At 36.0% G+C, this 115,343-nt stretch carries 103 protein-coding genes, 2 tRNA genes, 1 rRNA gene and 3 pseudogenes (1 of these 109 running past the window's edge); 80 read left to right on the forward strand and 29 right to left on the reverse strand.

What is annotated here, in order from left to right:
* Nucleotides 1–3: 3 nt before the first annotated feature.
* From rrf to AC5YC8_RS10620, 5 genes are all read left to right on the forward strand, one after another.
* Nucleotides 4–118 (forward strand): 5S ribosomal RNA (gene rrf / locus AC5YC8_RS10600).
* A 434-nt stretch (nt 119–552) separates the two neighbouring features.
* A complete protein-coding gene (locus tag AC5YC8_RS10605; RefSeq protein WP_496164499.1) occupies nt 553–1,902 on the forward strand; it encodes an aromatic acid/H+ symport family MFS transporter in 1,350 nt (449 codons plus the stop codon).
* Nucleotides 1,903–2,273: 371 nt separating this feature from the next.
* Nucleotides 2,274–3,719 (forward strand): aldehyde dehydrogenase family protein, encoded by a 1,446-nt coding sequence (locus AC5YC8_RS10610; RefSeq protein ID WP_496164500.1) that lies wholly within the window; start codon nt 2,274–2,276, stop codon nt 3,717–3,719.
* 549 nt (nt 3,720–4,268) lie between these two features.
* Nucleotides 4,269–5,753, forward strand: coding sequence for a sodium-dependent transporter (locus tag AC5YC8_RS10615; protein ID WP_496120516.1), 1,485 nt, complete (start codon nt 4,269–4,271; stop codon nt 5,751–5,753).
* A 1-nt stretch (nt 5,754) separates the two neighbouring features.
* Entirely contained in the window at nt 5,755–5,862 is a 108-nt protein-coding gene (locus tag AC5YC8_RS10620) for a methionine/alanine import family NSS transporter small subunit (protein ID WP_496120515.1), read from the forward strand.
* A gap of 64 nt (nt 5,863–5,926) precedes the next feature.
* Here AC5YC8_RS10620 and rsmB read toward each other — a convergent pair whose 3' ends face one another.
* Entirely contained in the window at nt 5,927–7,231 is a 1,305-nt protein-coding gene (gene rsmB / locus AC5YC8_RS10625; protein ID WP_496164501.1) for a 16S rRNA (cytosine(967)-C(5))-methyltransferase RsmB, read from the reverse strand.
* On the reverse strand, nt 7,231–8,190 hold the full coding sequence (gene fmt, locus AC5YC8_RS10630) for a methionyl-tRNA formyltransferase (RefSeq protein ID WP_496164502.1): 960 nt from the start codon (nt 8,188–8,190) through the stop codon (nt 7,231–7,233). The genes rsmB and fmt overlap by 1 nt, the downstream gene beginning before the upstream one ends.
* Nucleotides 8,191–8,759: 569 nt before the next feature.
* On the opposite strand from fmt, the gene AC5YC8_RS10635 reads away from it, so the two are divergent.
* The 9 genes and pseudogenes from AC5YC8_RS10635 (at nt 8,760) to AC5YC8_RS10675 (ending at nt 19,526) form a co-directional block, all read left to right on the forward strand.
* On the forward strand, nt 8,760–10,910 hold the full coding sequence (locus AC5YC8_RS10635; RefSeq protein WP_496164503.1) for an ESPR-type extended signal peptide-containing protein: 2,151 nt from the start codon (nt 8,760–8,762) through the stop codon (nt 10,908–10,910).
* Nucleotides 10,911–10,913: 3 nt separating this feature from the next.
* Nucleotides 10,914–11,081, forward strand: a pseudogene (locus AC5YC8_RS10640) (YadA-like family protein); the annotation flags it as partial.
* A gap of 6 nt (nt 11,082–11,087) precedes the next feature.
* Nucleotides 11,088–11,319 (forward strand): annotated as a pseudogene (locus AC5YC8_RS10645) (hypothetical protein); the annotation flags it as partial.
* Nucleotides 11,320–11,910: 591 nt separating this feature from the next.
* A pseudogene (locus AC5YC8_RS10650) lies at nt 11,911–14,235 on the forward strand (YadA-like family protein); the annotation flags it as partial.
* An 82-nt stretch (nt 14,236–14,317) separates the two neighbouring features.
* Nucleotides 14,318–15,100, forward strand: a complete 783-nt coding sequence (locus AC5YC8_RS10655) for an OmpA family protein (protein ID WP_496164504.1) — start codon at nt 14,318–14,320, stop codon at nt 15,098–15,100.
* Between the two features lie 46 nt (nt 15,101–15,146).
* The gene (locus AC5YC8_RS10660) at nt 15,147–15,569 is read left to right on the forward strand and encodes a hypothetical protein (RefSeq protein WP_496164505.1); all 423 of its coding nucleotides are present in this window, start codon (nt 15,147–15,149) and stop codon (nt 15,567–15,569) included.
* Between the two features lie 297 nt (nt 15,570–15,866).
* Nucleotides 15,867–17,696, forward strand: coding sequence for a dihydroxy-acid dehydratase (ilvD, locus tag AC5YC8_RS10665; RefSeq protein WP_496164506.1), 1,830 nt, complete (start codon nt 15,867–15,869; stop codon nt 17,694–17,696).
* A gap of 244 nt (nt 17,697–17,940) precedes the next feature.
* Nucleotides 17,941–19,245 carry a hypothetical protein gene (locus tag AC5YC8_RS10670; protein ID WP_496164507.1) on the forward strand — a complete coding sequence of 435 codons (1,305 nt, stop codon included), beginning with the start codon at nt 17,941–17,943 and terminating at the stop codon, nt 19,243–19,245.
* A complete protein-coding gene (locus tag AC5YC8_RS10675; protein WP_496164508.1) occupies nt 19,242–19,526 on the forward strand; it encodes a chorismate mutase in 285 nt (94 codons plus the stop codon). The genes AC5YC8_RS10670 and AC5YC8_RS10675 overlap by 4 nt, the downstream gene beginning before the upstream one ends.
* Nucleotides 19,527–19,564: 38 nt before the next feature.
* Here AC5YC8_RS10675 and AC5YC8_RS10680 read toward each other — a convergent pair whose 3' ends face one another.
* Complete coding sequence (locus AC5YC8_RS10680; protein WP_496164509.1) at nt 19,565–20,464, reverse strand: DUF4198 domain-containing protein; 900 nt, start codon at nt 20,462–20,464, stop codon at nt 19,565–19,567.
* 102 nt (nt 20,465–20,566) lie between these two features.
* Here AC5YC8_RS10680 and AC5YC8_RS10685 point away from each other — a divergent pair, with 102 nt between their 5' ends.
* The 5 genes from AC5YC8_RS10685 (at nt 20,567) to AC5YC8_RS10705 (ending at nt 25,612) form a co-directional block, all read left to right on the forward strand.
* On the forward strand, nt 20,567–22,126 hold the full coding sequence (locus tag AC5YC8_RS10685; protein ID WP_496164510.1) for a DUF2271 domain-containing protein: 1,560 nt from the start codon (nt 20,567–20,569) through the stop codon (nt 22,124–22,126).
* Between the two features lie 29 nt (nt 22,127–22,155).
* The gene (locus AC5YC8_RS10690) at nt 22,156–22,746 is read left to right on the forward strand and encodes a PepSY-associated TM helix domain-containing protein (RefSeq protein WP_496164511.1); all 591 of its coding nucleotides are present in this window, start codon (nt 22,156–22,158) and stop codon (nt 22,744–22,746) included.
* Nucleotides 22,747–22,755: 9 nt separating this feature from the next.
* A complete protein-coding gene (locus AC5YC8_RS10695; protein ID WP_496164512.1) occupies nt 22,756–24,231 on the forward strand; it encodes a sulfite reductase subunit alpha in 1,476 nt (491 codons plus the stop codon).
* Nucleotides 24,232–24,386: 155 nt separating this feature from the next.
* Nucleotides 24,387–25,109, forward strand: a complete 723-nt coding sequence (locus tag AC5YC8_RS10700) for a sulfite exporter TauE/SafE family protein (RefSeq protein ID WP_496164513.1) — start codon at nt 24,387–24,389, stop codon at nt 25,107–25,109.
* 167 nt (nt 25,110–25,276) lie between these two features.
* Nucleotides 25,277–25,612, forward strand: coding sequence for a DUF1622 domain-containing protein (locus AC5YC8_RS10705; protein WP_496119228.1), 336 nt, complete (start codon nt 25,277–25,279; stop codon nt 25,610–25,612).
* Nucleotides 25,613–25,683: 71 nt separating this feature from the next.
* Here the strand turns inward: AC5YC8_RS10705 and AC5YC8_RS10710 are convergent, their stop codons facing one another.
* From AC5YC8_RS10710 to ppc, 4 genes are all read right to left on the reverse strand, one after another.
* Nucleotides 25,684–26,193 (reverse strand): fimbrial protein, encoded by a 510-nt coding sequence (locus tag AC5YC8_RS10710; RefSeq protein WP_496119227.1) that lies wholly within the window; start codon nt 26,191–26,193, stop codon nt 25,684–25,686.
* Between the two features lie 267 nt (nt 26,194–26,460).
* The gene (locus AC5YC8_RS10715) at nt 26,461–27,366 is read right to left on the reverse strand and encodes a LysR family transcriptional regulator (RefSeq protein WP_496164514.1); all 906 of its coding nucleotides are present in this window, start codon (nt 27,364–27,366) and stop codon (nt 26,461–26,463) included.
* 93 nt (nt 27,367–27,459) lie between these two features.
* On the reverse strand, nt 27,460–28,761 hold the full coding sequence (locus tag AC5YC8_RS10720; RefSeq protein WP_496164515.1) for a solute carrier family 23 protein: 1,302 nt from the start codon (nt 28,759–28,761) through the stop codon (nt 27,460–27,462).
* 295 nt (nt 28,762–29,056) lie between these two features.
* A complete protein-coding gene (ppc, locus tag AC5YC8_RS10725) occupies nt 29,057–31,741 on the reverse strand; it encodes a phosphoenolpyruvate carboxylase (RefSeq protein WP_496164516.1) in 2,685 nt (894 codons plus the stop codon).
* A 623-nt stretch (nt 31,742–32,364) separates the two neighbouring features.
* Between ppc and AC5YC8_RS10730 the strand changes: the two genes are divergently transcribed.
* Together AC5YC8_RS10730 and dnaJ are read left to right on the forward strand one after the other, a co-directional pair.
* Nucleotides 32,365–32,742 (forward strand): hypothetical protein, encoded by a 378-nt coding sequence (locus AC5YC8_RS10730; RefSeq protein WP_496119220.1) that lies wholly within the window; start codon nt 32,365–32,367, stop codon nt 32,740–32,742.
* A 104-nt stretch (nt 32,743–32,846) separates the two neighbouring features.
* Nucleotides 32,847–33,959 (forward strand): molecular chaperone DnaJ, encoded by a 1,113-nt coding sequence (dnaJ, locus tag AC5YC8_RS10735; protein WP_496119218.1) that lies wholly within the window; start codon nt 32,847–32,849, stop codon nt 33,957–33,959.
* A 167-nt stretch (nt 33,960–34,126) separates the two neighbouring features.
* Here dnaJ and AC5YC8_RS10740 read toward each other — a convergent pair whose 3' ends face one another.
* The 3 genes from AC5YC8_RS10740 to AC5YC8_RS10750 all read right to left on the reverse strand — a co-directional run bounded on the left by AC5YC8_RS10740 (nt 34,127) and on the right by AC5YC8_RS10750 (nt 37,199).
* Nucleotides 34,127–36,400, reverse strand: coding sequence for an autotransporter family protein (locus AC5YC8_RS10740; RefSeq protein WP_496164517.1), 2,274 nt, complete (start codon nt 36,398–36,400; stop codon nt 34,127–34,129).
* 147 nt (nt 36,401–36,547) lie between these two features.
* A complete protein-coding gene (locus AC5YC8_RS10745; protein ID WP_496164518.1) occupies nt 36,548–36,850 on the reverse strand; it encodes a helix-turn-helix domain-containing protein in 303 nt (100 codons plus the stop codon).
* On the reverse strand, nt 36,843–37,199 hold the full coding sequence (locus tag AC5YC8_RS10750; protein ID WP_000269907.1) for a type II toxin-antitoxin system RelE/ParE family toxin: 357 nt from the start codon (nt 37,197–37,199) through the stop codon (nt 36,843–36,845). The genes AC5YC8_RS10745 and AC5YC8_RS10750 overlap by 8 nt, the downstream gene beginning before the upstream one ends.
* 645 nt (nt 37,200–37,844) lie before the next feature.
* Between AC5YC8_RS10750 and AC5YC8_RS10755 the strand changes: the two genes are divergently transcribed.
* From AC5YC8_RS10755 to AC5YC8_RS10860, 22 genes are all read left to right on the forward strand, one after another.
* Nucleotides 37,845–38,114 (forward strand): hypothetical protein, encoded by a 270-nt coding sequence (locus AC5YC8_RS10755; protein WP_496164519.1) that lies wholly within the window; start codon nt 37,845–37,847, stop codon nt 38,112–38,114.
* 10 nt (nt 38,115–38,124) lie between these two features.
* On the forward strand, nt 38,125–38,406 hold the full coding sequence (locus AC5YC8_RS10760) for a hypothetical protein (protein WP_496164520.1): 282 nt from the start codon (nt 38,125–38,127) through the stop codon (nt 38,404–38,406).
* A gap of 58 nt (nt 38,407–38,464) precedes the next feature.
* On the forward strand, nt 38,465–38,629 hold the full coding sequence (locus tag AC5YC8_RS10765) for an HNH endonuclease (RefSeq protein ID WP_421696798.1): 165 nt from the start codon (nt 38,465–38,467) through the stop codon (nt 38,627–38,629).
* Between the two features lie 30 nt (nt 38,630–38,659).
* On the forward strand, nt 38,660–39,343 hold the full coding sequence (locus AC5YC8_RS10770; protein WP_496164521.1) for a hypothetical protein: 684 nt from the start codon (nt 38,660–38,662) through the stop codon (nt 39,341–39,343).
* A gap of 295 nt (nt 39,344–39,638) precedes the next feature.
* The gene (dapB, locus tag AC5YC8_RS10775) at nt 39,639–40,460 is read left to right on the forward strand and encodes a 4-hydroxy-tetrahydrodipicolinate reductase (RefSeq protein WP_496164522.1); all 822 of its coding nucleotides are present in this window, start codon (nt 39,639–39,641) and stop codon (nt 40,458–40,460) included.
* 167 nt (nt 40,461–40,627) lie between these two features.
* Nucleotides 40,628–41,905, forward strand: a complete 1,278-nt coding sequence (gene tviB / locus AC5YC8_RS10780) for a Vi polysaccharide biosynthesis UDP-N-acetylglucosamine C-6 dehydrogenase TviB (protein ID WP_496164523.1) — start codon at nt 40,628–40,630, stop codon at nt 41,903–41,905.
* A 26-nt stretch (nt 41,906–41,931) separates the two neighbouring features.
* Nucleotides 41,932–42,957: an NAD-dependent epimerase/dehydratase family protein gene (locus tag AC5YC8_RS10785; protein WP_496119213.1), complete on the forward strand. Its 1,026-nt coding sequence runs from the start codon at nt 41,932–41,934 to the stop codon at nt 42,955–42,957.
* On the forward strand, nt 42,954–44,129 hold the full coding sequence (locus AC5YC8_RS10790; protein WP_496164524.1) for an oligosaccharide flippase family protein: 1,176 nt from the start codon (nt 42,954–42,956) through the stop codon (nt 44,127–44,129). The genes AC5YC8_RS10785 and AC5YC8_RS10790 overlap by 4 nt, the downstream gene beginning before the upstream one ends.
* Nucleotides 44,126–44,731 carry an acyltransferase gene (locus tag AC5YC8_RS10795; protein ID WP_496164525.1) on the forward strand — a complete coding sequence of 202 codons (606 nt, stop codon included), beginning with the start codon at nt 44,126–44,128 and terminating at the stop codon, nt 44,729–44,731. The genes AC5YC8_RS10790 and AC5YC8_RS10795 overlap by 4 nt, the downstream gene beginning before the upstream one ends.
* Nucleotides 44,732–44,890: 159 nt before the next feature.
* Nucleotides 44,891–45,436 carry an acyltransferase gene (locus AC5YC8_RS10800; RefSeq protein WP_496164526.1) on the forward strand — a complete coding sequence of 182 codons (546 nt, stop codon included), beginning with the start codon at nt 44,891–44,893 and terminating at the stop codon, nt 45,434–45,436.
* Nucleotides 45,437–45,460: 24 nt separating this feature from the next.
* Nucleotides 45,461–46,579, forward strand: a complete 1,119-nt coding sequence (locus tag AC5YC8_RS10805; protein WP_496164527.1) for a glycosyltransferase — start codon at nt 45,461–45,463, stop codon at nt 46,577–46,579.
* Nucleotides 46,576–47,670, forward strand: a complete 1,095-nt coding sequence (locus AC5YC8_RS10810; RefSeq protein WP_496164528.1) for a glycosyltransferase — start codon at nt 46,576–46,578, stop codon at nt 47,668–47,670. The genes AC5YC8_RS10805 and AC5YC8_RS10810 overlap by 4 nt, the downstream gene beginning before the upstream one ends.
* Nucleotides 47,667–48,809 carry a glycosyltransferase family 4 protein gene (locus tag AC5YC8_RS10815; RefSeq protein ID WP_496164529.1) on the forward strand — a complete coding sequence of 381 codons (1,143 nt, stop codon included), beginning with the start codon at nt 47,667–47,669 and terminating at the stop codon, nt 48,807–48,809. Before AC5YC8_RS10810 ends, AC5YC8_RS10815 begins: the two co-directional genes overlap by 4 nt.
* Complete coding sequence (locus AC5YC8_RS10820) at nt 48,806–49,414, forward strand: sugar transferase (protein ID WP_496164530.1); 609 nt, start codon at nt 48,806–48,808, stop codon at nt 49,412–49,414. The genes AC5YC8_RS10815 and AC5YC8_RS10820 overlap by 4 nt, the downstream gene beginning before the upstream one ends.
* Nucleotides 49,407–50,063 (forward strand): NeuD/PglB/VioB family sugar acetyltransferase, encoded by a 657-nt coding sequence (locus AC5YC8_RS10825; RefSeq protein ID WP_496164531.1) that lies wholly within the window; start codon nt 49,407–49,409, stop codon nt 50,061–50,063. Before AC5YC8_RS10820 ends, AC5YC8_RS10825 begins: the two co-directional genes overlap by 8 nt.
* Before the next feature lie 20 nt (nt 50,064–50,083).
* Nucleotides 50,084–51,253, forward strand: a complete 1,170-nt coding sequence (locus AC5YC8_RS10830; protein ID WP_496164532.1) for a DegT/DnrJ/EryC1/StrS family aminotransferase — start codon at nt 50,084–50,086, stop codon at nt 51,251–51,253.
* Between the two features lie 118 nt (nt 51,254–51,371).
* Entirely contained in the window at nt 51,372–53,246 is a 1,875-nt protein-coding gene (locus AC5YC8_RS10835) for a polysaccharide biosynthesis protein (RefSeq protein WP_496164533.1), read from the forward strand.
* Between the two features lie 26 nt (nt 53,247–53,272).
* On the forward strand, nt 53,273–54,151 hold the full coding sequence (gene galU, locus AC5YC8_RS10840; RefSeq protein ID WP_496164534.1) for a UTP--glucose-1-phosphate uridylyltransferase GalU: 879 nt from the start codon (nt 53,273–53,275) through the stop codon (nt 54,149–54,151).
* A gap of 12 nt (nt 54,152–54,163) precedes the next feature.
* Nucleotides 54,164–55,420, forward strand: coding sequence for a nucleotide sugar dehydrogenase (locus tag AC5YC8_RS10845; protein WP_496164535.1), 1,257 nt, complete (start codon nt 54,164–54,166; stop codon nt 55,418–55,420).
* Complete coding sequence (gene pgi, locus AC5YC8_RS10850) at nt 55,420–57,093, forward strand: glucose-6-phosphate isomerase (protein WP_496164536.1); 1,674 nt, start codon at nt 55,420–55,422, stop codon at nt 57,091–57,093. Before AC5YC8_RS10845 ends, pgi begins: the two co-directional genes overlap by 1 nt.
* Entirely contained in the window at nt 57,086–58,105 is a 1,020-nt protein-coding gene (gene galE, locus AC5YC8_RS10855; RefSeq protein WP_496164537.1) for a UDP-glucose 4-epimerase GalE, read from the forward strand. The genes pgi and galE overlap by 8 nt, the downstream gene beginning before the upstream one ends.
* Before the next feature lie 3 nt (nt 58,106–58,108).
* Nucleotides 58,109–58,996, forward strand: coding sequence for a beta-1,6-N-acetylglucosaminyltransferase (locus AC5YC8_RS10860; protein WP_496164538.1), 888 nt, complete (start codon nt 58,109–58,111; stop codon nt 58,994–58,996).
* A 33-nt stretch (nt 58,997–59,029) separates the two neighbouring features.
* Here AC5YC8_RS10860 and AC5YC8_RS10865 read toward each other — a convergent pair whose 3' ends face one another.
* Both AC5YC8_RS10865 and AC5YC8_RS10870 read right to left on the reverse strand, forming a co-directional pair.
* Nucleotides 59,030–60,400: a phosphohexomutase domain-containing protein gene (locus AC5YC8_RS10865; protein WP_496164539.1), complete on the reverse strand. Its 1,371-nt coding sequence runs from the start codon at nt 60,398–60,400 to the stop codon at nt 59,030–59,032.
* A gap of 726 nt (nt 60,401–61,126) precedes the next feature.
* Nucleotides 61,127–61,933 (reverse strand): hypothetical protein, encoded by an 807-nt coding sequence (locus AC5YC8_RS10870; protein ID WP_496164540.1) that lies wholly within the window; start codon nt 61,931–61,933, stop codon nt 61,127–61,129.
* A 489-nt stretch (nt 61,934–62,422) separates the two neighbouring features.
* Here AC5YC8_RS10870 and AC5YC8_RS10875 point away from each other — a divergent pair, with 489 nt between their 5' ends.
* Nucleotides 62,423–63,853 (forward strand): aminotransferase-like domain-containing protein, encoded by a 1,431-nt coding sequence (locus AC5YC8_RS10875; RefSeq protein ID WP_496164541.1) that lies wholly within the window; start codon nt 62,423–62,425, stop codon nt 63,851–63,853.
* Nucleotides 63,854–64,018: 165 nt separating this feature from the next.
* Here the strand turns inward: AC5YC8_RS10875 and glmS are convergent, their stop codons facing one another.
* Genes glmS through ribBA form a run of 7 tightly spaced genes read right to left on the reverse strand, consistent with a single transcriptional unit; the run spans nt 64,019 to nt 70,749 of the window.
* Nucleotides 64,019–65,857 carry a glutamine--fructose-6-phosphate transaminase (isomerizing) gene (gene glmS, locus AC5YC8_RS10880; protein WP_496164542.1) on the reverse strand — a complete coding sequence of 613 codons (1,839 nt, stop codon included), beginning with the start codon at nt 65,855–65,857 and terminating at the stop codon, nt 64,019–64,021.
* Nucleotides 65,858–65,869: 12 nt separating this feature from the next.
* Nucleotides 65,870–67,234, reverse strand: a complete 1,365-nt coding sequence (glmU, locus tag AC5YC8_RS10885) for a bifunctional UDP-N-acetylglucosamine diphosphorylase/glucosamine-1-phosphate N-acetyltransferase GlmU (RefSeq protein WP_496164543.1) — start codon at nt 67,232–67,234, stop codon at nt 65,870–65,872.
* A 21-nt stretch (nt 67,235–67,255) separates the two neighbouring features.
* Entirely contained in the window at nt 67,256–67,732 is a 477-nt protein-coding gene (locus tag AC5YC8_RS10890; protein ID WP_496164588.1) for a phosphatidylglycerophosphatase A family protein, read from the reverse strand.
* Nucleotides 67,733–67,754: 22 nt separating this feature from the next.
* Nucleotides 67,755–68,672 carry a thiamine-phosphate kinase gene (thiL, locus tag AC5YC8_RS10895; RefSeq protein ID WP_496164544.1) on the reverse strand — a complete coding sequence of 306 codons (918 nt, stop codon included), beginning with the start codon at nt 68,670–68,672 and terminating at the stop codon, nt 67,755–67,757.
* Between the two features lie 19 nt (nt 68,673–68,691).
* Nucleotides 68,692–69,141 carry a transcription antitermination factor NusB gene (gene nusB, locus AC5YC8_RS10900; protein WP_496118810.1) on the reverse strand — a complete coding sequence of 150 codons (450 nt, stop codon included), beginning with the start codon at nt 69,139–69,141 and terminating at the stop codon, nt 68,692–68,694.
* 3 nt (nt 69,142–69,144) lie between these two features.
* The gene (ribH, locus tag AC5YC8_RS10905; protein WP_496118812.1) at nt 69,145–69,615 is read right to left on the reverse strand and encodes a 6,7-dimethyl-8-ribityllumazine synthase; all 471 of its coding nucleotides are present in this window, start codon (nt 69,613–69,615) and stop codon (nt 69,145–69,147) included.
* Nucleotides 69,616–69,633: 18 nt separating this feature from the next.
* On the reverse strand, nt 69,634–70,749 hold the full coding sequence (ribBA, locus tag AC5YC8_RS10910; RefSeq protein ID WP_496118814.1) for a bifunctional 3,4-dihydroxy-2-butanone-4-phosphate synthase/GTP cyclohydrolase II: 1,116 nt from the start codon (nt 70,747–70,749) through the stop codon (nt 69,634–69,636).
* Between the two features lie 1,037 nt (nt 70,750–71,786).
* Here ribBA and AC5YC8_RS10915 point away from each other — a divergent pair.
* The 10 genes from AC5YC8_RS10915 to AC5YC8_RS10960 all read left to right on the forward strand — a co-directional run bounded on the left by AC5YC8_RS10915 (nt 71,787) and on the right by AC5YC8_RS10960 (nt 85,314).
* Nucleotides 71,787–72,545 (forward strand): ABC transporter permease, encoded by a 759-nt coding sequence (locus AC5YC8_RS10915; protein ID WP_496164545.1) that lies wholly within the window; start codon nt 71,787–71,789, stop codon nt 72,543–72,545.
* Nucleotides 72,542–73,204, forward strand: a complete 663-nt coding sequence (locus tag AC5YC8_RS10920; protein ID WP_496164546.1) for an ABC transporter ATP-binding protein — start codon at nt 72,542–72,544, stop codon at nt 73,202–73,204. Before AC5YC8_RS10915 ends, AC5YC8_RS10920 begins: the two co-directional genes overlap by 4 nt.
* A gap of 40 nt (nt 73,205–73,244) precedes the next feature.
* The gene (locus AC5YC8_RS10925) at nt 73,245–74,318 is read left to right on the forward strand and encodes a KpsE/RkpR family capsule polysaccharide export protein (RefSeq protein ID WP_496164547.1); all 1,074 of its coding nucleotides are present in this window, start codon (nt 73,245–73,247) and stop codon (nt 74,316–74,318) included.
* A 3-nt stretch (nt 74,319–74,321) separates the two neighbouring features.
* A complete protein-coding gene (locus tag AC5YC8_RS10930) occupies nt 74,322–76,013 on the forward strand; it encodes a polysaccharide biosynthesis/export family protein (protein ID WP_496164548.1) in 1,692 nt (563 codons plus the stop codon).
* A gap of 10 nt (nt 76,014–76,023) precedes the next feature.
* Nucleotides 76,024–76,758 (forward strand): capsular polysaccharide synthesis protein, encoded by a 735-nt coding sequence (locus tag AC5YC8_RS10935; RefSeq protein ID WP_496164549.1) that lies wholly within the window; start codon nt 76,024–76,026, stop codon nt 76,756–76,758.
* 26 nt (nt 76,759–76,784) lie between these two features.
* Entirely contained in the window at nt 76,785–77,156 is a 372-nt protein-coding gene (locus AC5YC8_RS10940; RefSeq protein ID WP_496164550.1) for a hypothetical protein, read from the forward strand.
* Between the two features lie 10 nt (nt 77,157–77,166).
* Nucleotides 77,167–78,267 (forward strand): stealth family protein, encoded by a 1,101-nt coding sequence (locus AC5YC8_RS10945; RefSeq protein ID WP_496164551.1) that lies wholly within the window; start codon nt 77,167–77,169, stop codon nt 78,265–78,267.
* Nucleotides 78,268–78,280: 13 nt separating this feature from the next.
* Nucleotides 78,281–82,036 carry a CDP-glycerol glycerophosphotransferase family protein gene (locus AC5YC8_RS10950; protein ID WP_496164552.1) on the forward strand — a complete coding sequence of 1,252 codons (3,756 nt, stop codon included), beginning with the start codon at nt 78,281–78,283 and terminating at the stop codon, nt 82,034–82,036.
* A 24-nt stretch (nt 82,037–82,060) separates the two neighbouring features.
* Nucleotides 82,061–84,070 carry a capsule polysaccharide biogenesis protein gene (locus AC5YC8_RS10955; RefSeq protein WP_496164553.1) on the forward strand — a complete coding sequence of 670 codons (2,010 nt, stop codon included), beginning with the start codon at nt 82,061–82,063 and terminating at the stop codon, nt 84,068–84,070.
* Nucleotides 84,071–84,132: 62 nt separating this feature from the next.
* Nucleotides 84,133–85,314 carry a capsule polysaccharide biogenesis protein gene (locus AC5YC8_RS10960; protein ID WP_496164554.1) on the forward strand — a complete coding sequence of 394 codons (1,182 nt, stop codon included), beginning with the start codon at nt 84,133–84,135 and terminating at the stop codon, nt 85,312–85,314.
* Between the two features lie 147 nt (nt 85,315–85,461).
* Here the strand turns inward: AC5YC8_RS10960 and AC5YC8_RS10965 are convergent.
* A tRNA-Gly gene (locus tag AC5YC8_RS10965) sits at nt 85,462–85,537 on the reverse strand.
* A gap of 48 nt (nt 85,538–85,585) precedes the next feature.
* Nucleotides 85,586–85,658: transfer RNA gene (locus AC5YC8_RS10970), tRNA-Gly, on the reverse strand.
* A 233-nt stretch (nt 85,659–85,891) separates the two neighbouring features.
* Between AC5YC8_RS10970 and AC5YC8_RS10975 the strand changes: the two genes are divergently transcribed.
* The 5 genes from AC5YC8_RS10975 (at nt 85,892) to AC5YC8_RS10995 (ending at nt 88,729) form a co-directional block, all read left to right on the forward strand.
* On the forward strand, nt 85,892–86,203 hold the full coding sequence (locus tag AC5YC8_RS10975) for a BolA family protein (protein ID WP_496164555.1): 312 nt from the start codon (nt 85,892–85,894) through the stop codon (nt 86,201–86,203).
* A gap of 14 nt (nt 86,204–86,217) precedes the next feature.
* Nucleotides 86,218–86,607 carry a SirB2 family protein gene (locus tag AC5YC8_RS10980; RefSeq protein ID WP_496118820.1) on the forward strand — a complete coding sequence of 130 codons (390 nt, stop codon included), beginning with the start codon at nt 86,218–86,220 and terminating at the stop codon, nt 86,605–86,607.
* Nucleotides 86,608–86,688: 81 nt separating this feature from the next.
* Nucleotides 86,689–87,531 carry a ParA family protein gene (locus AC5YC8_RS10985; protein WP_496164556.1) on the forward strand — a complete coding sequence of 281 codons (843 nt, stop codon included), beginning with the start codon at nt 86,689–86,691 and terminating at the stop codon, nt 87,529–87,531.
* Between the two features lie 4 nt (nt 87,532–87,535).
* Nucleotides 87,536–87,925, forward strand: a complete 390-nt coding sequence (locus AC5YC8_RS10990) for a hypothetical protein (RefSeq protein WP_496164557.1) — start codon at nt 87,536–87,538, stop codon at nt 87,923–87,925.
* A 213-nt stretch (nt 87,926–88,138) separates the two neighbouring features.
* A complete protein-coding gene (locus AC5YC8_RS10995; RefSeq protein WP_496118826.1) occupies nt 88,139–88,729 on the forward strand; it encodes a LysE family translocator in 591 nt (196 codons plus the stop codon).
* On the opposite strand, the gene AC5YC8_RS11000 is transcribed toward AC5YC8_RS10995, so the two are convergent.
* Nucleotides 88,726–89,364, reverse strand: coding sequence for a DedA family protein (locus AC5YC8_RS11000; RefSeq protein WP_496118928.1), 639 nt, complete (start codon nt 89,362–89,364; stop codon nt 88,726–88,728). The genes AC5YC8_RS10995 and AC5YC8_RS11000 overlap by 4 nt on opposite strands.
* A gap of 194 nt (nt 89,365–89,558) precedes the next feature.
* On the opposite strand from AC5YC8_RS11000, the gene AC5YC8_RS11005 reads away from it, so the two are divergent.
* The 4 genes from AC5YC8_RS11005 (at nt 89,559) to AC5YC8_RS11020 (ending at nt 93,084) form a co-directional block, all read left to right on the forward strand.
* Nucleotides 89,559–89,975, forward strand: coding sequence for a DoxX family protein (locus AC5YC8_RS11005; protein ID WP_496118828.1), 417 nt, complete (start codon nt 89,559–89,561; stop codon nt 89,973–89,975).
* A 130-nt stretch (nt 89,976–90,105) separates the two neighbouring features.
* Nucleotides 90,106–90,471 carry a NirD/YgiW/YdeI family stress tolerance protein gene (locus AC5YC8_RS11010; RefSeq protein ID WP_496118830.1) on the forward strand — a complete coding sequence of 122 codons (366 nt, stop codon included), beginning with the start codon at nt 90,106–90,108 and terminating at the stop codon, nt 90,469–90,471.
* A gap of 141 nt (nt 90,472–90,612) precedes the next feature.
* Nucleotides 90,613–92,181 (forward strand): glutamine-hydrolyzing GMP synthase, encoded by a 1,569-nt coding sequence (gene guaA / locus AC5YC8_RS11015; RefSeq protein ID WP_496164558.1) that lies wholly within the window; start codon nt 90,613–90,615, stop codon nt 92,179–92,181.
* Nucleotides 92,182–92,409: 228 nt separating this feature from the next.
* Nucleotides 92,410–93,084: an HNH endonuclease gene (locus AC5YC8_RS11020; RefSeq protein ID WP_496164559.1), complete on the forward strand. Its 675-nt coding sequence runs from the start codon at nt 92,410–92,412 to the stop codon at nt 93,082–93,084.
* Between the two features lie 151 nt (nt 93,085–93,235).
* Here AC5YC8_RS11020 and AC5YC8_RS11025 read toward each other — a convergent pair whose 3' ends face one another.
* Nucleotides 93,236–94,384 (reverse strand): GGDEF domain-containing protein, encoded by a 1,149-nt coding sequence (locus tag AC5YC8_RS11025; RefSeq protein ID WP_496164560.1) that lies wholly within the window; start codon nt 94,382–94,384, stop codon nt 93,236–93,238.
* A gap of 380 nt (nt 94,385–94,764) precedes the next feature.
* On the opposite strand from AC5YC8_RS11025, the gene AC5YC8_RS11030 reads away from it, so the two are divergent.
* The 3 genes from AC5YC8_RS11030 (at nt 94,765) to AC5YC8_RS11040 (ending at nt 96,849) form a co-directional block, all read left to right on the forward strand.
* Nucleotides 94,765–95,712, forward strand: a complete 948-nt coding sequence (locus AC5YC8_RS11030; RefSeq protein ID WP_496164561.1) for a pirin family protein — start codon at nt 94,765–94,767, stop codon at nt 95,710–95,712.
* Nucleotides 95,713–95,728: 16 nt separating this feature from the next.
* Nucleotides 95,729–96,127 (forward strand): OsmC family protein, encoded by a 399-nt coding sequence (locus AC5YC8_RS11035; protein WP_496164562.1) that lies wholly within the window; start codon nt 95,729–95,731, stop codon nt 96,125–96,127.
* 68 nt (nt 96,128–96,195) lie between these two features.
* On the forward strand, nt 96,196–96,849 hold the full coding sequence (locus AC5YC8_RS11040; protein WP_496164563.1) for a glutathione S-transferase: 654 nt from the start codon (nt 96,196–96,198) through the stop codon (nt 96,847–96,849).
* 41 nt (nt 96,850–96,890) lie between these two features.
* Here AC5YC8_RS11040 and AC5YC8_RS11045 read toward each other — a convergent pair whose 3' ends face one another.
* Both AC5YC8_RS11045 and argS read right to left on the reverse strand, forming a co-directional pair.
* Nucleotides 96,891–97,487, reverse strand: coding sequence for an SPOR domain-containing protein (locus AC5YC8_RS11045; protein WP_496164564.1), 597 nt, complete (start codon nt 97,485–97,487; stop codon nt 96,891–96,893).
* Nucleotides 97,488–97,676: 189 nt separating this feature from the next.
* The gene (gene argS / locus AC5YC8_RS11050; protein WP_496164565.1) at nt 97,677–99,467 is read right to left on the reverse strand and encodes an arginine--tRNA ligase; all 1,791 of its coding nucleotides are present in this window, start codon (nt 99,465–99,467) and stop codon (nt 97,677–97,679) included.
* A gap of 635 nt (nt 99,468–100,102) precedes the next feature.
* Between argS and AC5YC8_RS11055 the strand changes: the two genes are divergently transcribed.
* The 4 genes from AC5YC8_RS11055 to AC5YC8_RS11070 all read left to right on the forward strand — a co-directional run bounded on the left by AC5YC8_RS11055 (nt 100,103) and on the right by AC5YC8_RS11070 (nt 104,324).
* The gene (locus tag AC5YC8_RS11055) at nt 100,103–101,803 is read left to right on the forward strand and encodes an NAD-dependent malic enzyme (protein ID WP_496164566.1); all 1,701 of its coding nucleotides are present in this window, start codon (nt 100,103–100,105) and stop codon (nt 101,801–101,803) included.
* A 181-nt stretch (nt 101,804–101,984) separates the two neighbouring features.
* Nucleotides 101,985–102,278: a hypothetical protein gene (locus AC5YC8_RS11060; protein ID WP_496164567.1), complete on the forward strand. Its 294-nt coding sequence runs from the start codon at nt 101,985–101,987 to the stop codon at nt 102,276–102,278.
* 165 nt (nt 102,279–102,443) lie between these two features.
* Nucleotides 102,444–103,568 carry a hypothetical protein gene (locus tag AC5YC8_RS11065; RefSeq protein ID WP_496164568.1) on the forward strand — a complete coding sequence of 375 codons (1,125 nt, stop codon included), beginning with the start codon at nt 102,444–102,446 and terminating at the stop codon, nt 103,566–103,568.
* Between the two features lie 21 nt (nt 103,569–103,589).
* A complete protein-coding gene (locus tag AC5YC8_RS11070; RefSeq protein WP_496164570.1) occupies nt 103,590–104,324 on the forward strand; it encodes a nucleotide-binding protein in 735 nt (244 codons plus the stop codon).
* A gap of 50 nt (nt 104,325–104,374) precedes the next feature.
* On the opposite strand, the gene AC5YC8_RS11075 is transcribed toward AC5YC8_RS11070, so the two are convergent.
* Complete coding sequence (locus AC5YC8_RS11075) at nt 104,375–105,292, reverse strand: Dyp-type peroxidase (protein WP_496164571.1); 918 nt, start codon at nt 105,290–105,292, stop codon at nt 104,375–104,377.
* Between the two features lie 162 nt (nt 105,293–105,454).
* Between AC5YC8_RS11075 and AC5YC8_RS11080 the strand changes: the two genes are divergently transcribed.
* The gene (locus AC5YC8_RS11080; protein ID WP_496118862.1) at nt 105,455–106,075 is read left to right on the forward strand and encodes a LysE family transporter; all 621 of its coding nucleotides are present in this window, start codon (nt 105,455–105,457) and stop codon (nt 106,073–106,075) included.
* Between the two features lie 242 nt (nt 106,076–106,317).
* On the opposite strand, the gene znuB is transcribed toward AC5YC8_RS11080, so the two are convergent.
* The 3 genes from znuB to AC5YC8_RS11095 are packed head-to-tail and all read right to left on the reverse strand — an operon-like array spanning nt 106,318 to nt 108,383.
* The gene (gene znuB, locus AC5YC8_RS11085) at nt 106,318–107,118 is read right to left on the reverse strand and encodes a zinc ABC transporter permease subunit ZnuB (protein WP_496118864.1); all 801 of its coding nucleotides are present in this window, start codon (nt 107,116–107,118) and stop codon (nt 106,318–106,320) included.
* 3 nt (nt 107,119–107,121) lie between these two features.
* Entirely contained in the window at nt 107,122–107,904 is a 783-nt protein-coding gene (znuC, locus tag AC5YC8_RS11090) for a zinc ABC transporter ATP-binding protein ZnuC (protein ID WP_496164573.1), read from the reverse strand.
* Nucleotides 107,886–108,383, reverse strand: coding sequence for a transcriptional repressor (locus AC5YC8_RS11095; protein ID WP_496118867.1), 498 nt, complete (start codon nt 108,381–108,383; stop codon nt 107,886–107,888). The genes znuC and AC5YC8_RS11095 overlap by 19 nt, the downstream gene beginning before the upstream one ends.
* A gap of 134 nt (nt 108,384–108,517) precedes the next feature.
* Here AC5YC8_RS11095 and AC5YC8_RS11100 point away from each other — a divergent pair, with 134 nt between their 5' ends.
* The 9 genes from AC5YC8_RS11100 to atpD form a co-directional block, all read left to right on the forward strand.
* Nucleotides 108,518–109,357, forward strand: coding sequence for a metal ABC transporter solute-binding protein, Zn/Mn family (locus AC5YC8_RS11100; RefSeq protein WP_496164575.1), 840 nt, complete (start codon nt 108,518–108,520; stop codon nt 109,355–109,357).
* A gap of 171 nt (nt 109,358–109,528) precedes the next feature.
* Complete coding sequence (locus AC5YC8_RS11105; protein WP_496118871.1) at nt 109,529–109,927, forward strand: ATP synthase subunit I; 399 nt, start codon at nt 109,529–109,531, stop codon at nt 109,925–109,927.
* A gap of 105 nt (nt 109,928–110,032) precedes the next feature.
* Nucleotides 110,033–110,908 carry a F0F1 ATP synthase subunit A gene (atpB, locus tag AC5YC8_RS11110; RefSeq protein WP_496118873.1) on the forward strand — a complete coding sequence of 292 codons (876 nt, stop codon included), beginning with the start codon at nt 110,033–110,035 and terminating at the stop codon, nt 110,906–110,908.
* Nucleotides 110,909–110,995: 87 nt separating this feature from the next.
* Nucleotides 110,996–111,241, forward strand: coding sequence for a F0F1 ATP synthase subunit C (gene atpE, locus AC5YC8_RS11115; RefSeq protein WP_000424060.1), 246 nt, complete (start codon nt 110,996–110,998; stop codon nt 111,239–111,241).
* 38 nt (nt 111,242–111,279) lie between these two features.
* Entirely contained in the window at nt 111,280–111,750 is a 471-nt protein-coding gene (locus AC5YC8_RS11120) for a F0F1 ATP synthase subunit B (protein ID WP_496118894.1), read from the forward strand.
* A 12-nt stretch (nt 111,751–111,762) separates the two neighbouring features.
* Nucleotides 111,763–112,299, forward strand: coding sequence for a F0F1 ATP synthase subunit delta (locus tag AC5YC8_RS11125; RefSeq protein WP_496164577.1), 537 nt, complete (start codon nt 111,763–111,765; stop codon nt 112,297–112,299).
* A 42-nt stretch (nt 112,300–112,341) separates the two neighbouring features.
* Nucleotides 112,342–113,886: a F0F1 ATP synthase subunit alpha gene (gene atpA, locus AC5YC8_RS11130; RefSeq protein ID WP_496118898.1), complete on the forward strand. Its 1,545-nt coding sequence runs from the start codon at nt 112,342–112,344 to the stop codon at nt 113,884–113,886.
* 89 nt (nt 113,887–113,975) lie between these two features.
* A complete protein-coding gene (gene atpG / locus AC5YC8_RS11135; RefSeq protein WP_496118900.1) occupies nt 113,976–114,845 on the forward strand; it encodes a F0F1 ATP synthase subunit gamma in 870 nt (289 codons plus the stop codon).
* 26 nt (nt 114,846–114,871) lie between these two features.
* Nucleotides 114,872–115,343 carry the 5' portion of a F0F1 ATP synthase subunit beta gene (atpD, locus tag AC5YC8_RS11140; protein ID WP_067762731.1) on the forward strand. It continues 923 nt past the right edge of the window, so the window shows 472 of its 1,395 coding nt (coding positions 1–472); its start codon is at nt 114,872–114,874; the stop codon falls past the right edge of the window.

The following is a 115,343-nucleotide window of genomic DNA, read 5'->3' on the forward strand; positions in this document are numbered from 1 at the left end:
TGTGCTGGCGACAATAGCAAGAGTGAACCACCTGATCCCTTCCCGAACTCAGAAGTGAAACCTCTTAGCGCTGATGGTAGTGTGGGGTTACCCATGTGAGAGTAAGTCATCGCCAGCTCATTAATTCAAAACACCCCCTTAGCTTAATGCCTAAGGGGGTGTTTTTTTATCGGGGTAAAGAAAAAGTAGTGAAATAAAATTTTATTAATATAAAATTCACATAATATTTTATTAAAATGCTTCAACTAGAAATTAACTTATATTTAAAAAATATAATATTATTTGAAATAAATATTATATAAAAAATTAATCTATATTTTTTTAGATGTAATCAATTAGTCGAATATCATGGTAATGAATAGCAAATTGCATGTCATTTTAATATTAAATTAGTCTTTTTAATACAATAGGATAGAATGCATTTCACAAAGAAATACTCATATTCTTTGGTCTTATTGTGTTTGGGTTCTCTCATACATATATTTTGTTTAATGAAATTTAACTTAACAAGTATTGTTAAGTATGGACAAGTACTCATGGGAGATGAGAACGATGATGACGGAAAAAATTGATGTAAATTCGGTTGTAGATAACGCGAAATTTACACCATTTCATTTCAATGTACTTGCTTGGTGCTTACTCATTATTTTGTTTGATGGCTACGATTTAGCAATTAATGGTGTGGTATTGCCACTGTTAATGGAAGATTGGGGATTAAGTGCCGTTCAAGCTGGAATGTTGGCAAGTACTGCTTTGGCTGGGATGATGTTTGGCGCGATGATTTTTGGTTCTTTAGCCGATAAAATTGGTCGTAAGAAAGTCATCATGATCTGTATCGTTTTATTCAGTGGATTAACATTTGCTGGCGGTTTTGCATCAAATCCAACAGAGTTTGGTATTTTACGCTTTTTAGCTGGTTTAGGTATTGGTGGTGTAATGCCAAACCTTGTTGCTTTGACTTCAGAATATGCACCAAAGAAAATGCGTAGTACCTTAGTGACAGGCATGTTTAGTGGCTATGCTGTTGGTGGTGTAATTGCTGCGTTATTAGGTGCATGGTTTACCCCAAGTTTTGGTTGGGAAATTATGTTTTTTATTGCGGGTATTCCATTGTTTTTACTCCCAGTGATTTGGAAATTTTTACCTGAATCTATCTCATTTATTGTAAAAGAAAATCGACAAGCTGAAGCGCGGAAAATCGTACGTCGTCTTGCACCAAATGTTCAAGTGACTGAAACGACTCAATTTACATTACCTGAAGAAAATGTTCCAGAAGCAGCTAACGTTGTGAGCTTATTCCGTCGTGGACGTGCTGTGAATACGATTCTATTTTGGATTGCATTCTTTACATGCTTATTAACGATGTACGCATTAAGTAGCTGGTTGCCAAAACTAATGATGGCTGCAGGCTATTCAATGGACAACAGCTTAATGTTTATGATGGTAATGAATATTGGTGCTGTGATTGGTATTGTTGGCGGTGGTATTTTAGCAGACCGATTCCATCTTAAACCTGTATTGATGTTCCTTGGTATTATGGGTGCGATTGTGATGAGCTTAATGGGCTTTCAATCGAATCAATTTTTACTTTATATCTTAGTTTTTCTTGCTGGTGCAGCATCTATTGGTTCGCAAATGTTGTTATACAGCTATGTTGCACAATATTATCCATTAGCTGTGCGTTCAACAGGTATTGGTTGGTCATCTGCAATTGGTCGTATGGGAGCAATTGTCGGTCCAATTTTAATTGGCGGATTATTGGGAATGAGCTTACCTGCATATTTCAACTTTATGGCAGTAGGTTTACCTGTATTAATTACAGCAATAGCAGTTGCTTTAATTATGAATGATAAAGATGTAGAAACAATTGAAGCAAAAAATACGATCCCTGCAAAAGTTTAAGTAACTTAGTAAAAAAGCTCCGAAATTCGGGGCTTTTTTATATTGTGATTAATAAAGTGAAAAATCCCCTCTATCTTTCGATAGTGGGGCTTTATATTCAGTAAAGGAAACGGCTGTTGTACCTAGCATCCTGCTGTCTATTATGTTTTTCTTTTTATTCGTTTTTATATTGAGACTTTCCTGTCTCTGTATGAGTTAAATATAAAAGAAATAAAAAATGGTGCATATTCGACATTTTCTGAATTAACTGTACGAATTTACTTACATAGTATAAACATCAAATATTTCTTAAAACTAATGAAGAGATAAAGAACTAGGCGCATTATATAAGGCAAGTAAATATAAATGTTTTGAAGAATGAGGATGTTGCAATGACTGAAAGCAATCAAAATATCAAAGATTATCCACTATATGTTGCAGGTAATGCTTACAAAACTGAAAAATGGTTAGATGTGCAGGATAAATATAAACAGTCTACATTTGCACGTGTAGCATTAGCAGATGATAAAACAATACAAAAAGCTATTTCATCTGCGGTAAAAGCAGAAAAGGCAATGGCAGCTTTAGAGCCATTCCAAAAGCAAAAAGTTCTTTTGCACTGCGTAAAGCGTTTTAATGAAATGCGTGAAGAGTTAACTGAAATTTTAATTGCTGAAGGCGGTAAGCCACGTAATGCTGCAATCGCTGAAGTAGAGCGTTTAATTAATACTTTTCAAATTGCCGCAGATGCTGTTACACAAATAGATGATGGTCGATTACTACCACTAGCAGTGACAGCAGCAGCATCGGGTTATCAAGGTTTTGTAAAACAAGTTCCTATTGGAGCCGTGTCTTTAATTAGCCCTTTTAATTTTCCACTCAATTTAACAGCACATAAAATTGCACCTGCTATTGCGGCAGGTTGCCCTTTTGTTTTAAAGCCCGCAAGTTTAACGCCTATTTCAGCACTTAAAATTGCTGAAGTTTTAGCAGAAACGGACTTACCTAAAGGAGCATTTTCAGTTTTACCTTGCCCACGTGAACACGCAGATGTTTTAGTTACAGATGACCGCTTTAAGCTTCTGAGTTTTACAGGTTCAGATGTAGTGGGTTGGGATATGAAAGCTCGTGCAGGTCGTAAAAAAGTGACTTTAGAGTTAGGTGGTAATGCTGCTGTATTGGTTGAACCTGATACTGAAATAACAGATGCTTTTATTGATCGAATTATTGGTGGAGCATATAACCATGCAGGACAAGTCTGCATTAGCGTGCAGCGTATTTTGGTTCATGCTGATATTTATACTGATGTGAAGAAGAAATTAGTTGTTAAGCTCAAAAAAATTAAAGCAGCAGATCCATCTTTAGACACAACATTAGTGGGTCCAATGATTAAAGATGCTGAAGCCATTCGTTTGAAAAAGTGGGTAGATAAAGCCACTAAAAAAGGGGCAAAAGTGCTTTCGGGTGGTAGTGTAAAAGGTGTGATGTTCGAGCCAACACTTCTTGAAAATGTAGATGAATCACTTGAAGTTTATAAAGATGAAGTTTTTGGACCTGTTGCAATCATTGAAAAATATAAATCCTTTGAACAAGGTATAGATAAAATCAACACGAGCCGTTTTGGTTTACAAGCAGGTGTATACACTCAGAACTTAAATAAGATGATGTATGCATGGAATAACTTGCATGTTGGTGGTGTTATTATTAATGATATTCCATCTTTTCGTGTTGATAATATGCCGTATGGTGGTGTGAAAGATTCAGGATTAGGACGTGAAGGAATTCAATCTGCTATTCGTGATATGCAAGAAGAACGCGTTTTAGCGCTAAAGCTGTAATCTTTTAAATATAGGGCTTTAAATCTGCAACTATAAAAATATGGTTGCAGATATTGAGAAAGAATAATAACAATTTATAAGAATAAAATTTTAGTTATTACATCTCGTCTTTGAATTACTCACAACATTGGTTTGGGGTATTCAGTAAACAAATATTCTTTATGATTATAAGATCATAGGTCACTATCGTATGAGTTGAGATAAGTAAAACTATAGTTTGTGTTAAATCTACTCTATAATTTTTAAGTTATTTTGCAAAACATGATTAATTTTTAATCCTTTATTATAAAAATGATTATAAAAACTAAAAAATTTGCAAATAATGCACAAAAATAAGTAAAAACTCGTTATTGTGGTTTTCATATAAGACACGCATTTTAAAATGGACTTTAAGCAAGGCATTTTGACTGTGTTCTGTTTGGTATTTAGAACAAGATGCTCAAAAGGCGTAAAACTAAATCGGACAAAAAATATTTTAAGCGGTCGCTTTTTTGCTTGCGAATATCCTAATAACAAGCAGCAGGAGAGTACCCAAAATTTAGGTGTTTTATGACAAATTCTCGTGAAAATTGGTCTGCGCGATCAGGCTTCATTATTGCCGCAATTGGTTCAGCCGTTGGTCTTGGTAATATCTGGCGTTTCCCATACGTTGCTTATGAAAATGGTGGTGGTGCATTTTTAATCCCGTATTTAATTGCAATTTTCGCAGCGGGTCTTCCATTATTATTCTTAGACTATGCAGTAGGACATAAGTTCCGAAAAGCACCACCAACAGCCTATAAAAAGCTCATGAATAGTGAAGCATTAGGTTGGTGGCAAGTGATGGTAACGCTCATTATTGGTATTTACTATGCAAGCGTACTGTCTTGGGCTGGTAGTTATATTTACTACTCTATTGGTCAAAAATGGGGTGAAGATACACAAGGCTTCTTCTTTAATACGTATTTACAAAATGGTACAGGTTTAGAGTTTGGTTTTGTTCCAACACTATTCTTTGGATTGGTAATTGTTTGGGCAATTACGATGTTCATTTTATATGGCGGTGTAAAGAAAGGTGTTGAACTTGCGAACAAAATTTTCATTCCATTATTAGTTGTTTTATTCACTATTATGGTGATTCAAGCTGTTCGCTTGCCAGGTGCGACTGAAGGGTTAAATGCCTTCTTTACACCAAACTGGGAAGCAATGACCAACTATAAAGTGTGGCTTGCTGCATTTGGTCATATCTTCTTCTCGTTATCTATTGGTTTCGGGATCATGTTGACTTACGCATCATATTTAAAAACAAAAACTAACTTAACAGGTTCAGGTGTTGTAGTTGCATTGGCAAACTCATCATTTGAAATTTTGGCTGGTATTGGTATTTTTGCTGCATTAGGTTTCATGGCATATAGCTCTGGTGTACCTGTAAATGAAGTGGTTTCTGGTGGTATTGGTTTAGCATTTATTGCCTTCCCTAAAATTATTTCAAGCTTAGGTGCTGGTGGTGATTTATTTGGTTTCCTCTTCTTCTCATCACTTGCTGTAGCTGGTGTTACTTCTATGGTAAGTATTTTAGAAGTGCCTATTGCCTCTTTCCAAGATAAATTAGGTTGGTCTCGTAAGAAAGCCGTAACAATTGTTGCTGGTGGCTCTGCCATTGTTTCAACACTTATTTTCTCAACAAAAAGTGCAATCACATTTGTAGATATTATTGACTACTTTGCGAATAACATTGGTATTGTATTGGGTGGTTTACTTTCTATTGTGTTAGTAAGCTGGTTCCGTCGTCCGTTATTGGCGCAGTTAAAAGACCATATTAACCAATATTCAAGTATTAAACTGGGTAAAGGTTGGGACTTCTTACTGACTGTAATCACACCACTTTCATTATTAGTTGCTTTAGGTTTAACGTTTAAAGCAGTATTAACTGAAGGTTATGGTGGTTATGCTCCTGAAGTATTATGGCCAGTAGCAGGTGCTGTACTTGCCGTATTTATTATTGGTGCAATTGTATTTAGTTGCTTAAAAGATAAAGATTCTGAGGAGAACTAAGATGAATACATCGGCAACAGTTATGTTGATTATTTCAACAGTTTTACTTTGGGGGGGGTTAATTTTGGCAACAGTGCACTTAATTAAACATCCTGATGAAGACGAATAATCGTTAAAACAAAAAGGAACCGTTAAGGTTCCTTTTTTATGGCTTAATCTAAATAAATCTAAAATTAAAGCTTTTCAATACGGCAGTAATAGAAACCATCACCATGACCAACATGTGGTAAAAGTTGGCGACCGTGAATTTGTTCAATACCCCAATCTGCTTCAATTTTAACTTCTTTAGCATCTGAATGATTTTTGAAAAACTCAACCATTTGCTGTTCATTTTCAGCTTTTAAAATTGAGCAAGTAATATAAAGCAATGTGCCACCAACTTTAAGCTGTTGCCACATATTTTCAAGAATTTGCTTTTGTAGTTCTACCGTTTTAGCAATATCTGTAGATTGACGAAGTAAACGAATATCAGGATGACGACGCATTACACCAATAGCAGAACAAGGTGCATCAAGCACAATACAGTCTGCTTGTTCAGGTGATTTCCACGTTATAGCATTTGCAGTGATAATTTCAACATGCTTACCATCTAGAACCAAACGCTCTAAATTTTCAGAAACACGTTTTAAACGCTTTTCATCTTGGTCAAGCGCAATAAGTTTGCGCACATCAAATGTTTCTAAAATGTGAGCTGTTTTTCCGCCTGGCGCAGCACATGCATCAATAACAAATTTATCGTCTAAATTGGGTAATAATGTTGCACAAAGTTGAGCGTGTTCATCTTGAACAGAAAAACCACCTGCTTCAAAACCGGGTAAGCTTGGAATGTGTAGACTTTCATCCATTACAATACCTACGTCTGAAATTTCACAACGATGCGCCTCGATACCTTCATCTTCTAAAATATCGAGGTATTCATCGCGACCAACTTGGCGTGTATTTACACGTAAAGTAAGTGGTGCAACTTGCTTAAGTTCATAACTAATTTCAGCCAAATGCTCTGGCCAATCTTTTTTCAAACGCTTAGATAACCAACTTGGTAAACCTGGTGCTTGTTCAAGCACATCATAAAACTGTTCAGTTTCACGTGTTGCACGACGTAAAATCGCATTCACCACGCCACTTAAACTTTCCATGCCAAGTTGTTTAGCCGCTTCAACAGTTTCAGAAATTGCCGCATGTGCTGCAACTCGAGTACATAGCAATTGATATAAACCAAGATAAAGGCACGTTTCTACAACTTGGTTTTCTAATGGTTTTGCAAGTAAAGGCAATGTTAACTGTTTAAGCGAATGCCACTGACGTAAACAACCTAATACGAGCTCATGATAAAGCGCACGGTCTTTATCCGACACAATATTCATATGCTGAGCCAATACGGATTGTAACGATTGACCATTTTGGACAGCCAATAAAGTTTTCACAACCTGAGCACGTAAGTTGAGGTTTTTACCCGAGGCGTGGGGAGATTGCTTCATTATAAAATTTGTCCAATATTTAATTTTTGGGTTTGCATAATTTGCACGGCATTGAGAGGTTTAGCCCCAGGCCATTGGAGAGATGTGAGTGTAATCACAGTATTATTTGCACAAGCAACATGTACACCATGTTTATCTATAGCAAGAATTTCCCCTATTTTAGCATTGTTTGTAGTCAGGGAAGAGATTTGTGAATTCCAAATACGTAAGTTATTTTTTTCATCTAAAACAATAAAAGCTACAGGCCAAGGATTGAATGCACGAATATTTAAATCAATTTGTTTTGCATGAATTGACCAATCAATTTGTGCCTCTGCCTTAGAAAGCTTATGTGCATAAACGGTTAAAGCTTCATCTTGAACTTCACGATCATTTAAATATTTTTGTAAGCTTTCCTCTGTTTCCAATACTTGAACAATTGCTTCTGCACCTTGTATTGCCAATTTGTCATGTAAGCTTGCAGAGGTATCTGTCGCTTCAATTGGGCAAACTGTTTTGAACATCATGTCACCAGTATCTAAACCTGCTGCCATTTTCATAATGGTCACGCCAGTTTCAGAATCACCAGTAGCAATAGCACGTTGAATAGGCGCTGCACCGCGCCAACGTGGAAGTAATGACCCGTGAATGTTTAGGCAACCATATTTAGGAGTGTCTAAAACCACTTGAGGCAAAATTAAACCATAAGCAGCAACAACCATTACATCAGCATTAAGTGCTTTTAGTTCTGCTTGTGCAGCCAAACCTTCTTCGGTCGAAGATTTAAAATGCAACGGTTGATAGACAGGAATATTGTGTTCTAAGGCAAGCTGTTTAACAGCAGATGCCGTTAATTTTTGTCCACGCCCTGCTTTACGATCTGGTTGAGTGTATACCGCAACAATCTCATGATTTGTATTCATTAAAGCAGCTAAAGCAGATGCTGCAAACTCAGGCGTACCTGCAAAGATGATTTTCACACATCAATTCCAACGAAAAATTGCATTTATTATATGCGATTTAATGTGTTAAGTAGAAAATGTTAAAAATTGAAAGGGGAATAACACTAATGAAGCTGTCTATTTTTAAATATTTATAACTGAGTAACCTTGGGGGGAAAGCATAAATGGGCGAATTTAAATAATAAATTTAAATTTATTTATCTAAGATTTATTAGATGAAATGTTAATTTTTTTGTAATGTAAAAGTATTAAGAAAAGTGTGTTTTAAAGACTAATTTTATGGAGAAATTTAACAAATTAATACAAAAAATAAGTCAACTATTTTAGTTTTTCTAATTAGATCACTATAAGTGAATCTTGGATTATCAATGTTTGAGTATAGTAAGTGTTTAATAAACATGGCTATATGTATTTCAAAATAATGTTAAATTTCACGCTAAAAATAAAGTGACATATATAATTCAAAATAAATTTTATGTGATGCGCTTATCCTTTTTTTATTGATTTTGTGTTTTTTGTTGTTAATACTTGAGCAAAATATATATCAATTTACTTTTAAAAGTAAAAAAATATAAGAGCAAGATTAAATGAATAAAGTATATAAGTTAGTTTGGAGTCAAACTACAAATTCTTGGATTGTTGCATCTGAGCTTGCAAAAGGTAAGAAGAAATCATCAAAAGTGGCAGGCGTTGTTTCGGCAGCGACTTTGGTTTTGTCTATGGATCAAGTCGTATATGCCGCATTTACAGGAGATGGTGGTAGTGCGACAGGGTTAAATTCTATAGCTATTGGTTCGGGGACTAATGCTGCGGGTGAAAATGCAATTGCAATTGGTAAAAATGCATTTGCAGACTCATTAACGAGCACGGCTATAGGGTTGAATGCTAAGGCTTTAGCAGGTGGTGCATCGGCTATAGGTCAATCTGCAAATGCTTCTGGCGTTAACTCTTTTGCTATAGGGAAAGATTCAGTTGCTTCAGCTCTTAATGCTATTTCTTATGGAGTAGGGGCTAAAGCAACTGCAGGTGGAGCGACAGCAATAGGGAGTATGTCAATATCATCTGGTACCGATTCGAGTGCATTTGGTCGTGGGTCTTTATCTGATGGTGTAACTAGTGTTGCGATAGGTTCATATTCTAGGGCTATTTCTGAAAATAGTACGGCACTAGGCTCGTATTCAAGTGCTGAGGGTATTCATTCGATTGCGCTGGGTCGTAGTGCACAAGCATTAGCGGGTGGATCAATTGTTTTGGGCTATCAAGGAACTGCAACAGCTGCGGCTACAGATAGTATGGTACTTGGTCGTGGTGCAACAGCTTCTGCACAAAATGCAATGTCTATCGGATATTTTTCTAGTGCGGGTGGTTTGAATTCTATAGCGCTAGGGAATACAGCAAATGCATTAGCTGGCGGATCAATTGCGCTAGGTTCTGGAAGTATTACGACTGTTGGTGCTGTAGATAGCGTGGCACTTGGTCGGGGTGCAAAAGTCTCTGCACAAAATGCAATATCTATGGGTTATTTTTCTAATGCGAGTGGCTTGTATTCTGTCGCATTGGGGAATATGGCAAATGCATTGGCTGTAAATGCGCTTGCACAAGGTACAAATGCTCAAGCCACAAGTGCAAATACTATGGCAATTGGTACAAGTGCGCTTGCCTCAGGTGCTTCATCAATCGCACAGGGTTTAAATGCTCAAGCAACAAGTGAAAATGCTGTGTCAATTGGTGTTAATGCAATAGCAAAAGGCAATAATGCATTTGCTGCGGGTACTGGTGCTTCTGCTGTTACTAATGGTACAGCGGTGGGTTATGGTGCTATAGCTGCCAATAATGCAACTGCTATGGGCATAGGTTCTAATGCGGCTGGTCAATCGAGTGTTGCCATAGGTCATGATTCAAAGACATCTAATACCAATGCTGTTGCATTAGGTTATCAGGCAAATGCTTTAAATACTTATGCAACTGCACTGGGTGGCCAATCTGTTGCATCTGGAGTGTCATCTACAGCAGTGGGGCCTGGGGCTCAAGCAGCAGGAGACAGGAGTGTTGCTTTAGGTCGAAAAGCAACTGCTATAGGCAATGAATCAATTTCAGTAGGTAATTCAGCAAATGCGAGTGCAGACAATGCACAAGCAATTGGTATGAGTGCAATTGCATCGGGTGTTTCATCAATTGCTCAAGGTGCAAATGCTCAGGCAACAAGTGCAAATACTATGGCAATTGGTACAAGTGCGCTTGCCTCAGGTGCTTCATCAATTGCACAAGGTTTGAATACTCAGGCAACAAGTGAAAATGCTGTGTCAATTGGTACAAGTGCGCTTGCCTCAGGTACTTCATCAATCGCACAGGGTTTAAATGCTCAAGCAACAAGTGAAAATGCTGTGTCAATTGGTGTTAATGCAATAGCAAAAGGCAATAATGCATTTGCTGCGGGTACTGGAGCTTCTGCTGTTACTAATGGTACAGCAGTGGGTTATGGTGCTATAGCTGCCAATAATGCAACTGCTATGGGCCTAGGTTCTAATGCAGCTGGTCAATCTTCTATTGCTATGGGTCACGATACAAAAGCAAGTGGTAATTCATCTTCGGCATTAGGTTATCAAGCAAATGCATCTAATACAAATGCTGTTGCATTAGGTTATCAAGCAAATGCGCTAAATAGTTTTGCAACTGCACTAGGTGGTCAATCTGTTGCATCGGGACTATCTTCTACAGCTGTGGGGCCTGGGGCCTAAGCAATCGGAGATAGAAGTGTTGCTTTAGGTCGTAGAGCAAATGCTACAGGCAATGAATCAATTTCAGTAGGTAATTCAGCAAATGCGAGTGCAGACAATGCACAAGCAATTGGTATGAGTGCGATTGCATCGGGTGTTTCATCAATTGCACAAGGTGCAAATGCAATTGCAAGTGCTGTCAATACAGTTGCAATAGGTAATGGAGCTACTTCAAGTCTTGTAAATAGTGTGGCATTAGGTAGTGGTTCTACAACAACAGCACCAACGGGAACAGGTTTCATAACGGGTACAGCAGTACCAACGTCTGTAGTGTCAGTCGGTACAACTTCAAATTTGCGCCGTATTCAAAATGTAGCAGATGGCTCAGCAATGCAAGATGCTGTTACCGTGGCACAATTGTTAAAAGCACAAGAGAACATTGGTAATATTATTGGTCCTTCCGCAACATTGGACAATGGTAACTTAACTACTACAAATATTGGTGGTACTGGTAAAAATACAATTGATGCTGCATTAAAGGTTGTTAAAACAGAAGTGGCCAAAGGTCAGAACACGACCGTTACAACAGCAACAGGCACAAATGGTCAAACGATCTATACCGTAAATGCAGATAGCAGTTCAGTGAGTGGTTCCACTGGGGTGAGCGTGATTGCGGAAACCCAAGATGCCGATGGTAATACGAACTATGTCGTAGATCTCTCTACAGCGACCAAAGAACAAATTAAGTCAGGTACAGACGCTGCAAATACGGTATCGACACAAGGCTTTAACCTTCAAAGCAGGAGACAATACATCGACTGATGCGAAGAAGTTAGGAGATACAGTCACGATCACCGGTGATAGCAATATCACAACGACAGCGGATGCCAATGGCGTACAAATCAAACTCAATGATAGCCTGACTTTAGCAGGAACCCTAAGCTCCAATCAGGTGACCGTTGGTGATACCACGATTAGCCAAAGTGGAATCTATGCGGGTAATAAAGTGATTACAGGAGTCGCTGCGGGTGTAAACAACACAGATGCAGCGAATGTTGGTCAGATCAAAGCCTCAAAAACAGAAGTGGCCAAAGGTCAGAACACGACCGTTACTTCTACAACAGGCACAAATGGTCAAACGATCTATACCGTGAATGCAGATAGCAGTTCAGTGAGTGGTTCCACTGGGGTGAGTGTGACAGCGGAAACCCAAGATGCCGATGGCAATACGAACTATGTCGTAGATCTCTCTACAGCGACCAAAGAACAAATTAAGTCAGGTACAGACGCTGCAAATACGGTATCGACACAAGGCTTAACCTTCAAAGCAGGAGACAATACATCGACTGGTGCGAAGAAGTTAGGAGATACGATTTCGATTATGGGCGCTGCAACAAATACAGACTTTAGTCAGTCAGATGCAGGTAAGAACATCTATACGCAAGTCGATGACAAAGGCAATATTGTTGTTGGATTGGCGAAGGATTTGGTCGATCTGACAAGTATTACGGTGAAGAATGGTACAGATGGAAAAGATGGCACAACTGTTATAGGTCAAGATGGAATTAGTGTTACAGGTCCAAAGGGGCCGAATGGAGAACCTGGTAAGACAACGACTATTACGGGTGGAACGATAGAAACAGAAACAATTCGCCTTACAGGTAAAGATGGTAAAGATGGTGTTGACTTAACATTAGATTTTGTTGATGGCTTTGTAGAATATGAGCGGAATAAAGATGGCAGTATCAATAAAGACAAGATTATCTTAGCAGGGACACCAAGTACATCGACGAAGAATGCCGATGGCACCATTACGACAATAGGCGGTACAGTCATTAGTAATGTTGCGAGTGCAGGAGATTACAAAGATGTTGCGAATGCAAGTAAGGCAGTCAATGCAGGTGATTTAAACAATGCAGTAGCAAGTGCTACGACAGAGTTGGCAAATAAAGGTCTTCACTTTGGAGCGAATTCAGGCGATCTCTATAAAGCGAAATTAGGAGATACGATTTCGATTATGGGCGCTGCAACGAATACAGACTTTAGTCAGTCAGATGCAGGTAAGAACATCTATACGCAAGTCGATGACAAAGGCAATATTGTTGTTGGATTGGCGAAAAATCTAACGTTAATAGACGGTAGCATTAACTTTGGTGGCACAGCCATTAACAATACAGGTTTAACAATTTTTAATGGTCCTAGTATTACAGTATCGGGTATTAATGCAGCGGGTAATAAGATTACTAATGTCGCAAAAGGTATAGATGATAATGATGCTGTTAATGTAAGTCAGTTGAAAGCTCTAGAAGATAACTTTAAAAATTATACAGGTGGTATTACTTCTGGTGTTGGTAATATCGCTGTAAGTGGTAATTCTGGAGTTGAGTATAAATCAACGACAGATGTTAAAGTTGTTATTAAAGGTGATGATGCAAATACTACTTTTGCAAACTCTGATGAAGGGAAGAATATTTATACTCAAGTAGATGCAACTGGTAGTGTTACTATTGGCTTAGCCAAAAATGTTGACTTAACAGCTGATGGTAGTTTGGATGTAGGTACCACGAAGGTTGTAGATGGTGAGATCACTGGTTTAACTAATAAAGATTTGTCAGCAAGTGATTTTGGTGAGGTAGGTCGTTCGGCAACAGAAGAACAACTCGGTCTTGTTAAAGCAGATGTAGATAAAAATACAACCAATATTCAAAGCTTAACAACTCAAATTAATAACTTAGATATTGGAAAAGGTTTAGTTCAGCAAGCTGATCCAACAGCAGAAATTACTGTAGCAAAAGATACAGGTGGTACAGTTGTGAATATCCAAGGTAAAGATGGTGTGGATCGGACTATTTCTGGCGTATCTGAGGGTGTTAAAGGGAACGATGCTGTTAACGTCAGTCAATTAAATAAAGTATTAGGTGGTGAACTTGATTCTGTAACAAATACATATATTGCACCAAATTATAACGTTGCTGGTAATACATACAATAATGTTGGTGGTGCTATTGATGCATTAGATAAAGCAGATCAAGCAACTAATACAAGAATTGATAATTTAACAAATAATATAGAGCAAGCTTTCTATAATACAAACAGTCGTATTAATGATGTAGAAAAACGTGCAAATGCTGGTATTGCAGCGGCTATGGCTCTTGAGTCGGCACCATATGTTCCAGGCAAATTTACGTATGCTGCTGGTGCTGCATATCATGGTGGTGAAAACGCAATTGGTGTGACATTAAGAAGAACAGCTGACAATGGACGTTGGTCTCTAACAGGTGGTATTGCTAAAGCAAGTGAAGGAGATGCAAGCTTCCGTATAGGTATTAGTGGTGTAATTGACTAAGTAAATACATAAGTTTATAAAAAAGGGAAATTCATTTCCCTTTTTTACTCTTTAAATAGATTTAATTAAAAGGTGTATAAAAATGATTAAAACACTAAAAATTTCGCTTGTAGGGGTCATGTTTGTATCAGGACTAACAACTACTTTTGCAAATAGTAAAGATGCTCAGAATATAGAATTTCCTGAATTAAGCCAGAGTTATGAGAAAGTATTTCAACGATATACGGTTCAAAATTTAAAACTATTAAGTCTTGGACTAAATAAAGATCAAGTACGTCATATCTTAGGAGCACCCTCTTTTAATGAAGGTATTTTTGCTGTTCGGACTTGGAACTATATTGTAGATGTTCAAAATCCTGTAAATAATGCATTTAAACGTTGCCAATTGCGTATTGATTTTGATCAAAAATATTTAACAAAGGCATTCTATTGGAAGGGAGAGAAGTGTCAAGAATTATTAAAATATGGCACTACTCAGGAGAAACCTGTTGTTCTACCTAAACCTGAAATGAGTATTCGCCAAGCTAATATTTTTTTTCAATTTGATCGTTCTGATTTAAACGGTGCCATGTCTAATATCTCTTTAGCTGAAATTATACGAGAAATTAAAAAATCTAATAGTACAAGAATTTCTATTCAGGGATATGCGGACACATTGGGTAAAGATACATATAATCAAAGACTTTCTGAACATCGGACTAGCTCACTTGTTGCATATTTAATTGCACAAGGAATTCCATCTCAATATATTTTGGTTGATGCACATGGTTCGACCGAGCAATATAAGCAATGTCAAAGTGAGCCATCTCATGCAGAGAAGGTAAATTGTTTAGCGCCAAATAGACGTGTTAGTATTGCTTGGTAAAACAATGATATAAAAATAAAACTCCTTCTAAATGGTGGATCTAAATATGCTGAAAAGAATAGTTGTCATCCTTGCATTTATTTTTGCTACATCTCAAGTAAATGCATTTGATAAAAATAAAATAAACCTTGGTCAAACATTTTGGGGTACATGGGGGCTGTTTAATCCTGCCACATCATGTACTGAAGATTATCAATTTAGCCAACCAGGAAATTTTGTTTATAAAGCACAACAAAAGGAACTTAGTGGTGAGTTTGCTATTATTCGTAATAACAATGCAAAAAATTTAGATTTACTTGTTCTTGATATTCAAAATGATAATGGCAAAGTAGGTTGTGGAGCAGATGCTAATAATTATCAAGGGAAAAAATCTAATTTTTTCCTAAAATGGATTTCTACAACTTCGGCTGAAATTTGTGTAGATGATATTGGTAAGCAATGTACAGGTTTATATTTAAATAAAAGATAAAATGGATATGAGAAAAGAGTCCTTAGGGGCTCTTTTTTATAGCTTTTATTTATGCAAAATTGAAAAAATATTCATATAAGTTTTATATTTTCTCTTTGCATATAGCGGTATAGTAGAAAAAGTACCATGAATTGATTAAAAAATTCATGTAGATGATGAAAAGTTCAGTGATCATGCTTTAAACACAGGTTATAGTATGAAAGCTCAGTCTTTGGCTGATATATTGAATATAAATAGGAATATTTTGCCAGAATAAGATGCGTTCTTATTCAAGCATATACATTGTTGGAAAACACCATGCCAGATTATCGTTCAAAAACATCAACACACGGAAGAAATATGGCCGGCGCACGTGGCTTATGGCGTGCTACAGGTATGAAAGATGAAGATTTCGGTAAGCCTATTATTGCTGTCGTAAACTCATTTACTCAATTTGTTCCGGGTCATGTACACCTAAAAGATTTAGGTCAGTTGGTTGCTGAACAAATTCAAGCATCTGGTGGTGTAGCAAAAGAATTTAATACTATTGCAGTTGATGACGGCATTGCGATGGGGCATGACGGTATGCTGTATTCATTGCCATCACGTGATTTAATTGCAGATTCAGTTGAATACATGGTAAACGCTCATTGTGCTGATGCAATGGTTTGTATTTCTAACTGTGACAAAATCACACCAGGGATGTTAATGGCATCAATGCGTCTTAATATTCCAGTGGTATTTGTATCAGGCGGACCAATGGAAGCGGGTAAAGTCCAAATCCGTGGTAATGAACAAGCAATTGATCTTGTTGATGCAATGATTGTAGCAGCAGATGATAATTATACAGACGAAGAAGTTAAGGCTTACGAGCGCTCTGCATGTCCAACATGTGGTTCATGTTCAGGTATGTTTACTGCAAACTCAATGAACTGCTTAACAGAAGCTTTAGGTCTATCTTTACCGGGTAACGGTTCTACACTTGCAACACATGCAAACCGTAAAAAGTTATTTGAAAAAGCAGGTCAATTGATCGTTGAAATTACCAAACGTCATTATGAACAAAATGATTACAGCGTATTACCACGTAATGTCGCAACTAAAGCATCGTATGAAAATGCAATGACTTTGGACATCGCAATGGGTGGTTCAACCAATACTGTTCTGCATTTGTTGGCAGCTGCTCATGAAGCAGAAGTTGATTTTACAATGGATGATATTGACCGTTTATCTCGTAAAGTACCTGTACTTTGTAAAGTTGCACCAGCAGTTAAAAATGTACATATGGAAGATATTCACCGTGCAGGCGGCATTATGTCGATTCTTGGTGAATTAGACCGCGCAGGCTTGCTTGATACTTCTGTACCGACGGTTCATGAAGCGACTTTAAAAGATGCTTTAGATAAGTGGGATATTATTCGTACTGAAGATGAAGATGTATATAACTTCTTTAAATCGGCACCGGGTGGTGTACCAACACAAACTGCATTCTCACAAAATCGTTATTATACACGTTTAGATGGTGACCGTGAAAATGGTGTGATTCGTAATGCAGAACATGCCTTCTCTAAAGATGGTGGTTTAGCAGTACTTTACGGCAATATTGCACTTGATGGGTGTATTGTAAAAACTGCAGGTGTTGATGAATCAATTTTAAAATTCAACGGTACAGCACGCGTATTTGAAAGCCAAGATTCTGCAGTGGATGCGATTTTAGGTGGTAAAATTACAGCAGGCGATGTTGTTGTGATTCGTTACGAAGGTCCGCGTGGTGGTCCGGGTATGCAAGAAATGCTTTATCCAACAAGCTACTTAAAATCGAAAGGTTTAGGTAAAGATTGTGCACTTATCACAGATGGTCGTTTCTCTGGTGGTTCATCAGGTCTTTCAATTGGTCACGTTTCTCCTGAAGCTGCTGAAGGCGGTGCAATTGGTTTGGTTGAAGATGGCGATCGTATTGAAATTGATATTCCTAACCGAACTATTCATTTAGCTGTTGATGAGGCTGTAATGGTATCTCGTCGTGAAGCACAAGAAGCAAAAGGTTGGAAGCCTGCAGAAGAGCGTCCACGTAAAATTTCTAAAGCACTTAAAGCTTATGCAATGCATACGACAAGTGCTTCTAAAGGCGCAATACGCGAAATCTAAGCATGTATTCTTGCTAAATTAGCATTTAAAAAGCACTCATTTTTGAGTGCTTTTTTATGAAAAAATTTTACTAAAGTGGTTAAACATTGTTTAATTATGCAAAATGAAATTTATCAAAATATTGAACATTTCATTTTGAATTGTTATAAATTTTTTATCCAGCCTATACTATTTTCATTCTTTTTTTATTGAATGTATGTTTAGTACAGTTGCTGAACATGAAACATTTTTCGAGGCTTATCCCATGTCATTGCTACGCCGTTGGTTTGATCCAATCCGATCGAGCTGGTTTTATCAAAAACCTACTCGCCAAGAGGTGTTGTCTACAGATCTGGGATTAACGGTTCATTTACGTTTAGATGATGTTTATAGCTATTTAGCAGTTCAGCAATTACCACAATTAGAAGAAATATTAATCAAAGAATTAAAGCCACTGAAAGTGGTGATTTCGAGAAAAACAGCTGAACCACCTAACCAAATGTCTGCAATGGAGTGGCAAAATTATTGTTTAAATGACGCCAAAATTTTGTCTAAACAGCATCGTTTTAGTTTTCATGAAACACCAGAACAACCAACAGATGAAGCAATAACGCAAGCTGAAACAATTTTGAAGAATACGCCATTAAGAGGGCAAGATTTTTTATACTTATTGGAAGATGTTTTCCATATGCTTTGGCAAAAACAATATGGAAAATTACGTACGCTTTATGCCATGGCAAGCCAACATCATAAAGTTCAAAATTTTGAAGAACGTATTTTTAATGATGATGAGGTTTTGGTCAGTTATTTTCAGTTTGGTGACCGAAAGTATCATGCGGTAGATGATTTATTGCGTTTAACACGTCGCTTAAAAAGACAAAATCTACTGACGGGCAATCCAATTTTTTTGATTAACCATATTGAATGGCGTGAGCATTTAATTAGTGATGCAGAAGAGCTCAATGAAATACAAAGTTTAGACCCAGAGTTGGATTTATATATTGCTTTAGAAGATCCAATTTCGTGGTTGTTATTGGCATATATTAAAGAAGAATTAGCTAATTATTATAATATTCAATTAAAAGTATATCCGCTTACTTATCATGGACGTGATCTATTCGATTGGAGCTTGGCAACTCGTTTATCAAAGCGTACAGAAGTAGCATTTACGCCTTTTTGCAGACCCACTGAAGAAACTACAATTAATATGGCAAAGCTCTTTTATAGCGTGCCTGAAGAACAACAAATTGATGCAATTCATCATATTTTAAAAGCAGTATGGACAGAAGGAAAAGACTTATCTTATACGCCACATTTAACTGAATTAATGCGTGAATTAGAAATTAAAAAATATGCAGATTTAGATGTTCTTTCAAAACTTGAAGAAAACGATATTCATTGTGAAATGAAGTCTCAACCTAATTTTCCAGTGCTCGATTTAAGAATAGATGGACAGAGTTATGTATTTAATAGCTTATATCGTGTTTGGATGATTGAAAGTATTTTCAGTAACGTGTTAGAAGAGAAGTATAAAAACGCAAGTAATATAGATAGTGAAACGGAAAAATGAAAAAAGAAAAAGTGGAATCTTTGGAAGAAGCCCGCAGCCGCATAGATATTATTGATGATGCATTAATTGAACTGATTGCAACGCGGCAATTTTATGTTGATCAGGTCATTCGCTTTAAGCGTAAATCGGAAGATGTTAAGTCACCACGTATTGAAGAAGTTGTTGAAAAAGTTCGAATTTACGCATCTGAACAAGATTTAGATCCAGATTTAATTGAAAATATTTATAGGGAAATGATTCAGCATTTTATTCGCCGTGAATTAAAAGAAATTCGACCATAAAAAAACTCCTCATTTGAGGAGTTTTTTTATTGCATATATTATTCAGCAACTTCTACAGTTAGACCGTAAATAAACGCATCTGTTGAGGGCTTTTTAGTATTGTCAGGATTTGCTTCTGGATAAGATGTTGTAATTAAATAAATACCTGCTTTCTCGAAAGGTACTTCGATTTCGCCTTTTGCATTTGATTTTACTGTTGGTAATTCACGAGTTTTATCTTTGTCGAAATGACCAGCACCTTTAAATACTTCAAACTCTAAATTTGGTACTGTTTTACCATTAAACAGAACTTGGGCTTTTAAGGAATCACCTTCATACAATTCACTTGGGTGAGTTAAAAGTTTTAATTCAAACCCTTTTTTTGTTGGCGCTGGAATTGGACTTGGTTTGCCTTTTGTTACATAAGATTCAGCAATAAATTGGTTTTTTACTTCTAATTTTTTAGCCTTTTCAGGTACTTGGTCGGCAGAAATAACGCGAGGAATTTGAGCTGTAGTCGGTGCTTTTTCGGCTTCAGCTTTTAGCGCTTCTGGTTTAGGTGCAGCGGCATTTGACGCTTGTGGCATTGGAGCACGAACAGGACGGACACGTAACCAACGACCATCAACTAAAGCATAATTAGAACTATTCCCCAAAGCATCTTTAGTTTGGATTTTATATGTACCTTCAGTTTTTAAATCAAACTCTGCAACGTTAAAACGCTTTAAAGAAGCAGCTGCATTTAATGCTTTTTGTTCGCCATTTGGCTCAGTAATTATATAAGTTGTTTTGAAGTTCGCACTTGGTACATAGAACTTTTCAACCGTCATACCACTTTGGAAACTTAAATTTGAAGTTGTGATATCAAAAGCTTCTGGCAAGATGTATGGGCTAACAGTGTGGGCTTGGCTCAAAACTGGTAAAGAAGAGAGCAGTGCAATTTTTAACCAATGATTCATTGAACCATTCTCCATAGTTATATCGAAATTATCTGTTGTAATCTACTTGATAACTACTCTCATTATCAATAATATTTGAAAAAAATCTTCTGGTGAATCTTAATGATTTCAATGATCCAAAAAAATAAATGCGCACAAGCCACATTTAAACTCACACCATTAGTGATGGCATTGGTATGTATTACACCAATGAATGTAAGTGCGACAGAGTCAGTTTCATTAGATGGTCAAATTGAGCAGGAAGAATCTACAGTACATCGTTTTCATCGAGATTATGTACTTGGTACATCTTTAGATGTAGTTGTGACAGGTGTTTCAAAACAAGACGCTAAGTTAGCTTTAGATGCGATTCAATCTGAAATTGCAGATTTAGATCAAAAGCTTTCAATTTGGCGTGAAGATAGTGAAATTTCGGCATTAAATAAAAATAAACAAGGCGAAGTTTCGGCAGAATTATTTGAAGTGATTGCAGCATGTGAAGCATGGCGCAGCAAAACATGTGGCGCTTTCGATGCACGTTTAGGTCAGCTCATAACCCTTTGGGAAAAAACACAAGGTATTACCAATTTAGACACGGAAACACATGCACAAGTATTGAGTTTATTGAAACCAGATAGCGTATCTTTAGAAGCATCTAAACAAAAAGTGAAGATGGATGATGCAGTTGCATTTGCACCAGATGCTTATGCAAAAGGCTATATTATTGATCGTGCGATGCTTGCTGCACGTGCCAAAGTACCTGCGGTTGAAGGTTTGTTAATTGATATTGGTGGTGATATTCGTGTTTGGGGTAGCGCACCGAAAAAAGAGAGTTGGAGTATTGGTGTTCAAGATGCATTTAATCATCATGATTTATCCGTACCTACCGATATTTTAAAATTAAAAGATCAAGCCGTTGCATTTAGTGGTCAAGGTTATCGTTCACTTGCAGATCAATCACATTTAATTGATCCAAAAACAGGTATGCCATTACAACATGTTGAACAATGTGTTGTTGTGGGCACATGCGCAGCAGATGCAGATGCGCTTGCTACGGCACTTGCTGCAATGTCACCTGCTGAAGGTTTAGCACTAATAGAAGCACTTGTTGGCTATGAAGCCAAACTGACTATGACAGATGGTGCAACTTTTCAAAGTGCAGGCTGGAATGGTTTATTGGAAAATAAACCTGTTCAAGTTGAAATGCTGACGGTTGCTGCGAGTTCTTCTGCAAAATGGCCAGCAGGTTATCAAGCGACTATTGATTTAACGATCCCAAAAATTAATGTAGAAAAATATCGTGCTCCATACGTTTCTGTATGGATTACAGATGAAAATAAAAAAATTGTAAGAACCCTTGCTGTTTGGGGTAAAGACGAAAAATGGATTAACTCAAACTATGTTTGGTGGCGCCGTTACGGTCGTCAAATGACAAACTTAGACGCAGTTGCAAAACCGTCACGTCAGCCAGGTAACTATAAGTTAGCTTGGGATGGTAAGGATGATCAGGGTAAGGCGGTTGCAGCAGGTCAATACATCGTTCATATCGAAACTTCACGTGAACATGGCGATCATTCATATCAAATGATTGATCTTGATGTGAAAGCGAAACCTTCGAGTCACAGTTTGCCAGCTCAAGCAGAGATTGGTAGCGTGAAACTTAACTTCCAAAAAATTCGTTGATCCTTAACTAGGATCATAAGGTCTAAATCGTGTACCAACGCCGTGATTTTTACCGCCATGCACGCTATGTGCATGGTTGGTTATCTGCATTTGCATTTATTGTGCTCATTTTTTTCTCACTAACAGGATTGTTCTTAAACAATCCGAGTTGGTTTGAGCCTGCACAAAATGAAACTACAGTAAAACTTGAATTACCTGAAAAGGTCGTTCAATCTCTTTTAAAGCAAGAAAATCCATCTACAGAATTAATTGATTATGTTCGTGAAAAGGAAACCGTGATTGGGCGTTTTCAAAGTAGTGAAGTTCTTGATGGTGAGGTGATGATTCGGCTAGAAAGCCCTGCGGGTTCAACCGATATTTGGGCTTTATTAGATACAGGCGAAGTTGAAATTACTAAAAAACCAGTAACGACAGTATCTTTAATTAATGATTTACATCGTGGCAAAAATGCGGGAACCGCTTGGAGCTGGCTCATTGATATTAGCGCGATTGTGATCATGATTTTATCAATTGCGGGCTTTATCTTATTCCTTAGTATCAAAACTCGCTTGATGACGCATTTATTGATTACAGCTTCAAGTTTGGCTGTATTAATCATTTTTATTTGGCTTGCTGTGTAGGCAAATGTTATGACACAAGCAACCATTTTTCTTATTGGTATTTTTGGATTTTTATTCTTTGTCTATTTATTTTCAATTGTATGGCTTTGGCTAAATCAGTCTAAAAACATACCAAAAATACAGCTTGATACGGATACCTATTTAATCATCTATGCAAGTCAATCAGGTCAAGTAGAGCGTTTTGCTCGTCAAAGTTATACGCAGCTCAAAAGTATAGGTATATGTGCTGAATTAATAAATATAGAGCAATTAAAGTTTGAAAACTTACAGCAAACATCACGTGTTCTATGGATGGTCAGTACCTATGGTGAGGGGGATGCCCCAGATTCTGCCCAGAATTTTCAGCAGAATATCATGCAAAAAAATATCGATTTATCCCATATATCTTTTGCTGTTTTAGCTTTTGGTGATCGACGTTATGACAATTTTTGCTATTTTGGTTTAGAGCTAAATACATGGCTTTTGAAACAACAGGCACATCCATATTTTGATGCTATTTGTGTGGATCAATATTCTGAAATAAATTTAGAACAGTGGTCTCATCATTTGTCACAAGTCATGGGTCATGAGTTGGAACTGAGCAAACTAGCAAAAAATTGGATTGATGTTTCAATGCAAACACGTACACATTTAAATGCATGTAGCTTAGGTGAACCGATTTACCACATTGAAATGTCACGTGAACATTTGCAGTGGCAGTCGGGTGATATTCTTGAAGTTCAGGCTGCAAATACAAATTTGGAAATTAGAAATTTTTTAAATGAAGTCGGAGAAGATTCAAGTAAAACAGAATACGTTCAAACTTTAAAATTTAAAAATATTCGTCAAACTCCACCTCGCATAGCAGAAGAAAGTTTTTCAGATTGGATAGCTCACTTTGAAAATTTAGCGACACGAGATTATTCAATTGCATCTATTCCTGAACAAAATACTTTAGGTTTAGTCGTTCGTCAGCATCAAACTGAACAGGGCTTAGGCTTAGGTTCAGGCTGGTTAACATTGGGTGCGAATATTACTGAAAATGTACGTGTAAATGTGCGTCACAATTTGGCTTTTCAGTTAGAAAATACCGCAAAACCAATGATTTTTATTGGGAATGGTTCAGGTATTGCAGGTTTGTTATCGCATTTGTATCGCCGTGAAAAATCAGGTTTTGATCAAAATTGGTTGATTTTCGGTGAGCGACAAAAGTCAGCCGATTATTTATTTGAACAACAGCTTGAGGCTTGGAAAAAATCTTCATTTTTACAGCATTTAGATGTGGTTTTTTCACGTGATCAAGCTGAAAAAAAGTATGTTCAACATGTCCTGATTGAGCAAGCTGATCGGTTACGTGCATGGGTGGAAAATGGGGCATATCTATATGTATGTGGTAGCTTGGAAGGAATGGCACAAGGGGTAGATGAAGCCTTGAAAGAAGTGCTAGGTCATACAACTATTGAGCTATTAAGAAAGCAAAAACGTTATCGTCGCGATGTGTATTAAGTTTTATATTTTATGAAATAAAGCTCCTTTTCTAGGGGCTTTTTTATTGCCGATTTAAAGCCTCAACTTTTTATTGAGGTGTACTTCAAAAAACACTGATTTTTAAAATTAAAGAATTTGAATAGCATAGCAACATATGCAAATAGGTGGCATTCATGGTTTGGTTTGTTATTACGGTTTTTGCTTTAGCTGGAATGATGAAAGGCACGATTGGCTTGGGCTTACCTGCGGTTTCGATGGGATTATTGACTATGGTGATTAGTCCATTTCAGGCAGCAACTTTATTAATTATTCCATCGATGGTAACAAATTTTTGGCAATTATTTGCTGAAGGACGAGTACTACAATTGATTCGCCGTTTTTGGTTGTTGTTGCTTGGAATTATTGTTGGTTCTATTTGGAGTATTTTTCCAACGTTAGGACATAGTGATTTTAATAGCGAGGCTTTGTTGGGCGGAATGCTTGCTCTGTATGGAGTGTATGGTTTATGTGCCAAAAGTATGCCCAATTTGTCGAAACATGAAAAATGGCTCTCGCCTATTATAGGGTATTTAGGTGGTGCTTTAACGGTAGCGACAGGGGTGGTGGTAATTCCTGTTGTGCCATATTTGCAGACTTTAAATTTGCAACGCGATGATCTGGTTCAATCGCTCGGCTTGGCATTTACTACATCAACGATTTGTTTGGCTGTATTTTTACATCAGAATCCTGTTGAAAATCTGCCTATAGATTATGTGATGTCTGCTATTGCATTGATTCCTGCTTTAATTGGAATGTGGTTAGGCACAAAAATTCGTTATCGTATTTCTGAACAAAAATTTCGAAAAGTGTTCTTTTTCGGCTTAATCGCTTTAGGTAGTTATATGATTTTACGATGAAAATTAACTAGGTATTCTCATAAGAATTAAATATTTTGATTGAATTATTATTGTGGAGCGTGAAAAATAAACAATAGCAGTTTGAGCTACTCATATTTTTAATTCATATAAAATTTGTGATGATTGATATCTGCTATTTCATAACTCATTTACAGTCGTGGTTACCAATGCTTGATATTTCAGTTTTACGTGAATTACTCAACTCAACTGTGCATTTATTGCAGCTGTCTTTAGAAATAATTTCAATTATTTGTGTTGTGATTGGATTAATTAAAGCATTAATTATCTTATTTAAAATGCAGTCTGGGCGGACAGCACGTTATTCATTAGGGGACTGGTTAGCGACAGCCTTAGAATTCCAATTAGCCGCAGATATTTTAGCAACTACAGTTGACCCTGATTTAGAGAGCCTGATTCAGCTAGGAATTCTTGCTGTAATTAGAACTTTTTTAAATTATTTTTTAGCAAAGGAGCTAGAACATAAGCCAGAAGCTGAAAAATAACGATATAAATCATTTAAAGTTTTGTGTAGAACATGACTCCTCCAAATTTAGAGTCATGTTTTTGTTAGCATTTAGTGATAGTTGATTGCGAAAACAATCATTGAATTCACTTTTTTCTCTGCTTCTATATTGTTTTTAACAATATAACGTGCTGAAAAATTTAAATTTTTATTTATTGCATTTTCTTCAAGTAGATAATGTTTTCCTGCAACATGTATCGCTTGGTTATTATCATCTAATAATTCAAGTGAAACATTCGGTAATACTGGGTCATTATTTTTTATATAAGTACTAATAAGTTTTGTATTTTTATTGGTGTTCACATCGTATATAGAATAACTAATGTTTGGACATTGTTTATCCTGACAGCCAGTGAATTTAACTTGAAAAGGGGTACTTTGGGTTGAAGATGGATTAAGTTCATTCAGCAAAATTACTCGATTTGTATCATTACTGACATAGAGTTCTGAATTTACAACTTGCCCCATAAATGTAATTTTTCCACCTTCTTTAGGAACCTTCGCATTTGCAATATTGATTGACGTGAATAAACACACAGTGAATGGCAGAAAATTTCTCATGATGTTTATCTGTATCGCATGTAGATATTGCTAGAATACAGAATATTTCTTTTTGTTGGTATAGTGTTTGTTGTGTAATTTATTGTAATTTTAGTGTTTTAAATATAACCAATTGATTTTATGAATATAATTTAATTTTTTTTGTATTTTGGGTAAATTTTATTCTGTATTTGTTAATGTGTGATGTGATGTATCTCACTTATTTAGTGAAGTTAAATTATTAGATCAGCTAGTTTAGTGATTATATTTGAGCTTTTCTGCCTTAAATTATTTCAATTTTATCTGACTATTTTGAGATATTAAGAACTGTGCAAAGTGTTGATAGGCTACAGGTAAATCATCAAAATTTTGTGCAGTAAGTAATAGTTTCCTGTTTGCCCATTCTCCGACTAATTCCACTTGCTGAAAAGAATAAAAATCCTTTAAACGTAAAGCAGCACGTTTTGGCATAATTGCAATCCCTACACCATTAGCAACCACCTGAGCAATTGCTGCAAAATTAGGTAAACGCAAACGATATTGAATAGCACATCCTAATAATTTTGCTTGAGTTTCAATAGATTGCTGTAAAGAGTGGTATTGCATTAAACCTACAAAAGCATGAGAAAGTAGGTCGGAAAGTTGTAGTTGATTTTGAATTGCAAGCTCATGATGAAGAGGGCAGATGAGTACCAAGGGATCATCTGAAAATTCTAAAGTTTGTAACTCATGTGACTTAAAAAAACTTGAAATTAAACCTAATTTAGCAGTCCCTGATTCAATTGCCTGCACAATGTCATTTGATTCTGCCTCTTTTAAATCGATTTGCGAATTTGGATTTTCAATCAAATATTGTGGTAATAATAATGGTAAATATTCACTTTGTGCAGAAGAATTACACCACAGTGTAATATTCGAGTTTAAGCCCGAAGCAAAAGGTGCCATTGCTTGATGCATTTGCTTTGCTTGTAATAATATTCGCTGAGCATGCTCAACAAAAGTCTGTCCTGCAAGTGTGAGTTTTACTCCCGTTGCATGGCGAGTAAACAAGCTTACATCAAGTGACTGTTCAAGCTTTTTAATACGTTCACTACATGCTTGAAGAGAAATAGCAGAACGTGCAGCGCCCTTGGTTAGGCTTCCTGTATCTACAATATGAAGAATAAGTTGCAGATCGAACAAATCTAAGCGCATAGTGAATGATCAATAATGTTATATGACCATAGTAAGAAAAAATGAGCCATAAAAAAAGCAGTCCGAAGACTGCTATAAAATTTTATTATGCTTTTAAGATTTATCACCTAAACGGAAGAACCAGTTTAAAATAAGTGCTGCAAAGGTAGCTGTACCAATACCACCAAGGTTGAAATTACCAAATTGCAATGCGAAATCACCTGTACCTAAAATAATGGTAACTGCAGCAACCATCAGGTTCTTATTCTTTGAAAAATCAACTTTGTTTTCAATCCAAATTTTTGCGCCTGCAATGGTAATTAAACCAAATACAACAATTGATGCGCCCGTTAAAATGGCAGTTGGAATGGTATGGATAATTGCACCAAACTTAGGAGAGAAGCCTAAGAAAATTGCGAAAATTCCTGCGAATACAAATACGATGGTTGAGTAAACACGTGTTACAGCCATAACACCAATGTTTTCACCATAAGTGGTCATACCTGGAGCACCAACACCACCAGATAATGTTGTTGCAATACCATCTGCAACAAAGGCTTTACCAATGTGCGGGTCAAGGTTTTCACCTGTCATAGCACCAACAGCTTTAATATGGCCTAAGTTTTCAGCAACTAAAATCAATGCAATAGGTGCAATGATGAGCATTGCATTCATATTGAATTCAGGACCATGAAACTGAGGAGCACCGAACCATGCTGCTTGATGAATAGGTGCAAAATCAATAGGTGTACCATTGCCCATTACATTTGAAACAATGTAGTAAGTGAGGTAAGCAAGTAAAAGACCAATTAATAATAATAAACGTTGTAATAAACCACGCGTGAATACAGCAATTGAGCCCATACAAAGTACAGTTACTAGTGCCATCCACATATTAAAGTTATTACCAGCTACGTTTTTCACTGTAACAGGAGCAAGGTTTAAACCAATGATCATGACTACTGCACCTGTTACAACAGGTGGCATGAGCTTTTCAATCCAACGAGTACCCGTTGCCATTACAATAAAACCGAAAATGGCATACAGCACACCACATGCCATAATACCGCCAGCGGCTAAAGCAATATTGGCATTTGGAGCTCCTGTTCCTGATGCTGCATAACCTGTTGCAGCAATCACAACACCAATAAATGCAAAGCTTGAGCCTAAATAACTGGGAACACGACCACCAGTCATAAAGAAGAACAAGATTGTACAAATACCAGACATTAAAATTGCAAGGTTTGCATCAAAGCCCATTAAAAATGGGGCAAGAACTGTTGCACCAAACATAGCAAAAGCATGTTGTATACCCAATACAACACTTTGAGCAGGAGGTAGGTATTCGTTTGTACCTACTGGACGAGCGTCAATGCTGCCTTCGTACGGGCGCCATTTGGGAAACCAATTGGACATATAATGAGCACTCAAAAAATAAATTGTGCACATCATACTCTTGTTAGATTGAAGTTTTAATGTCTGTAACAAAAAAAGATTCAAACTAATTGCCTGACTTTATTTGGTTTTTTACCACTTGTTTGAAATGGTGTTGATGAAAAGTTTCGTAAAATCAGCAGTTAATGGAAACAAGTTGTGTTTTGTAGTAAAGTGTAAAGTTTGTAATTTTACTGATATAGCTCATGATTTTTTTTAATGAATGTTTATTAAAAAAGCACACTCAGAAGTGTGCTTTTAATATTCTGTATAAATGTTAGCCGGTATTGCGTAATCCCGCAGCAATTCCGGCAATACTAACCATTAAAGCATGATCAACAGGTGTATGTTCAGCTTGTTTTTCCCCCATATATGAACGACGACGTTTCATTAACTCCGCTTGAAGTAAATGAAGTGGAAGTAAATATGGTTTGCGAACTTTCATTGATTGATCAAGTACATCATTACTACTTAAAAGCTTAGATTCACCTTTTAGTGCCAATAAGGTTTTCACTGCATCTTTTAAACGTTGGCGGAGTTCTTCACCTAAAATTTTTAAATCTTCATCTTGGGTAAGGTGAGATTCATAATAAAGAGCAACATGGCTATCTGCTTTTGAAAGTACCATTTCTAGCATGTCGATGAGGGTCTGGAAATATGGCCATTCTTTTAACATTTCATCTAAAAGATCTTTTTGATCATTTGCAATCACATGATTAATGGCAGCGCCTGTACCTAACCATGCAGGAAGCATTAAACGAATTTGTGTCCATGCAAATACCCAAGGAATGGCACGTAAAGATTCAATACCACCGCTCACTTTACGTTTTGCAGGACGAGAACCGAGCGGTAGCATTTGTAGTTCAAGCTCAGGTGTAACAGTGCGAAGGTATTTCACAAAATGTGGATTTTCTCTAACTGTTTTACGATATACCTGAACCGATAAATCTGTCATTTGATGCATTAGCTCGCGCCATTCATCTTTTGGGACAGGTGGTGGTAAAAGCGTTGCTTCCAATGTTGCAGCGGTATAAATCTCTAAATTCTGTAGTGCAATACCTTCTAAACCAAATTTGAAACGAATCATTTCACCTTGTTCAGTCACACGGATTGCACCTGAAATTGAGCCCGGTGGTTGAGAAAATAATGCTTGCTGTGTAGGTGCTCCGCCACGGCTAATTGAACCGCCACGACCATGGAATAAAGTTAATTGCACACCGTATGTTTGTGCGACAGCAGTTAATTCTTCTTGAGCACGATATTGTGCCCAGTTTGCAGACATAAATCCTGCATCTTTTGCAGAGTCTGAATAGCCAATCATGACTTCATGTTTGCCTTGAATATGTTGTTTGTACCAATGCATACCGAATAGGGTATTCATGGTTGCAGCGGCACCATCCAAGTCTTTTAAAGTTTCGAATAAAGGTACAACACGTAAAGCATGTTTAATATCGGCTTCTTTTTGAAGAAGAAGAACAGCCAAAACATCACTTGGATATTCAGCCATTGAAATAATATAAGCACCTAAACTTTCTTGAGGTTGTTCTGCCAAAGTACGCATGGTGGCAAATACTTCCTGAACATCTGGATGTTCAATGAGGCTACCTGCAGGTTCATTTAAGTATTTAGGTAACAGAGGACGTTTGCTTTGCAACTCTTGTAATAAGAAGTTTTGGCGCGCTTGTTCTGTCCATGTTTCAAAATTACCTAAACCTAAATATTCCGTAATTGCAGAAATGGCCTGGCGATGACGACCAGACTCTTGGCGAATATCGAGTTTTAAAAGTTCAATGCCAAAACAGTTTACACGGTGGATGTAATCGAGCAATTTGCCATTGGCAATAGCAGGTAAATTACACTCAATTAAAGATCGGTAGCATAAAAGTAGGGGTTGTAGAAGCTCATCTTTACTTCGAATAACAAGGCTTTCATCTGCATCACGACCTGCAAGTTTTTCAGATAACCAAAAACGAGTCGCTTTTAATTTTTCACGGATATCTCGTAAATACTCACGGTATGGTTCTGCATGATTTTTGCCTAGAGCTTGTTTGAGCTCATTTGAACACTGCTGAATAGAAAGTTCCCAGCGCAAATCTTCAATATCACGTAAATACAGGTCTGCAGCTTGCCAACGAGAAAGCCATAAAACTTCTTGAGTCACGTTATGTGTCACATTGGGGTTACCGTCACGGTCACCACCCATCCACGAGGCAAAACGAACAGGTGCAACGGTTAAAGGCAAACTTTGACCGCATTGATCTTGCACCATGTCATTTAATTCACGAACAAATTTTGGAACAGCATTCCATAGGGTTTGTTCAATAGTTGTGAACCCCCATTTTGCTTCATCAATTGGCGTTGGTTTATTTTGGCGAATTTCATCTGTTTGCCAAGCAGAACAAATGAGTTGTTTTAAATCTGCTAAAACAGTTTGGCGCTCATGAGGTGTTAATTTTTGTTGGTCAAACTTATGTAAGCAGTCGTTAATGCCATCGTACTTTTGAATAAGCGTACGACGACTCACTTCTGTTGGGTGCGCCGTTAATACCAATTCAATTTTAAGATCACAAATTTGTTGATAGAGCGTTTCGGGAGAAATTTCTTTTTCTTTAAATTTTTCAAATAAATGATCAAGCGGATTTGGAGAGGGTAAAGACTCATCAAATTCACTTTGGCGACGGCTACGAACCACATGGTATTGTTCGGCAATATTGGAAAAGTTTAGAAAGTGAGTAAATGCTCGGGTCAGTGGCAAAATTTCTTCATCTCTTAAACTCGATAATAATTGTTCTAATTCTTTTTCTGCTTCAACTTGCCCATCTCGTGCGCCCTTAGATAAAGCACGAATTTGTTCGACTTGATTAAACAAATCTTGTCCTGCTTGCTCCTTGAGTGTTTCACCTAAAAGATTACCCAGTAAACGTACGTCTTCGCGTAATGGAGCAGCAATTTGTTGAATCATTTTAATCATTCCCCGCTGGATGTTCTATTTTGAATATACCGTGAATACGTGACATTTTTAGGTGACTACAGACAAAAGTAGCACAAATACTGTTGATAAAATCTGCAAATGGCATGCCATTTAAGAAAATGAAATAAAGATTTAAATAAAATGATGTGAAGTTAAGAATGTAACGATAAAAATATGTATATTTTTAGATGTGCTCGATGAGCAATATTCATGATGAAAGACGGCTTCACGTGGAACATAAAGAGAATAAAAGTATTTTAAAAGTGAAAATAAGTGATAAATTTTTATGAAATTTCAATAAAAAAATAAAGTTAAAAAAAGAAGTCTAAATTTAAAATAAAAATGACTTTTTAATTTATTTTTATACTGTTCAAATGGATATAGGTAACTGACAAAATAGAACTTACATTATTTTTAACGCAATTTTCCTGCAAGCGTTATATAGCCTTAGGTTTAAAGTAAAAAAAAATAACATTAGTGCATAATTTTCTGTCAATATGGGGTGTTAAAACCTGTAAAATTAACTATAGTAGCACCTTAATATTTTTAAGATATTGAATACATAATTTTGCTAAAAATTATAAAATGAAATGTGTAATGGGGTAGTAACGAACATGGGCAAGGACAGCATAACAAAGAGTCGTCGTAACATCGCGATTTCGTATGTGTTTATGTTTCTCACTTTATTTACAATTGTCTTTGGATTGTTTTCCTATTTATTGGCTCGAAAAGTATCGGTCACTGCCGATTTAGAGGTTTGGTTGCAAACACATGCTTTTTGGGTAATGCGTAATATTGTTATTTATTTCTTCCTTTGTTTATTTGCCTCACTTTGGTTTATTCCACTGTATTTTTACTATTGGGATACTTACATGTGGGTAACCGCTTGCACTGTAATCGGTGTCGTTTTTGCTATAGTTGCATTTTTATTTTTATTAAATGCATGGTTAAAAGGCATGTCTAAATTTTTCAAAAATAAAGCTGTTTTTTAAATTAGATAGATTTTTTTCAAACATCCTCTTGTAAAATTTGGTTTGACCCCCAATTCAGACCACAGTTAAGTATTAATAAAATTCCGTGAGGAGCATCGCCTGACATGGCTAAACGTGATTATTATGAGGTTTTAGGCGTATCTAAAACTGCTAGTGATGATGAAATTAAGAAAGCCTACCGTAAGTTGGCGATGAAATATCATCCAGATAGAAACCCTGACAATGCGGAAGCTGAAGAGAAATTTAAAGAAGCGGCTGAAGCTTATGAAATTTTATCTGACAGCGAAAAGCGCAGCATGTACGACCGTATGGGGCATCAAGCTTTTGAAGGTGGCATGGGCGGCGGCGGTGGCTTTGGCGGTGGTTTTAGCGCAGAAGATATCTTTAGCCAGTTTGGTGATATTTTTGGTGGTGCGTTTGGTGGCGGTGGTCGTCAGCAACAACGTGCGCGCCGTGGGTCAGACTTACGTTATGTAATGGATCTTACGCTTGAAGAAGCAGTGAAAGGCGTGAAAAAGACCATTACTTTCACAGCTCCTGCACCATGCGAAGCATGTGATGGTAAAGGCGCTAAAGATCCGAAAGATGTTGAAACTTGTAAAACTTGTCATGGTGCGGGTCAAGTCCGCATGCAACAAGGTTTCTTTTCTGTTCAACAAACATGTAGTACATGTCGTGGACAAGGTCAAACGATTAAGAACCCATGTAAGTCTTGTCATGGTTCTGGCGTAGCAGACCGTCAACAAACACTAGAAGTGACTATTCCTGCGGGTGTAGATAATGGCGATCGCGTTCGTTTATCTGGTAAAGGTGAAGCGATTCGTGATGGTCAATCGGGTGATTTATACGTGGAAGTTCAAGTGCGTGAGCATGAGATTTTCCAACGTGATGGTGCAGATCTTTATATGGATGTACCTGTTTCAATTGCCGATGCTGCTTTGGGTAAAGAAATTGAAATTCCAACGCTTGATGGTCGTGTAAGTTTGAAAGTGCCTGAAGGTACGCAGACTGGTAAGTTGTTCCGTTTACGTGGTAAGGGTGTAAAACCTGTTCGTACAAGTATGACGGGTGATTTACTTTGCCGTATTGTGGTTGAAACGCCTGTGAATTTAACTTCACGTCAACGTGAGTTGTTGGAAGAACTTCAGGCTTCTATGGATGGGGATGACAATAAGTCTTCTCCGAAGAAAAAGTCTTTCTTTGGTTTGTTTGACTAATTGATGTTGAATAAAAAAAGGACGCTAAGGCGTCCTTTTTTGTTCTTAAAATATGATATAAATATAAAAGCTAGAGCTAAATTATATTTCGTATAAGAAATTTTATGTTAAATACATAAAAAAATAAGACCTTGAATAAGGCCTTATTTTTTTATTAGACAGCTGGATTAGAAATTATATTTCCAACCAATATTACCTTGGTATGTCTCATTATTATGACTACCTGTTGCATATGATGCATTTAACCAAACTTGGCTGTTTTTAGTCGTATTTCCTTCAATACCGAATTTAATTTCACCTTGTTTTTCTGAGCCTTCATTTTCATAACGCTCATCATGAATGACAACTGAATACGGATTGGTATTTTGAATATAATTTAATGCGACATATGGACGATAACTTGTAAACTTATTTCCACTCGTTGGAATATCTAAGTAAGTTTTAACCCCCATACGCATTTGTACATTATCTTTACCATGGTAAATATCAACACCTTGTGCATCTTTGAAGTTTTCAGCATGAACACCTTGATAAATGATTTGTGATTGTGGTTGTACCCACCAATTTTTCTTCCCATTTTTATTAATCAGATAATCTCCACCCACTTCAATAGATGCTGTTACACCTGATGAATTGAATTTATATTTATTATAATCGGGCGTATCAATGCTATTGTTAAATTTATTCCAAAGTACCCAACTATCTATATAAGTTCCACGTTGCTCTACTGGATGTGCATACCATGTTCCATAAAAACCTAAGCTATAACCATCTATTTTAGTTTTAGATTCACGTGTTGTAATATCTGAGCGTGTTTTGCCATCATAGTAAGCAAAGCCTGTCATAGCACCTAGGTTATATTGATCTTCCTCACCTAAAGTGACTAAACCTGTTCCCATTTGAGTGACGAAACTGTTCCCTGTCGTTTTTAGTTGGCTATTCATGGTTTTAAATTGATTATGCCCACCATAAGCACGAACCCAAACATTACCTACATCTTTACTCCCTAAACCTTGATATTGACTCGCACCTTCACGATCTTCTAAACGCGAGGTAAAAAGAGTATTCCCCATAGTTTCAGTTGCTAAATATTCACCAATGTCGGGAGTGTAAATATAGTCTTCATTCGCATAGTTCCTTAAATACCAGTTATCATAGTTTCCATCACTACGATATTCTAAATAGTAATCGTACTTACCACCTGCCGTTAAATAGCCTTCCTGACCAGCTAAAACAAATACACCTTCTTTTGATACTGGATTAGAGCCCTTTGTTGCTTGAATAACTTTAATACCATTTATAGTAGGTGCACCTTGGCTATTGCCACTCTTAATATCTACTTTAGTGGTACCAAAAACTTCACCACCAATTTCAACAAAATCAGTTGGAGAGTTATCTTTAGCTAGATGTGTATCTAAAACTAATAGACCATTATTACCCGTGTAAGTACCACCAATCGTTAGCTTTCCTCCTAAAACACCATTCGCTAAACTAATGGTGGCATTATCATTAATTGCATTTCCAGAAAATGTGCTTGTTGAACCAAAAAAGTTAATGGTGGCATCGCTTTTATTGTTGAATGCTATTTCTTCACCTGTAGAGGTGATATCACCAAAGAACGTGATTACAGCGTTATTAGTACTATGGATTGCACTTTTTGTTGTGGTTGTAGTCTCATTAGTTATAATTATATTAGTATCATTCTTTGCTGTTACAGATCCGCCATCCTCAGCTTTAATTCCCATTCCACTAGATGTTAATTCCCCTGTAGTATATGTTATATAGCTATTGCTTCCTTTCACATGTATAGCATTATCATTATTTTGATTACTATTACTATTAATATTATTACCAGTTCTATTTTTAATAGTTACATCAATATTTGAAAGATTCATAAATCCACCTGTTAAAGCGTAAATACCACGAATACCATCTGTTGTTATAGTAACTTTTTTTTCTGCTATTATTTGTGCTTTTCCGCTTTGAGCAACTAATCCAGCACCTAGTTTATCATTAGTAGAGAGATTAATTGTGGTATTACCTTTTAAAGTAATCTTACTTCCATCTCCTATTGAAGAAACGGCTGAAATTTGATTTGCATTAATTGTCGATGAAATACTAATATCACCAAGTACATCAATAATCCCCCCATTATACGTTGCTAAAATATGAGCGAGCGGTCCACCTATTACATTTTTCACAGTTTTATTAACAGTCAATAATGAACCATTTCCTTCTGCTGCCAAAGTATTTGGTGCTCCTTCTGGGCCTGTTATAACTTCTCCTCCAGAATAATTATAAGTTGCATTGATTGCATCACATTGAGATCCATTTGTAGCGATAACACGGTCTCCAGTTGTTGTACAATTAGCTTGTACATTATTTATTAGACAGATTGCTATTGCTGTTGCTAATATTGATTTGATTAATTTTTTTTTCATAAAAAAATTTTAAATTTTAAAAAGATAGATGTTAATCTTATCAAATATTAATCTATTTTTTTGAAATTTATATTGTAGATTTTCTAAAATTAACATAATACATATTATGCGAAATAAAAAAGGCAACTTAAGTTGCCTTTTTTATTGTTAAACATTGAATCCTATATGTTTTCCTGTTGGAAGTTCTACATCAATACGGAGTTTCCCCCCCATTGCTTCAACATACTTTTTCATGGTCGAAATCTTAAGATCATTCCCACGATTTTCTATTGCTGAAAGCGATGGCTGTTTTATTCCCAAATTTTCAGCCAGTTCTTTTTGAGATATTTCGAGTTCTTCACGGATAAGGTAAAGCTGATTTTCTAGTAGCAATTCATCAGCTATTTTTTGAATACGAGCTTGGCTCTCTGGAGAGCGTTTAGCTAATAATTCTTGCAAAGTTTTAGCCATTAGATTGTTCTCCTAATGTTGAGAGATGAAGTTCATATTGTTGGTCTGCAATCGCCAGCATCTCTGTATAGAATCGCTTTTTACCGCCTTTATCACCAATACAAAGCACAATGGCCTGACGCAATGGATCAAATGCAAAAAAAGCCCGGAGTGGTTTACCACGATGTTGAACACGAAGCTCTTTCATGTTGGTAAATTTAGAGTCATAGACGGTATCCACTAAAGGGCGGCCTAAACTCGGGCCCTGTTGTTGCAGAACAACCAAAGCAGCTAAGACCTTCTCTTGTGTCGATTCATCCTGCTGTTCAAGCCATTCATTAAATAGATCTGTCGTAATGACTGTCCACATACCACAACCAAAATATAGATTATAGTCTATATTTTAAGTGAATTAGGCTTGCTTTGCAAATGAGAAATGATAGGCAATAAAAAAGCCCAACATCCTGTTGGGCTTTTTTACGTATTTGGTGCTTAGGTCTGACTCCTGTCGTACCTGACATTCCTTGTTCTATCTGTTGTTATTCTTATCTTGAGCATCCTGCTCTCTATGTCCCCATGATAGGAAATTATTGTGAAGTGGTATAGGCGCAAAGGGCTTTAATCCATGTGCGCCTAGGCGTACAAAATTGGCTGATTTTTATCCCAAGATTTATCCGCAGAAATTGGGGATTATTTCTGTATAAAAAAGGCATATAAAAACATATGGGATTATGCTTTGTATTATCACTTTGATTGTTTACTAATCGATTTTCTTGGCAAGAAGTATCAAAACTGCTCATAAAAAAGCCGACTTGTTTCCAAGTCGGCTTTTGAACATCATCGAGCAAATAATTTATATCATAAGTTTTTGATTTTTATATGTTTCAATTTGTGCATTTCGTATAATGCCCATTATGTTAAATAAAGAAGATATTACTTTATTAATTAAGCCTTTATACATAAATCAATCTATGAAATATTATATGTAATTTATTTAAACATTATAGGATAAAAAATGAGTAACAACTTTGAAGTGGAAATTAAGATTTTACAGGATGGAGACGAAATAATTGGGTTATGGGAAAATAGAATTCTAATTAAACATAAAGATGGAAGTGCTGAATTTTTTATTATTCAGATTGATGAAAATGGATATCCTCGCTTAGATAATAAGACTTGGAAAATAACTAAAGGTGAGGGTGAAGTACATATCACTAAAAAACCTTCAAATGATGAAAGTAGTGAAGGTAAATTATCTAAAAATCCAACAGTAATAACATTTTAAAGGGAAGGTTATGGCTTGTTCTCAATGTGGAAACCATGGACATAATGCACGATCATGCCCCAGTAATCCTCAAAAAAATCAAACCTCAACTGTGATTAATGGCAGAGATAGAATGATTATCGCCATAGATAATACTGATGAGGAAAGCTTACATGCGATTGCCGCAGTTGTTATGAAAGCAAAAAGACAAATAGATCCAAATGCTCGTGGAACAATAGTTATAGGAGATGAGAGATCATTACCTCATAAAGTTTTAGCTTTATTGAAGCAGGATAGTTCTTCAGATGAATAAACGTAGACCATCAGATCATATTAAAGCTCAAAAAGAAGTCAAAAAAAGAGAGGGATATATGTGTCTACGTTGTGGAGGTGTTTATGCCGATGCCCATGGTCATCACTTGCTATATTTCAGTGAAGGTGGACCTGCAAACTTCTATACGATGACTACAATGTGTCCGCCTTGCCATAGTAAGTATCATACTAAGAAAGCTAATATTGATATTATTAGGTTTTAGCACGATTGTTTTGATCAAGAGGAACTATCTTTGACAACAGAAAAGTTATCTACAATTACATCATTTAATGACTTTAAAAACTTTACTAACTTTCAAATTGATGAGTATTTTTCTAATAAAAATTTAGAAGAATTATCAACTTATGAGTTAGCTTATATATATTTAGATACATTTTTTGGTAGAACTTCTTTAAAAAATTGTACTGTTAGTACTTGTTTGTACGATTTAATTGAAAATACTAGAGCATCTTATAATAATGTCCGGACTCGGATTTATACTCCATTGCTTGGTAGTTTTATAATTTTAGACCAGTTAGGCAGTATTTTTAGTGATCCCTCAAATCCATCGACAAACGGAATAAATGTAATTTTGAAATTATATGGATATGATGAAATCACTATTCAATATCTACTAGCGTTACGTAACGGTTTAATGCATGACGGTAGCTTAACTAGTCTCAAACAACGACCTAATCAATATAATACTATTTTTAGATTATCTCCTGATTTAGACAGAACTATTAAATTGTCATCTACAGAGTGGGATGGTGTATATCATGATGATCTTACCCCTTATATCTCAAAAATTAATTCGAAACGTTTCTTTGAAGAAGTTTTGATCATAATTGATTTGAGTAAGAAAGAATTATTATGCAATAACTTATCTTTAAAAATTAATGATGAGAGAGAATTTTTTTATAAATTCTTATTTTAAAGACTTTCTAAAATTAACATAATACACGTTATACGAAATGCTCTTTTTTATTTCTTATAATTCATAATCTTATATCGATGTGAAAAGCCTAATCCTCAGTGATTGAGCTTTTTGTTGATTTTTCATGTTCCATGCCTATTAAATAATCATTGTTCCACGAATTTGATTAGTAAAAATAAAAAATCATCAGCAAAACAAATTTCAAATAACACACAATTTTATAGACAGCATCTTAGAGTTCAGCACGACATTTGCTATAGTAAGAACAATTTTGAATCATCTTTAGGGAAATAATATGTCAGCAGCTCCACGCATTGGTGTATTGGGTGCAGGCGGTCGTATGGGACGCATTCTAATTCAAGCCGTTCAGCAAGCAGGTTACCAACTTGCCGCAGCAGTAGAACGCCCTGAAAGTAGCTTGATTGGCTCAGATGCGGGCGAACTTGCAGGAATTGGAGCAGTAGGCGTAAAAGTTTCAGGAAGCTTGGAAGAAGTACTTAAAGATTGTGACGTTGTCATTGACTTTACAGCACCTATAGCAACAGCAAACCATCTAAAGCTTTGCCGTGAAGCAGGCGTTGCAATTGTCATTGGTACAACAGGTATGAATGACGAACAAAAAGCATATTTAGAAGAAACAGCAACCCAAACACCTGTGGTTTATGCAGCAAACTACTCGGTAGGTGTAAACGTATCAATTAAACTGCTTGAACTTGCTTCAAAAGTATTTGGCGACACAGTAGATATCGAAATTATTGAAGCACATCACCGTCATAAAGTAGATGCACCATCAGGCACAGCTTTAATGTGGGGCGAAGCAATTGCAGACACATTAGGTCGTGATCTTAAAGAAGATGCCGTATATTGCCGTGAAGGTCATACAGGTGCACGCGAACGTCAAAGCATTGGCTTCCAAACGATTCGTGGTGGCGACATTGTAGGTGAACACACAGCAATGTTTATTGCAGATGGCGAACGTGTTGAAATTACCCATAAAGCAACAAACCGTATGAACTTTGCTTCTGGTGCGGTACGTGCGGCAGCTTGGGTTGTAGGTCGTGATGCTAAAAAATACGACATGAAAGATGTTTTAGGCTTTAATGATATTCAAGTTTAAAACTCAATTAGCTTGGTAAAATAAATGGGGTCAATCGGATATTTATCTGAATGATCACAATTTTACAAAAGCTTTTAATAACGGGAAAATTCTGATTTCTGTTATAATGAAAAGAGCCTATAAAATGGCTCTTTTTTATTATATGCACAACAAAATAAGGCTCTGTAATGTTGCAACTCGCTGAACTAAAAATCGCAATTATTGGATTGGGTTATGTTGGTCTTCCTTTGGCCGTTGAGTTCGGTAAGAAAGTGCCAGTTGTGGGTTTTGATATTCATCAAAAACGAATTGATGAATTAACATCAGGACATGATCATACATTAGAAGTGTCACCTGAAGAATTAGCGCAAGCATCACAATTAAGTTACACCGCAAATTTAGAAGATTTAAAAAGCTGTAATTTTTTTATTGTGACGGTTCCAACGCCTATCGATGAATTTAAACAACCCGATTTAACACCACTTGTAAAAGCATCTACAAGTATTGGTCAGGTGTTAAATACAGGTGATATCGTGGTGTACGAATCGACGGTATACCCAGGTGCAACAGAAGAAGTTTGTATTCCAGTTTTAGAAAAAATTTCAGGTTTAACATTCAATCAAGATTTTTACGCAGGTTATAGCCCTGAACGTATTAATCCGGGTGATAAACTGCATCGTGTAAGTAATATTCTAAAAGTTACATCGGGTTCTACGCCTGAAATTGCTGAATTTGTCGATCAAGTTTATAAATTGGTGATTGAGGCAGGCACGCACAAAGCGGAAAGCATTAAAGTAGCGGAAGCAGCAAAAGTCATTGAAAACACGCAACGTGATGTGAATATTGCACTCATTAATGAGCTCGCACTTATTTTTAATAAAATGGGCATCGATACAGAATCAGTATTAAAAGCAGCGGGTACAAAATGGAACTTTCTTCCATTTCGCCCGGGATTAGTCGGTGGTCACTGTATTGGTGTAGATCCGTACTATTTAACCTATAAAGCACAAGCGATTGGTTACCATCCTGAAATTATTTTGGCAGGTCGTCGTTTAAATGATGCGATGGGTGCTTATGTTGTGACTCAGCTTGTAAAGAGCATGATTAAGAAAAGAATTCAGGTCGAAGGTGCAAAAGTTCTCGTTCTTGGTTTAAGTTTTAAAGAAAATTGCCCAGATATTCGTAATACTAAAATTATTGATATTGTAAAAGAACTTCAGGAATATCATATTGATGTTGATATTTATGATCCTTGGGTAAATGCAGACGAAGCGGAACATGAATATGGTATTCGTACCACTGAACAGCTTCAAAATGGTATTTATGATGCTGTGATTCTTGCAGTTGCACATGAGCAATTTGTGGCTTTAGGTGCAGAAAAAATTCGTGCATTGGGTAAAGAAAGTCATGTGTTGTATGACTTGAAATATGTTTTGCCACAAACAGCATCAGATATTCGTCTGTAATTAAAATCAAGATTAGGAAAGAAATAATGAACCAATTTGAAGTGGTTTGTGAGCAATTAAAACAAACACCAAAAACTTGGTTAGTGACGGGTGTTGCGGGCTTTATTGGCTCGAATTTGTTGGAAACGTTATTAAAGCTTAACCAAAAAGTGGTGGGTTTAGATAACTTTGCAACAGGACATCAGCACAATTTAGACGAAGTAAAAAGCTTAGTAACGACAGAGCAATGGGCGGGTTTTGCCTTTATTGAAGGTGATATTCGTAAATTTGAAGATTGCCAAAAAGCATGTTCAGGTGTGGACTATGTTTTACACGAAGCGGCTTTAGGTTCTGTACCTCGTTCTATTGCAGACCCAATTACCACCAATGAAACCAATATTAGTGGTTTCTTGAATATGTTGACTGCTGCTCGTGATGCTGGCGTTTCAAGCTTTACCTATGCGGCAAGCAGTTCGACTTATGGTGATCATCCTGCATTGCCAAAAGTTGAAGAACATATTGGTAATCCACTTTCTCCATACGCCGTGACTAAATACGTAAACGAGCTTTATGCCGATGTATTTGCACGTACTTATGGCTTTAAAACCATTGGTTTACGTTACTTTAATGTGTTTGGTCAGCGTCAAGATCCAAATGGTGCATACGCTGCGGTTATTCCAAAATGGACAGCATCCATGATTGCAGGCGATGATGTGTTCATTAATGGTGATGGCGAAACAAGTCGAGATTTTTGCTTTATCAATAATACGGTTCAAGCCAATATTTTGGCAGCCACAACAGTAAATGATGATGCGAAAAATCAAGTTTATAACGTAGCAGTGGGCGATCGTACAACACTCAATGATTTGTTTAATGCAATTAAAGTTGCTTTATCTGAAAATTCAGTGAATTATCAAAAAGATGCAGTTTATCGTGAATTCCGAGCAGGGGATGTACGCCATTCTCAAGCGAGTATTGCGAAAATTGAAAAGCACTTAGGATATGACCCGAAATTTAAAATTGATGAAGGGATTCAACTTGCAATGCAGTGGTACGTTAAAAATCTGACATGAGCATTAAAAGGCTTGTTTTAAAATATCAATCAATTGGATTAATTACATCCAGTTTATTAGTAGGTGCGATAATTACATTTATCGCACTTCCTTTTTTAACGCGCCTATATTCTGTTAAAGATTTTGGTCAATATGGTGTAGCACTTGCAATTGTGAGCGTGCTTTCAACCATTGCCAATTTACGTTTAGATCAAGCCCAACTTGTGGCAGATGATGAACATCAGAAAAGTTTAATCTTTGAAGGTTCGGTTTTTTCACTGATTTTCTGTGTGTTAACAGCAGTTGTTCTTAGTTTCTTTTTTGATATTTCAATGATTCTTGCCATCTGTTTTGGTGTGCTATCGAATACTGTTTTACAAAGTTTATATAATTATAAATTTGCTCATGAAGCAGAATTTTTCTGTGCAGGTTTAAATATTTATCGCAGTTTAATTGTGGTCGTTGTACAGCTTGGTTTGCCGCTGATCATGAGCATTAGTTTGGTAACTAGTTATGCAGTTAGCTCGGTCATTATGTTCTGTACTATGCTGTTCTATATTGCGATTCACGGCTTATACAAAGTGAGTTGGAGTAGTTATAAAAACTATAAAGATTTCATTTTTTCCAATACGCCGCACGCATTATTAAATAGCTTTTCACATAATTTACCGTATTACGTGGTGTCGCATTTTATTGGTTATCAGGCAGTTGGTTTTTATGCCATTGTTGAGCGTACTTTACGTGTACCTATTAACCTTATGTCGCAAACCATTCGACAGTTCTTTATTCGTAAATTTAAACATGCAGATTCGCCTCGAGAAGCCTTAAAAAGCAGCGTGTTTTTAAGCCTTATTTCACTGCCATTTTTTGCACTGTTTTTTGTATTGCCTGAATCTTTATATTTGATGGTTTTTGGACAGCATTGGGTAGGTATATCGCTGTATTTTCAGATTTTAGCTTTGGGATATTGGGCGGTATTTTGTAATCCACCAAGTTCAGCTTATTTAATTGCAAAACGAAATAGCCAACAATTGTTTAAATTACAAATTGTTGAACTTATTATAAAATTTGTATTGTTTGCAGCATTGTATATGTTGATAGACAATAAACTGTATATGCTTTTAGCAGTGCCAGCGTCTTTAATTTTCTACAATTTTGCCATTTTGTATGTGGTATGGAGAAACCCAAAGTGATCTTTTTTAAATGTTTAAAAGTACTCAATTGGTTTTCTGCATTTTGCCGAAAAAGCCTATATAACATGGCATTTTCTAGTCAGTTTAAGTATTTTGGTAAAGGGACAAAACTCGATATTTCAGGGCAAGTTCAAATTGGTAAAAATGTATATATGGGTGATGATGTAACGCTCATTGTAGAAAATGGCGCATCCTTAGTGATTGGTGATAATAGCTTTATTGGAGAAAGTTGTTATATCAAATGCTTTGGTGGAAAAGTGGAAATTGGACGTGATGTAAGCATCAATTCCAAATCATTTTTAAATGGTTGTGGTGGTTTAAAAATTGGTGATAACACCCGCATTGGCACACAAAGTATTATGATTGCGAGTAATCATAAGTTTGACGATCCTGATGTTTTGTTTAAAGATGCGATCACCAAAGAAGGCATTGAGATTGGTCAAAATGTTTGGTTTGGCGCACGTGTGACCGTATTAGATGGTGTACATATAACTAATGATGTTGTAATTGGTGCGTGTTCATTGGTGAGTAAAAATATTACCGAAGCAGGTGTATATGTGGGAACACCTGCGAAAAAATTGGCACAAAAGTCAAAAGAATAATTCGATTTAAACGGATATAAATACATATATCCTCAATGGTCATGTCATATCTGAAAACTATATTTTCAGTTAAAATAAGCGCACCTGATTCCGCATTATTTAACAGAAGTATTCGGTTTTTATTTTCTATTCCCCTCACTAAATCAAAGGTTTTTCGCCATGAAAGTTTTGAAAGCTATTTTGTGCCAAGTTTTTGATTTAGCGTATTTCTTTATAAAAGGCAGTGTTGCTTATGCACGTAAAAAAGGCGTGGTTGTAGGTGAGCGTTGCCGTATTTATATTAAAAGTTGGGGGTCTGAACCTTTTTTAGTCCAAATTGGTGATGATGTAACAGTGACATCGGGCGTAAAATTTATTACCCATGATGGCAGTACCTGTTTGGTTAAAGATGAACATGGTAAGCGCTATCAAAAATTTGCACCTATTACCGTGGGTTCACGGGTTTTTATTGGTGTGAACACCATTATTATGCCTGGTGTAAACATTGGTTCTGATGTAGTGATAGGTGCAGGTTCTGTCATCACCAAAGACATTCCAGATAATTCTGTGGCAATTGGTGTACCTGCAAAAGTGGTTTCAAGTTTTGAGGATTACCAAGCCAAAATTAAAGCGACTTGTGTAAGCGATACAGACTTAGCAAATGTGCAAAGTTATGCCGAACGTGTGCAACGTGCCATTGAATTGCAAAATCAAAAAAACTCTTAATTTCATCTAATTTTAGGTCTTGTTATGCTGAATAAAGTCATGTTCTTTTTACCCACGCTTGGTGGTGGTGGGGCAGAGCGTACCGTCATTCAACTTGCCAATAGTTTTGTCGAGCAAGGCTTAAAAATTGATTTGGCTGTTTGCAATATTCATGGTGAAAAAGGCAAATTGTTGCCTGAAGTGAACCCTAAAATTCAGTTAGTAAATTTTGATTGTGGTCGTGTGGTGAATGCTTTATTTCCTTTGAAAAAAAGACTTCAAGCTGAAAACTACGATTGTGTTGTTGCAACTCAAACGCATACCAATGTGATTTGTGCCTTTGCTAAAAAAATGGCAGGCGTAAAGACTAAAATGATTTTTAGAGAAGTTTCGACACCTTCTAAAAATATAAAAAATGAAGGGTTATCGAAATTTATTTTAAAAAGTTTAGTTAATTTTACCTACCCAATGGCAGACCAAGTGGTGTGTGTGTCGAATGGTGTACAGGAAGATTTTCGTGAATATTACAGCTATAAAAAACAAAATCTTATTACCATTTACAACCCTGTTATTGATAATGCGTATTTTGAAAAATTAAAAGCGCCAACATCACATCGCTTTTTCCAAACCAACTCTAAAGTGGTAATGGCAGTAGGGCGTTTAACCGAAGCGAAAAACTTTGCCTTTTTAATTCGTTCTTTTGCAAAGTTACATCAAGCACATTCTGAAACTCGCTTACTTATTTTAGGTGAGGGTGAGTTACGTGCCGAACTTGAGCAATTAGTTAAAGATTTAAACTTGGTTGATGTAGTCGATTTAGCAGGTTTTGACCCAAATCCATACGCATATTTTAAATATGCCGATTTATTTGTTTTAAGTTCAAATTGGGAAGGTTTGCCGGGTGTATTAATTCAAGCATTGGCTTCAAAAATTAAAGTGGTGAGTACCAACTGCCCAAGTGGTCCAATGGAAATTTTAGTCAATTCTAAATTTGGATTATTGGTGGAATGCAACGATGAGCCTGCAATGACATCAGCTATGAAAAAGGCATTATTTGAAAATTATGTGGATTATAGTGATGCCGAGTTCGAGCAACATTGCAGTCAATTCCATAAGACCAATGTGCTCGAGCGCTATTTAAATATGATGGAGAATCCATCTTGAATAAGCAAAAAGTGGTACATGTAATTACCAATTTTGCAGGCGTTGGCGGTGCAGAAATGATGTTGTCTCGCCTTATTCAGCAAACTCAGCATGAATGTGAACACATTATTATTTCATTAATGAAAACATCCGAAGTTTATGCAGATGCTTTGGCGATGTGTTCATCACATTATGCTTTGGGATGGAATGGTTTAAATAGTTTTTCTGTATTAAGAAAATTACGTGTATTGCTAGAAAATTTGGCACCTCAAACCGTGCAATGTTGGATGTATCACGCCAATGCACTGACTTCGCTTGCGACATTGAAAATGAAGAATAAACCTCAAGTTTATTGGGGTATTCATCATTCATTGGCATCTCCAAAAGATGAGTCGATCAGCACCAAAGTGGCTTTAGCATTCAGTAAATTTTTGGCTAAAAAGCCTGAAGGTATTATTTATTGTGCGCATTCATCTTTAGAACAGCATGAAAAATTTGGTTTTCAAAACCCAAATTCAGCCGTTATTGCAAATGGTGTGGTTTTAGAAAAATATCAGCCGAACCCACAGCTTCATGAGTCTATTGTGATTGGTTTTGCAGGGCGTTATCACCCAGCTAAAGGTTATCCATATTTATTTGAAACCATTGCAAAACTTAAAGATCAGCTGATTATTTTTAAAATAGCAGGTACAGGCGCAAATTTAGAAAACCCTGAAATCAAAAAATATTTTGAACAATACAACTTAGATGAAAACCAAGTTCAATTGCTCGATCAAGTTTCAAATATGCCTGAGTTTTATCAGTCAATTGATGCCTTTTTAATGACCTCAATTACGGAAGGTTTTCCGAATGTTTTGGTAGAAGCAATGGCTTCAGGCTTACCTTGTATTAGTACCGATGTTGGTGATGCAAAATATATTGTGAATGATCATGGTTGGATTGTTCCACCACGTGATGCTGATGCATTAGCACAAGCAATTTTGGCTTATGTACACTCAGCAATTGAACAAAAACAGCAATTGAAACAGGCAACACGGTTACGTGTAGAGCAAAATTTTGGTATTGAAAGTGTGAGCCAACAATATTTGGCAATGTGGAGTAAAAGCAGATGAAATTTTTAATGGTGAGTAGCTTTTTACCATCTGTCTTGAATTTCCGTGGCAAATTATTGGAGGCCATTCATGCCAAGGGTTTTGAAATTCATATTTGTGCGCCAGATTTAACGGAATTTCCAACTGAGCTCGAACAACTTAAAAATATGGGCTATCAGGTTCATTCTGTGCCCATGCAACGTACAGGAACCAATCCAATTCAGGACTTCAAAACCTTATTGGCTTTGGTTGCATTGATGCGTCAAATTCAGCCCGATTATGTACTTTCTTATACCATTAAACCTGTCATTTACGGTACATTTGCAGCTCGCTTGGCTCAAGTGCCACAGAGCTTTGCGCTGATTACAGGGCTTGGCTATGCATTTCAAAATGTGGAATCGGGTAAACGTAGTATTTTCCAAAAAATGGTACATCATTTATATGCCCAAGCTTTGAAATTTTCAGATAAAGTTTTTTTCCAAAATCCTGATGATTTAAAATTATTTCGAGATATGAAATTACTCGATGCCAAAAAACCTGCGGTTGTGGTGAATGGCTCAGGCGTAAATGTTCAGGATTTCGATGTTATGCCTTTGCCTGAAAATAACCAAGGTGAAGCCAAAGCATCATTTTTATTGATTGCTCGTTTGCTTGGAGATAAAGGCGTACGTGAGTATGCACAGGCAGCACGTATTGTAAAAGCAAAACATCCTGAAGCGGAGTTTCACTTGGTGGGGTGGATTGATGATAATCCATCTGCAATTTCACAAGCTGAACTTGATGCGTGGGTGGCAGATAAAACGGTGAATTATTGGGGTAAATTGAGTGATGTACGGCCTGCAATTCAGGCAAGTTCGGTATATGTGTTGCCATCTTACCGTGAAGGTACGCCACGTACAGTTCTAGAAGCAATGGCGATGGGTCGTGCCATTATTACCACAGATGCACCAGGCTGTCGTGAAACGGTAATTAATGGGCAAAATGGTTATTTAGTTGGGGTAAAATCAGTCGATGATTTGGTGCAAACCATGCAGTATTTCATTGAAGATCCAAAACTCATCCGTTATATGGGGCAGCGTTCACGTGAAATTGCATTGAATAAATATGATGTGCATCAAGTGAATAAACACATGATGACTGAAATGGGGATGTTGCCATGATCAAACGATTACTCGATATTGTGATTGCATCAGTTGCATTGGTTTTATTGTCGCCTGTATATTTTATTGTTGCTCGCAAAGTAAAAAAGAATTTAGGTTCGCCTGTACTTTTTCGTCAAGTACGTCCGGGCTTGCATGGTCAGCCTTTTGAAATGATCAAGTTTCGAACCATGAAAGATGCAATAGATGCCGAAGGTAACCCATTACCCGATAGTGAGCGCTTAACGCCATTTGGTAAAATGCTTCGTGCGACAAGTCTTGATGAAATGCCTGAGCTTTGGAATGTGATTAAAGGCGATATGAGTATTGTTGGACCACGTCCATTACTCGTGGAATATTTACCTTTATATAATGAAGAACAAGCTAAACGTCATAATGTGCGTCCGGGCATTACGGGTTATGCTCAGGTCAATGGTCGCAATGCAATTTCTTGGGAAAAGAAATTTGAACTTGATACATGGTATGTTGAAAATCAGTCACTTTGGCTCGATTTCAAAATCATGCTAAAAACAGTGAAAAAAGTACTCGCAAAAGACGATATTAGTGCTGAAGGCGAAGTGACGATGAGTAAATTCACAGGCACAGTGGAACATAAAAATGACTAAAATTTATGCGGTTTATGGTGTTTCAGGATGTGGGCGTAGTCTTATGCCTGTGGCGCGTCAACAATTAGCCCGAAAACAAGATTCCTCAGAAATAGTATTTATTGATGATGCATTAATAGAAATATCTAAAATAAATGGTCATCGTGCAATGAATTATGCACAATTTTTAAAAGAAGATGCCTCGCAAAAATCTGTACTTATTGCGATTGCGAATAGCAAAATTCGCGAAAAATTAGCAACACGATTAATTGAAGATGGTATTACGCTTTGGTCTGTTTTTGCAGATAACGTGGTGTTGATGGATGAAACAAAAATTGCAGAAGGTTGTGCAATGAGTCCATTTGTTAGTATTACGTCAAATATTAAAATTGGAAAATGCTTTCATGCCAATTTATATAGCTATGTTGAGCATGATTGCATCATTGGTGATTTCGTTACCTTTGCACCAGGCGTAAAATGTAATGGCAATATTCATATTGAAGATCATGCTTATATAGGTGCAGGTGCTGTCCTTAAACAAGGAACACCTGAAAATCCTTTAGTGATTGGTCAAGGTGCAATTGTAGGTATGGGTGCTGTTGTCACTAAAAGCGTACCTGCTGGTGTAACTGTGGTTGGCAATCCGGCTCGAATAGTCGAGCTGAAATAATTTTAAACTAGGAAAAATCCATGTTAAATACTGCATTTGAACCGTGGCCAAGCTTTACTCAAGCTGAAGCAGACGCGGTATCAAAAGTTCTATTGTCGAATAAAGTGAATTATTGGACAGGTCAAGAATGTCGCGAATTTGAAAAGGAATTTGCACAATTTGCAGGGACAAAATATGCAGTAGCCGTAGCAAATGGTACGGTGTCATTGGATGTTGCATTAAAAGCATTAGGTGTTGGTGCAGGTGATGATGTCATTGTGACATCACGTACTTTCCTTGCATCTGCAAGTTCAATTGTGACAGCAGGGGCAAATCCTATTTTTGCTGATGTTGAACTTGATTCTCAGAATATTTCACGCCGTACCATTGAAGCTGTTCTTACACCAAAGACCAAAGCCATTATTTGTGTGCATTTAGCAGGTTGGATGTGTGATATGGATCCAATCATGCAATTGGCAGAAGAAAAGGGTATCTACGTGATTGAGGATTGTGCTCAAGCACATGGTGCGATGTATAAAGGCAAATCTGCGGGTTCAATTGGTCATATTGGCGCATGGTCTTTTTGCCAAGATAAGATTATGACCACGGGTGGTGAAGGCGGTATGGTGACCACCAATGATGAAAATCTTTGGAAAAAAATGTGGTCTTATAAAGACCATGGCAAAAATTACGACAGTATTTATAACAAACAACATCCACCAGGATTCCGTTGGCTGCATGATAGTTTTGGTACCAACTGGCGCATGATGGAAATGCAAGCCGCTATTGGGCGTTTACAGCTTGTTGAAATGCCTGAATGGACTGCAAAACGTAATGCCAATATGGAACGTATTCAAGCTGCATTTGAAAAGAGTCCTTATTTTACTGTGGCAAAACCATCTACAGATTATGTTCATGCCGCTTATAAATGTTATGTGCAAGTAAATACAGATGCTTTACCTGAAGCTTGGTCACGTGATCGAATTATGGCGGAAATTAGTGCTTTAAACGTGCCATGTTTTAGTGGTTCTTGTTCTGAAGTGTATTTAGAAAAAGCATTTGATGGAACAAATTGGCGTCCTGAAAAGTCTTTAGAAAATGCAAAATCTTTAGGTGAAACAAGCTTGATGTTCTTGGTACATCCAACATTATCTGAAGAAAGTATGCAAAAGACATTGAGCGCAATTCAGCAGGTGATTGCTCAAATCTAAATAGATTCGCCAAATGATGAACTCAGGTATAATCATTTGGCGTATAACATTTAAAACAGTGTTCTATTAAGTCGATTATTCATATAGAACAGCACATGCTTGGATCGAATCTTACTCTGTGAAATCAATCATTTTACCTCTGTCTACAGCGCCACGTATTGTGAAGCAAAGCTTCTTGGTGCTGATGGATTTCCTTATTTTCCCCATTCTTATTTGGCTTTGTTATGCCATTCGATTGGTGAATTTAGGTGTAGAAGCGGTGCCAAATATTCCATTTGGTCCGCTATGGGTCGCTGCGATTGCAAGTTTGATTTTGGTTGCATGTGGTGTTTATAAATTTATTGTTCGTACCTTCAATGAGGCGCTGATTGCTCAATTGGCATTGGCAACCTCATTAACCGTTTTTGCACTTTATCTTCTCGCATATTTAACGCCTGCATTTATTCCAATGTCTATTCCACTCATGTTTGGCTTCATGATGTTTGCATGGATTTGGTTTAGTCGTGGTGTAATTCGTTTTGTGGTGCGTTCACAATTTTTGTCAGATGTACTGCGTAAACGTGTTGCGATTTATGGTGCGGGTTTTGCAGGTCAGCAAATTGCAGCACTTTTAAATAAATCAGATGAACATTTACCTGTATTTTTCATTGATGATAATTCATCTTTATCGGGTCAAATGATTGGGCGTTTAAAAGTCCATAATGCAAAACACGCTTTAAAAATTTTAAAGAAAGACACAGTTGATGAAATCTTAATTGCATTGCCATCGGTGGGTCGTGAGCGTAAAAGTGAAATTATTAAATTTCTTGAACCAACACATCTAAAAATTACTGAATTACCAAGCCTAACTCGCTTAGTTGATGGTGAAGTTCGTATTTCAGATATTCAAGAAGTCGATATTATTGATTTATTAGGACGTGATCCTGTTCCACCAGTATCTAATTTACTTGCTAAAAATATTCAAAATAAAGTCGTGATGGTCACAGGTGCAGGTGGCTCAATTGGTTCGGAACTCTGTCGTCAAATCATCAAAAATCAGCCAAAAATGTTGATCATTTATGAAATGACAGAGTTTGCACTTTATCAAATTGAAAAAGAATTACGTTTATTGTCGAATGAAACGATTGTCCCAATTTTGGGAACAGTGCTGGATCAAATGAAACTTGAGCGTGTTATTCAGCAGTATCAGGTTCAAACGATTTATCATGCTGCAGCTTATAAGCATGTACCTTTGGTGGAATGTAACCCAATTGCAGGTATTAAAAATAATGCTTTGGGTACAGCTTATAGTTTAAATGCAGCCGTGAAGCAAAATGTTGAAACCTTTGTTTTAATTTCTACTGATAAAGCGGTACGTCCTACAAATGTGATGGGTGCATCGAAGCGTTTGGCGGAGTTGTATTGTCAGGCGATGGCAGAAGTACAAGATCAAACTCAAATTAGCATTGTTCGTTTTGGTAATGTTTTAGGTTCATCAGGCTCAGTTGTACCTTTGTTTAGACAGCAAATTGCTAAAGGTGGTCCAATTACGGTGACCGATCCTGAGGTAACACGTTATTTTATGACTATTCCTGAAGCATCCCAATTAGTCATTCAAGCAGGGGCAATGGGTAAAGGTGGCGATGTCTTTTTATTGGATATGGGACAACCTGTCCGTATACAAGATTTAGCCCGTCAAATGATTTCACTCAGTGGCTTAAAAGTAAAAGATGCAAATACACAAGATGGTGATATTGAAATTCAATATACAGGCTTACGTCCTGGTGAAAAACTTTATGAAGAATTGTTGATTGATCAAGAAAACACCGAAACGACAGAACATAGCCGTATTTTAAGATCCTATGAAAAGCATTATCCTTTAGATAATATCTTGAAAACTTTTGAACGAATCGAATCGCTCACAGCAGTTGACGATGATGTGAGTTGGGCACTAAGCCAACTAGAACATTATGTCGATGGCTATAAACGTGGTGATCGAATTCAGGTAAACTAATCCTATAAATATATTAGAGTTAAGTTATGAGCATTAAAAAAGCCATTCTTCCTGTGGCAGGTTTGGGTACACGTTTTTTACCTGCAAGTAAGTCTATTCCGAAAGAGATGGTGATTGTTGTCGATCGTCCTGCCATTGAATATGTTGTGAAAGAAGCGGTTGCTGCAGGTATTGAGCAAATTATTTTAGTGACACACTCATCTAAAGCTTCAATTGAAAATTATTTTGACCGTAATTTTGAATTGGAAACAACTTTAGAAAATAAAAAGAAAATTGATTTATTGAAAGAAATCACTGAAATTTTACCGTCACATGTGAGTGTAATTAGCGTACGCCAACCACAGCCATTAGGCTTAGGTCATGCAGTTTTATGTGCAAAAGCTGTGGTGGGTGATGATGACTTTGCTGTATTGCTTCCTGATGTTTTAGTCAAAGATCCATCTGAAATGAATGATTTAAGTTTGATGATTCAACGTTTTAATGAAACGAAAGCATCTCAAATTATGGTTGAAGCTGTTCCTGATCATTTAGTGGATCAATACGGTATTGTAGATGTGGCATCTACACCTGCGGAAGGTCATAGTATTCAAATGCAAGGGATTGTCGAAAAGCCTGCTGTGGGCACTGCACCCTCCAATCTTTCAGTTGTTGGTCGTTATATTTTACCTGCAAAAATTATGCAGCTTCTTGAGCAAACACCGAAAGGTGCGGGTAATGAAATTCAATTGACCGATGCAATTGCAATGCTTCAAGACACAGACACAGTTGAAGCATATCGTATGAAAGGTCAAACTTTTGACTGTGGTAGCAAGCTTGGTTACTTAAAAGCTGTGCTTCATTATGGTGTAGATCATCCTAAACTTGGTGATGAATTTAAGGATCTCATCAAAGAACTAAAACTATAAAAAGGACGTTTTATGAAAGTTGCAGTATTTGGGCAAACCCTTTATTCAGGTGTGTTTGCTGCATTGTTGGCTGAATGTGGTCATCAAGTATTTTGGTGTGATGTACTGAAAAAGCCAGCATCAGAACAAGCTTATACGCAAGATGAAGCGGTAAAACATTTACTTGATAAACAACTTGAAAATGATTTTTTAACCTACTGTAATTTTTCTAAAATCCCTTTAGATATTGACGCCTATTTCTTTAGTTTTAATCCGACTGAAGAGGCATCGAGTATTGAAATTTTAAAAGAGCTTAAACTTCGTCCCATTATTCATCCTAAGTTAATGATTAATGCTTCAACTTTAGGCCTTCATGGAACTGAAAAATTCGAGCAAATTTTATCGGAAGATGATTGGATTTATTTACCCGATATCATTCAAGAAGGGAATGCATTACAAAGCCTTGTTCGTACAGAGCAATTAATTGTAGGGTGTTCTTCTGAACGTAGTGAAAATAAGATTAAAGAGTTATTAAGACCACTTTTCCCGCGTGCACATCAGTATTTATTTATGCCGATATTAGATGCGGAATTCACGAAACTCAGTGTTTCAGGCATGTTAGCAACACGCATTAGTTATATTAATGATTTGGCTGTGGTTGCTGAAAAACTAGGGATCGATATTGAGCATGTTCGTCAAGGTATGGCGGCAGATAGCCGAATTGGCGCATCTTATTTATATCCTGGTGCGGGTTTTGGTGGTGAAAACTTTTCACATGATATTTTAACATTGGCAAATACAGTGTCTGATACAGGTACGAAAAGCCAGTTACTTTCCCAAGTTTGGGATATTAATGAACAACAAAAAGAAATTTTATTTCGTAAACTGTGGAACTATTACCATGGTGATTTAAGTGGTAAAACGGTTGCAATTTGGGGGGCTGCATTTAAAGAAAATACTGCTCGTATCCAGCAATCTCCTATTCATGCCATGTTAAAAGCACTTTGGGCACAAGGTGTAACGGTTAAATTACATGACCCACAAGCACTTGCTGAAATAGAAAAAGAGTATGGGCATCGTGCAGATTTAATTTATTGCACAGATCAATATGAAGCGACCCAAAATGCCCATGCACTTTGCTTATTGACTGCATGGAAGCAATATTGGAGTCCTGATTATTCAACATTATTAAAAACAATGAATCATCCACTTATTTTGGATGGTCGAAATATTTATGATCCGAGTTATGTAAAAGCTCAAGGATTTGCTTATATGGGGGTAGGTCGCTAATGGGAAATCCAGCGAAACCGTATGCAGTTGAAGATTTAGATGTGGTGATTCATCGTTTAGAAAGTTTCAAGGCTGAATTTGAACATCAGCATTTAACGCATTTGTTTGCTGAAGATAATACACGTTTTCAAAATTTTTCAGTGGCGTTATCACCCATTGTTTTTGATTTTAGTAAGCACCGTATTAATCAAAATGTACTAAAAAGTCTGGTGGCTTGGGCAAATGCACAAGATTTAACGCCGTGGATTAAACGTTTATTTTCAACTGAAGAAATTAATTACACAGAAAATCGCGCTGCAATGCATTGGGCACTTCGTTTGCCTAAAAATGATCAAGTACATCCTGAACTAGCCAAACAAGTACATGAGCAATTAGATCGAATGTATGCTTTGGTCAATAAAATTCATGAAGGGCAATACCGTGGTGCAACGGGTGAAGTCATTCAAGATGTGGTCAATATTGGTGTGGGAGGATCAGATTTAGGTCCACTCATGGTCAGTCATGCACTTTCTGATTTTAAGAAAACAACCTCAAAGCCACTAAATACACATTTTGTTTCGACGATTGATGGTAGTCAGCTTTCAGATTTATTACATAAATTACGTCCAGAAACGACGCTATTTATTATTTCATCGAAGTCTTTTGGCACTATTGATACTTTATCAAATGCACAGACTGTACGTTTATGGCTAGAAAAAGCGCTTGGTCAAGATCAGCAAATTTTAAAGCATCATTTTATTGGTGTATCGACAAAACCTGAAAAGATGACAGCTTGGGGGATTGCGCAGGAAAATCAATTCTTACTTTGGGATTGGGTGGGTGGTCGTTACTCACTGTGGTCGTGTATTGGGTTGCCTGTTGCATTAACTGTTGGTGTGGAAGGTTTCAAACAATTATTGGCAGGTGCTTATGCCATTGATCAGCACGTTCAAAGCGCATCTTTTGAAAAAAATATTCCTGTTCTAATGGGTTTATTGGGTGCGTGGAACAATAATTTCCTAGACATTCAAACTCATGCTGTACTGCCTTATGATGGACGTCTAAAATATTTTGCAGCGTATTTACAACAATTAGAAATGGAGTCTAATGGTAAGTCAATTCAGCGAAATGGCAAAAAAGTTGAATTAGATACTTGTCCGATTGTGTGGGGGGAAGTTGGTCCAAATGCACAACATGCTTTCTATCAGTTGTTGCATCAAGGTACGCAGTCGGTAAGCAGTGATTTCATAGCACCTGTAAATCGTTATAACAGTCAGCAATTTACTTATGTTGATAATGCAGAAGCACTTATTGAGCAGCATCATCTAGCCCTCTCAAACTGTTTGGCTCAATCTCGATTACTTGCTTTTGGTAATCAAGCGCTAGATCAAAAAGAAGTTGCCGATTTACCTGAATATAAGAAGTATGAAGGAAATCAACCAAGCACAACAATTTTGATGCAAGAGTTAAACCCTTATAGTTTAGGCATGCTCATTGCTATGTATGAACATAAAGTTTTTGTACAGTCAGTGCTCTGGAATATTAATCCATTTGATCAATGGGGAGTTGAAAAGGGCAAAGAGATTGCCAATCAATTACTTCCAATTTTAAATGGTGAGCAAACAGATTTATCAAATCTTGATGCATCGACACAAGGTTTAATTAATATTTTGATGGGAAAAGAACATGTCTAAGGTTTTAGTAACAGGTGGTGCTGGATATATCGGTTCTCATACCTGTGTTGAGCTATTAAATGCAGGACATGAAGTGGTTGTGCTCGATAACCTATCTAATAGTTCTAAAGAAGCCTTGAGCCGTGTTCAGGTACTCACCTCAAAGTCTGTAGAGTTTATTGAAGGTGATATTCTTGATCATTCAATTTTAGATCAAATTTTCCAAACACATAAAATTGATGCAGTGATTCATTTTGCAGGTTTAAAAGCAGTAGGGGAAAGTCAGCAAATACCACTTAAATATTTTGAAAATAACATCTCAGGTTCGATTAGCTTGGTAAAAGCAATGGAACGTGCCAATGTTTTTAATTTGGTTTTTAGCTCATCTGCAACGGTTTATGACGAAGCAAATATATCGCCATTGAATGAAGATATGCCAACTGGCATGCCAAGCAATAACTATGGCTATACAAAACTGATTGTTGAGCAGTTATTAGAAAAACTCGCGCAAGCAGATGAACGCTGGTCAATTGCATTACTTCGTTATTTTAATCCTGTTGGCGCGCATAAAAGTGGCTTGATGGGTGAAGACCCACAAGGTATCCCTAATAATTTAATGCCTTATGTGACTCAAGTTGCAGTTGGCCGTCGTGAAAAGTTGTCTATTTTTGGCAATGATTATGACACCATAGATGGTACAGGTGTACGTGATTATATTCATGTGGTCGACTTGGCGAATGCACATTTATGCGCTCTGAATAATCGATTAAATGCTCAGGGTTGCCGTGCATGGAATATTGGTACAGGCAATGGGTGTTCTGTTCTTGAAATTAAAAATACCTTTGAAAGGGTGAATGATATCGAAATTCCATTTGAGTTTTCACCACGCCGTGAAGGTGATGTTGCAACTTCTTTTGCTGATAATGCGCGTGCAGTGAAAGAGTTGGGTTGGACTCCGAAATTTGGTTTAGAAGATATGTTGGCTGATAGTTGGCATTGGCAGAAACAAAATCCAAATGGATATGAGTACTAGTTAATGAATTATGTTTATGGGATTGTTTGTCACAGATTAACGAATCCATTAATTTTTCTAGTTAATGAATTATTGAAAAGCCCAAAAAGCATATTATTGATACATGTGGATTTAAAATCAAATTTGGATTTTATTAAGGATAGTTTACCACAGCATTCGCATCTCTACTTTATAGATGAGCGAGAGGATGTTAGGTGGGGGGCTTTTAGTCAAATTCAGGCAACAATAAACTTGCTACAATTTGCAAAAAAATTTGATTATCAATATTTTTCACTGTTGTCAGGTGATGATATTCCACTCTCATTGAATTCAGAAAGAGAAATTTTCTTAGATAATGCTTATAGTCAAAACATTGAATTTATTGGGGGAAGCTCTGAGCATATTGTCGCAGAAAGGGTTAATATAAAATATTTATCTTATTTTTATTGTAAAAAAAGTTCTAAGTTTTCAAGAAGAATAAAAAGAGTTTTAAAGTTATATTGTAAGATTTTTAGAAGACAAAATATATTAAATTTACCAACACTTTATTATGGTTCATCATGGTTTACAATTACTCAAGAAGCAGTATCAACGGTATTAAATTATTTAGAAAATAATATTAATTATATTCGAGTTTTTAATAAATCATTTTGTGGAGATGAGCTTTTCTTTCAAACAATTATATTTAATTCACGATTGAATAAAAATATCTATGCTAAAGATCAAAAAATTCATTCATGTATACAGGCAATGCGTTACATAGATTGGGAGACAGGACCTGATTATCCTAGAACATTAAATATACGTGATTTTGATAAAATAAGCACATCTAATTTGCTGTTTGCTCGAAAGGTAGATCCGAATATAAGCTTAGATAGACTTCATGACTTCTTATATAAAAAAGAGCCTTAAAGGCTCTTTTTTATTCCGTTCTTAATGTTTTAATTAAGATTGAATAAGTTGTGTAAGCTCATCAATATAAGCTTGCATTGGTTTAGGGTTATGATCTTTACGGCTTTCAATATTTAAACGTAATAGCGGTTCTGTATTTGAAGCACGAACATTTAAACGCCAAGCACCAAAATCTAGGCTTACACCATCAGTCTTATCAATGGTTGGATTTTGTTCTGCAAAGTGATCGAATATTTTTTGAATCGTAATTTGAGTGTCTTCAACTTTAAAATTGATTTCACCTGAACAAGGGAATTTTTCAATCATTTCTTCAACAAGCGATGATAATGGTTTTTGTGTTTCTGAAAGTACAGAAACAGCCAATAACCAAGGAATCATACCGCTGTCACAATATGCAAAATCGCGGAAATAATGGTGTGCACTCATTTCACCACCATAAACAGCATTGTGCTCACGCATTTTTTCTTTGATGAACGAGTGACCTGATTTAGATTGAATTGCTTCACCTTTAAATTGTTCAACAATATCAAATGTGTTCCAAACTAAACGAGGATCATGCACAATTTTCTCGCCAGATTGCTTGAGTAGAAATGCTTGAGCTAATAATCCAACAATATAATAGCCTTCAATAAATTGCCCTTTTTCATCAAAAAGGAAACAACGGTCGAAATCGCCATCCCAGGCAATACCCATATCTGCACCATGTTCAAGTACAGCATTACGTGTACTATCGCGGTTTTCAACTAAAATAGGGTTAGGAATACCATTTGGGAAAGTACCATCAGCTTTATGGTGAATTTTAATAAACTCTACAGGGATATTTAAAGCTTGGAATTTTTCTTCAATCGCATCAATAACATGACCTGCTGCACCATTACCTGCATTGACTACAAGTTTTAATGGGCTAATTTTTGCAGGGTTAATATATGTCATTAAATGATTGATAAACTCAGGTAAGACATTGTATTTTTCAGATGTACCTTTTACAGCAACATCATTAAATGTACCTGATTCTGCTAAAGCTTGAATTTCTTTTAAACCTGTATCGGCACTAATAGGACGTGCATTTTCACGAACTAATTTCATGCCATTGTAGTCCATTGGATTATGACTTGCAGTGACTTCAATACCACCTTGAACATCAAGATGGAAAGCACCGAAATATACTTCCTCAGTACCTGTCATGCCTAAATCGAGAACGTTTACGCCTGCATCATTTAAACCTTTTATGGTTGCTTGTTTTAAGCCTTCACTAGTTAAACGAACATCACAACCTACAACTACAGTTTTTGGTTGATAAATTTGACCATAAGCACGACCTACTTTATAGGCGATATCTTCATTGAGTTCTGTGCCAAGTTTGCCACGAATATCGTAGGCTTTAAAACAGGTAAGCTTTGTCATTTTATTTCCAACTTTAGAAAAAGGCTGGACGTATGAAAGTCATCACATTTCACACAAATCCAGTTTCATCTATTTGATTTTAATACAGGCTAAAAGATCGAAAGAACAATAGAGTTTCATACTGAATTGGATTTTCAGTATCCATAACATATCCATGTATTTTATATCAATGATGCTTAAAAATCTTTATAAGCATGCACTATCACAATAGTTTGAAGTCGTCGTTTTTTCTGCTTTTACTTTTGAACACAATCGATGTTAAAGGAACTTGTATCTGATTTTCCAAATATTTTGATGGATTAGATATTTACTCTCGTGCTTTGTTATATATTTTTTGGTTTAAACTGTATCTATGTTTTATCAATCTAAAGTTTAGAATAGTTTTTTGATACGAATGATGAGTAAGTATTAATGAATTTTTTATTTCGCAAGAATAAAGCATGGTTTGTACTTTTTATAATTACTTTATATTGGTTTATAGGCTGTGTATTGGGCATTATAGTGTGGAAATACTTTTTGTAATTGACTCAATCTGTTCTCAAATAACAGAAGGTTTTTATTGAGAAGATGCTAGGTGCTCAATTTGTAAAAGTCTTCTGTCATTTGATTGGGTATCTTAAAATTCAATCAATTTTAAGTTTTATGTGGAGTAAAAAATACTTCCACACATTTCTAATATTCACCTTAGTTGCCTTTTCTATCTGATCATTATGATAATGGGCTCATTCATTTTGAGCTTCCTGTGAAGTGTAAAATTTGTGTCTGAACATATTCGGCATATACGGAAAGTTTTTCGTAAATATGTTCAGAATAGAACATATCCTCAATAAAGTTTTTCGCTTGAAGATGAGTTAGGCTTTCTATTTGCATTAATATTTCAGCATTTTTTTGTGAAAATAGTGAACACAATTGTGTGTATTCCTCATCTTTATTTTTAAATAAAAGTTTTCGCATATTCATCATTTCACTATCCATGATTTTCTGCTGATCTATATTTGAAACGACAATAATATCAACCTTTAAGAAATGAGAGAGAGATTCTAATTTTTCTATATCAATTTCATATTCAGTAATGATAAAAAGTGTAGATATATCAGTTCTACATAGGGCTTTAATGAGGTTGATATAAAAAAAATCATGACCATTTATTGTGGGATCAGTTAAGTCTAGATATATATTTAAATCCTGAAGTACATTTTCAAAATTAATTTTTTGATTCGTATCTGTTTGATAATATTTATTTAATATAGTAAATACTGTTTCGGTTGCGGGTGTTGTATAGATTGTTTTTTTATTCAAATTGGCCAGAATAAAAGGAACAAACAGATAGGCTAAATCACTAGTTTGAGTATGAATATGTGACTGTATTAAATAAACTAATTTAGATGGGGAAAGACTTCTGACAACTTTAGCTCTTAACAACGTTGCTTCGAGATTTAAATATCTCTTACTTAGCTCTTTTTGAACATTTTCGGACCATTCCTGTTCCTGCAATAAATTAGGAATAACATTTAATTGTTCTGTAAAAAACATATCATACTCATCTAAGCTTAGATTATGGCTGATGATTATTCGCTGAAAACAGGCAGATGAAAAGTTACAGAGATTGAGTTAAAAAATATAACAGTATGTTTAATTTATAGATTACAAATGTTAGTCATTGAATATTTTTAATGATTTCTTTTCCATTCATAGCGTGCTTTTTGATTTTATTGTTATACATTCCAATATAGTCACACAAAACAGATTTTACTTTTTTTTAATGACAATACATTGCCATGAATTATTTGGTTAAGATCTATCTGTTATATTTTTTCTTTCGACTGCTATATATTTAAATGAAAAGTTTGTTTGAATAAAATTGTTATCAGATCAATTTGTTTATGTACTTCACTGGCTGATAGGAGATAACTGATTAATCTTGCTTTAACGGCATTAGCACTTTCACGTATTGCAGATTTATTTAGATGATTTCTCATTTTTTCTAGTTAAATTTGATTCTTGTATTATTGTTAGGTGGGTATGTATAAATCTGAACAGTTGGCACATAGCATCAAGCAACTTATTGAAAATGGTGGTTTAAAAGCACATGAAAAACTACCATCTTTACGAGATCAAGTACAACGTACTGGATTAAGCCTGATTACGATTCTCAATGCTTATCAAGAGTTAGAAGCTCAGGGATTGATATATTCTATTGAAAAATCAGGTTATTTTGTTTCAGAGCTTATGTCGCATTCAATTCCAACGAGTGCTAGTGCGACTGTTACGCTTAATTCAAAAGTTAAAATTAATTCTTTAGTTTTTAAATATCTAAAATCAATTCAGCCTAGTCAAATTATACCTTTAGGGTCAGCATTTCCAAATCAGGAGTTACTTAACCCTCCTAAGTTGATCCAAATTATGGGGCGGCTAACGCGTAATAAAAATAACTATGATCAAAATAATAGTTTACCACCTGGAAATTTTGAACTGCGTAAACTCATCGCTCAGCGTTATTGTATGCAAGGTATACCCACGCAAGCTGACGATATTGTGATTACTTCAGGTTGTTTGGATGCACTCAACCTGTCATTACAGACCTTAACTCAAGCAGGTGACTATATTTTATTGCAGGAGACCATCTTTTATGGTGCTTGGCAAATTGCGGAACGCTTGGGACTTAAAGTGGTTACTATTCCAGAACATCCACAAGATGGTTTTGATATAGAAGCATTTAAGCAAGCCATTCAGACTTATCCCATTAAAGTGTGTTGGTTTATGTTGAATTGTCATAATCCAATCGGGTTTACAGTCAGTGATGAAATTAAATACCAAATTGCTAAGCTTTTACATGAGCATCAGATTTATTTGATTGAAGATGATGTATATGAAGAGCTTTTCTATCATGGTAGTAAACCACTTCCAATGAAGTACTTCGATCAACAAAATTTGGTATTACATTGTTCATCTTTTTCTAAAACGCTTGGGTCGGGTTTTCGAATTGGGTGGGTATATGCAGGTCAATTTTCTGAAAATATACAACATTTACAACTGATGAGTACCATTTCAGCCAATACATTGATGCAAAATGCATTGGTTGAGTTTATTTCTAATCACCATTACGAAAAGCATTTACGTGTACTTAGGCGTGATCTTGAAAAAAATAAGAAATGCTTTTTTGATTACTTAAACACGCATCTTCCCACGGGCTGTAAAATTCATAATTATGCAAGCGGCTACTTTTTATGGATCACGTTACCCTCAAATATGAATAGCATGTCTCTTTATGAGGATTTAATTCAGTTGAATATTGGTGTTGCGCCTAGCAAGCTGTTTAATGTTCAACAGTCTCAACAAAACCATTTACGTATTAATTGTTCATTTGATTGGACAATAGAGATTGAAAATGCGATGAATCAGTTGATTGCAAATATTAAGATTTATTGCAAATCAAGTTTGAGAGATGTTTGATACAGTGCTGTGTGTTCTGAAAGTTAGCCATAAAAAAATCCACACATCATGCGGTTTAAAGCATAGATTGCGTGGATTTTTTTTGAGTAAATCAGTATTACACTTTATTACTTAGTATGAAACTTTATTACTCTCATACACTGGAAATTCCAGTCCTGTATTCAATTATTCAACAGTCACAGATTTTGCAAGGTTACGTGGTTGGTCTACATCTGTACCACGCAGTACAGCAACATGGTAAGACAGTAATTGCACAGGAATACTGTAAACAATAGGTGCAAGAATTGGATCGACAGTAGGTACATTGACTACGTGTTGACGATCTTTACCTTTAATACCACTATTTTCATCAGCAAAGACAAAAAGTTCACCGCCACGTGCCTGAACTTCTTCCATGTTCGACTTTAATTTATCTAGCATGTCATCTTTAGGTGCCAAAATAACAACAGGCATGTCGTTATCGACAAGTGCAAGTGGACCATGTTTAAGTTCACCTGCAGCATAACCCTCAGCATGAATATATGAAATTTCTTTGAGTTTTAAAGCACCTTCTAAAGCAATAGGGAAGTGCGTACCACGACCTAAGAATAGGCAGTGTTGCTTTTCAACAAAGAGTTCAGATAAACGCAAAATTTCTTTATCATTTTGCAAAGTATCTAAAATAACTTTTGGTGTATGCCAAAGCTCAGTCACAATTTTTGCAATTTCGCTTTCAGAAATTGTTTGCTTAATTTGACCAATTTTTAATACAAGAAGCATTAAAGCAGCAAGCTGAGTGGTAAATGCTTTAGTTGAAGCAACACCAATTTCAGGACCAGCTAGTGTCAATAAGCTGTGGTTTGTTTCACGTACCATTGAAGATGTTGCAACGTTGCAAATCGTCATTGTTGAGATGTTCAAGCCTTTTGCTGCAGCGCGTTTTTGTGTGTCACGAAGTGCAGCTAAAGTATCTGCTGTTTCACCCGATTGAGAGATACACACATAAAGCGTATTGTTCACAATTACAGGTGCGCGATAACGGAATTCACTCGCAATTTCCACTTGGCAAGGAAGATCAATTAATTGCTCGAACCAGTATTTTGCAATCATGCCTGCATGGTAACTCGTACCACAAGCAATAATTTGAACTTGTTGGATGCTTGAGAAATCTTGAGTTGCTGCAGTTAGAAAATCTTCACGAAGTGCATTGCCATTTAAAGCTTGAGAAATAGTTTGTTTAATCGCTTCAGGTTGCTCATAAATTTCTTTGAGCATGTAATGCTTATATTCACCTTTAGATGTATTGCTAACGGTCGCATCTAATTCTTTAATAGGACGTTCAACGAGCTTACCATCCACAAACACCTCAATGCTTGTACGCGTTAAACGAGCAATATCACCCTCTTCAAGGTAAATAAAGCGGTTGGTAATTGGAAGGAGTGCGAGTTGGTCAGAGCTAATAAAATTCTCACCAATACCCACACCAATAACAAGCGGTGAACCTTCACGAACTGTAATTAATTCATCAGGATGATCTGTATGTACAATACCAAGTGCATAAGCACCTTTAAGTTGAGGTACAACTTTACGGACAGCCTCAAGTAAACTTGGAGTTGTTTTTAGGGCATTATTGATTAAATGAGCAACAACTTCAGTATCTGTTTGAGATGTAAATACATAACCAAGAGCTTCTAAATCATCTTTTAATTCTTGGTAATTTTCAATAATACCGTTATGTACAACAGCTACATTACCTGAAATGTGAGGATGTGCATTTTCTTCTGTTGGCTTACCATGTGTTGCCCAACGTGTGTGTGCAATACCCAATGAACCTGAAATTTGAGATTCTGAAACAGCCTCTGCTAAATTCGCAACTTTACCAACACGACGTTCGCGAAGAACTTGTCCTTGGTTGATTAAAGCTAAACCTGCTGAATCGTAACCACGATACTCTAAGCGTTTTAAACCTTCAATGAGGATGTTGCTAATATTACGTTCTGCAACGCCACCGACAATACCACACATAGCGAATTCCTCTTATTTCTTAATTTTTTGTGGACGTTGATAATTTTCTTTGGCAAATTGCTTAGAGCGTTCTACAGCCAAACTATTTTCTTCAACATCACGTGTGATAGTAGAGCCTGCTCCAACCGTTGCACCATTGCCAATTTGAACAGGAGCAACGAGTGAGCTATTTGAACCAATAAAGGCGTTATCACCAATAATGGTTTTAAATTTGTTCGCACCATCATAGTTACAGGTAATTGTACCTGCACCAATATTTGAACCTGCACCAATTTCAGCATCGCCAAGGTAAGTAAAGTGATTCGCTTTTGAACCGAAACCAATGCTTGAATTTTTTACTTCAACAAAGTTGCCAATATGAACTTCATTTGCAAGCTTGGCACCTGGGCGTAAACGTGCGAAAGGACCAATTTGAGTATCTTCACCCACTACAGCATTATCAAAAATGCTATAAGGTTGAACTTTAGTACCTGCTGCAATTTTTGTGTTTTTAATAATGCAACCCGCGCCAATTTCTACATTGTTGCCAAGTTCACAATTGCCTTCAATAATTACGTTGATGTCGATACGAACATCTTGACCCACTTGAAGTGAGCCACGTAAATCAAAACGTGCAGGGTCAATTAAATGAACGCCTTGCTGCATAAGCTGTTTTGCTTGGAAAGATTGGAATTCACGTTCTAAAGCAGCAAGTTGAACACGGTCATTGACACCTTCAACCTCAAATGCGAGTTCAGGTTCAACAGATGCAACTTCTAAACCATCTGTAATTGCCATCGCAACGATATCAGTTAAATAGTATTCACCTTGTGCATTGTTGTTGCTTAAACGTGGCAACCATTCATGCAATTTGGCATTGCTTACACAATAAATACCTGTATTAAATTCTTTAATTTGACGTTGTTCTTCAGAGGCATCTTTATGCTCAACAATAGCCTGAATTTTATTGTTTTTACGAACAATACGACCATAACCTGTTGCATCAGCTACCGTTAATGTCACTAGACCAATACCTGTTTCACGTGAAACAGTAAGAAGATTGTCGAGCGTTGTTTGGCTAATACAAGGCACATCGCCAGAAAGAATAAGAGATACACCGTCTTTAGGTAAAACAGGTAAAGTTACTTTAACAGCATGGCCTGTACCAAGTTGCTCTTTTTGCTCTACCCATTGCACATTTTCATGGCTGAATGCTTGCTGAACAAGATCCCCACCATGACCATAAATTGTGATGATATTTTTCGCATTTAATTTTTTAGCCGTATCAATGACATGACCAAGTAAAGGACGCCCTGCGAGTGGCTGCAATACCTTGGGTAAGCTCGAACGCATTCGAGTTCCTTTACCAGCAGCAAGAATAATCACAGAAGTTGACATAATACACCTTAAAAACTCGGCTTAAGCCATTGAAATATAGAGGTACACAACAATACAAATTGCAGCCCATAGACCCGCAATAATATCGTCAAACATAATACCGAAACCGCCACCAACTTGACGATCGATTACACGGATTGGCCATGGTTTCCAAACATCAAACAAACGAAATAATGCGAAACCAACCAATATCCAAACGGCACTCATTTGACCTACATATAGTAGAGGAATGAAGGTAATCGATTGCCCTGCAAACTCATCCCAAACGATACGACCATCATCATGAACACCCATAATATTTGCTGTTTTACCACAGATATAAATGCCTATAAGTGACATTAAAATTATGGCTAATATGGAGTTGAAAAATCCAATTGCAAGCCAAATAGGGATAAATAATAAAGCAAAAGCAGAACCAGCCGTACCAGGTGCTTTAGGAGACAGTCCTGAACCAAATCCAACGCCACAGAACACAATAAAACGCTCTGCCCATGACATGTTTTTAAAGTTAATAGCAGGTTTATGCAAAATGTTGGTATCCCTGAAATTCTAATATTTGTACTTGTCCATTTTGAACAAAACGAAGTTGAGGTGTTGTTGTAATTTGCCCAATTTTCGTAATGCGGACATCTAATTTTTGTTGCAAGAGTTTTTTATAATTCTCGGGACTTATTGTAAAACACAATTCGTAGTCATCGCCACCTGCAAGTGCAAATTTCCATTGTTCTTGTTGTGGAAGATACTTTAGAGCAGTATCGATCGGAAGTTGATTTAACTCTATTTCCGCACCAACTTGAGAGGCTTTAAGAATATGTCCTAAATCTTGTGCTAGACCATCTGAAACATCAATCATGCTATGTGCTAAGCCTTTTAAGATTAGACCTAAAGCACAGCGTGGTGTTGGGTAATCTAAGCGCTTTTTAAGAGGGTGTTCTCGATGTTGTAAGCCAAAAGCAGCATCGCCAACTTGACCGCTTACACAAATATAGTCACCAACTTGAGCACCTGAGCGCAGTACACCTTGTCCAATATCAACCCATCCAAGGGCAGTTACTGAAATAGTAAGGTGGGGACTTTGGGTGGTATCACCACCAATTAAACTCACACCAAATTGATCGCAACAATCGAATAGACCTTGGCTAAAACCTTTCAGCCAATCATGATCAATTTGGGGTAAGCTCAATGCAAGAAGAATGCTGTGCGGTTTTGCTCCCATAGCAGCAATGTCAGATAAATTAACAGCCACAGATTTCCAGCCAATCGCATGTGGATTGGTGTCGAGAGGGAAGTGTCGACCCGCAACGAGAGTATCGGCACAAATGACCAATTGTTGCTGTGGAGGAGGGGTGAGCAAGGCTGAGTCATCACCCACACCTAAATCGATGGACGATAAAGTCTTTCGATTAAAATAAGTGTCAATGATAGAAAACTCAGCCATACAACTAAACTACTTAAAATTAATTAGCTTGTTGTTTTTCTGCTTCACGTAAAGTAGATGCTAAACGGTCTAATACACCATTGATGTATTTATGACTGTCTGCACCACCAAAGTGTTTAGCAAGCTCAATTGCTTCATCTAATACAACGCGGTATGGAATTTCAAGATGTTCTTTCAACTCATACGCGCCAAGACGAAGGGTCGCTAGCTCAACGCCATCTAATGCGCTAAGTTCACGGTCCAATACAGGAATTAATAGCGCATCTAACGCTTCATGATTTGCAACCACTTGAGTTAACAATTCATGATAATAGCTAAGATCCACTTTGTGCATGGCATTTTCAACACGTGTACGTGCCTCAATTTCATGTACTGGGTTGTGGCTCATTTGCCATTCATAAATTCCTTGTACAGCAAAGCGACGTGCTTTACGTTTCGCTGCATAAGTAGCTTGAAGTGTTTGCGACATGCTTTAAATAGCCTTTAACAAGTTAACCATTTCAATCGCAGTAAGGGCAGCTTCACCGCCTTTATTACCTGCTTTTGTACCAGAGCGTTCAATCGCTTGTTCAATACTATCCGTAGTTAATACACCATTAATTACTGGTAAGCCAGTGTCTAGACCAACAACGCCTAAACCTTTGGCACATTCACCAGCAACAAAATCGAAGTGAGGCGTGCTACCACGAATCACAGCACCGAGTGCAATAATGGCATCGAAACTATTTGATGCTGCAAGTTTTTTTGCAACAACAGGAAGTTCCCAGGCACCTGGTGCATGAACAACAGTGATATTATCCTCTGATACGCCGTGACGTTTCAATGTATCAATTGCACCTTCTAACAGATGTTCAACAACAAAGCTGTTAAAACGTCCAACTAAAATCGCATAACGGTCTTCGTTCGCGAGATGTAACATACCTTCAATACGGCGAATAGCCATAGCAACCTCGATTCTTTCTTAAGATGTTTGTTGTGCGGTGATGTATTCCACCACTTCTAAATTAAAACCTGATAATGCATTAAAACGTAAAGGTGAGCTTAATAGCTTCATTTTTTCTACGCCTAAATCACGAAGAATTTGAGCACCTACACCAATGGTTTGGTATTGCTGTGATAGGGCTGCATTCGATTTTACATTTTTAGGTGTTGTTAATGTATCAAGTGCAGGACCTAAATCTTGCAAATGACGTTGACCAATCCAAACTAAAACACCACGATCACTATTCGAAATTTCTTTTAAAGCGCGATCTAAATTCCAAGCAGGTTCGCCATCTTGTTTATTGATTTTGAGCAAGTCGCGTGTAGGATTGAACCCATGAACACGAACAGTTGTTACACCTGCTTTAGGTTCACCTTTCACCAATGCTAAATGAATATCTGGATTACCTAGTTCACGATAGCGGAACAGTTCAAATGTACCGTATTCAGTCTCTAGTGTTTGTTGATCAACACGCTCAACCGTTTGTTCATTGGTCATGCGATAGTGAATTAGATCGGCAATTGTACCAATTTTTAAACCATGTTTTTCTGCAAAAACTTCAAGGTCAGGACGGCGTGCCATTGTGCCATCTTCATTGATAATTTCACAAATCACAGACGCAGGTTCTAAACCAGCTAAGCGTGATAAGTCACAGCCTGCTTCAGTATGACCTGCACGGTGTAATACACCACCTGGCTGTGCCATGAGTGGAAAAATATGCCCAGGCTGAACAATGTCAGTCGGTTTGGCATGTGCTGCTACAGCAGTTTGAATTGTATGTGCACGCTCAGCAGGTGAAATACCTGTTGAAATACCTTGAGCTGCTTCAATAGATAAAGTGAAGTTTGTACCGTGCTGAGCACCATTGGCATCGACCATGAGTGGTAGATTAAGTTGCTGGCAACGCTCTTTACTTAGGGTTAGACATACAAGACCACGTGCATGTGTAATCATGAAGTTGATATCTTCTGGACGCACGTGAGTAGCAGCAATAACTAAGTCGCCTTCATTTTCACGATCTTCGTCATCCATCAGGATAACCATTTTTCCTGCACGAATGTCTGCTACAAGCTCTTCAACAGTATTGAGCGGCATCAACTTTACCTTTTTCTAAGTCACTAATGACATTTAAATTCATTAAATGGTTGCATAGTTTAACGCTTTTTACAGCATTTTGCCTATGCTTCTGGTTTTTACTTACTGGTTCATTGTTATACACAGTCTTTAAAATATTGAAAAGCGAACATTCTTTTGAAAGATGTAATTCTGTTGAATGTTTAAGCAGTTGAATTGCAGAATATTTGAAATGGATATTACATATTGAAATTAGTGAGTTGCGGATCGGATGATAATGTTTGATGAAGGTTTGAGATCAATCATTTAAATATAAAAAAAGCGAAATAGAGATGAATTTCATCAATGGTAGAGTGAGTGTTTATATAGATTTATCTTTAGATTGTTGTCGGGTGATTTAACGCTGCGGCTTTAGTTGAACTTTTTTAGAAGTGATTATGGGAGTTAATGAGTCATCTTATTATCCATCAAGATGAGTATATGGAATGGTTTCATTGAATTTACATCATAAATTAAAGCTGAAAAACTTTATTTTATTGCCTGTAGATGGTTGCTTGATGCATTTTTTGGCACATAAAAGTACTGTCGGATAAGGTCTTTATGAAATTCATGTTTCTAATTTAGATGATAATTATGGGATGAATTAAGCGAAATTTGTTCTATTTAGCATATTTGTAAACATGTAATTTATTAAAAAATATAATTTATTGATGATTTTATAAACTCAGTCTTTATAGAAAACAAAAAATTAACAAAAATAATTCACAAACAATAAAAACGATAAACGGTTTTATATTTTTCTTAATAAGTGTGATATATTTCACAAAAATAATCAGTTAAATTAACAATTAATAACAACACTATTTAGTATATTTTAATAATGTAACGTCGTTATAAATCTGAAAATCATCAATGATTTTATTTATGTAAGATTTTATAAGGATATTCAATTGATTATTAAAATTGCTTAACAGCATAAATTGATATGAATAATTTTATAAGAAGTATGGAAAATGGACCAGTTGTTAAAATTGACACCTAGATCTGGCATAAAAGTAATGAGTGCATCTATTCGAGCACTATTTTTACGTGAGCTACAAACAAGATTTGGTCAATATAGATTGGGCTATTTATGGGTTTTATTGGAACCCTTATTGACTATTGGTGTGATGGTAATTTTATTCGGCTCAATTATGCATAAGATCTTGCCGGGTATTCACTATGAAATCTTTTTAATTAACGGAATCATTCCTTTCTTTATGTTTAGAACAGGCATTACTCAAGCAATGAGTGCTGTACGTTCAAATCAAGGATTATTTAGCTATAAGCCAGTTAAACCTGTGGATGCAATGTTAGCTCGAGGTTTATTAGAGTTATTTTTAAAATTTATTGCATATATCACATTTAGCCTAGCTTTTCTTTGGGTTGGTTATGACATGAGCTTTAGCCACTTACCTGAACTTTTAAGCTACTGGCTAATTCTATTTATTTTGATGGTGGCTTTTGGTCTGATCTTTATGGTTTTGGCTGATTTCTCAAAAGAAATAGAAAAATTTGTATCTGTTGTATTTTTACTTTTGTACTTAATGTCGGGTGTCTTGTATTCCATTCAAATTATTGCGCCCGAATATCGTGAATATTTATTGTGGAATCCTTTAATTCATATTTTTGAACTGATGAGAAATGCTGTTGCTCCAAGCTATGCTCTGGTTAGTGGAATCAGTTTGAATTATGTCATTGTTTGGACAATTGTGACCTTATTTATTGGCTTATTGCTTTATAAGCGCTTTGAAAAAAGCATGATGAGGTCAAAGTGATAGAGCTCAAAGAATTAACAAAATCATATACAACGCCTAAAGGGCGACATTATGTATTCAAAAATTTGAATGCAATTCTTCCTTCAAATAAAAGTATTGCGTTATTGGGTAAAAATGGTGCTGGCAAAAGTACTTTGCTCAGAATTATTGGCGGTATGGATTATCCCGATAGCGGAAAAGTACTTACAGATAAAACGATTTCTTGGCCAGTGGCTTTATCGGGTGGCTTTCAAGGCAGTTTAACAGCCCGTCAAAATGTTAGATTTGTAGCACGTTTATATGTACAAACATGGGAAGAAATTGAGCAGATTGTGAAGTATGTGGAGGAATTTGCCGAGATTGGAAAGTATTTTGATATGCCAATGAAGAGTTATTCCAGTGGAATGAGAAGCCGAATTGGTTTTGGTTTAAGTATGGCATTTAATTTTGATTATTACTTATTAGATGAGGTTGGGGCAGTTGGAGATGCATCTTTTCGTAAAAAGAGCCAAAAACTATTAGATGAATTAAAAGAAAACTCAAACATCATTATGGTGTCGCACGATTTACAAGACTTAACTCGTAACTGTGATGTTGCATTTTTAGTTAGAGAGGGTCAGGCCGAATACTTTGATAATGTTGAAGAGGCCGTTGAGGTATATAAAGCTTATGTTAATTAAAAAAATAAATAGCCAAGTAAAAAATATATTAAAGAGCAAAGTGGCTGTCATTTATGTTTGTTCAGTTGTTTTACCATTTTTGATTATTGTTTTGTATTTATCTATTTTTGCAAATAATCGCTACGTTTCCACATCGGTCTTAATGGTGAAGCAAGTAGGTGATACGACTGTTGTAGATAGTTCAGGTGTCGCTGCTCTTTTTGGAACAATGAATACAAGTAGTGAAGATGCAAATGTGCTTAAAGAATATATTCATTCACGCGATATGGTTGAACAGCTGAACCGACAGCTCAATTTAAAACAGGCTTTTTTAGTAACGAAAGATCCTATATTTTCCATTTCAGAAAATGTTGCCATTGAAGATTTAGTTAAATATTTTAGCCGAGTTGTACAAGTTGAACTAAATGAAAAAACAATGATGCTTGAAGTGTCATCACAAGGATTCACACCAGAGTTTTCACTTATTTTAAATAAAACAATTTTGAAAAATAGTGAAAATCTTATTAATGAAATTTCACAAAGTGTTGCACAGGAACAGCAGAATTTTTCAGAAAAACAATTGGTTAATGCAACAATTCAGCTGAAAAATGCACGTGAAGCTTTACTTGCATATCAAAATAAAAATGAAATTTATGATCCTGAGGTTCAGGCTAAAGCTGTTGCCACTATTATTGCGAGCTTACAAGGAAGTTTGGCACAACTAAAAACAGAAGAACGAACTTTACTTGGTTATCTCAATGATACAGCACCTCAAGTTATTGCAATACGTAGCCAAATAGCAGCTGTTGAAACCCAAATTTCAAATGAAAATGCAAAATTAACATCACCAAATAATAAAAAACTCAATAAAAATGTTGCGGACTTTGAAGAGTTAAAAGCACAGGTAAATTTTGCAACAGATGTTTATAAAATTTCAATTGCATCATTAGAAAAAGCCAAATTAGAAGCTTCTAGGAAACTTAAAAAGCTCGTGGTTATTTCATCACCCCGTTTAGCTGAGGATGCGTTATATCCACGCAAACTTTATATCAGCATAAGCTCATTTATTTTACTCAATATTTTATTTGGTATTGGTTTGTTAGTTCACTCTGTGATTCGTGAGCATAAGGAATAAGTAATGAAATTCGCCTTTAAAATTCTCCCTTTGCTTATCACATCGGTCACTTTTGCAAGTAATTTTGATAGTCAAATTCCACAAGATTTGATGGGAGTATCTCGTGCACCAGTGACAGCGCAGCAGCCACAAAATATAGATCAAACCATATTGCCAAGTCAGTCAATCGTAGAGCTGTCGCCAAGTAGTTCTGTGAAGTATGCAGCATTCAATAAAAACAATATGTTTGGTGCACAGTTATTTAAGGGTGCTTTTGCAACTACGGCAGGATCAACTTTTAATACGAGTTATAAAATAAACCCAGGTGACAGTATTAATTTACGTATGTGGGGGGCTTATCAATATTCGGGAACTTTAAATGTAGATCCGCAAGGAAATATTTTTATTCCAAATGTAGGTCCAATTACTGTTGCTGGTGTGAGTAATGGCAGTTTACAAAGCTTTATAGAATCTCAAATTCGTAAAGTATATGTAGCGAATGTCGGTGTATATGCAGCTTTAGAACAAGCTCAACCAGTCAAGGTTTTAGTAACAGGTTTCGTGAATCAACCAGGGAATTATGGCGGTCTAGCAAATGATACGGCTGTTGCATATCTTGATCGAGCAGGTGGTGTTGATGTTGAACGCGGAAGTTATATTGATATTCAAATTCTACGCAATGGCATTCCTGTTCAAACAGTAGATTTATATGATTTTCTCATTCAAGGACAAATTAAACCATTTGTATTTAAAGATGGTGATGTTGTTGTTGTTGGACCAAGAAAGCATACATTTAATATTACTGGTGAAGTCTATAACCAAAATAGTTTTGAATTTAACTCATCTTCAATGCCGTTATCTCAAGCATTGTCATTTGCAAAACTAAAACCTGGTGCAACGAATATCAGTATTCAACGCAGACAAGGTACTGAATATCGCAGTGAGTATTATCCAATAAGTCAGGCCAATCAGGTCATTGTTGAAGATGGTGATGTCGTTGCTGTTACGGCAGATCGTTATGCCGGCACAATTCAGGTACGAATTGATGGCGCACACAATGGTGCACATGCAATGGTTTTACCTTATGGCACAAAGTTAAGTGAAGTTTTAGTGAAATTACAGCCTAACGTGTTAGCTGAAGTGGAAGCTTTACAGTTATTTAGACCCTCTGTTGCAAAACGTCAAAAAGAAATGTTGAACGTAGCTTTGGATAAATTAGAAGAAGCAACTTTAAACGCACGTTCAAGTACACAAGAAGAAGCAAATTTACGCTTAAAAGATGCCGAGCTTGTAAAGCAATTTATTACAAAAGCAAGATTAGTAGAGCCTAAAGGGCAAGTTGTTTTAAATCCGAATACTTTCCAAGACGTCATTTTAGAGCAGGGTGATGTTTTCTATATTCCAGAAAAAACATCTGTAGTGATGGTACATGGTGAAGTTGCGTTTCCGAATGGTATTGAATTCCAGAAAGGTATGAGTGCGAATGATTACATCGAACAAGCGGGTGGTTTTAGTCAGAAATCGAATACATCAAAAGTTATTGTTATTCATCAAAATGGTAAAGCTGAGCTTGTCAGTAAGCGTTCAAAAATTCAACAAGGTGATGAGATTTTAGTTTTACCTAAAGTACAAACCAAAGGAATTGAGTTGGTGCGTGGCATTTCTCAAATTCTATATCAAATTGCTGTAGTCGCAAAAATTGCATTAGATTTGTAAAGGAAAAGACATGATGAAAAATAAAATATTTGCTTTTTGGGAATCCTCAGATAATACGATACCAGCTTATTTGGAGTTGTGTAAGCAGACATGGGTAAAGAATATTCCTGATGTGGAAGTACATATAATAAACTATACAAATTTAAATGATTATATAGGTGATATATACGATTTAAATGAGTTGAAAAAAATACCACTGCCAATGCAGTCAGATATTATCTCTGCTGCTGTTTTAGAAAAATTTGGAGGTCTTTTTCTTGATTTAGATTGTATTATCACAAAAAATATTTTTAATTATTTTGAAGAGTTATCATCAGAAAAGCTTATTGGTTTTGGTTATCCGGATAAGGGTATTCATTTAGCGGTTTTATATAGTAAAAAGCCTAATAATATTATTTTGAAAAAATGGCGTGAAGCAGCGCAGAAAAAATTAAATGAATTACCAAGTGCCTATGCTTGGGACTTCTTTGGTAACTCAATTGTTAACCCTCTGATTCAGGATGAAAAATTTAAAGACTACTTTTTAATAATGGATAGAACGGAGAGTGGAAATATTCTTGAATCTAAAGCTTTGTTAAGTTCAACGTGGAAAAATGCTAAAGAGTATTATGAGAATTTTTATTTTAATAAATATATAAAATATAGTAAAAATATGATTGATTTAGTCGATTTTGGAGTAATTTCACTACATAACTCTTGGTCACCTAAAGAAATAAAATCTGAAAAAATATTAATAATTTTTTAAATTTTAATTTGCCAATTTGTACAATATTGAAAGATGTTTTATCTGGTCATTATAAAGAAAATACAAATAATATATTTATGATTAATGTTTTATTGGCAGAAAGAATTAAGAAAGAAAATTTTAATAACCTAAAAATTAGGAAAATAAGAAATCTGCTGGTATTGGATTTTAAGATAAATGATGCAAATTATGCTTTTGATATAAGTGTTGATACTAATATTATTAGTATTGATTTTCTTGTTAGGAATAATTTGGAAAAATTAGAATATATAAAAAATAGTAAAATAGTAGATGGTTATTTTAATGAAAATAAAGCCAATATTGTTAAAAGTAATAATATGGTAGAGTCTATTAATGAAATATTTTTAATCCTTTATAAAATTAAAAGATTGGGTTGAATTATTTTGTATGAAAAATAAATTCTTTAAATTGATAAGAAGTCCAGGATTGTTTTTTCGTGATTATTTCGTGAAGAAATATCCTGTGGTTAATTCTGAGCAAAAATTTACAGAAGAGGATGAGCTTGCTGTCAATATTGTGAAAAAAAGAATACATGAAATAGAGGGTAAAATTCCTAATTTTTTAAATTTTGATGTAGATATTGTTTATACATGGGTAAATGATCAAGATCTAAGTTGGGTGGAAAAGCGACAAAAATATAGTATTGGTGATGAAAACTTAGATGATTCCGCTGATGCTGCTAGATTTGAAAATCATAATGAGCTTTATTATTCCATTTTAAGCGTCAAAAAATTTTTACCTTGGGTTCATAATATTTATATTATTACCGATAATCAAAAACCTGATTGGTTAGACGACGAGGAAAATATTTTTATTATAGACCATACAGATATTATAGATAGTCGATATTTACCTACATTTAATTCTCATGTTATAGAAGCAAATTTACATAAGATACATGGTTTAGCAGAACATTTTATTTATTTTAATGACGATGTACTGGTTGCAAAACCTTTAGAAAAAGAACATTTTTTTAGAAAAAATGGAGTTGCCTCAATTTTTGCTTCTAAAAAAAGTTTAAAGAGAATGAGTGAGGAAGGTGTTGTAACAGCAACATTATTAGCATCTAAAAATAGTAATAGAATTCTTAAGGAAAAGTTTGGCACTAAACTAGATTTACCACTCGTACATACTTATGTTCCTTTAAAGAAAAGTATATATAAAAAATGCTGGGAGGATAACTTAGATGTAATACAAAGTTTTCTTTCACATAAATATAGGTCACAAAACGATATAAATATGGCTACATTTTTAGTGCCATGGACAATGTATTTACAAGGTGAGTCAATTATTACAAGTGAAATTTGCTATTACTTTAATATTCGGTCTCCTCATGCTTTAAATCAATATAAAAAATTATTACGCCTTAGTCGTATGAGTCAGAGACCTCATTCCATTTGTGTAAATGATTTTAAAATGGATTCTAATAACGGTTCAAATTTTTCTAAATCTTTGGAGAAATTTTTAAGTCAATATTATTTTAATTAAAGAGAAAGTAATCGTGTTTAAGCTAAATAAAAGTAAATTAAATAAACTAAAAAGAGATCCTAACCTATTCTTTAAAGATCTTATTTTAAATAAAAAAGAAAAAATTGAAAAGACAGTTCATAAGTTAGTACCTGTAAAACAAAAAACTGAAAATAAGTTTACAATTGTAAGTGCAGTTTGTAATGTGGATAAGTATTTAAATGATTATTTTGAAAGTATTATAAATCAATCTATTAGTTTTAAAGATTCAGTTTATATTGTTTGTGTGGATGATGGGTCTACGGATCGTTCAGCAGATATTATTAAAAAATGGGAAAAAAGATATCCAAGAAATATTAAGTATGTTTATAAAGAAAATGGAGGTCAGTCCTCTGCACGTAATTTAGGTTTAGATTATGTAAAAACGGATTGGATTTTATTTACAGATCCAGATGATTTTTTCCATCCCAATTACGTTAAAAATATTGATCTTGCACTTCAAAAAAATAATAAAATTAAAATGCTAGTTACTAATATGGTTTTCTATTTTGAAGATCAAAATATTAAGAAAGACACTCATCCATTACGTTATCGTTTTTATGAAAAAACTGTAAATTTTGATATTAAAAAACTTGAAAAAAATATGAATTTATCGGCAGCCACATCCGTATTTCGTATGTCTGAAATTAGAAAACATAAACTGAGATTTAACCCTGAAGTTAAGCCTGTTTTTGAAGATGGTAAATTTATTGCAGATTATATGTTAGCTGTAGATGGACATGCTACATTTTTAAAAGACTCTATTTATTATTATCGGAAACGTTCAGACAGTACTTCTACTTTAGATAAATCTTGGTCTCATTTAGGTAAATTTGATAATGTTTTAAAATATGGGCATCTCGATATGCTTATTTCTTATCAAAAGAAGCTTGGTCATGTTCCGTTACATATACAAAGAACGGTACTCTATGACATGACTTGGTATATAAACTATCTATTAAATACGAATTCTAAAACCGAGTTTTTAACTTCTCAGCAAAGAGAAAATTTTCTTAAGTTATTATTTAAAATTTTTCAATTTATCGATATTGAAACCATTATGTCATTTAATCTGGCAGGTATTTGGTTTAAGCAGAAAGTAGGTATGCTTGGATATTTTAAGAAAGAAGAACCTAGCTTCCAGATTGCCTATATAGAAAATATTGATCGGGAAAATAAGCAAATTCTAATCAGTTTTTTTACAACACTTCCTGTTGATATTAGTTATAAAATAAATGGTAAAGATATTCTTCCAAAGTTTTATAAATCAACAAATAATACATTTGTGGGTAATACATTTGTTAATGAAAATAGAGCTTGGCTGAGCTATGAAAGTTTAAGTGATAATCTTGAAATTTATATAAATAATAAAAATGTAAGGCTCTCTCTTTTTGGGAAGCAATATCAGAAAGGAATTTCACTAAATACCATTTATGAAAGATTTTCATATTCTTTAAGTTATGAAAGTAATGGTTCCTGGATCTTAATGGATCGTGATTGCAAGGCGGATGATAATGCAGAACATTTATATCGTTATATTAAAGATAATGATTTAAAAAGCGATATTTATTTTGCAATAAGTAAATCATCGCCTGATTGGCTCAGATTAGAGCAAGAAGGTTTTAATTTATTAGATTTCGAGAGTCTAGAGTTTGAACAGAAGTTAAAGCATTGTTCAAAAATTATTAGCAGTCATTTAAATGGTTATGTTGAAAATTACTTTGGTGATTTTTATGAGTACAGTAAAAAGGTAGTGTTCTTACAGCACGGTATTACTAAAGATGACCTATCATCATGGTTCAATGTTAAAAGAAGCTTAAGATGCCTTGTTACAGCAACACAGCCAGAATACGACTCAATAGCATTAAATAATAATTACTATAAGTTAACTCCCAAAGAGGTGATTTTGACTGGTTTTCCTAGACATGATGCTTTACTAGGTAGCTATGACGAAAAAACCATTTTAATTATGCCGACATGGCGTAGCAATATTGTAGGGGAGGTTAAAGGAAATGGTGATGAGCGTGAAATTAATGATAATTTTATGCAAACTGAATATGCTATTTATTGGTATGAATTTATACATTCTGAGTATTTAAAAAACTTAGTTGAAAAATATCAATATAAAGTTTTATTTGCACCACACATGAATATTATTCCCTATTTAGATCAGTTTAAAATTCCGAATTATATGAATACTTGGGTGATGTCTGATCAGTCTGAAAGTATTCAAAAATTGTTTAAAAACTCAAGTATTTTAATTACTGACTATTCCTCTGTAGCTTTTGAAATGGCTTATTTGGAAAAACCTATTATTTATTTCCAATTTGATAAAGATACTATTTTTTCAGGTGATCATACTTATCAAAAAGGTTATTTTGAATATGAGCGTGATGGCTTTGGGCCTGTTGTTGAAGAGGTTGGGCAAGTAGAACAGGCTTTAGAGAAAATTTTACAAAATAATGGTTTGCCATGCAGTGAATATTTAACACGTATGCAGGATACGTTTAAGTTTAAAGATGGGCGTTGTTGTGAACGTGTCTATAACGCCATTGTGGCATTAGATCATGAAGATGATTGTGAAAATCTTGAGATTGCACAGACATTCCTGAGCCAAGCATATGAATTGAAAAACTACGCACTTGTTCGAGAACGTGCTGAAAATATTTTATTTCACCCTGATTTAAGTGACAGTGATACACAAAGTGTTTATTCAAAGCTCGCGGAAAGTTATGTGAACTTAAAGGATTGGGATGCTTTAGAGGAACTTCTTACGAAATATCATCATGATTATTATAAAGTTCAATTATTGGTCAATCAGTCTCAATGGGTAGAGGTGCTCAATCATATTGGGTCTGACATTATTGAGGATGAATATTTTACGTTACGCATAAGTAGTTTGTTTAATTTAAATAAATTGGAAGCTAAGGCCTTAGATTACCTGAAAAGTAATGCATCGAACCTTTCAGAATATGAAATTAGCCTGTCTCATTGTTATATTGATTATCTCAAGGAAGATTGGGAGAGTTTAGCTGTTGACCTTGAAAGTCTTCAATTATTAGTTGAGCAGAGCGGAATATCAATTGAGTTCTATACTAAAGATGATCTTGCCTTACTACAGCTTATGTCAGGTAAACATGCAGTACAAATAGATTTGAAAGTTATTAAAACTCTCAATTCAAGAAAGACCGATTTTATTTTGCAGAAATCTCTTTTGCTAAGCCAACAAGGCGATAGAAATGAGGCACTTAAAGGCTTTGTATTGGCTGAAGAAAATGAAGGCTTATTTTATTTTGATTTAGATATGCTTAAAGCTTATATCTCTGATTTATTTGCTAAAAATAATGGTAAAAACTTAATAGATAAATTATATGAATGTGTTTATTTATATCAAAATGAACCTACCTTTAAAGAATATATTGTTCAAGTTTTAGGGGGGCAAAAAAATTGGAAAGAGCTAATTCATTTCTATAAAGAGCATTCTTTAGCTTATTCTCAACATTCTTATTATTTTATTGTACTTGCATATTATCGCCTAGGAGAAATAGAGGAGGCATATTCATTGCTGCTTGAGCCAATAGCAGATTATACGCACGAATATTGGTTATTGGCTTTAGAACTTTATATACAAATGGATGATAAAGAAAAAGCAATGAGTTGCTTAAAGCGGATGTATGCAATTTTCCCTGAAAAGCAGCAAGGAACTAAGGATAGATTTAACGTGTTATCACAATCTCTTTTCTTGGTTTAGGTCAATCGTGAGTAATTTGGTTTCATGATGAACTTTTATGGATCGGCTGTAGCTAAAAAATACTATGATTTTTTTAAACTAGATGGAGATTCTAGCAATGAAAAATTAGAGTTATTTTCTAGCTATGGTTGGGGGCGTAAAAAGAGCTTCTTCACGGCACAAGTCTATGCACAAAAGCATGGGCTTAAAGCTATTTGTTTAGAAGATGGTTTTATTCGTTCATTAGGTTTAGGTAAAGAAGGATGTCCTCCTTTATCATTAGCTGTCGATAGCGTTGGAATTTATTTCGATTCCACCATTGAGTCGAAATTAGAAAACCTTATTTTAGAACCTGAAAGTACTGAAATAAATAGACGTGCGAATCAAGCAATTCACCAAATTATTCAGTATGGAATTACGAAATATAATCAAAAATTTAGTCAGATAAATTCAGTACAATTTACTTGTCACGTTAAAAATATATTAGTGGTCGATCAAACGTATGGTGATCAATCAATTAAATATTCAGGTGCAGAAGAAAGCACATTTCAAATCATGTTGAAGCATGCTTGTCATGATCATCCTGATGCAACAATTTGGGTAAAAACCCATCCTGATGTTATTGCAGGAAAAGCGAAGGCGCATTTTTCAAAACAAGATTTAAATCATCCAAATATTAAACTTATTACAGGAAAAATTAATCCAATTGAGCTACTTAAACAAGTTGATGATGTTTATGTTGTGAGTTCACAAATGGGTTTTGAAGCTTTAATGTGCGGTAAAAAAGTTCATTGTTTTGGTGTGCCTTGGTATGCAGGATGGGGCTTAACAAATGATACCTATGCACCATTAAAAGTCCTAAATGGACGGCGCAATCAGCAAAAAAGCTTAGAGCATTTGTTTGCGTGTGCATATTTTAAATATGCATGTTATGTGAATCCGATTACAGCGCAGAAATGTGAGTTAGAAGATATTATTCAGCTTCTTATTCCTAATATAGGAAAACAAAAACGACTAGATTCTTCATATATTGCTTATGGTTTTAGTTCTTGGAAAAAGCAATTTATTAACGCTTTTTTGGGCTTTCCAAAGCTGGATCTAAGGTTTAACCGTTATTTAAAACCCCTTCCAAGTGCCAATGTGATTGCTTGGGGAAAGAAGGCAAAGAAATTAAAAGCACTCAATTATAAAAATATAACGACAGTGGAAGATGGTTTTATACGTTCAGTTGGTTTAGGAGCCAAGTTGATAAAACCTTGCTCTTTAGTGTTTGATGATGTGGGTATTTATTATGATGCAACGCAGCCATCACGTTTAGAAAATCTATTGCAAAATTCGAACTTGAATGATGAGCAAAGATTAAGAGCTCAAAGGTTAATTCGTTTACTTATTGATTTAAATATATCGAAATACAATGTCGGTCATTTGCAAAAAATGGATCGACCTGCAAACCCGCATATCTTATTGGTGGTCGGGCAAGTTGAAGATGATATGTCAATTCAGCTGGGTGGTGTGGGTATAAAAACCAACTTGGCATTGTTGCAGAAAGTGCGTGAAAATAATCCAAATAGTTTCATTATTTATAAGCCACATCCAGATGTGCAGGCCGGATTGAGGGCGGGAGAAGTTCAGACAGACGATTTACTTGAATATGCAAATCAAGTTGAGGTGAATGCTTCAATTTTACAGTGTTTTGACATTTGTGATGAGCTTCATACCATCACCTCTTTAAGTGGTTTTGAAGCTTTAATTAGGGGCATTCCTGTACATTGTTATGGGCTTCCATTTTATGCAGGATGGGGCTTAACCAATGATTTATATTCATGCCAAAGAAGAACAAAAAAAATCGATTTAGAGACTTTGGTTTATATCACTTTGGTTGAATATGCTTCTTATAATTTGATTAATACGCAAGTATCTAAAATTCCATTGGTACGTCCTGAAGATGTTATTCACCATATAAAGAAACAGTTAGAAAACCCTTTAAAAAAAGCATCTTTTTATAATGTTCTTATAACAAAAATATTTAGCTTTACTAAGATTGGATTTAAATAATTATGTCGGTTCATATAGATCATTTATTACTTTCAAAAAAAGTTTTGCTTTTACAGGGTCCTTTGGGTGGTTTTTTCTCTAAGTTTTCTAAGTGGTTAAATGATCAAGGAATTCAAAGTTTTAAAGTGAATTTTAATGGTGGAGATGCCTTTTTTTCTAAGGATATCGACTTGAGTTTTTCTTATACAGGTGCACCTGAGGATTTTTCATTTTGGGTGGAAAATTTTATAGAAAATCATGATGTTGATGCAATCGTATGCTTTGGAGATTGCCGTTACTATCATCAAGTTGCAAAAAAAATGTCTGTAAAAAAAGGGATAAGGTTCTTTGCTTTTGAAGAAGGTTATATTCGACCAAACTATGTGACCTTTGAGGAAAATGGCGTTAATTTTTATTCTAATTTTCTAGTACATCTTAAATTAAATCATGAGGCTTCTACCTTAAAACAGAAAGAGATATTAGATGTCAAAACATCATTCAAGAAAATGGTGTGGTGTGCAATTCTTTATTATTCCTTTATGTGGTTTCATACATTGAAGTATCCTCAATATAAGCATCATCGTTTAATGAGTATATGGAAAGAGGTTTATTATTGGTGTTGGTCGGGTGTGCGTAGGCTGAAAAATGCTTTACTGGAGAAGACAGCATTTGATCGTTTTATAGAGCAGCACAAGTTTGAATATTTTGTATTTGCTTTGCAGGTACATAACGATTTTCAGATAAGAACCCATAGTGATTTAAGATGTGTAAAAAAATATATAGAAGTAGTAATAAAAAACTTTGCTCAACATGCAAATAAATATCATCATTTGGTTTTGAAACATCATCCAATGGATCGAGGCTATCGTCATTACGGCCGTGAAATAGAAAGACTTGCTCATCAATATGGAATTAAAGGGCGAGTGCATTATTTTTGTGATATTCACTTGCCAACTTTGCTCAAAAATAGTGTTGGATTTGTGACGGTCAATAGTACGACGGGTATTCAGGCTTTATATCATGATGTGCCTGTTAAGGTTTTAGGAAATGCTTTATATAACTTACCTGAATTGACCAATCAGCATAAATTGGCTTATTTTTGGCAACATCCTGGTGCGGTAGATTCTGTTTATTTTAATAAGTTTAGGCAGGAGTTAATTTCTTATTCGCAATTGAATGGTAGTTTTTATGGAGATTCTCCTTGGATGAAACAACACCGTGTGTACAAGGATAAAATTGATATTTATGAAAAGTTAGTTGGTTAATCATCAATGTGAACTATCTATATTTCATTTTAAGTTCTGTATTAAAAATTAAGTTTTAATGATGGGAAAGTAAAACGAATTTATTTTTCAGATAAATATTGGTCAATAAAAAAAGCCCTCATCTTTCGATGAGGGCTTTTTAGAATCTGGAGCGGGAAAGGAGACTCGAACTCCCGACCCCAACCTTGGCAAGGTTATGCTCTACCAACTGAGCTATTCCCGCGGAGTCTATTCGGTTTTTTAAATGAAAAAACTAAATGAAAAAATTTTGAGCGGGAAAGGAGACTCGAACTCCCGACCCCAACCTTGGCAAGGTTATGCTCTACCAACTGAGCTATTCCCGCATGCCGTGTATAATACAGTATGCAAAAATAGGGTCAACATTTTTATTCAAAAACTTGAATCATTTGCATAAATAAAAACCATTTTTATGGTTAGTTGGACTTTTAAGTAGAAAAAATATGCAAAATTATAGTCATTGTTTTGTATTTGTAGGCTGTACTATTAAATTTTTATTGAAAAGCAATAACAGGCTATACTCAAAGAAGACGATATTTGAATTATTGGAAAAGTGAAGATGAGCTTGGAACAACAACTTAATGAGCGTTTACAAATATTAGCACCTAGCTATTTAGAAATTGTAAATGAATCTTCAGGTCATGGTGGGTATTTCCCAGGCAAAGAATCTCACTTTAAAGTTGTTATTGTGAGTGAAAGTTTTAGAGGCTTACGTTTAGTTCAGCGCCACCAAAAAGTTTATGCAACTGTAGGTGAACTTTTGGGTGCAGGAAATATTCACGCACTTGCGATTCATGCATTTATTGCCGATGAGTGGAAAGGTCAAGACACGTCAAGCCCTGAATGCGCTCATGCACCCAAAACATCATAATTGAGGCAATAAAGATGAATCCTACACTTATTGCATCAATACATCTTGTTGGTGTTGCATTGCTTTTTATAATTATTGTTTTACGTGCAACGACCTTATTTAAAGGTGTTCAAGACAATCAACCTAGTCAATCTTTAAGAAAATTATTTGTTGCTGTTCAGCATTCATCTTTAACCATCGTAGTGGTAACAGGTTTTGCTTTATTAATGCTAAAAAACTTTCAAGTTGAGACATGGTTTTACGCCAAAGTCATTCTTTTCTTAGTGATGTTATCTTCATTAATTAAAGCATATAAAAAAGATGACTCAATTTTACTGATTCAGCGTAAAGCAGGATGGGTCATTGCATTGGTTTCTTTTATTGCAATTTATGGTCTTGTTTTGGTAAAACCTGTATTTGGATAATTGTTAGACACTTTCTTCTTGGTCAAAATGCATGTAGGTTAAACTACATGCATGACATAAAAATAAGTTGGGGGAGTGAATATGCTAACAAGAGTTATTTTTAACCAAAAAGGTGGTGTTGGGAAATCAAGTATTGCTGTGAATTTAGCGGCAATAAGCGCACATCAAGGCTTTAAAACACTAGTTATAGATTTAGACCCTCAAGCCAATTCTAGCCAATATTTGCTTGGTGATGATGCAACTTATTCTACAGAGAAGCCTGCATTAGAACCCAATATAGAAAATTATTTTGAAGAAGTCTTGGGTGCAAATCAAAGCAAAGGACTTATTGGCAATACTTTAGGTAGCATCCTCAAAAATAGGTCAAAAGGTTTAGATGCATTTGTTCATCAATCACCGTTTAAAAATTTAGATGTTATTCCTGCAAGCCCTAATTTAGGTGCTTTGGCACATGCCTTAGAATCAAAACATAAAATTTATAAACTAAGAGATGCATTACAACAATTGGAAGGTTATTACGACCGAATTTTTATAGATACGCCACCTGCATTTAACTTTTTTACATTGTCTGCACTTATTGCAGCAGATCGAGTACTGATTCCTTTTGATTGCGATGTTTTTTCAAAACGTGCTTTATATACCTTAATTGAAAATATTTTAGAAACTCAAGACGATCATAATGATCGGCTTGCAATTGAAGGTATTGTGGTAAACCAATATCAACATCAAGCAAAATTGCCACGTGAGGTTGTCCAGCAACTAATAGATGAAGGGTTGCCTGTTTTATCGAGTATGTTACCGCCATCAGTTATTATGAAAGAATCTCATCATAAAAATTTACCGCTGATTCATTTAGCAACTGAACATAAATTGACGCAAGCCTATGAATTATTGTTCAATGAGCTAGAACAACATTTGAGATAAGAAAATGAAAGTGCTCCCGCTTTTTTTACTTGCTAGTACCACTTTATTTTTAGGTGCATGTGCTACAACGGCTAAACCGACGTATGTTTCGCCTACACAATATCAAGCTTTAAACTGTCAACAACTTCAGGCCGAATATAATCGAATTCAACAACATTTAGACAATGGTGTACAACCTGAAAAACGCACAGGAATGGGCGTTGGAGTTGGCTTAGGTGGTGGATGGGGGCGTGGAGGCTGGGGCTTTGGTCCAAGTATTTCAGTGAACATGGGGCAATCTTCAAACACGAAAAAAACTGAAATTTCTAAATTGCTTGGACAGCAAGAAGCAATTGTTCAGTCGGCTCGATTTAAAGCTTGTCCAATTATTGTGAAAAATAAAGCCACTTCTTAATTGAAATTTCACTCTGTTATTAAGTTTTCGACAAATAACAGAGTGAAAATATTAGCAAATGTTTCATAAATAAAATAATAAAAACATATACTTGTGTAATTGTTTATTTAAAATGACCTATTCAGTTTTTATTTTTAAAAAGTCAATATCTTGTTATTTTTCATAACTTTCGTTTAATGTGTGCATCTTAATAGTAGTTGAAAATGTGCATAGATGATTGAGAGTTGGCTTTTTGTTTTAGCCGTAATTGCAGTATTGATGATTCCAGGACCGACCAATGCATTGTTGGCAAGTTCGGCACATCAGCAAGGTATAGCAAAAACGAGTCTTTTTATTCCAACACAATTATTGGGCTATTTGTATGCTATTAGTTTGTGGGCATTGTTTATTCATTTATGCTCGCCAATGTGGCCACATCTTATTCCTATTCTACATTTCTTTAGTGCGATATATGTTTTATGGCTTGCCTTTCGGTTATGGAAGCTTTCATATTTAGAGCAACATAATCAGCGTCATACTTCTATTCATCCTCGCCAATTGTTTTTCGCAACATTAAAAAATCCAAAAGCATTACTTTTTGCAGCGGGTATTTTCCCGACAGAAACGTGGAGTAGTGTGACCAATTGTATTTCAGTTTATGCTGTATTCTGTTTGGTGCTTGTACCTACGGCAATGTTTTGGATGTCGTTTGGTCGAGCAATTTTATCTGGGCAGTTAAATAGAATAAAAGCCGATCAATTTTACAAAGGATCGGCTTTATTGCTTGTTGTGTGCATGCTACCTGTTATAGCAAGATTTTTTTAGTTGGTTTTTACTTTAAAAAATTTTTGTTTAATTAAGCCAATAATGCCAGGTAATACACTAATAATAATAATACCGAAAATAAGGTGGGTAAAATTATCTTTAACAATTGGCATATTGCCAAATAAGTAGCCTAAAACTACAAAAGATGAAATCCAGAAGAATCCGCCAATGACGTTATAGCTTAAAAAGTATTTGTAATTCATATGACTTGCACCAGCTACAAAGGGTGCAAAAGTACGTGCAAAAGGCACAAAACGTGCAAAAATAATGGTTTTCCCACCATGTTTTTCAAAGAATTTTTGCGTTGCGACTAAATGCTTTTTATTAATAAAGCGGGACTCAATTTCAAAGACACGTGGTCCAATATATTTACCAATATGGTAATTGAGTGTGTCACCCAATACTGCAGCAACAAAAAGTAGCGGAATGAGAATCCATGGATCCATTGCTCCTGTAGACGCTGCAAGTGCGCCTGCTGCAAACAATAAACTATCGCCTGGTAAAAAAGGCATTACCACAAAACCTGTTTCTACAAAAATAATAAGAAACAAAATAGCGTAAATCCATACCCCATAATTGGTAATGAATTCTAGTAGATGGTCGTCTACGTGTAAGATAAAACTAATGAGATCCATTGGGGGTAAAACACTGAAAAATGTATCCAAATCCTAACAGCCACAGTATGGAAAGTCAGCATTAAAAAAATAAATATTTCCTTTAATATCGTTCTTTATTTGAGACGATAGGTGTTGTTTTTCATATTTATACTAAATTTATTAATGAATAAAATGGATATATCTTCATAAATGATCTAAAAATAGGTTTTAAAATGATTAATCCAAATATTGTTGTTAAAAATATTGTCAATAAAATACAAATAAATACAGGTATTTCTTTGATTGCTCGTATTTTGGTTGCATATATATTTATTGTTGCAGGGTATGGGAAAATTTCAGGTTATGAAGCAACAGCAGGATATATGGAGGCAATGGGTGTTCCCTCAGCTTTATTGCCATTAACTATTCTGATTGAGCTTGGAGGTGGTCTTGCAATTTTATTCGGTTTTCAAGCACGCTTAGTTGCTTTAGGTTTAGCTTTATTTAGTTTAATGACTGCATTTATATTTCATGGTGGTGCAGAAGATGCTATTAACTTTATGAAGAACCTATCTATTGCGGGTGGCTTATTCTTTGTAGTGTTACAAGGTGCGGGAAAACTAAGTATTGATCATTTAATTGAAAAATAATGATAAGAGTCGTGAAAAAAGGTTTTACTTGTTAAGACCTTTTTATTGCAAAGTTACAATAAGTCAGCGTACTTCAAAGGTGTAATTTGATTAAATAATATACTTAACACTTTAAGAAGAGCAAAATTATATGAAAAAGTTAGGTTTAGTTGTTATTGCAACGACTTTGGTTATGACTGTAAATGCTTGGGCTGGAAAAGATGATCATGTGATTATCCAAGAGGCTGCAAATAATCATGTTCAAGTGATTCAAGCTAAAAAATTAGCAGATGAGACTGCTGTAACTTTAACAGGAACATTGGTTAAAAAAATTGATGCTGAAACGTTTGAACTTAAAGATGCTACAGGTACAATTTTATTAGAAATTGATGATGATATTTCAAGAGTAACACCCATTAAAGTCGGCGATAAAGTGAAAGTAGTCGGTGAGGTAGATACACATCGCTATAAACCAACAGATATCGAAGTGGTACATTTAGAGAAAATTACCCCTTAAAGTATGAAATAGTTGAGGTATTTTTCATTATATATGTTTGAAAAATACCTTTTTATTTAGCTTGTCCGAATAGTGTGCGTAGTTGCTTTAAAAATGTTAGAATATCGCGCTTATATTCGTTGCCTGCTATAGTTGTTTGCCATGACTACCAATACCCAAATTACTGAAGATCGTATCCTTATCTTGGATTTCGGTTCTCAATATAGCCAGCTTATTGCACGTCGTGTACGTGAAGCTGGTGTTTATTCAGAAATGTACGCATTTGATATGTCTGAAGAAGATATTCGTGCATTTAACCCAAACGGGATCATTCTTTCAGGTGGTCCAGAAAGTGTTTATGAAGCTGGTAGTCCACGTGCCCCTGAAGTTGTATTCAACTTAGGCGTGCCTGTACTTGGTATCTGCTATGGTTTACAAACCATGTCACAACAGCTTGGCGGTAAAGTAGAGCCAGGTGATGTACATGAATTTGGTTATGCAGAAGTCGATATCCAAGTACGTGATAAATTGATTGGTGATTTAGAAGATAGCGCAAATCAATTAAAAGTGTGGATGAGCCACGGCGATAAAGTAACTGCAATTCCTGAAGGATTCCAAGTTACTGCAAGTACGCCAAGTTGCCCATTTGCAATGGTATCTGATGAGGCACGTCGCTTCTACGGTATTCAGTTTCATCCAGAAGTAACGCACACTGCAAAAGGTGCTGAATTACTTTCTAACTTTGTTCACGGTATTTGTGGTTGCCGTAACTTGTGGAACTCTGAAAACATCATCGATTTACGTGTTGAACAACTTCGCGCGCAAATTGGCGATCAAAAAGTATTATTAGGTCTTTCAGGTGGTGTAGATTCATCTGTAGTCGCTGCACTTTTACACCGTGCCATTGGCGATCAATTGACTTGCGTATTCGTAGATAACGGTTTACTTCGTTTGAACGAAGGCGAGCAAGTGATGGACATGTTTGCGAAAAACATGGGTATTCGCGTGATTCGTGCCGATGCTGAAGAGCGTTTCTTAACTGCGCTTAAAGGCGAAGTTGATCCTGAGAAAAAACGTAAAATCATTGGTCGTGAGTTTATTGAAGTATTTGCTGAAGAAGCACGTAAGCTTGATGGCGTAAACTTCCTTGCTCAAGGTACGATTTACCCTGACGTAATCGAATCTGCTGCAACTAAGAATGGTAAAGCACACGTAATTAAATCACACCACAACGTGGGTGGTTTACCAGAAGATTTAGCGTTTGAATTGGTTGAACCAATCCGCGATTTGTTCAAAGACGAAGTACGCCGTTTAGGTACAACTTTAGGTCTTCCATTTGAAATGCTTTACCGTCATCCATTCCCAGGTCCGGGTTTAGGTGTTCGTATTTTAGGTGAAGTGAAAAAAGAATATGCTGACATTTTACGTTTAGCAGATGACATCTTCATGCAAGAACTTCGTGCAAGCGGTTGGTATGACAAAACTGCTCAAGCATTTGCTGTATTCCAACCTGTTAAATCAGTTGGTGTGGTAGGTGATGGTCGTCGTTATGCATGGGTTATTGCACTTCGTGCAGTTGAAACTGTTGACTTCATGACAGCTCGTTTTGCGCACCTTCCATACGACTTAGTAGATAAGATTTCTACTCGTATCATGAATGAAATTGCTGATGTTTCTCGTGTTGTTTATGACGTATCGTCTAAGCCACCAGCAACAATTGAATGGGAGTAAAATCGGGGATTCTAAAAGCGATAGCTTTTAGCCGATTTTATGCCAAGAGCTATGCTCGCGGCAGACCGGGATTTCACGAAGCACTGCTTCGTGCCAGTTTTACGGCAAAGGCTATGCCTGTGCCAGTTAGGGATTTCAAAATGAATATCTTTAACTTCCAATAAAAAAAGGACGCTTAGGCGTCCTTTTTTTATGTATATTTAAATTGTCTAATAATAAGAGAAAGTTATGGGATTTTATCGATGGCTTGTTGATGAGAAAAGGTTGTCTAGTTCAACAGCCTCTAAATATGATTTAGTCATTAAGAATAGAATTTTAGAATGGTTACCAAGTTATGAGTTACCAAAGAATAGCATTGAGTTTGAAGCGCTTAAACAAACTATATATGGGTTGGATATTTACCAAGAAAGAAATCGAATTGGTAATAATATGTATTCATCTGCATTAAATCATTATGGGAATTATCTCAAAGAATATGATTTAAAAGATGAAACTATTTTTAGAAATGATCAAAAGTTTACATCGGAAGCTGAAAAATTAATTAAGGTTAGATTGACCCAAAATAAATTTAGAAAAAGTCTTTTTGATATTTATCCGCATTGTGCTATTTCAGGAATGAATAATGCTTCCTTTCTTATAGCATCTCATATTAAACCTTGGGCTGTAAGTACGGAGTTAGAGAGATTAGATTTCTATAATGGTTTATTGCTAACCCCTAATTATGATCGCCTGTTTGATCGAGGATTTATTTCCTTTCGACCCAGTGGTGAGATTATTGTTTCTAACAAATTAGTAAAAGAAGAAAGAGCATTTTTTAATATACCTAAATCTTTATGTATTCAGTTATCTTTGAAGCATAAAGTTTATTTAGAATATCATGCGGATATGGTATTAAAAAAATAGGGTCTATTCGTTATTTTTTAACTTAGATATTCATGAAGAAATGTATTGAAAATGAATTAAATAACAAAGAATTTTTTTCTGAGAGTGTGGTAATTAATAAAGTGAAATTTTAATGAATTTAGTATTTACTTAACTGGCTTTCATGACCAAATTACAGCCCTGCTGATTTTGCAGAATATAACGCCATATCAGCATGTTTAATTGCATCATCTAAGGTATCTTTATGGTAATCAATGATCGTTATACCTACAGAAATTGTGTAGTAAATAGGTCCCATATTTGGAACGATAACAGGTGTTTGTTCAATTTTTTGACGCAATCTTTCAGCAATTAAATATGCATTTTCTTCTTTTGTGTTGGGAAGTAGGGCAATAAATTCCTCACCACCATAGCGTGCAAACAAATCACTATTACGTAAAACGGTTTTGCAAACATCGGAAATTTTCTTTAATACAGCATCTCCTACATCATGTCCATAATTGTCATTAATCAATTTAAAATGATCGACATCGAAAATGAGTAGAGCCATAGGTTTTTGATCGATTGAATTATCTATAATTGTCGCTTTAGCTCTACGCTCAAAATATCGACGATTATCAATACCAGTCAGCATATCTGTATGTGCCATTAACTCTAAAATTTGGCGGTTAAAACTTTCTAATTTGTGATGTAAAAAAATATTCCGAGATTTATAGGTAGAGCCCCAACTCATAACTAAACTGAAAACTAAAACAGGAGTGTAGCTGAGTAAATATAGAATAAACTGTCCTAATACCTTCTCTGTTGCATAATAAGCACCTACTAGATTAACGATGGTAATCAAGAGTGAAATAATAAGAGCAGGCGTGAAGCGAACCTGAATACATAAGTTTGCTAAAACAATGAAGACAATGGATGAATAAATATAAATAGGAACATTGGGACTATCTGATAAATTGACTAGATAAAACCAAAGCGCTGATGCACCAATAATTGAACAAGGCAAAATGAGGTCAAAAATCTCAACCTTTCGATAATACTTATATAAATATAAGGTTATAGAAGATGCAAATAATGTATAAACTAGTTTATATAAAACAGTAGTAAGTCCTACATCTGCAATTACGAACCAGTCTGCAATACTATATAAAGCATAAGCGACTTGAGCAATTAAGTTGATGTGTAATAAATATTTGAGTTTAAGATCTTTTTGATATTCAAGGTATTCTTGGTCATATTGTTTAGGAATTCGAGCAAGCATAGTCCGTAATGCTTGTCGCACTAATAAGCGAGATTCTTGTTCATATTCTTGATAAATCACTTATTTGCCCCAAAAAAATATAAATATGCAAAAAACGATCAATATATGTTCATTATATAATTGTATATTAATTGTAAATAGTAAATTTTTGAAATAAATAAACTCGATATAAAATGATCAAGTGTAAGTTTTTGTAAAATATTAAGCTTAAATAGTGAGCTGGTTTTTGTTTTTTAGTGGAAATGTGTGGCTCACTCCAAGTATTTAAATTTCATAAATTAAAAATTTGAAAAATCAGTTTTAATGAAAGCATTGTCCTATAAATAATATTCTGCATACTAATTTAATGGTGGGAGTCTATTCAAATTAAGGCTAATATTTCATTCTTATGTAGTTTCTTTATTGATTAAAAGAGAGCCAATCACCTTTGGAATAAGCTTATGACAAATACAAACTATACAGAACTTTCAAAGTCGGATGATTGTGAAAAATTCATTAATCAGTTTATTCAAGATATTCCACTGCGTGATGCAGAAATTGGTCGTGGCACAATCATTAAACGTGCATTACCAAGTCGTCATAAAAGAATGATTGGTGCATGGTGCTTTTTAGACCATGCAGGTCCAGTTAGCTTTCCAGCTGGTGATGGTCTAGATGTGGGTCCACATCCACATATTGGTTTACAGACTTTTACTTGGATGATTGAAGGGACAATGCTGCATAACGATAGCGTTGGTTCAGAACAGTTAATTCGTCCAAAACAAGTTAATTTAATGACAGCAGGTTATGGTATTTCACATACTGAAGTTGCACCAGATACCGAAACGAAAATGCATGCGGCTCAGCTTTGGATTGCATTACCTGATGATAAAATGAATATGGCACCGCGTTTTGATCATTATCCTGAGTTGCCTGTCGTTGAAAAAGATGGTGTTGAATTTACGATATTGGTGGGTGAATTTTTAAATACTACATCTCCAGTTGCGGTACATACAGAGCTTTTGGGTGTGGACTTAGCGGCAAAGGCACCGACAACAACTCGCTTAAAGTTGAATCCTAAATTTGAATATGGATTCATGGCATTAGAAGGGACGGCAACTGTTAATGGGCATGAATTAACTAAAGATAATATGCTGATATTAAATGTTGGTGTAAGTGAAATAGATATTCAAATACATGCTGATTCACGTATTTTATTATTGGGTGGTGAGCCATTTGAATCGCCAATTTTATTGTGGTGGAACTTTGTTGGTCGAACTCAGGAAGAGTTGAAACATGCACGTGAACAATGGATGAATCATGATGTACGTTTTGGTACGATTCCAGATTATCAAGGTTCAAGATTAGAAGCCCCTGTATTCCCAGAAAAGATGCGAGCATCTAAATAGTATAAGGAAGTTAAATATGGCGATCATTGCAAATGCAATAGTTCAGACCTTAACGCAACCATGGTCGGGACAGATCACGAGTGGTAAACACCAACTTATTACAGATAAGCAAGAGTCTTTTGGTGGGCAAGATCAAGGTTTAGCGCCGTATGATTTGTTATGTGCCAGTTTAATTTCATGTACGATGATTACCTTGAGAATGTATGCGCAGCATAAAGGTATAGATTTTGGAAATTTTGTTGTAGAAGCCGACTTTAAAGCGAACAAAGACGGTGAAGAATGGATTGAGCGTCGATTAAGTTTTAAAAATGAGCTTAATGATGAGCTAAAACAAAAGATTTTGGCTATTTGTTCAAAAACACCAGTCACTAAAACTTTGTTGCGATCGGTGGAAATAAAAACAACACTGCTGTAAATTGAGAAGCACTTTCGAGAGAAAGTGCTTTTTTTTAAAGGAAATAAAAACAAAAAAGGAGAGGAAAGATGTTAATCGTACATCACTTAGAACATTCACGTTCATTTCGTATTTTATGGGCTATGGAAGAGCTTGGACTAGAATATAAAATTAAATTTTATAAGCGTTTAGCATCACGTGCAGCACCACCTGAATTAAGGAAAATACATCCTTTAGGAAAAGCCCCAATTCTGACGACCAATGAGGAAACACTTGCAGAATCTGCAATGATTTTAGAATTTTTGCAAGATGAATTTGATGTTGAGCAAAAGTTTAAGCCACAAGAAAAAACAGCATATAGGCAATATCAATATTGGATGCATTATGCGGAAGGTTCGCTTATGCCGTACTTAGTGATGACTTTAGTTATTAATAGTGTGCCAAATCGCGTACCGTTTTTAATCCGTCCTGTTGCTACAAAAATAGTGGATGGAATTAAAAAGAGTTTTGTGAATCCAAGAATTCAGGAGCATATCCAATATTTAGAGGACTATTTATCTCAGCATGAATATTTTGCAGGTGATGCATTTAGTTTTGCAGATGTTCAGATGGGCTTTCCTTTAATTGCTATGCAGGAACGGATAGGGGGAGATCACCCCAATATTGATGCCTTTATTGAGCGGGTTAAAGTTAGACCTGCTTATTTAAGAGCAATTATGCGTGAACAAAATTTAGAGAAATGAATACCCAAGAAAAAAGGATGCTTATGCATCCTTTTTTAGACTTAACGCTTTACTACAATAGAGTCGATACCACTGTGTTGTAAGGTTTGTTGAGCAATTAGCGCTGCATCTTGTGAGTCGTATGGACCAGAAATAACGCGATACCAAATTTCACCACGTTCAGTGGTTTTTATGACATCGGCAGATAAGCCATTTAATATAATTTCAGCTCGGCGGGCATCTGCTGCATCGGGGTCATTATAACTACGTACTTGTAAGATATAGTTTGCTTTTTCTACGGCTTGTTGAGTCGTTAATCCTGTCGCTTCGGAAGCGGGTTGATTATTTGATGGTGCTTCAATAATGACAACAGGATTTTTATCCTTTGTTTCAGGAACAGCTTGTTCAGGAATAGGGGTAACTTGCTGTTGAGGCAATAGATCGTAAAAGCGGTAATCTTTATTGGTTTCTTCGTTGTTTTGTTGAGGTGCAACTTGGTCTTTGGGTTTCACGGGTTCCCAAGGCTTCCACAACAGAAGTGCTACAGCAAAAGAAAGTACAATTAAAATAACCACAAGTGTACCTAGCCAAGAAGGAATTAGTGGCTTTTTAGGTTTGTTGGGTCTTTCTGATACACCACGCTGAGTTTTTCCAAACACGAGGGGAACCTCATTCTTATTTATTACGATAGAACCTATGCCACAGGACTAAGCAAGGCGATGATTTATTCATTTTCTTAATTTGCTTAGTTGTTGATATTACAGAAAAATGTATTTCCTGTAATCTCTTTTTTTTTAAAAGAAAGATCATGTTAAAAACATGATCTTTCATGGAAAGCAATGCTTTGCTTACATGCTCTCAGGAGCAGAAACACCTAATAGCTCTAAACCATTTTTAAGTACTTGCTGAACGTTTACAGATAGCAATAAACGCGCTTGTGTTAATTCAGCATCATCGCCGAGTACTTTATGTTCGTTGTACCAACCATGGAATAATGCAGCAAGCTCTTTTAAGTAATTGCCTACTTGATGTGGTTCATGGCTATTTGCAGCACGGGTCACGATTTCAGGATAAGCTGCAAGCTTAGCTAAAATTTCTGCTTCAGTTTCAAGCTCTAATTTAGCAGCAAATTGACGTGCATTTTCAGTAGAGAATTGAACGCCTGTAGATGCAGCTTTTTCTAACATACGGCAAATACGTGCGTGTGCATATTGAATGTAATACACAGCATTATCTTTACTTTGAGAAACGGCAAGATCTAAGTCAAAGTCAATGTGCTGTTCAGATTTACGCATTACATAGTAGAAGCGCGCAGCATCATTACCAACTTCTTTACGAAGATCGCGTAATGTTACATATTGACCCGAACGAGATGACATTTGAACCATCTCACCGCCACGCCATAAGCTAACGAACTGAACTAAAAGTACAGTGAGTTTTTTAGAGTCATAACCCATTGCATCAATTGCAGCTTTTACACGTGCAATGTAGCCATGGTGATCGGAACCCCAAATATCGATAATATCTGTATAACCACGTTGAAGCTTGTTTAAGTGGTATGCAATGTCAGATGCGAAGTAAGTTGTTTGACCATTACGACGTTTTACAACACGGTCTTTTTCATCGCCAAATTCAGTCGATTTGAACCAGATGTTGCCATCTTTTTCATATAAGAAACCACGTTGATCAAGCGTTTGAAGTGCTTCTTCAATTTTTTCAGTTAATGTTGCTTCACTGAACCATTGGTTAAATGTTACGCCAAACTCACCAAGGTCATCTTTAATATCTTCAATAATAGCTTTTAAAGCTGCTTGATGGAAAACACGGTAGCCTTCGCCAATGAGTGCTTGTGAGTTAAAAATTAGACCATCAATGTGTTTTTCTTTGTCGCCAGACAGAACAACTTTGTTGCCTTCAGCATCTAACTCTGCAGCGTATTGAACATCTTCAGGAACGTCTTTATATACATCTGCAACAGGGCGTACGTGTAAGTCGCCATCTTGATCAATAATGCTTTGTGCGATTTCTTTTACATAGTCGCCTTGGTAAGCATTTTTAGGGAATACAAGTTCTTGACCTGTAAGTTCTAAATAGCGAAGGTACGTCGATGTTGCAAGGATGTCCATTTGACGCCCTGCATCATTGACATAATATTCACGGTCAACTTTTGCACCTGTTGCTTCAAGTAAATTAGCAACAGTCATACCGTATGCAGCACCACGACCATGACCTACGTGTAGGCTTGATGTTGGGTTTGCAGAAACAAATTCAACCTGAATGCGTTTTTCAGCATTGGCTTGTGTACGACCGAATTGATTTTTTTGTGCCTGAATTTGGTCTAAAACAGCGAAGCGTTGATCTGCATTTAAAAAGAAGTTGATAAAGCCAGGACCTGCAATTTCTGCTTTGCTGATATCGGCAACTTCAGGAAGGTTTGCAAGAATTTTTTCAGCTAAATCTCGTGGTTTCATACCAGCAGCTTTAGAACCAATCATCGCAATATTAGATGCGAAATCGCCATGACTTCGATCTTTAGTACGAGTCAAAATGCTTGTATTGTTCCATTCAGATGGGAGTACACCTTCAGCTTGAAGGGATTGCACTGCATGATCGAGCGCTGCTTGTATTGCCGTATTCATAATCAGTCGAAAAAGATGTCGCAGAAAAATAGTAAATATAGCAAATTTCGAGCTCTTTAGGTAAAAGCAATTGTATTGAATGAATATTGTCCGATAATTTTTTTACTTTTTGATGCATTTTTAATGAATTGAGTAGATTGTTAAGCATACGGATGTCAGATGAACAGGTGTTTTGATGAGATATTGGATAGAAAATATATAAAAAGTGAACGACTTTTATTGTATTTGATGAGAGGTATTATTTTTTACTCATGTGCTATGTAATTTAGATTGATAGAAGATGCTACCTAAATAAGATATCAAAACTCCTATTCAGATAGTCGTAATGGGTATTTCTTTGGGAAATGCCAAATTTAATAAAAATAGAAAAAATTATGAAATGACTAAAATATAAAAAATGGTAAAAATTCCTTTTTTTTATGAAAAAATAAATATTTTTAGCTGTTTTTTGAGTAAAACAGAGGTTTTTATATAAAAAATCTATTTTTATTTATTGGCTAAATCATTTGGAAACTATTATCAATTAATTAAATGACATTTTTTTGTGAAATGACGCTAAGCTATAGCAAGTAAATATAGATGGAATAAATTTTCTCAGATTATTTCATTTGATGACCCTCACAATGAGATCGGAAATGACATTAGACCAAACCAAAGCAAAAAAGCCTTTATACATTCCCTATGCAGGTAATACCCTTTTAGAATTGCCCCTTTTGAATAAGGGCTCAGCATTTAGCGACGAAGAGCGTACAACATTTAATTTGAACGGGCTAATCCCGCGTGTTGTTGAAACAATTGAAGAGCAAAGTCAGCGCTCATATCAGCAATATAGTGCATTTGATGAAGCTATTAATAAGCACATCTATTTACGTAATATTCAAGATACCAACGAAACATTGTTCTATCACTTAGTTGAAAATCGTTTAAGTGAAATGTTACCTATTATTTATACACCAACAGTGGGTGAGGCATGTCAGCGTTTTTCTGACATTTATCGTCGTCATCGTGGTGTATTTATTTCATATTCAGATCGTCAGCAAATTGATGAAATTTTACATAATGTAAGTAAAAAGAATGTGAAAGTTATCGTTATCACTGATGGTGAGCGTATTCTTGGTTTAGGTGACCAAGGCATTGGTGGTATGGGTATTCCAATTGGTAAGTTGTCGCTATATACCGCATGTGGTGGTATTAGCCCTGCATATACTTTACCGATTACGATTGATGTCGGAACAAATAACGAAGAGCTTTTAAATGATCCTATTTATATGGGATTAAAGCATCCTCGTATTCGTGGTGAAGAATACTACAATTTTGTTGATGAAATTATTGCAGCCATTCAACGCCGTTGGCCTAATGTTCTAATTCAATTTGAAGACTTTGCTCAAGTTAATGCAATGCCTTTACTAAATAAATATCGTGATAAAGTTTGTTGCTTTAATGATGATATTCAAGGTACAGCAGCAGTTTCAGTGGGTAGTTTAATCGCTGCTTCACGTGCTGCAGGCAAAAAATTAAAAGATCAAATTGTTACTTTTGTGGGTGCAGGTTCTGCTGGTTGTGGTATTGCGGAGCAAATTATTTCGCAGATGGTAGCAGAAGGCTTAACCGATGCGGAAGCACGTAAACGTGTATTTATGGTTGATCGTTTTGGCTTGGTAACACATAAACAACCCGATTTGCTCGACTTCCAAAGTAAGTTGGCACAAAACTATGAAGAGGTTGGGGCGTGGGCATCTTCAGGTGAAATTATTAGCCTATTGGATGTCGTTAAAAATGCCAAGCCAACGGTTTTGATTGGTGTTTCAGGTCAGCCAGGATTATTCACAGAAGAAGTAATTAGAACGCTTGCACAACAGTGTCAACGTCCTATTATTCTTCCATTGTCTAATCCAACATCACGTGTTGAAGCACTTCCATCAGATATTATTCAGTGGACAGAAGGCCGTGCATTAATTGCAACAGGTAGCCCATTTGAACCTGTGCAATATGAAGGTAAAACATTTAATATCTCTCAATGTAATAACTCTTACATTTTCCCTGGTATTGGTTTAGGGGTGTTGGCAGTAAATGCGACTCGAGTAACGGAAAGCATGTTAATGGCATCGAGTAATGCCTTGGCAGATTGTTCTCCAAAATTGCAAGATATTGATGCAGATTTGCTACCAGATTTGAATGAGATTCAAAAAGTATCGAAGTTTATTGCATTTAGAGTTGCAAAAGCTGCCATGGCAGCTGGTGTTGCGCCACTAATTAGTGATGAATTATTGAGTAAGTCGATAGAAGATAATTTCTGGAAACCAGAATATCGAGAATATAAACGAGTTACATATTAAGTAATTTAAAAAAGGAGATTGAAAAGTCTCCTTTTTTTTTGTTAATCTGTATGATATATAAACAATAAAAAGATTGTAAAAGGGTTCTTCTTTGTATTTGTAAGCGATTGAAAAATGCCGTTTATCATATACAATGAGAAATTAATAATAATATTTACTATTATCGAGTTAGATAATGAGTATGGAATCAAAATTTAATATTTATATCTATTTATCGATTTTAATCATTGTATTAATGGTTGTGTCGATTCTAATTCAAGTCTTACTCATGAAGAGAATTTTCTATTTTCAAAGAGATTTTCTAGAAGTAGGAGAAAGTAATAATAGGGCTTCTAAAGACCCTATTGGCATTTCACAACCAATAGCTTCTGATACGTCGAATAACAAAGAGCAAGCTTATATATTTTTAAAAGAGCATACGGCTGCTTCTTTGGAAGAAAGTTCTGTGGTTAAAGCAGAAAAACCTGTCGAATGAAAAACTGAAGAACAGCAAGAGAAAGAGGTAATAAAGCCAAGCAATCATTCAGCTGTAGATACTGAATTTGATAAGCACGCTACGCAAATTTTAGTTTCTACGAGTGGAAATTTTGAGGCAGAAAAAAAGACATCAGTTAAGCCAGGTCTCTATTCACAAAATATAGTGTCTAAAAAGAAACAAAATCAAATTCAGTATAGATCTATTGTTTTAAATCAAAATTCAGTAGAAATTTCTAAAAAAGATAGAGCGAATAAAACAGCTCTAGAGAAAGATGAATTATTTATAGAGTCTATAGATCAAGAGGCAGATAACCATAATGTAGCTCAACAAATAGCTGTGACTTCAGGTGGTGAAAAGACAGTTGTAGATGATCATATCCTTGTTAATCAGCCATTAGATAGTACTGTTATTTCAAATAGTATTGAAAATGTGAATAGTCTTTCGATCAGTGAATTTGTTAAAACAGATTTAGAGCAACAGGAAATAAAGGCCCATTTTTCATCAGAGATAAATTCAGAAAAAATAAATTTGGATCAAAAAGAAGAGCATTCAGAAGATGCGATAGTTAGTAATATAGGAAGTGTCGTATTAAATGAGACTACAGAAATTTCAAAAGATACTGTTTTACAGAACTTAGAAGTTTCATCTCAACATGAGGATATTCTTGCCCATAGCCTTCATATCAAAGCGACATCTGAATTTCCGAATAAAGATGAAGTTCAAGAGTTAATTGGTCTTGAAAAAGTTCTTCAAACGAGCAATGTTTCTGATGACATTGATTCTGAAGTAAAACCACTAAAACAAGAGCAGCCGCGAGCAGAAAAATCAGGATTAGAAGAAAAAATTCATGAACAATCTTTCGTGATTGAAGATAGAGTCTCTAAACCTGAAGAGTTAATTTCCACTATTTCTCAGGCGGATACTCAAATTTTAGTTGAAGCTGAAAAAATGAGTGATAAAGGTGAAATTGTCTTTTTCTCGGGGGTAAATAGCGATTTTTCTCATACAATAAAAAGTGATTCTTTGAATGATATTCTTGTACTGGAAAAAGGTATTCTTCATAATCTTGGGATTAAGCCAGAGTCTACTCATAAGAGCAGTGATATCACTAAAAATAAAACGAATAAGTTAAAGTTATTTGATAATGTTGTAAAAAAACTGACATCTAATAATCAGCAAGAAGTTGATGCTTCTTTAATTCAAAGTCATATTGAAAATGTAGAAAGTGAAGTCTCTTTTGATGGAATCAGAGATACCTATCAGAAAATTTTTAATGAATATAAATAAAAAATTTATAAGGAATAAAACATGAGTCTCTCAAAAAATTCGATCCACATCGTGACCCAAGCGAAAGGTGGTGTTGGTAAATCGTTTATATCAAGAATATTGGTTCAGTATTTACGTGAATATATGAAAGTATTTTGTTTTGATGCAGATCCACTTAATGATGGATTAGTTGCATTTAAAGGTCTAGAAGCACATAAATTGGGACTTAAAATGCTCAATGGTAATTTTGATTCTCGGGCTTATTACGATCCTTTATTTGAAACAATTTTATTAAATGACTGTGCTTTTTTAATTGATAGTGGTGCAAGTACGCATATTAATTTTATTAGCTATATTAAGGGTAGTGATATTCTCAATTTGTTCAAAGAAAATAACCGAGATATCGTATTCCATATTCCTCTTTCTGGAACAGTAGATTTTAATGATTGCTATAAAGAGCTATTAAAATTATCAGAGATTCTTCCTGAAAATAAAATTGTGATTTGGGAAAACTCATTTAATGGGGATGTAGATAAAAGCTATAGAAATGATGCGCAATTTAAAGCATTAACAAATGTGTTGGGTATTGTTGAATTAGAAAATCTGCAAGGTGCACCATTGTTACAAGATATTGAACTTATGCATAAGCAAAATTTAATATTTAGCGAAGTAGATGCAAATCTAAATTATTTTGGTGCCATTATTCGTAGACGTTTATCTCTTTATAAACATTTTGTTTTTGATCAATTAGATGAAGTTTTTAATGTGAAACACTAAATTTTGAATAAAAAAACAGCACATTAGGTGCTGTTTTTTTATGTCTTGGATTAGTTTTCTAAGATAGTTTCTAGTAAGTTTTCACTTGGGGCAAAATAATAAGCCCCATCTTTAGGTGTAACAAAATGAAGAAGACGGTCGTGAATACCATCACCACTTGTACCAAACATGCGTAAAAGCATTGAGTCTATAATCGACAGATTGTTGGTGTAGGCAATGAAGAATAAGCCTTGATCACCTTTACCATCACCATAAGGAAGAGAATGACGTAAAATTGCCATTTCCTCTCCATCATCATCTTCTACAACGGTACGAGAAACGTGTGAATTTTCAGGTTGAATATCATCATCAAGTTCAATGCTCTCTAGTTTTGTGCGACCAATAACATGTTCTTGAGCATCAACTTTTAGTTTTTTCCACTTTTCCAAATCATGAGCATAGCGTTGCGCAAAAATAAAAGAACCATCAGCAAATTCATTCTCACCCGAAAGTAAAGCCGTTTCTGCTCGATCATCAGGGAATTGTGGGTTTTCAGTACCATCAATAAAACCAGTTAAATCTCGACCATCAAATTGGCGGAAGCAAACACGTTCATCTAATACTTCAACGTTGTTTTGAATGCCATCGAAGAATGATTGGCTCAAGGTGAAACATAAATCGGCACGTTGTGCTGCAATGTGAATAATGACATCGGCAGGAATAACAGGCATTTCAAATGAGCCATGAATAGGGGCTAATTGTTTAAAGCCTTCAGGTCGTTTTGAATAAAGTTGATCCCAAAGCTCAGGACCAAACGCGACTGCGGTTTTAATATCTGCATGTGGATGTTGGCTGATCAGGCGATCACGTGTCGAAATTAAATTTTCAATACTTTCTTTTAATTCTGAAATGCTTGAATCTTTTAAACGTAAAACAATAAAACGGGCATGATCTGATGGTAATGGCAAAATTACAGATTGGGCGGTCATTCATGGCTCCTAAATATTTTATCTTTCTTGCAGACTTGGCTTATTGTGCCTGATGGGCAAAGCTCTGAATAGTATAAAACAAATAATTCATGATTGAATTTTAAAGCTATGAAAAGTGTAATAGTTCTATAATGCCTTGATTTTATTTTATTCGGTTCAATCATGTCCTATCAAATGTGGATTGCTTTCATGCTTGCATGTTGGGTAATTAGTATTTCTCCGGGTGCAGGTGCTATTGCATCTATGTCGAGTGGATTGAATTATGGCTTTCGTCATGGTTATTGGAATGTATTGGGGTTGCAACTGGCATTATTGGTTCAAATTGCTGTTGTGGCTGCTGGTGTAGGGGTTTTATTTGCCACAAGTCCTTGGGCATTTTTTATTGTGAAGTGGTTTGGTGTTGCCTATTTGCTATATCTTGCCTATTTACAGTGGAATGCGCCAGTTCAGTCAATAGATATTCAAAATGATTTACCAAACAAGTCGCGTACTCAACTTGTCTTATATGGTTTCTTGGTCAATATGAGTAATCCCAAAGCAATAGTTTTCTTATTGGCGGTATTACCTCAGTTCTTGGACTTATCAAAACCGCAATGGTTGCAATATGTCATTATGACTATGACTATGATTAGTATCGATTTGATTGTTATGGCTGGTTATACAGGTTTAGCTGCTAAAGTATTAAGAATGTTGAAATCTGCTAAACAGCAAAAAATAATGAATCGTACCTTTGCTATTTTATTTACATGTGCGGCAAGTCTATTGAGCTTTGTACATCAATAAATGTTAAGGCGTTTCTAGTTGTATTATTTATGGAGATTAAAAAAAAGGCAAAAAGATTTGACATTTTAAATAAGTGTGATATAGTTCTCATTATAAGAAGTAGACAATAAACAACTCCACAAGTTTTGCATTTTCAGACTCCTTCGCTCCCCCAAGTGATGGAGTCTCTTTTTATGTGTGATATTTAAAAATTAATCCCAAAAAAACCATCAAAAATGATGGTTTTTACTTAAACTATTTTTTTAAATTAATCTTTTAACTTTTTGAATAATAAATATTATGGCAAAAAGAATAGACATCGTTAAAACAATGCTTAATCCTGTTGAAATATCTAAACCTGCGCTTGACCATAAACCAACACTTACACCAATTTGTGCGATGACAAATGCCCAAATGACCATTTGCTTTGGAGAGTGAGAGAGTAGGCGAGCAGTGAGTGCTGGAATGACAAGTAATGCACCCATCAGTAAAGAGCCAACTGCACGTAAAGCTAATACTGTAAATAATGCAAGTAAAAGCATAAAGATTAGACGCTGCCAATGTGCATTTACACCTTCGCTCATTGCAATATCAGGATCTATTGCAATTTGAATTTGTGCGGTCCAGTATTTATATAAAACTGCGAGAGCAACGGCAATAACAATTGCAAATACAGGTAAGTCTGCCCAAGAAATTTGTAAAAGATCGCCAAATAAATAGCTTAATAATTCTGGGCGTAGCGTTGGTAAATATTGAATGAGCAATAAACCAGAGCATAAAAGTGTAGCTGAGCAGAGTGCCAGAAGTGCATCATTCGGGAGTCGTGGGTCGTGTAGTACCCATAAAATAGCGACCAATAATAATGCTAAAAATGTAACACCAACCCATAGAGGCAAACTTAAAATACCTGCAACAGCAACACCTAATAATGTTCCATGGGCCATAGTATCTGCGAAAAAAGACATGCGACGCCAAAGCATTAGACAGCCTAATGGTGCAGTTAAAAACACAAGTAATGTGCCCATTGTCCATGCTGGTAATAGCAGTTGTAACCATTCCATCATGGCTTAAGCTTCCGGTTCTGGGTGAATGTGTGGGCGTGAGTCATGTTCGCACGTGGTCGCGGTATCACCATGAGCACAATGGTTATGGTGATGTTGATAGAACACACGATTTGTACCGAAAATGGCTTGGTAAGCTGGATCTTGCTGAATATTTTCAGGTAAACCACTACAGCAAATATGTTTGTTTAAGCATACAACACGTTGTGTACCTTGCATAACCCATTGTAAATCATGTGAAACAATCAGTATCGAGCAACCGTATTTTTCAGGAAGGCTACGAACATAATCATAAAGTTCTGCTTCAGACTGAATATCTAAACCCTGCATGGGTTCATCTAAAACTAAAACATTGGGTTGTCTGAGTAAGGCGCGTGCTAATAACACTCGTTGACGCTCACCACCTGAAAGTTGTTGAACCCTTGAGTTTTCTAGCTTTGAAATGCCTGTGTCTTGAATAATTTGCGCTTTAATATCTTTTGGGCAAACTTCAAGATCGAGTAAGTCTTTTACTCGTAAAGGTAAGCTATGGGAAGGATTGAATTTTTGGGGTACATAAGAAAATTTAAGATTCGATTTCGCGTGAATACTGCCTGATTTTGGTTTCACAATGCCAAGTAAAACCTTAATAAGCGTAGATTTCCCTGCACCATTGGGTCCAATTAGCGTGACAATTTCACGGTCGTATAGTGTGAAATCGACATTTTTTAAAATTTCTCTATCATCTATATGAACAAAAATATTTTTAAGTTCAATGACTGGACTTTCAGTTATTGCTTGTGGCTGCACTGATGACAAACTCCAGAGATTTCAATAATACTATGCTGCGCTATAAAGTTGTCTGCAGCAGATAAGGTCGCAAGTTGTTGTAATAAACCTTGAGCAGAAGCTTCTGTAACAGATTTACATTCTGTGCAAATTAAAAATGCAGCCTGATGTCCTTCGCGAGGATGACAGCAAGGAATATAGGCATTAATAGATGTCAGGCGATGAATAAGCCCTTTTTCTAATAAAAAATCTAAAGTCCGATAAACGGTAGGTGGGGCAGCAGGGCGTTCTGAACCATTTTTTAAATTTGCTAAAAGGTCATAGGCACCAACAGGACCTGACGCAGAAAGTATGAGTTCTAATACTTGTTTGCGTAAGGGTGTGAGGCGTGCTCCTGTTGCAACACAAAGACTTTCAGCATCTGCTAGACGTTGATCAATATTGTGATGACCATGTACGCCGTGTAAAGTATCGTGATGTTCATGAGAACATGAGCCCATAGCAACCTCATAGATTTAGAGCAAAAAATATACGTTGAATTTTAACATGAAGTGAGTGGAGTTTCGATTCGGGATGTATATTTTTATTGGTTTGTTATATTATAACATTTTTTAGAGCTGTAAGCGATTTATCCATGTCCCGTTTCTTTGCATTTTGTATATTTGCTGTGATGAGTAGTTTGAGTTGGTCTCAATCTATTGTTGTTTCTACACATCCAATTTATTTAATTGCTGAGAAAATTACAGAGGGTGTGGAAAAGCCTATTTTATTACTTAAAGATCAAGCGGGTCATGATGTGACATTAACGCCAGCGCATCGAAAAACAATTCAAGATGCGGCTTTGGTTATTTGGCTTGGTCCACAGCATGAAGCACCATTGAATAAGCTCTTGGCAGATAATCCTACTGCAATTTCAGTTTTAGAATCAGGTATTGTTCAAACATTACCGCAACGTGATGTGCGTGGTAAGTCAATTAAAGGGACTCTAGATACGCATGTATGGTTAGATCCGAATAATGCAGTCCGTATTGGTTTCTTTATTGCGGCATTACGCTCGCAACAACAACCAGAACATAAAGCGGAGTATTGGGCAAATGCTCAAAAGTTTGCAAAAGAGATGCTATTTGCTGCAAATAAACATAACACGACATTATCTGCAAAGCCGTATTGGTCATTTCATGATGCCTATCAATATTTAGAGCGCCCATTAAACTTAACATTTGCGGGTGCATTAACCTCGGACTCGCATATGGCACCTACAGTAACTCAGATTAAGTACTTAAATGACCATCGTCCAATGACAAAAATGTGTTTACTTGCGGAAGGTCATGCAAGTAAAAATCAGTATCAAAAGCTAGGTGATATTTCATTTCAAAAAGTGGATGAAAGTATGAGTGGGGAAGGGGACTTTGTTGTAGGTTGGAGCAAATTGACCCAAGAAGTTCAAAAATGTGTGTTAAATGCACGAAAGTAAACTATTTATTAAACAAAAATAAATATAAAGCCGATGTTATATAGTTGCAAAAAAACTCGACTTAGGTCGGGAAAAGATTGCATGTTTAGGGGGCTAACTCTATAATGCCTTCGATAAAAATCGATCACCTGTTAAACTTGTCAAGCATTAGTGCTGTAAGTGGAAATGTATATGAGCCGAACTAGTCGCATGATTGATCGACGATTAGCGAAAGCTTTAGTCCTCATACAAGCATGTATGATTCCTGTTTCAGCCTTGATTGCGTTGGTCTTGAAAGACACAACTGCTGCATACAGCGCCGCTCTTGGAGCGTTAGTTTGTTGGCTAGCAAGTAGTTATTTTTCTTGGCAGTCGTTTCGAACGGCAGGCGCGCGAGCAACGAAGCAAGTTCTTTTGAACATGTATAGGGGCATGATGGGCAAGTTTGCTATAGTGATCGTTGGATTCATTTTAATTTTGAGCAATGTTAAACCGTTGTCAGCGGTCGCATTGTTTTGTGGGTTTATTCTCGTTCAAGCCATGTCGTGGGTTGCACCTTTTTGTGTTTCACGCTTTCAGAAACGAGTTTAAGCACAACAAAAATTGAAAAGTTTTTTTGGAGTGGAACGAGATATCAAGCAGCACGCGATATTCGTTTTCTCTATATTAGTATTTGACATTGACCAGGTGTGATTTATGGCTGCTGAAGAACATGCCCTTACTTCGACCGAGTATATCAAGCATCATTTAACGAACATGACTTATGGTAAAATGCCAGACGGTTCTTGGAAGTTAGCTGAAACTGCTGATGAAGCTCAACAGATGGGGTTCACTGCTATTCACTTGGATTCTATGGGTTGGTCTATCACGCTCGGTGTGATTTTCTGTTTGTTGTTCTGGTGTGTAGCGAAAGCTGCAAACTCTGGTGTTCCTACCAAGTTCCAGTCTGCAATTGAAATGATCATTGAGTTTGTTGACTCAAGTGTCCGCGACACTTTCCATGGCAAATCACGTTTAATTGCTCCATTAGCATTAACCATCTTCGTGTGGATTTTCCTCATGAACGCGATGGACTTAATACCAGTTGACTTTATCCCGTATACAGCTCAATTGATTGGTGCGCACGTATTTGGTATGGACCCTCACCACGTTTACTTTAAAATTGTTCCATCTACTGACCCTAACATTACCCTTGGTATGTCATTGTCTGTATTTGTTCTTATTTTGTTCTATAGTATTCGTGAAAAGGGTATTAGTGGTTTTGTTGGCGAATTGGCACTTAACCCATTTAACCCAAGTAACCCAGTTGCAAAAGCGTTATTAATTCCAGTGAACTTAATTCTTGAATTAGTAACATTCCTTGCACGTCCAGTTTCATTGGCTCTTCGACTTTTCGGTAACATGTATGCAGGTGAGTTAATCTTCATCTTAATCGCGTTATTACCGTTCTGGATCCAATGGGCTCTGTCTGTGCCTTGGGCGATCTTCCACATTCTTGTTATTACGTTACAAGCATTCATTTTCATGATGTTAACTATCGTATACTTGAGTATGGCTAGCGAAAAACATTAATGGTATTGCCTAACTATCATACGATGGTTAGGCCTATAATTTTTTTTAATTTAACTTGGTATAAAACCTAACCTCTGAGGAATTATCATGGAACTCACTTTAGGTCTAGTTGCAATCGCATCTGCTATCTTGATCGCTTTTGGTGCTTTAGGTACTGCGATTGGTTTTGGTCTTTTAGGCGGTCGCTTCCTTGAAGCTGTAGCTCGTCAACCAGAATTGGCTCCACAACTACAAACTCGTATGTTCTTAATCGCAGGTCTTCTTGATGCTGTGCCTATGATCGGTGTTGGTATTGGCTTGTTCTTCATCTTCGCTAATCCATTTGTAGGTTAATCAGCTTAATTCCTAAATTAAACTATTGAGGAATAGCAATGAATATCAACCTCACATTGATTGGCCAAGCGATTGCGTTTGCGATGTTTGTCGCATTCTGCATGAAGTTTGTATGGCCACCACTAATCAATGCGATTAGTGAGCGTCAGCGTAAAATCGCTGATGGCTTAAACGCTGCTGAAAAAGCGAAAGCTGATCTTGCGGATGCGCAAGCTCAAGTGAAAGCTGAATTAGACGCGGCTAAAGCACAAGCGGCTCAATTGATCGAACAAGCGAACCGTCGCGGTGCGCAATTGGTAGAAGAAGCGCGTACTCAAGCATCTGCTGAAGGTGAGCGTATTCGTCAACAGGCTAAAGAAGCTGTTGATACTGAAATCAATGCTGCTCGCGAAGAATTACGTCAACAAGTTGCTGCTCTTGCAGTTGTTGGTGCTGAGAAAATTCTTAGCCAACAAGTTGACGCAGAAGCTCACAATGCCATGCTGACTCAGCTGGCTGCTAAACTTTAAGAGAGGCGGATTATGGCTGAACTCTTGACGTTGGCACGCCCATACGCTAAAGCAGCATTTGCTTACGCTTCTGAGCAAAGTGCAACTGACTCTTGGTCAACAGCACTTGAATTGCTCAGTGCTGCGGTGCAAGACGAAGCATTTTCAGCTTTCTTAAATCGCCCTGAGCTTACTCCTGCTGAGCAGGTAAGTGTGATTGCTAAAGTTTTAGGTGAAGACCAAAACGCTGCAGTGTCAAACTTTTTGACATTGCTTGCCGAAAATGGCCGTTTGTCACTTCTTCCTGAAATTGCTGCAGAATACGAACAGCTCAAATCACAGAATAACAATATTGTGGATGTTGTGATTGAATCAGCATTCCCATTGACTTCTGTACAAGAACAATTACTTGCACATGCTTTAGAGAAAAAATTCAAAGCTGCAGTAAATGTTTCTGTAGAAGTTAAACCAGAGCTAATTGCTGGTGTAGTTATTCGTGCAGGCGACCAAGTGATAGATGATTCTGCGCTTAACAAGCTTGAAAAAATGCGGACTCGTCTTCTTGCTTAATTGCTCGAAGACTGAACTTTAAAAAGATTGAGGTATAGCGCAATGCAACAACTGAATCCATCCGAGATCAGTGCGCTCATTAAACAGCGTATCGGCGATCTGGACACCAGCGCAACCGCTAAGAACGAAGGAACCATTGTTATGGTTTCCGACGGTATTGTGCGTATTCACGGCCTTGCTGATGCAATGTACGGTGAAATGATCGAATTCGACGGCGGCCTTTATGGTATGGCACTGAACCTAGAACAGGATTCAGTGGGCGTCGTTGTTTTAGGTAACTACTTAAGCCTTCAAGAAGGTCAAAAAGCTCGTTGCACAGGTCGTGTATTAGAAGTTCCGGTTGGTCCAGAACTTTTAGGCCGTGTAGTAGATGCTTTGGGTAACCCAATTGATGGTAAAGGCCCAATTGATGCAAAATTAACTGATGCTGTTGAAAAAGTAGCACCAGGCGTAATTTGGCGTCAATCAGTGGATCAACCTGTACAAACTGGTTATAAATCAGTAGATACAATGATCCCTGTAGGTCGTGGTCAACGTGAGTTGATCATTGGTGACCGTCAAACTGGTAAAACAGCAATGGCGATCGACGCGATCATCGCTCAGAAAAACTCTGGCATTAAATGTGTATACGTAGCAATTGGTCAAAAACAATCGACTATTGCTAACGTTGTACGCAAGCTAGAAGAAACTGGCGCTATGGCGTATACAACTGTTGTAGCAGCAGCGGCAGCGGATCCAGCAGCAATGCTTTATCTTGCTCCATATTCTGGTTGTACAATGGGCGAATACTTCCGTGACCGCGGTGAAGATGCGTTAATCATTTATGATGACTTGTCTAAGCAAGCTGTTGCTTACCGTCAAATTTCATTGCTTTTACGCCGTCCACCAGGTCGTGAAGCTTACCCAGGTGACGTGTTCTATCTACATTCACGTCTACTTGAGCGTGCTTCTCGTGTATCTGCTGACTACGTTGAGAAATTCACTAATGGTGAAGTTAAAGGCCAAACTGGTTCATTAACTGCATTGCCAATTATTGAAACTCAAGCGGGTGACGTATCTGCATTCGTACCAACGAACGTAATTTCGATTACTGATGGTCAGATCTTCTTAGAAACATCATTATTCAACTCAGGTATTCGTCCTGCAGTGAACGCGGGTATCTCTGTATCTCGTGTTGGTGGTTCTGCACAAACTAAGATCATCAAAAAATTGTCTGGTGGTATCCGTACCGCTTTAGCACAATACCGTGAATTGGCAGCGTTTGCTCAGTTCGCTTCTGACCTTGATGAAGCAACTCGTAAGCAATTAGAACATGGTCAACGTGTAACTGAGTTAATGAAGCAAAAACAATATGCTCCTTACTCAATTGCTGACCAAGCTGTTTCAGTTTATGCATCTAACGAAGGCTACATGGCTGACGTAGAAGTTAAGAAAATCGTTGCATTTGATGCTGCGTTAGTTTCTTTCTTCCGTTCAGAACAAGCTGCGTTAATGCAAAAAATTGACGAGACTGGTGCTTGGGATAAAGAAATCGAAGCAGCATTCAAAGCAGGTATTGAAAGCTTTAAAGCGACTCAAACTTACTAAGTTTCAGACTGTTGAAATTTAGTGTTGGTTTGGTTCACGGAATCAACCTTCGGAGGCTCGCAAGGGCCTTCGAATACTAGGTTAAGCGTATGGCAAATTTAAAAGAAATTCGCGCCAAAGTAGCTAGTATCAAAAGCACGCAGAAGATTACTCGCGCGATGCAGATGGTAGCAGCTTCTAAGATGCGTCGTGCGCAAGAGCGCATGGCTCAAGGCCGTCCGTATGCCGAAAATATGCACCGTGTAATTGCTCATTTGGTACAAGCGAATCCTGAATACAAACATCGTTATATGGTTGAACGCCCAGTTAAGCGCGTTGGCTATATCATTGTTTCTTCAGATCGTGGTTTGGCAGGTGGTTTGAACATTAACTTGTTCAAAAAAGTTGTTAAACATGTACAGCAACAACAAGAGCAGTCAATTGAAGTTCAATTTGCTTTAATTGGTCAAAAAGCGGTTTCGTTTTTTAAAAGCTACGGCGGTAAAGTGCTTGGTGCGACAACTCAAGTTGGCGACACACCAAGCCTTGAACAGTTATCTGGTTCTGTACAGGTAATGTTAGACGCTTACGATAAAGGCGAGTTAGATCGTATTTATCTAGTTTCTAACGGCTTTGTAAATGCCATGACTCAAGATCAAAAGATCGAACAACTTGTTCCTTTAGCTGCTGCTGAAGATGACAAGACTCTTAACCGTCAATATGGTTGGGATTATATCTATGAGCCAGAAGCTGAAGAGCTTTTAAATGGCTTATTGGTTCGTTACATTGAGTCTGTGGTGTATCAAGGCGTAATCGAGAACATCGCGTGTGAGCAATCTGCTCGTATGGTTGCAATGAAAGCTGCAACAGATAACGCTGGTGACTTGATTAAGAACCTACAACTTATTTATAACAAGCTGCGTCAAGCCGCGATTACTCAGGAAATTTCTGAGATCGTTGGTGGTGCCGCTGCCGTTTAACATTATTTTGAATTGAGGAGACAGCAATGAGTAGCGGTCGTATCATTCAGATCATCGGCGCGGTAATCGACGTCGAGTTTGAACGCAATAGCGTTCCTAAGATCTATGACGCTCTTCACGTTGATGGAACTGAAACTACTTTAGAAGTTCAGCAACAACTTGGTGATGGCGTAGTTCGTACTATTGCAATGGGTTCTACTGAAGGCCTTAAGCGTGGTTTGAACGTAACAAATACTGGCGCTCCGATCTCTGTACCTGTAGGTACAGCGACTCTTGGTCGTATTATGGACGTTCTTGGTCGCCCTATCGATGAAGCTGGTGATGTTGCTACAGAAGCTCGTTTACCGATTCACCGTCAAGCACCTTCTTACGCTGAACAAGCAGCTTCTACTGACCTTTTAGAAACTGGTATTAAAGTAATTGACTTACTTTGCCCGTTCGCTAAAGGTGGTAAAGTTGGTTTATTCGGTGGTGCCGGTGTTGGTAAAACTGTAAACA

It is taken from the genome of Acinetobacter sp. FY731 (assembly GCF_059515905.1).

What these genes read in the sequence shown, in the direction of transcription:
- galU (WP_496164534.1), top strand. Translation starts at nt 53,273, where the DNA reads ATGAGCATTAAAAAAGCCATTCTTCCTGTGGCAGGTTTGGGTACACGT.
- AC5YC8_RS11035 (WP_496164562.1), top strand. Translation starts at nt 95,729, where the DNA reads ATGGCGATCATTGCAAATGCAATAGTTCAGACCTTAACGCAACCATGG.
- atpA (WP_496118898.1), top strand. Translation starts at nt 112,342, where the DNA reads ATGCAACAACTGAATCCATCCGAGATCAGTGCGCTCATTAAACAGCGT.
- AC5YC8_RS11020 (WP_496164559.1), top strand. Translation starts at nt 92,410, where the DNA reads ATGGGATTTTATCGATGGCTTGTTGATGAGAAAAGGTTGTCTAGTTCA.
- AC5YC8_RS10730 (WP_496119220.1), top strand. Translation starts at nt 32,365, where the DNA reads ATGGGCAAGGACAGCATAACAAAGAGTCGTCGTAACATCGCGATTTCG.
- atpB (WP_496118873.1), top strand. Translation starts at nt 110,033, where the DNA reads ATGGCTGCTGAAGAACATGCCCTTACTTCGACCGAGTATATCAAGCAT.
- AC5YC8_RS10760 (WP_496164520.1), top strand. Translation starts at nt 38,125, where the DNA reads ATGGCTTGTTCTCAATGTGGAAACCATGGACATAATGCACGATCATGC.
- ilvD (WP_496164506.1), top strand. Translation starts at nt 15,867, where the DNA reads ATGCCAGATTATCGTTCAAAAACATCAACACACGGAAGAAATATGGCC.
- AC5YC8_RS11040 (WP_496164563.1), top strand. Translation starts at nt 96,196, where the DNA reads ATGTTAATCGTACATCACTTAGAACATTCACGTTCATTTCGTATTTTA.
- AC5YC8_RS11075 (WP_496164571.1), bottom strand. Translation starts at nt 105,292, where the DNA reads ATGACCGCCCAATCTGTAATTTTGCCATTACCATCAGATCATGCCCGT.
- AC5YC8_RS10995 (WP_496118826.1), top strand. Translation starts at nt 88,139, where the DNA reads ATGATTGAGAGTTGGCTTTTTGTTTTAGCCGTAATTGCAGTATTGATG.
- AC5YC8_RS10695 (WP_496164512.1), top strand. Translation starts at nt 22,756, where the DNA reads ATGACACAAGCAACCATTTTTCTTATTGGTATTTTTGGATTTTTATTC.
- AC5YC8_RS10975 (WP_496164555.1), top strand. Translation starts at nt 85,892, where the DNA reads ATGAGCTTGGAACAACAACTTAATGAGCGTTTACAAATATTAGCACCT.
- AC5YC8_RS10740 (WP_496164517.1), bottom strand. Translation starts at nt 36,400, where the DNA reads ATGAAAAAAAAATTAATCAAATCAATATTAGCAACAGCAATAGCAATC.
- AC5YC8_RS10935 (WP_496164549.1), top strand. Translation starts at nt 76,024, where the DNA reads ATGATGAAAAATAAAATATTTGCTTTTTGGGAATCCTCAGATAATACG.
- AC5YC8_RS10930 (WP_496164548.1), top strand. Translation starts at nt 74,322, where the DNA reads ATGAAATTCGCCTTTAAAATTCTCCCTTTGCTTATCACATCGGTCACT.
- AC5YC8_RS10745 (WP_496164518.1), bottom strand. Translation starts at nt 36,850, where the DNA reads ATGGCTAAAACTTTGCAAGAATTATTAGCTAAACGCTCTCCAGAGAGC.
- AC5YC8_RS10800 (WP_496164526.1), top strand. Translation starts at nt 44,891, where the DNA reads ATGAAAGTTTTGAAAGCTATTTTGTGCCAAGTTTTTGATTTAGCGTAT.
- AC5YC8_RS11005 (WP_496118828.1), top strand. Translation starts at nt 89,559, where the DNA reads ATGATTAATCCAAATATTGTTGTTAAAAATATTGTCAATAAAATACAA.
- AC5YC8_RS10790 (WP_496164524.1), top strand. Translation starts at nt 42,954, where the DNA reads ATGAGCATTAAAAGGCTTGTTTTAAAATATCAATCAATTGGATTAATT.
- AC5YC8_RS11000 (WP_496118928.1), bottom strand. Translation starts at nt 89,364, where the DNA reads ATGGATCTCATTAGTTTTATCTTACACGTAGACGACCATCTACTAGAA.
- AC5YC8_RS11105 (WP_496118871.1), top strand. Translation starts at nt 109,529, where the DNA reads ATGAGCCGAACTAGTCGCATGATTGATCGACGATTAGCGAAAGCTTTA.
- AC5YC8_RS10700 (WP_496164513.1), top strand. Translation starts at nt 24,387, where the DNA reads ATGGTTTGGTTTGTTATTACGGTTTTTGCTTTAGCTGGAATGATGAAA.
- argS (WP_496164565.1), bottom strand. Translation starts at nt 99,467, where the DNA reads ATGAATACGGCAATACAAGCAGCGCTCGATCATGCAGTGCAATCCCTT.
- AC5YC8_RS11120 (WP_496118894.1), top strand. Translation starts at nt 111,280, where the DNA reads ATGAATATCAACCTCACATTGATTGGCCAAGCGATTGCGTTTGCGATG.
- guaA (WP_496164558.1), top strand. Translation starts at nt 90,613, where the DNA reads ATGACTACCAATACCCAAATTACTGAAGATCGTATCCTTATCTTGGAT.
- AC5YC8_RS10820 (WP_496164530.1), top strand. Translation starts at nt 48,806, where the DNA reads ATGATCAAACGATTACTCGATATTGTGATTGCATCAGTTGCATTGGTT.
- AC5YC8_RS11080 (WP_496118862.1), top strand. Translation starts at nt 105,455, where the DNA reads ATGTCCTATCAAATGTGGATTGCTTTCATGCTTGCATGTTGGGTAATT.
- AC5YC8_RS10715 (WP_496164514.1), bottom strand. Translation starts at nt 27,366, where the DNA reads ATGCGCTTAGATTTGTTCGATCTGCAACTTATTCTTCATATTGTAGAT.
- AC5YC8_RS10875 (WP_496164541.1), top strand. Translation starts at nt 62,423, where the DNA reads ATGTATAAATCTGAACAGTTGGCACATAGCATCAAGCAACTTATTGAA.
- nusB (WP_496118810.1), bottom strand. Translation starts at nt 69,141, where the DNA reads ATGTCGCAAACACTTCAAGCTACTTATGCAGCGAAACGTAAAGCACGT.
- atpE (WP_000424060.1), top strand. Translation starts at nt 110,996, where the DNA reads ATGGAACTCACTTTAGGTCTAGTTGCAATCGCATCTGCTATCTTGATC.
- AC5YC8_RS10620 (WP_496120515.1), top strand. Translation starts at nt 5,755, where the DNA reads ATGAATACATCGGCAACAGTTATGTTGATTATTTCAACAGTTTTACTT.
- atpG (WP_496118900.1), top strand. Translation starts at nt 113,976, where the DNA reads ATGGCAAATTTAAAAGAAATTCGCGCCAAAGTAGCTAGTATCAAAAGC.
- AC5YC8_RS11060 (WP_496164567.1), top strand. Translation starts at nt 101,985, where the DNA reads ATGGAATCAAAATTTAATATTTATATCTATTTATCGATTTTAATCATT.
- AC5YC8_RS11095 (WP_496118867.1), bottom strand. Translation starts at nt 108,383, where the DNA reads ATGGGCTCATGTTCTCATGAACATCACGATACTTTACACGGCGTACAT.
- AC5YC8_RS10710 (WP_496119227.1), bottom strand. Translation starts at nt 26,193, where the DNA reads ATGAGAAATTTTCTGCCATTCACTGTGTGTTTATTCACGTCAATCAAT.
- glmS (WP_496164542.1), bottom strand. Translation starts at nt 65,857, where the DNA reads ATGTGTGGTATTGTCGGTGGCGTTGCAGAACGTAATATTAGCAACATC.
- AC5YC8_RS10865 (WP_496164539.1), bottom strand. Translation starts at nt 60,400, where the DNA reads ATGACAAAGCTTACCTGTTTTAAAGCCTACGATATTCGTGGCAAACTT.
- AC5YC8_RS10660 (WP_496164505.1), top strand. Translation starts at nt 15,147, where the DNA reads ATGCTGAAAAGAATAGTTGTCATCCTTGCATTTATTTTTGCTACATCT.
- AC5YC8_RS10815 (WP_496164529.1), top strand. Translation starts at nt 47,667, where the DNA reads ATGAAATTTTTAATGGTGAGTAGCTTTTTACCATCTGTCTTGAATTTC.
- tviB (WP_496164523.1), top strand. Translation starts at nt 40,628, where the DNA reads ATGTTGCAACTCGCTGAACTAAAAATCGCAATTATTGGATTGGGTTAT.
- pgi (WP_496164536.1), top strand. Translation starts at nt 55,420, where the DNA reads ATGGGAAATCCAGCGAAACCGTATGCAGTTGAAGATTTAGATGTGGTG.
- AC5YC8_RS10845 (WP_496164535.1), top strand. Translation starts at nt 54,164, where the DNA reads ATGAAAGTTGCAGTATTTGGGCAAACCCTTTATTCAGGTGTGTTTGCT.
- AC5YC8_RS10605 (WP_496164499.1), top strand. Translation starts at nt 553, where the DNA reads ATGATGACGGAAAAAATTGATGTAAATTCGGTTGTAGATAACGCGAAA.
- AC5YC8_RS11070 (WP_496164570.1), top strand. Translation starts at nt 103,590, where the DNA reads ATGAGTCTCTCAAAAAATTCGATCCACATCGTGACCCAAGCGAAAGGT.
- AC5YC8_RS10765 (WP_421696798.1), top strand. Translation starts at nt 38,465, where the DNA reads ATGTGTCTACGTTGTGGAGGTGTTTATGCCGATGCCCATGGTCATCAC.
- AC5YC8_RS10805 (WP_496164527.1), top strand. Translation starts at nt 45,461, where the DNA reads ATGCTGAATAAAGTCATGTTCTTTTTACCCACGCTTGGTGGTGGTGGG.
- AC5YC8_RS10860 (WP_496164538.1), top strand. Translation starts at nt 58,109, where the DNA reads ATGAATTATGTTTATGGGATTGTTTGTCACAGATTAACGAATCCATTA.
- dnaJ (WP_496119218.1), top strand. Translation starts at nt 32,847, where the DNA reads ATGGCTAAACGTGATTATTATGAGGTTTTAGGCGTATCTAAAACTGCT.
- AC5YC8_RS11100 (WP_496164575.1), top strand. Translation starts at nt 108,518, where the DNA reads ATGTCCCGTTTCTTTGCATTTTGTATATTTGCTGTGATGAGTAGTTTG.
- AC5YC8_RS10785 (WP_496119213.1), top strand. Translation starts at nt 41,932, where the DNA reads ATGAACCAATTTGAAGTGGTTTGTGAGCAATTAAAACAAACACCAAAA.
- AC5YC8_RS10980 (WP_496118820.1), top strand. Translation starts at nt 86,218, where the DNA reads ATGAATCCTACACTTATTGCATCAATACATCTTGTTGGTGTTGCATTG.
- AC5YC8_RS10680 (WP_496164509.1), bottom strand. Translation starts at nt 20,464, where the DNA reads ATGAATCATTGGTTAAAAATTGCACTGCTCTCTTCTTTACCAGTTTTG.
- AC5YC8_RS10755 (WP_496164519.1), top strand. Translation starts at nt 37,845, where the DNA reads ATGAGTAACAACTTTGAAGTGGAAATTAAGATTTTACAGGATGGAGAC.
- znuB (WP_496118864.1), bottom strand. Translation starts at nt 107,118, where the DNA reads ATGATGGAATGGTTACAACTGCTATTACCAGCATGGACAATGGGCACA.
- AC5YC8_RS10915 (WP_496164545.1), top strand. Translation starts at nt 71,787, where the DNA reads ATGAGTGCATCTATTCGAGCACTATTTTTACGTGAGCTACAAACAAGA.
- galE (WP_496164537.1), top strand. Translation starts at nt 57,086, where the DNA reads ATGTCTAAGGTTTTAGTAACAGGTGGTGCTGGATATATCGGTTCTCAT.
- AC5YC8_RS10635 (WP_496164503.1), top strand. Translation starts at nt 8,760, where the DNA reads ATGAATAAAGTATATAAGTTAGTTTGGAGTCAAACTACAAATTCTTGG.
- AC5YC8_RS10870 (WP_496164540.1), bottom strand. Translation starts at nt 61,933, where the DNA reads ATGTTTTTTACAGAACAATTAAATGTTATTCCTAATTTATTGCAGGAA.
- AC5YC8_RS10945 (WP_496164551.1), top strand. Translation starts at nt 77,167, where the DNA reads ATGAAAAATAAATTCTTTAAATTGATAAGAAGTCCAGGATTGTTTTTT.
- AC5YC8_RS10825 (WP_496164531.1), top strand. Translation starts at nt 49,407, where the DNA reads ATGACTAAAATTTATGCGGTTTATGGTGTTTCAGGATGTGGGCGTAGT.
- AC5YC8_RS10670 (WP_496164507.1), top strand. Translation starts at nt 17,941, where the DNA reads ATGTCATTGCTACGCCGTTGGTTTGATCCAATCCGATCGAGCTGGTTT.
- AC5YC8_RS10705 (WP_496119228.1), top strand. Translation starts at nt 25,277, where the DNA reads ATGCTTGATATTTCAGTTTTACGTGAATTACTCAACTCAACTGTGCAT.
- AC5YC8_RS10985 (WP_496164556.1), top strand. Translation starts at nt 86,689, where the DNA reads ATGCTAACAAGAGTTATTTTTAACCAAAAAGGTGGTGTTGGGAAATCA.
- AC5YC8_RS10990 (WP_496164557.1), top strand. Translation starts at nt 87,536, where the DNA reads ATGAAAGTGCTCCCGCTTTTTTTACTTGCTAGTACCACTTTATTTTTA.
- AC5YC8_RS10685 (WP_496164510.1), top strand. Translation starts at nt 20,567, where the DNA reads ATGATTTCAATGATCCAAAAAAATAAATGCGCACAAGCCACATTTAAA.
- dapB (WP_496164522.1), top strand. Translation starts at nt 39,639, where the DNA reads ATGTCAGCAGCTCCACGCATTGGTGTATTGGGTGCAGGCGGTCGTATG.
- AC5YC8_RS10720 (WP_496164515.1), bottom strand. Translation starts at nt 28,761, where the DNA reads ATGTCCAATTGGTTTCCCAAATGGCGCCCGTACGAAGGCAGCATTGAC.
- AC5YC8_RS10750 (WP_000269907.1), bottom strand. Translation starts at nt 37,199, where the DNA reads ATGTGGACAGTCATTACGACAGATCTATTTAATGAATGGCTTGAACAG.
- AC5YC8_RS11010 (WP_496118830.1), top strand. Translation starts at nt 90,106, where the DNA reads ATGAAAAAGTTAGGTTTAGTTGTTATTGCAACGACTTTGGTTATGACT.
- AC5YC8_RS10955 (WP_496164553.1), top strand. Translation starts at nt 82,061, where the DNA reads ATGATGAACTTTTATGGATCGGCTGTAGCTAAAAAATACTATGATTTT.
- AC5YC8_RS10830 (WP_496164532.1), top strand. Translation starts at nt 50,084, where the DNA reads ATGTTAAATACTGCATTTGAACCGTGGCCAAGCTTTACTCAAGCTGAA.
- AC5YC8_RS10615 (WP_496120516.1), top strand. Translation starts at nt 4,269, where the DNA reads ATGACAAATTCTCGTGAAAATTGGTCTGCGCGATCAGGCTTCATTATT.
- ribH (WP_496118812.1), bottom strand. Translation starts at nt 69,615, where the DNA reads ATGGCTATTCGCCGTATTGAAGGTATGTTACATCTCGCGAACGAAGAC.
- AC5YC8_RS10610 (WP_496164500.1), top strand. Translation starts at nt 2,274, where the DNA reads ATGACTGAAAGCAATCAAAATATCAAAGATTATCCACTATATGTTGCA.
- AC5YC8_RS10655 (WP_496164504.1), top strand. Translation starts at nt 14,318, where the DNA reads ATGATTAAAACACTAAAAATTTCGCTTGTAGGGGTCATGTTTGTATCA.
- AC5YC8_RS11055 (WP_496164566.1), top strand. Translation starts at nt 100,103, where the DNA reads ATGACATTAGACCAAACCAAAGCAAAAAAGCCTTTATACATTCCCTAT.
- thiL (WP_496164544.1), bottom strand. Translation starts at nt 68,672, where the DNA reads ATGGCTGAGTTTTCTATCATTGACACTTATTTTAATCGAAAGACTTTA.
- glmU (WP_496164543.1), bottom strand. Translation starts at nt 67,234, where the DNA reads ATGTCAACTTCTGTGATTATTCTTGCTGCTGGTAAAGGAACTCGAATG.
- AC5YC8_RS11030 (WP_496164561.1), top strand. Translation starts at nt 94,765, where the DNA reads ATGACAAATACAAACTATACAGAACTTTCAAAGTCGGATGATTGTGAA.
- rsmB (WP_496164501.1), bottom strand. Translation starts at nt 7,231, where the DNA reads ATGAAGCAATCTCCCCACGCCTCGGGTAAAAACCTCAACTTACGTGCT.
- AC5YC8_RS10675 (WP_496164508.1), top strand. Translation starts at nt 19,242, where the DNA reads ATGAAAAAAGAAAAAGTGGAATCTTTGGAAGAAGCCCGCAGCCGCATA.
- ribBA (WP_496118814.1), bottom strand. Translation starts at nt 70,749, where the DNA reads ATGCCGCTCAATACTGTTGAAGAGCTTGTAGCAGACATTCGTGCAGGA.
- AC5YC8_RS11125 (WP_496164577.1), top strand. Translation starts at nt 111,763, where the DNA reads ATGGCTGAACTCTTGACGTTGGCACGCCCATACGCTAAAGCAGCATTT.
- ppc (WP_496164516.1), bottom strand. Translation starts at nt 31,741, where the DNA reads ATGATTCAACAAATTGCTGCTCCATTACGCGAAGACGTACGTTTACTG.
- AC5YC8_RS10890 (WP_496164588.1), bottom strand. Translation starts at nt 67,732, where the DNA reads ATGTCATGGGCAGAGCGTTTTATTGTGTTCTGTGGCGTTGGATTTGGT.